Origin of the sequence: Streptococcus sanguinis, from assembly GCF_013343115.1 — a bacterium.
Taxonomy (GTDB): domain Bacteria; phylum Bacillota; class Bacilli; order Lactobacillales; family Streptococcaceae; genus Streptococcus; species Streptococcus sanguinis_H.
In genome coordinates this window covers 1,611,846-1,727,188 of the sequence record NZ_CP054570.1, presented here as the reverse complement: position 1 = coordinate 1,727,188, position 115,343 = coordinate 1,611,846, and the positions used below count along the sequence as shown (strand labels likewise).

111 protein-coding genes (2 of these 111 cut by a window edge) are annotated in these 115,343 nt (G+C 46.0%); 86 read left to right on the top strand and 25 right to left on the bottom strand.

What is annotated here, in order from left to right; genetic code table 11:
- The 9 genes from spxB to FOC72_RS08225 form a co-directional block, all read left to right on the top strand.
- Positions 1-77 carry the 3' portion of a pyruvate oxidase gene (spxB, locus tag FOC72_RS08265; RefSeq protein WP_002896551.1) on the top strand. The gene continues 1,699 nt to the left of window position 1, outside the view, so only the last 77 of its 1,776 coding nucleotides appear in the window; the start codon falls outside the window, past its left edge; the stop codon is at positions 75-77.
- Positions 78-231: 154 nt separating this feature from the next.
- Positions 232-579, top strand: coding sequence for a VOC family protein (locus FOC72_RS08260; protein WP_002896549.1), 348 nt, complete (start codon positions 232-234; stop codon positions 577-579).
- A 542-nt stretch (positions 580-1,121) separates the two neighbouring features.
- Complete coding sequence (locus FOC72_RS08255) at positions 1,122-2,696, top strand: ATP-binding cassette domain-containing protein (protein ID WP_002896547.1); 1,575 nt, start codon at positions 1,122-1,124, stop codon at positions 2,694-2,696.
- 250 nt (positions 2,697-2,946) lie between these two features.
- Positions 2,947-3,207 carry a SemiSWEET family transporter gene (locus FOC72_RS08250; RefSeq protein WP_001291476.1) on the top strand — a complete coding sequence of 87 codons (261 nt, stop codon included), beginning with the start codon at positions 2,947-2,949 and terminating at the stop codon, positions 3,205-3,207.
- Positions 3,208-3,416: 209 nt separating this feature from the next.
- Positions 3,417-4,856 (top strand): 6-phospho-beta-glucosidase, encoded by a 1,440-nt coding sequence (locus FOC72_RS08245; protein WP_002896545.1) that lies wholly within the window; start codon positions 3,417-3,419, stop codon positions 4,854-4,856.
- 278 nt (positions 4,857-5,134) lie between these two features.
- Positions 5,135-5,815 (top strand): response regulator transcription factor, encoded by a 681-nt coding sequence (locus FOC72_RS08240; RefSeq protein ID WP_002896543.1) that lies wholly within the window; start codon positions 5,135-5,137, stop codon positions 5,813-5,815.
- A gap of 1 nt (position 5,816) precedes the next feature.
- Positions 5,817-6,692, top strand: coding sequence for a sensor histidine kinase (locus FOC72_RS08235; RefSeq protein WP_002896542.1), 876 nt, complete (start codon positions 5,817-5,819; stop codon positions 6,690-6,692).
- Between the two features lie 454 nt (positions 6,693-7,146).
- A complete protein-coding gene (locus FOC72_RS08230; protein WP_002896541.1) occupies positions 7,147-7,980 on the top strand; it encodes a CPBP family intramembrane glutamic endopeptidase in 834 nt (277 codons plus the stop codon).
- A 109-nt stretch (positions 7,981-8,089) separates the two neighbouring features.
- Complete coding sequence (locus FOC72_RS08225; protein WP_002896540.1) at positions 8,090-8,707, top strand: helix-turn-helix domain-containing protein; 618 nt, start codon at positions 8,090-8,092, stop codon at positions 8,705-8,707.
- Positions 8,708-8,817: 110 nt separating this feature from the next.
- On the opposite strand, the gene FOC72_RS08220 is transcribed toward FOC72_RS08225, so the two are convergent.
- The 8 genes from FOC72_RS08220 to pabB all read right to left on the bottom strand — a co-directional run bounded on the left by FOC72_RS08220 (position 8,818) and on the right by pabB (position 16,658).
- Positions 8,818-9,540, bottom strand: a complete 723-nt coding sequence (locus FOC72_RS08220; protein WP_002896539.1) for a lantibiotic ABC transporter permease — start codon at positions 9,538-9,540, stop codon at positions 8,818-8,820.
- Positions 9,533-10,465 carry an ABC transporter ATP-binding protein gene (locus tag FOC72_RS08215; RefSeq protein WP_002896538.1) on the bottom strand — a complete coding sequence of 311 codons (933 nt, stop codon included), beginning with the start codon at positions 10,463-10,465 and terminating at the stop codon, positions 9,533-9,535. The genes FOC72_RS08220 and FOC72_RS08215 overlap by 8 nt, the downstream gene beginning before the upstream one ends.
- Before the next feature lie 145 nt (positions 10,466-10,610).
- Positions 10,611-11,306: an ABC-2 transporter permease family protein gene (locus tag FOC72_RS08210; RefSeq protein ID WP_002896537.1), complete on the bottom strand. Its 696-nt coding sequence runs from the start codon at positions 11,304-11,306 to the stop codon at positions 10,611-10,613.
- A 12-nt stretch (positions 11,307-11,318) separates the two neighbouring features.
- Positions 11,319-12,227: an ABC transporter ATP-binding protein gene (locus tag FOC72_RS08205; protein WP_002896536.1), complete on the bottom strand. Its 909-nt coding sequence runs from the start codon at positions 12,225-12,227 to the stop codon at positions 11,319-11,321.
- Between the two features lie 144 nt (positions 12,228-12,371).
- The gene (locus FOC72_RS08200) at positions 12,372-13,064 is read right to left on the bottom strand and encodes an ABC transporter permease (protein WP_002896535.1); all 693 of its coding nucleotides are present in this window, start codon (positions 13,062-13,064) and stop codon (positions 12,372-12,374) included.
- Between the two features lie 37 nt (positions 13,065-13,101).
- Positions 13,102-13,860, bottom strand: coding sequence for an ABC transporter permease (locus tag FOC72_RS08195; RefSeq protein ID WP_002896533.1), 759 nt, complete (start codon positions 13,858-13,860; stop codon positions 13,102-13,104).
- 16 nt (positions 13,861-13,876) lie between these two features.
- Positions 13,877-14,785, bottom strand: coding sequence for an ABC transporter ATP-binding protein (locus FOC72_RS08190; RefSeq protein ID WP_002896532.1), 909 nt, complete (start codon positions 14,783-14,785; stop codon positions 13,877-13,879).
- A 103-nt stretch (positions 14,786-14,888) separates the two neighbouring features.
- Positions 14,889-16,658 carry an aminodeoxychorismate synthase component I gene (gene pabB / locus FOC72_RS08185; RefSeq protein ID WP_002896530.1) on the bottom strand — a complete coding sequence of 590 codons (1,770 nt, stop codon included), beginning with the start codon at positions 16,656-16,658 and terminating at the stop codon, positions 14,889-14,891.
- A 132-nt stretch (positions 16,659-16,790) separates the two neighbouring features.
- Here pabB and FOC72_RS08180 point away from each other — a divergent pair, with 132 nt between their 5' ends.
- From FOC72_RS08180 to FOC72_RS08135, 10 genes are all read left to right on the top strand, one after another.
- Positions 16,791-17,162 (top strand): hypothetical protein, encoded by a 372-nt coding sequence (locus tag FOC72_RS08180; RefSeq protein WP_002896528.1) that lies wholly within the window; start codon positions 16,791-16,793, stop codon positions 17,160-17,162.
- A gap of 88 nt (positions 17,163-17,250) precedes the next feature.
- Positions 17,251-18,348, top strand: a complete 1,098-nt coding sequence (locus FOC72_RS08175; RefSeq protein ID WP_002896527.1) for an AI-2E family transporter — start codon at positions 17,251-17,253, stop codon at positions 18,346-18,348.
- Between the two features lie 38 nt (positions 18,349-18,386).
- Positions 18,387-19,370 carry a hypothetical protein gene (locus FOC72_RS08170; protein WP_002896525.1) on the top strand — a complete coding sequence of 328 codons (984 nt, stop codon included), beginning with the start codon at positions 18,387-18,389 and terminating at the stop codon, positions 19,368-19,370.
- Positions 19,371-19,614: 244 nt separating this feature from the next.
- Positions 19,615-21,867, top strand: coding sequence for a 5-methyltetrahydropteroyltriglutamate--homocysteine S-methyltransferase (gene metE / locus FOC72_RS08165; protein WP_002896523.1), 2,253 nt, complete (start codon positions 19,615-19,617; stop codon positions 21,865-21,867).
- Positions 21,868-22,003: 136 nt separating this feature from the next.
- Complete coding sequence (gene metF, locus FOC72_RS08160; protein ID WP_002896521.1) at positions 22,004-22,882, top strand: methylenetetrahydrofolate reductase [NAD(P)H]; 879 nt, start codon at positions 22,004-22,006, stop codon at positions 22,880-22,882.
- Position 22,883: 1 nt separating this feature from the next.
- The gene (locus tag FOC72_RS08155) at positions 22,884-23,828 is read left to right on the top strand and encodes an AraC family transcriptional regulator (RefSeq protein ID WP_002896519.1); all 945 of its coding nucleotides are present in this window, start codon (positions 22,884-22,886) and stop codon (positions 23,826-23,828) included.
- A 108-nt stretch (positions 23,829-23,936) separates the two neighbouring features.
- Positions 23,937-26,174, top strand: coding sequence for an alpha-galactosidase (locus tag FOC72_RS08150; protein ID WP_002896517.1), 2,238 nt, complete (start codon positions 23,937-23,939; stop codon positions 26,172-26,174).
- Positions 26,175-26,417: 243 nt separating this feature from the next.
- A complete protein-coding gene (locus tag FOC72_RS08145; RefSeq protein WP_174606304.1) occupies positions 26,418-27,260 on the top strand; it encodes an HAD family hydrolase in 843 nt (280 codons plus the stop codon).
- Between the two features lie 11 nt (positions 27,261-27,271).
- The gene (locus FOC72_RS08140) at positions 27,272-27,868 is read left to right on the top strand and encodes a histidine phosphatase family protein (RefSeq protein ID WP_002896514.1); all 597 of its coding nucleotides are present in this window, start codon (positions 27,272-27,274) and stop codon (positions 27,866-27,868) included.
- Complete coding sequence (locus FOC72_RS08135; protein ID WP_002896512.1) at positions 27,869-28,471, top strand: histidine phosphatase family protein; 603 nt, start codon at positions 27,869-27,871, stop codon at positions 28,469-28,471. It abuts the gene before it with no gap.
- 92 nt (positions 28,472-28,563) lie between these two features.
- On the opposite strand, the gene FOC72_RS08130 is transcribed toward FOC72_RS08135, so the two are convergent.
- The 4 genes from FOC72_RS08130 to FOC72_RS08115 form a co-directional block, all read right to left on the bottom strand.
- Positions 28,564-29,037 carry a hypothetical protein gene (locus tag FOC72_RS08130; RefSeq protein WP_032914261.1) on the bottom strand — a complete coding sequence of 158 codons (474 nt, stop codon included), beginning with the start codon at positions 29,035-29,037 and terminating at the stop codon, positions 28,564-28,566.
- Positions 29,018-29,929 carry a phosphodiester glycosidase family protein gene (locus FOC72_RS08125; RefSeq protein WP_002896510.1) on the bottom strand — a complete coding sequence of 304 codons (912 nt, stop codon included), beginning with the start codon at positions 29,927-29,929 and terminating at the stop codon, positions 29,018-29,020. Before FOC72_RS08125 ends, FOC72_RS08130 begins: the two co-directional genes overlap by 20 nt.
- Positions 29,926-30,975, bottom strand: coding sequence for a bifunctional glycosyltransferase family 2/GtrA family protein (locus FOC72_RS08120; RefSeq protein ID WP_002896509.1), 1,050 nt, complete (start codon positions 30,973-30,975; stop codon positions 29,926-29,928). The genes FOC72_RS08125 and FOC72_RS08120 overlap by 4 nt, the downstream gene beginning before the upstream one ends.
- A gap of 313 nt (positions 30,976-31,288) precedes the next feature.
- Positions 31,289-32,110, bottom strand: coding sequence for a PrsW family intramembrane metalloprotease (locus tag FOC72_RS08115; protein ID WP_002896508.1), 822 nt, complete (start codon positions 32,108-32,110; stop codon positions 31,289-31,291).
- A gap of 160 nt (positions 32,111-32,270) precedes the next feature.
- On the opposite strand from FOC72_RS08115, the gene FOC72_RS08110 reads away from it, so the two are divergent.
- Positions 32,271-35,315 carry an ATP-binding protein gene (locus tag FOC72_RS08110; protein WP_002896507.1) on the top strand — a complete coding sequence of 1,015 codons (3,045 nt, stop codon included), beginning with the start codon at positions 32,271-32,273 and terminating at the stop codon, positions 35,313-35,315.
- 61 nt (positions 35,316-35,376) lie between these two features.
- Here the strand turns inward: FOC72_RS08110 and hutG are convergent, their stop codons facing one another.
- From hutG to hutU, 8 genes are all read right to left on the bottom strand, one after another.
- On the bottom strand, positions 35,377-36,366 hold the full coding sequence (hutG, locus tag FOC72_RS08105) for a formimidoylglutamase (RefSeq protein ID WP_097677708.1): 990 nt from the start codon (positions 36,364-36,366) through the stop codon (positions 35,377-35,379).
- Positions 36,367-36,507: 141 nt separating this feature from the next.
- A complete protein-coding gene (gene hutH, locus FOC72_RS08100) occupies positions 36,508-38,049 on the bottom strand; it encodes a histidine ammonia-lyase (protein WP_032914340.1) in 1,542 nt (513 codons plus the stop codon).
- A 5-nt stretch (positions 38,050-38,054) separates the two neighbouring features.
- Positions 38,055-39,407, bottom strand: a complete 1,353-nt coding sequence (locus FOC72_RS08095) for an APC family permease (protein ID WP_002896504.1) — start codon at positions 39,405-39,407, stop codon at positions 38,055-38,057.
- A gap of 75 nt (positions 39,408-39,482) precedes the next feature.
- Entirely contained in the window at positions 39,483-40,082 is a 600-nt protein-coding gene (locus FOC72_RS08090) for a HutD/Ves family protein (RefSeq protein ID WP_002896503.1), read from the bottom strand.
- 12 nt (positions 40,083-40,094) lie between these two features.
- Positions 40,095-41,768 carry a formate--tetrahydrofolate ligase gene (locus FOC72_RS08085; protein WP_032914259.1) on the bottom strand — a complete coding sequence of 558 codons (1,674 nt, stop codon included), beginning with the start codon at positions 41,766-41,768 and terminating at the stop codon, positions 40,095-40,097.
- 66 nt (positions 41,769-41,834) lie between these two features.
- Positions 41,835-42,461 carry a cyclodeaminase/cyclohydrolase family protein gene (locus FOC72_RS08080; protein ID WP_002896501.1) on the bottom strand — a complete coding sequence of 209 codons (627 nt, stop codon included), beginning with the start codon at positions 42,459-42,461 and terminating at the stop codon, positions 41,835-41,837.
- A 14-nt stretch (positions 42,462-42,475) separates the two neighbouring features.
- The gene (gene ftcD / locus FOC72_RS08075) at positions 42,476-43,375 is read right to left on the bottom strand and encodes a glutamate formimidoyltransferase (protein WP_002896500.1); all 900 of its coding nucleotides are present in this window, start codon (positions 43,373-43,375) and stop codon (positions 42,476-42,478) included.
- A gap of 119 nt (positions 43,376-43,494) precedes the next feature.
- Positions 43,495-45,525, bottom strand: coding sequence for a urocanate hydratase (gene hutU / locus FOC72_RS08070; protein WP_002896499.1), 2,031 nt, complete (start codon positions 45,523-45,525; stop codon positions 43,495-43,497).
- Positions 45,526-45,724: 199 nt separating this feature from the next.
- On the opposite strand from hutU, the gene hutI reads away from it, so the two are divergent.
- The 8 genes from hutI to FOC72_RS08030 all read left to right on the top strand — a co-directional run bounded on the left by hutI (position 45,725) and on the right by FOC72_RS08030 (position 51,552).
- On the top strand, positions 45,725-46,990 hold the full coding sequence (hutI, locus tag FOC72_RS08065) for an imidazolonepropionase (RefSeq protein WP_002896498.1): 1,266 nt from the start codon (positions 45,725-45,727) through the stop codon (positions 46,988-46,990).
- 178 nt (positions 46,991-47,168) lie between these two features.
- Positions 47,169-47,459, top strand: a complete 291-nt coding sequence (gene rpsF / locus FOC72_RS08060; protein WP_002896497.1) for a 30S ribosomal protein S6 — start codon at positions 47,169-47,171, stop codon at positions 47,457-47,459.
- 11 nt (positions 47,460-47,470) lie between these two features.
- Positions 47,471-47,965: a single-stranded DNA-binding protein gene (locus tag FOC72_RS08055; RefSeq protein ID WP_002896496.1), complete on the top strand. Its 495-nt coding sequence runs from the start codon at positions 47,471-47,473 to the stop codon at positions 47,963-47,965.
- Between the two features lie 36 nt (positions 47,966-48,001).
- Positions 48,002-48,241: a 30S ribosomal protein S18 gene (gene rpsR, locus FOC72_RS08050; protein ID WP_000068664.1), complete on the top strand. Its 240-nt coding sequence runs from the start codon at positions 48,002-48,004 to the stop codon at positions 48,239-48,241.
- A 53-nt stretch (positions 48,242-48,294) separates the two neighbouring features.
- Entirely contained in the window at positions 48,295-48,951 is a 657-nt protein-coding gene (locus FOC72_RS08045; RefSeq protein ID WP_002896495.1) for a TetR/AcrR family transcriptional regulator, read from the top strand.
- Positions 48,952-49,092: 141 nt separating this feature from the next.
- On the top strand, positions 49,093-49,806 hold the full coding sequence (locus FOC72_RS08040) for an ABC transporter ATP-binding protein (RefSeq protein ID WP_002896494.1): 714 nt from the start codon (positions 49,093-49,095) through the stop codon (positions 49,804-49,806).
- On the top strand, positions 49,733-51,343 hold the full coding sequence (locus FOC72_RS08035; RefSeq protein WP_050540517.1) for a hypothetical protein: 1,611 nt from the start codon (positions 49,733-49,735) through the stop codon (positions 51,341-51,343). The genes FOC72_RS08040 and FOC72_RS08035 overlap by 74 nt, the downstream gene beginning before the upstream one ends.
- On the top strand, positions 51,343-51,552 hold the full coding sequence (locus tag FOC72_RS08030; RefSeq protein WP_002896491.1) for a DUF1648 domain-containing protein: 210 nt from the start codon (positions 51,343-51,345) through the stop codon (positions 51,550-51,552). Before FOC72_RS08035 ends, FOC72_RS08030 begins: the two co-directional genes overlap by 1 nt.
- 17 nt (positions 51,553-51,569) lie before the next feature.
- Here FOC72_RS08030 and FOC72_RS08025 read toward each other — a convergent pair whose 3' ends face one another.
- The gene (locus tag FOC72_RS08025; protein ID WP_002896490.1) at positions 51,570-52,244 is read right to left on the bottom strand and encodes a DUF1129 domain-containing protein; all 675 of its coding nucleotides are present in this window, start codon (positions 52,242-52,244) and stop codon (positions 51,570-51,572) included.
- An 18-nt stretch (positions 52,245-52,262) separates the two neighbouring features.
- Positions 52,263-53,207 (bottom strand): magnesium transporter CorA family protein, encoded by a 945-nt coding sequence (locus tag FOC72_RS08020; protein ID WP_002896489.1) that lies wholly within the window; start codon positions 53,205-53,207, stop codon positions 52,263-52,265.
- Positions 53,208-53,335: 128 nt separating this feature from the next.
- On the opposite strand from FOC72_RS08020, the gene uvrA reads away from it, so the two are divergent.
- The 6 genes from uvrA (at position 53,336) to FOC72_RS07990 (ending at position 62,765) form a co-directional block, all read left to right on the top strand.
- A complete protein-coding gene (gene uvrA, locus FOC72_RS08015) occupies positions 53,336-56,167 on the top strand; it encodes an excinuclease ABC subunit UvrA (protein WP_002896488.1) in 2,832 nt (943 codons plus the stop codon).
- Between the two features lie 153 nt (positions 56,168-56,320).
- On the top strand, positions 56,321-57,382 hold the full coding sequence (locus tag FOC72_RS08010) for a M24 family metallopeptidase (RefSeq protein WP_002896487.1): 1,062 nt from the start codon (positions 56,321-56,323) through the stop codon (positions 57,380-57,382).
- Between the two features lie 61 nt (positions 57,383-57,443).
- A complete protein-coding gene (gene efp, locus FOC72_RS08005) occupies positions 57,444-58,004 on the top strand; it encodes an elongation factor P (protein ID WP_002896485.1) in 561 nt (186 codons plus the stop codon).
- Between the two features lie 19 nt (positions 58,005-58,023).
- Positions 58,024-58,413, top strand: a complete 390-nt coding sequence (locus tag FOC72_RS08000) for an Asp23/Gls24 family envelope stress response protein (RefSeq protein WP_002896484.1) — start codon at positions 58,024-58,026, stop codon at positions 58,411-58,413.
- Complete coding sequence (nusB, locus tag FOC72_RS07995) at positions 58,406-58,837, top strand: transcription antitermination factor NusB (protein WP_002896483.1); 432 nt, start codon at positions 58,406-58,408, stop codon at positions 58,835-58,837. The genes FOC72_RS08000 and nusB overlap by 8 nt, the downstream gene beginning before the upstream one ends.
- A gap of 229 nt (positions 58,838-59,066) precedes the next feature.
- Positions 59,067-62,765 carry a pullulanase gene (locus tag FOC72_RS07990; protein ID WP_002896482.1) on the top strand — a complete coding sequence of 1,233 codons (3,699 nt, stop codon included), beginning with the start codon at positions 59,067-59,069 and terminating at the stop codon, positions 62,763-62,765.
- Positions 62,766-62,859: 94 nt separating this feature from the next.
- On the opposite strand, the gene FOC72_RS07985 is transcribed toward FOC72_RS07990, so the two are convergent.
- Complete coding sequence (locus FOC72_RS07985) at positions 62,860-63,825, bottom strand: LacI family DNA-binding transcriptional regulator (protein ID WP_002896480.1); 966 nt, start codon at positions 63,823-63,825, stop codon at positions 62,860-62,862.
- Complete coding sequence (locus FOC72_RS07980; protein WP_002896479.1) at positions 63,806-65,260, bottom strand: sucrose-6-phosphate hydrolase; 1,455 nt, start codon at positions 65,258-65,260, stop codon at positions 63,806-63,808. Before FOC72_RS07980 ends, FOC72_RS07985 begins: the two co-directional genes overlap by 20 nt.
- A 195-nt stretch (positions 65,261-65,455) precedes the next feature.
- Between FOC72_RS07980 and FOC72_RS07975 the strand changes: the two genes are divergently transcribed.
- The 48 genes from FOC72_RS07975 to FOC72_RS07740 all read left to right on the top strand — a co-directional run bounded on the left by FOC72_RS07975 (position 65,456) and on the right by FOC72_RS07740 (position 110,882).
- A complete protein-coding gene (locus FOC72_RS07975) occupies positions 65,456-67,468 on the top strand; it encodes a sucrose-specific PTS transporter subunit IIBC (protein ID WP_002896477.1) in 2,013 nt (670 codons plus the stop codon).
- A gap of 157 nt (positions 67,469-67,625) precedes the next feature.
- Positions 67,626-68,525: a fructokinase ScrK gene (gene scrK, locus FOC72_RS07970; protein WP_002896476.1), complete on the top strand. Its 900-nt coding sequence runs from the start codon at positions 67,626-67,628 to the stop codon at positions 68,523-68,525.
- 46 nt (positions 68,526-68,571) lie between these two features.
- Positions 68,572-68,982: a peptide deformylase gene (locus FOC72_RS07965; protein ID WP_002896475.1), complete on the top strand. Its 411-nt coding sequence runs from the start codon at positions 68,572-68,574 to the stop codon at positions 68,980-68,982.
- A gap of 153 nt (positions 68,983-69,135) precedes the next feature.
- Positions 69,136-69,594, top strand: coding sequence for a MarR family winged helix-turn-helix transcriptional regulator (locus FOC72_RS07960; protein ID WP_002896474.1), 459 nt, complete (start codon positions 69,136-69,138; stop codon positions 69,592-69,594).
- Positions 69,587-71,353, top strand: coding sequence for an ABC transporter ATP-binding protein (locus tag FOC72_RS07955; RefSeq protein WP_032914258.1), 1,767 nt, complete (start codon positions 69,587-69,589; stop codon positions 71,351-71,353). The genes FOC72_RS07960 and FOC72_RS07955 overlap by 8 nt, the downstream gene beginning before the upstream one ends.
- A complete protein-coding gene (locus FOC72_RS07950; protein WP_002896472.1) occupies positions 71,343-73,100 on the top strand; it encodes an ABC transporter ATP-binding protein in 1,758 nt (585 codons plus the stop codon). Before FOC72_RS07955 ends, FOC72_RS07950 begins: the two co-directional genes overlap by 11 nt.
- Positions 73,101-73,399: 299 nt before the next feature.
- Entirely contained in the window at positions 73,400-74,758 is a 1,359-nt protein-coding gene (locus FOC72_RS07945) for a cobyrinic acid a,c-diamide synthase CobB (protein ID WP_002896471.1), read from the top strand.
- 1 nt (position 74,759) lies between these two features.
- Complete coding sequence (gene cbiB / locus FOC72_RS07940) at positions 74,760-75,710, top strand: adenosylcobinamide-phosphate synthase CbiB (RefSeq protein WP_002896470.1); 951 nt, start codon at positions 74,760-74,762, stop codon at positions 75,708-75,710.
- Between the two features lie 9 nt (positions 75,711-75,719).
- Positions 75,720-76,418 (top strand): cobalt-precorrin-8 methylmutase, encoded by a 699-nt coding sequence (locus tag FOC72_RS07935; RefSeq protein WP_002896469.1) that lies wholly within the window; start codon positions 75,720-75,722, stop codon positions 76,416-76,418.
- Positions 76,419-77,123: a cobalt-precorrin-8 methylmutase gene (locus tag FOC72_RS07930; RefSeq protein ID WP_002896467.1), complete on the top strand. Its 705-nt coding sequence runs from the start codon at positions 76,419-76,421 to the stop codon at positions 77,121-77,123.
- Positions 77,123-78,250: a cobalt-precorrin-5B (C(1))-methyltransferase CbiD gene (cbiD, locus tag FOC72_RS07925; RefSeq protein ID WP_002896466.1), complete on the top strand. Its 1,128-nt coding sequence runs from the start codon at positions 77,123-77,125 to the stop codon at positions 78,248-78,250. The genes FOC72_RS07930 and cbiD overlap by 1 nt, the downstream gene beginning before the upstream one ends.
- Positions 78,241-78,873 (top strand): cobalt-precorrin-7 (C(5))-methyltransferase, encoded by a 633-nt coding sequence (locus FOC72_RS07920; RefSeq protein ID WP_002896465.1) that lies wholly within the window; start codon positions 78,241-78,243, stop codon positions 78,871-78,873. The genes cbiD and FOC72_RS07920 overlap by 10 nt, the downstream gene beginning before the upstream one ends.
- Entirely contained in the window at positions 78,845-79,414 is a 570-nt protein-coding gene (locus tag FOC72_RS07915) for a decarboxylating cobalt-precorrin-6B (C(15))-methyltransferase (protein WP_002896464.1), read from the top strand. The genes FOC72_RS07920 and FOC72_RS07915 overlap by 29 nt, the downstream gene beginning before the upstream one ends.
- Positions 79,414-80,187, top strand: coding sequence for a cobalt-precorrin-4 methyltransferase (locus FOC72_RS07910; RefSeq protein ID WP_002896463.1), 774 nt, complete (start codon positions 79,414-79,416; stop codon positions 80,185-80,187). The genes FOC72_RS07915 and FOC72_RS07910 overlap by 1 nt, the downstream gene beginning before the upstream one ends.
- Positions 80,177-81,238: a cobalt-precorrin 5A hydrolase gene (cbiG, locus tag FOC72_RS07905; RefSeq protein WP_032914257.1), complete on the top strand. Its 1,062-nt coding sequence runs from the start codon at positions 80,177-80,179 to the stop codon at positions 81,236-81,238. Before FOC72_RS07910 ends, cbiG begins: the two co-directional genes overlap by 11 nt.
- 76 nt (positions 81,239-81,314) lie before the next feature.
- A complete protein-coding gene (gene cobJ, locus FOC72_RS07900; RefSeq protein ID WP_002896461.1) occupies positions 81,315-82,040 on the top strand; it encodes a precorrin-3B C(17)-methyltransferase in 726 nt (241 codons plus the stop codon).
- Positions 82,037-82,786, top strand: a complete 750-nt coding sequence (gene cobK, locus FOC72_RS07895) for a precorrin-6A reductase (RefSeq protein ID WP_002896460.1) — start codon at positions 82,037-82,039, stop codon at positions 82,784-82,786. The genes cobJ and cobK overlap by 4 nt, the downstream gene beginning before the upstream one ends.
- An 18-nt stretch (positions 82,787-82,804) precedes the next feature.
- Positions 82,805-84,244, top strand: a complete 1,440-nt coding sequence (gene cobA, locus FOC72_RS07890; protein ID WP_002896459.1) for a uroporphyrinogen-III C-methyltransferase — start codon at positions 82,805-82,807, stop codon at positions 84,242-84,244.
- Positions 84,245-84,257: 13 nt separating this feature from the next.
- Complete coding sequence (locus FOC72_RS07885; RefSeq protein WP_002896456.1) at positions 84,258-85,025, top strand: sirohydrochlorin cobaltochelatase; 768 nt, start codon at positions 84,258-84,260, stop codon at positions 85,023-85,025.
- Between the two features lie 9 nt (positions 85,026-85,034).
- The gene (locus FOC72_RS07880; protein WP_002896454.1) at positions 85,035-85,736 is read left to right on the top strand and encodes a cobalt-factor II C(20)-methyltransferase; all 702 of its coding nucleotides are present in this window, start codon (positions 85,035-85,037) and stop codon (positions 85,734-85,736) included.
- A 69-nt stretch (positions 85,737-85,805) separates the two neighbouring features.
- On the top strand, positions 85,806-86,540 hold the full coding sequence (locus FOC72_RS07875; RefSeq protein ID WP_002901131.1) for an energy-coupling factor ABC transporter permease: 735 nt from the start codon (positions 85,806-85,808) through the stop codon (positions 86,538-86,540).
- Positions 86,537-86,842, top strand: coding sequence for an energy-coupling factor ABC transporter substrate-binding protein (locus tag FOC72_RS07870; protein WP_002896451.1), 306 nt, complete (start codon positions 86,537-86,539; stop codon positions 86,840-86,842). Before FOC72_RS07875 ends, FOC72_RS07870 begins: the two co-directional genes overlap by 4 nt.
- Before the next feature lie 117 nt (positions 86,843-86,959).
- Positions 86,960-87,634: a CbiQ family ECF transporter T component gene (locus FOC72_RS07865; protein ID WP_032914256.1), complete on the top strand. Its 675-nt coding sequence runs from the start codon at positions 86,960-86,962 to the stop codon at positions 87,632-87,634.
- A gap of 62 nt (positions 87,635-87,696) precedes the next feature.
- Positions 87,697-88,512, top strand: coding sequence for an energy-coupling factor ABC transporter ATP-binding protein (locus FOC72_RS07860; RefSeq protein ID WP_002896446.1), 816 nt, complete (start codon positions 87,697-87,699; stop codon positions 88,510-88,512).
- Positions 88,497-89,996 (top strand): cobyric acid synthase, encoded by a 1,500-nt coding sequence (locus tag FOC72_RS07855; RefSeq protein ID WP_002896445.1) that lies wholly within the window; start codon positions 88,497-88,499, stop codon positions 89,994-89,996. The genes FOC72_RS07860 and FOC72_RS07855 overlap by 16 nt, the downstream gene beginning before the upstream one ends.
- Positions 89,993-90,568, top strand: coding sequence for a cob(I)yrinic acid a,c-diamide adenosyltransferase (locus FOC72_RS07850; protein WP_002896444.1), 576 nt, complete (start codon positions 89,993-89,995; stop codon positions 90,566-90,568). The genes FOC72_RS07855 and FOC72_RS07850 overlap by 4 nt, the downstream gene beginning before the upstream one ends.
- Positions 90,569-90,579: 11 nt before the next feature.
- Positions 90,580-91,011 carry a precorrin-2 dehydrogenase/sirohydrochlorin ferrochelatase family protein gene (locus tag FOC72_RS07845; RefSeq protein WP_002896443.1) on the top strand — a complete coding sequence of 144 codons (432 nt, stop codon included), beginning with the start codon at positions 90,580-90,582 and terminating at the stop codon, positions 91,009-91,011.
- 15 nt (positions 91,012-91,026) lie between these two features.
- On the top strand, positions 91,027-92,280 hold the full coding sequence (gene hemA, locus FOC72_RS07840) for a glutamyl-tRNA reductase (protein ID WP_002896441.1): 1,254 nt from the start codon (positions 91,027-91,029) through the stop codon (positions 92,278-92,280).
- Positions 92,267-93,187 (top strand): hydroxymethylbilane synthase, encoded by a 921-nt coding sequence (gene hemC, locus FOC72_RS07835; RefSeq protein ID WP_002896439.1) that lies wholly within the window; start codon positions 92,267-92,269, stop codon positions 93,185-93,187. The genes hemA and hemC overlap by 14 nt, the downstream gene beginning before the upstream one ends.
- A complete protein-coding gene (locus FOC72_RS07830; RefSeq protein ID WP_002896438.1) occupies positions 93,172-93,897 on the top strand; it encodes a uroporphyrinogen-III synthase in 726 nt (241 codons plus the stop codon). The genes hemC and FOC72_RS07830 overlap by 16 nt, the downstream gene beginning before the upstream one ends.
- Positions 93,884-94,855 carry a porphobilinogen synthase gene (gene hemB, locus FOC72_RS07825; RefSeq protein WP_002896435.1) on the top strand — a complete coding sequence of 324 codons (972 nt, stop codon included), beginning with the start codon at positions 93,884-93,886 and terminating at the stop codon, positions 94,853-94,855. Before FOC72_RS07830 ends, hemB begins: the two co-directional genes overlap by 14 nt.
- Before the next feature lie 43 nt (positions 94,856-94,898).
- The gene (gene hemL / locus FOC72_RS07820; protein WP_002896433.1) at positions 94,899-96,197 is read left to right on the top strand and encodes a glutamate-1-semialdehyde 2,1-aminomutase; all 1,299 of its coding nucleotides are present in this window, start codon (positions 94,899-94,901) and stop codon (positions 96,195-96,197) included.
- A complete protein-coding gene (gene cobU, locus FOC72_RS07815) occupies positions 96,190-96,774 on the top strand; it encodes a bifunctional adenosylcobinamide kinase/adenosylcobinamide-phosphate guanylyltransferase (protein ID WP_002896430.1) in 585 nt (194 codons plus the stop codon). Before hemL ends, cobU begins: the two co-directional genes overlap by 8 nt.
- A complete protein-coding gene (cobS, locus tag FOC72_RS07810) occupies positions 96,771-97,499 on the top strand; it encodes an adenosylcobinamide-GDP ribazoletransferase (RefSeq protein WP_002896428.1) in 729 nt (242 codons plus the stop codon). The genes cobU and cobS overlap by 4 nt, the downstream gene beginning before the upstream one ends.
- Entirely contained in the window at positions 97,496-98,068 is a 573-nt protein-coding gene (locus tag FOC72_RS07805; protein ID WP_002896426.1) for a histidine phosphatase family protein, read from the top strand. Before cobS ends, FOC72_RS07805 begins: the two co-directional genes overlap by 4 nt.
- Before the next feature lie 55 nt (positions 98,069-98,123).
- On the top strand, positions 98,124-99,227 hold the full coding sequence (locus FOC72_RS07800) for an NADH-dependent flavin oxidoreductase (protein WP_002896425.1): 1,104 nt from the start codon (positions 98,124-98,126) through the stop codon (positions 99,225-99,227).
- A 116-nt stretch (positions 99,228-99,343) separates the two neighbouring features.
- The gene (locus tag FOC72_RS07795) at positions 99,344-100,939 is read left to right on the top strand and encodes an ABC transporter substrate-binding protein (RefSeq protein WP_002896424.1); all 1,596 of its coding nucleotides are present in this window, start codon (positions 99,344-99,346) and stop codon (positions 100,937-100,939) included.
- Between the two features lie 3 nt (positions 100,940-100,942).
- Positions 100,943-101,725: an ATP-binding cassette domain-containing protein gene (locus FOC72_RS07790; RefSeq protein ID WP_002896423.1), complete on the top strand. Its 783-nt coding sequence runs from the start codon at positions 100,943-100,945 to the stop codon at positions 101,723-101,725.
- Entirely contained in the window at positions 101,722-102,492 is a 771-nt protein-coding gene (locus FOC72_RS07785) for an ABC transporter ATP-binding protein (protein WP_002896422.1), read from the top strand. Before FOC72_RS07790 ends, FOC72_RS07785 begins: the two co-directional genes overlap by 4 nt.
- Positions 102,482-103,465: a M14 family metallopeptidase gene (locus FOC72_RS07780; RefSeq protein WP_002896421.1), complete on the top strand. Its 984-nt coding sequence runs from the start codon at positions 102,482-102,484 to the stop codon at positions 103,463-103,465. The genes FOC72_RS07785 and FOC72_RS07780 overlap by 11 nt, the downstream gene beginning before the upstream one ends.
- Entirely contained in the window at positions 103,458-104,453 is a 996-nt protein-coding gene (locus FOC72_RS07775) for an ABC transporter permease (RefSeq protein ID WP_002896420.1), read from the top strand. The genes FOC72_RS07780 and FOC72_RS07775 overlap by 8 nt, the downstream gene beginning before the upstream one ends.
- On the top strand, positions 104,446-105,255 hold the full coding sequence (locus FOC72_RS07770) for an ABC transporter permease (protein ID WP_002896419.1): 810 nt from the start codon (positions 104,446-104,448) through the stop codon (positions 105,253-105,255). The genes FOC72_RS07775 and FOC72_RS07770 overlap by 8 nt, the downstream gene beginning before the upstream one ends.
- An 83-nt stretch (positions 105,256-105,338) precedes the next feature.
- Complete coding sequence (nikA, locus tag FOC72_RS07765; protein ID WP_002896418.1) at positions 105,339-106,946, top strand: nickel ABC transporter substrate-binding protein; 1,608 nt, start codon at positions 105,339-105,341, stop codon at positions 106,944-106,946.
- 91 nt (positions 106,947-107,037) lie between these two features.
- Entirely contained in the window at positions 107,038-107,979 is a 942-nt protein-coding gene (locus FOC72_RS07760; protein WP_002896417.1) for an ABC transporter permease, read from the top strand.
- Positions 107,972-108,778, top strand: coding sequence for an ABC transporter permease (locus tag FOC72_RS07755; protein WP_002896416.1), 807 nt, complete (start codon positions 107,972-107,974; stop codon positions 108,776-108,778). The genes FOC72_RS07760 and FOC72_RS07755 overlap by 8 nt, the downstream gene beginning before the upstream one ends.
- The gene (locus FOC72_RS07750; protein WP_002896415.1) at positions 108,766-109,557 is read left to right on the top strand and encodes an ATP-binding cassette domain-containing protein; all 792 of its coding nucleotides are present in this window, start codon (positions 108,766-108,768) and stop codon (positions 109,555-109,557) included. The genes FOC72_RS07755 and FOC72_RS07750 overlap by 13 nt, the downstream gene beginning before the upstream one ends.
- Positions 109,544-110,254, top strand: coding sequence for an ABC transporter ATP-binding protein (locus tag FOC72_RS07745; protein ID WP_002896413.1), 711 nt, complete (start codon positions 109,544-109,546; stop codon positions 110,252-110,254). The genes FOC72_RS07750 and FOC72_RS07745 overlap by 14 nt, the downstream gene beginning before the upstream one ends.
- 52 nt (positions 110,255-110,306) lie before the next feature.
- Positions 110,307-110,882, top strand: a complete 576-nt coding sequence (locus FOC72_RS07740; RefSeq protein WP_002896411.1) for a flavin reductase family protein — start codon at positions 110,307-110,309, stop codon at positions 110,880-110,882.
- Positions 110,883-110,914: 32 nt separating this feature from the next.
- Here FOC72_RS07740 and queG read toward each other — a convergent pair whose 3' ends face one another.
- On the bottom strand, positions 110,915-112,057 hold the full coding sequence (gene queG, locus FOC72_RS07735) for a tRNA epoxyqueuosine(34) reductase QueG (protein ID WP_002896409.1): 1,143 nt from the start codon (positions 112,055-112,057) through the stop codon (positions 110,915-110,917).
- A 182-nt stretch (positions 112,058-112,239) separates the two neighbouring features.
- On the opposite strand from queG, the gene FOC72_RS07730 reads away from it, so the two are divergent.
- The 4 genes from FOC72_RS07730 to cobD all read left to right on the top strand — a co-directional run.
- Entirely contained in the window at positions 112,240-112,896 is a 657-nt protein-coding gene (locus tag FOC72_RS07730) for a hypothetical protein (protein ID WP_002896407.1), read from the top strand.
- Positions 112,897-113,201: 305 nt separating this feature from the next.
- A complete protein-coding gene (locus FOC72_RS07725; protein WP_032914254.1) occupies positions 113,202-114,518 on the top strand; it encodes an HAD family hydrolase in 1,317 nt (438 codons plus the stop codon).
- A 39-nt stretch (positions 114,519-114,557) separates the two neighbouring features.
- Positions 114,558-114,992 carry a EutP/PduV family microcompartment system protein gene (locus tag FOC72_RS07720; protein ID WP_011836561.1) on the top strand — a complete coding sequence of 145 codons (435 nt, stop codon included), beginning with the start codon at positions 114,558-114,560 and terminating at the stop codon, positions 114,990-114,992.
- 64 nt (positions 114,993-115,056) lie between these two features.
- Positions 115,057-115,343, top strand: partial view of a threonine-phosphate decarboxylase CobD gene (cobD, locus tag FOC72_RS07715; RefSeq protein WP_002896402.1) — the beginning only. 808 nt of this gene lie beyond the right edge of the window; 287 of the gene's 1,095 nt are visible here — the first part of the coding sequence; it begins with the start codon at positions 115,057-115,059; the stop codon falls past the right edge of the window.

Genomic DNA, 115,343 nt, shown 5'->3' with positions numbered 1-115,343 from the left:
AATACGAAGCAGAAGAACTCGTACCATTCCGCCTCTTCTTGGAAGAAGAAGGATTGCAATCACGCGCAATTAAATAATTCCTCTCGCCGAAAATCAAATGTAAACTGTGTCATCTTAACCTTGCCGTACAGCAGTACTGCCTGCGGTTCGATGTCTTGTTTATAACTTGATTTTCTTAGAGCGGAACTTGAAAAGATCGGAGCAATCCGGTCTTTTTATGGAGGATAGTAAATGAATTTAAATCAATTAGATATCATCGTTTCAGATGTTCCTCAAGTCTGTGCTGACTTGGAGCGTATTTTTGATAAAAAGGCAGACTATGTTGACGACAGTTTTGCTCAGTTCACGATTGGCAGTCATTGCCTCATGTTGTCCCAAAATCATTTGATTCCTTTGGAAAATTTCCAGACAGGAATCATTCTTCATATCGAGATTGAGGATGTAGACCAGAATTACCAGCGGTTGAAAGAGCTTGGTGCTGAGATTTTACACGGCCCAGCTGTAACTGATTGGGGTACGGAATCGCTGCTAGTTAAAGGCCCTGCTGGTCTAGTGATTGATTTTTATCGAATGAAATAGGATGCGTAGTCATTTGAAGTTAACCTTAGAGGAAGGAATAGCGAGATTGTGTCTCGACGAACAGAAATGTGATAGTACGGCATGTATAGTAGTAGATAAGGGAATTTGAAATTAGTTTGTACTCGATTAAAAATTATTAAAATGTAGAACTTTTCTAATATTCTGATTTTTCTTGAATTATTATTTTAATAGTTATACAATGTATTTAAAATAAAGCAAAGATAAAGAGATGGTAATATGAAAGTTATCACGATATATCTTAAGGTATGATACTGAAGATGGTAGTGTATATTTTAATATCAAAAATAATCATTCATTTTTGATTACGAATGAATTGAAGAAGAATATACAAGAAAATAAAACAACGGAAAGTGAATATATTGCCTATTTTGGAAGAGAATAAACATTTACTTGAAGAAAATGAGGTAAACAAATATTTAAAACAGATAGAAGATAGGAATAATGAGATTGTAATATTTGTTAAATTTATATAATAAAAATGGAGAGGAGTGCTAGCCACTCTCTTTTTCTAGGAGGGCATTGTGAATAAAATATTTCACTATCTGGACAAGAAAACGAAGTTTTATACTATCATTGGCGCACTGGCAAATGGAGGTTTGGCTCTTGCTCAACCCTTAGTCGTATCACAAGCCTTGTCCTTAAATCAAGGAGAATTGACTTATTCTAAAATTATACAGTTTGCTGTTTTTGGCTTTACAGTATACTTTGTCCTGTATAGCTTAATGCTCTTTTGTAATCATACACATAATGTTTTTCGTCGTGAAATTCAAATGAATATGAGGGCAGATTTATTTGGCAAGCTGATGACAAATAAAGATTTTAGCGAAGATGAAAAAATCACCATGCTCACACAAGATATGGAGTATTTGGGGGATAATTACTTAGAAAAATACGTCAATATCATTTGCTGGAGCTTTGTTGCATTACTAACAGCGATTTATATTATTTCGCAAAATTTGTTGCTAGGTAGCATTTTTGTCTTTTTCACTATTTTGCGTCCTATTCCTCAGTTCTTGATGAATAAAAGACTCAAACATACTGGTGATGACATGGCGCAAGGCAGAGTAGATGTTCATAATCAAGTATCTGATAGTATCCGAGGAGCACATACTCTACTCATGAACCAAGCAATTTCTGAAAATCAGAACAGATTTTGGAAGATTAATCTAAATTATCAACGAGCAATTCAAAAATTTTGCTTTACCCATAATATTATTTTCTTTTGCAACGGTTTCATGGTCTTTTTGAGCCAAGTTTTACCACTTGTTTTAGGTTTTTACTTTGCTATGGCTGGGCAGAAAGTGTCAGTGGCAAGTCTTGTTGCCATGTACATCGCAGCAGGTCAACTAGTGAGCCCTATTCAGACTATTATGTATGATGCTGTAGATATACAAGGGGCCAAAACGACAGCTGATAAGATTTTTGGAATATTAGAAATTGGAGATGTAAAACAGATAGATAAAAAAGATGCGCAAGAATTGCATGCCCTGCACATTAAAAATTTAAGTAAATCTTATGGTGACAGACAGCTTTTTACTCACTTAAACTTGGATGTTCAAGCAGGTCAGAAAGTTTTAATCAAAGGACCGAGTGGTTGTGGTAAGTCAACCTTGTTCCGACTCATTACTGGAGAAGAAATAGCAGATGAGGGAGAAATTATCGGCGTGACAACTGTTAATGAATGTACATCAAGTTTTGTATCCAGTATAGGAATTATTAACCAACACCCATTTCTCTTTAATGATACAGTGCGTTACAATTTGACCTTAGGACAAGAATTTTCTGAGGAAGAGCTGCTTGCTGTTTTGAAACAAGTCAAACTGGATTTTGAATTGACGGGTGGGCTGGATTTTATTATCAAGAATAACGGGGAGAATATTTCTGGGGGACAAAGGGTGCGGATTGAATTGGCACGCTTTCTTCTTCGTAGAAAAAATCTGTTGTTGGCTGATGAAGTAACAGCAACCCTAGATAAAGAAAACGCCCTCATGGTACGTGAACTACTATTTTCTCTTCCTGTTATGATGTTAGAAATTGCCCATCATATTGATGATGAAAGTAGATATCAACAAGTTGTAGATTTAGGAAAATATTGATTCTGGCCCAAAAGTCAGTTTTATCATAAAAAGAAGTAAATATTTCAGCAATAAAAGACCCAGTATCAAGATTTTTCAGCACATAAAAATATTTGTTTTTCTGCTTATAACTATTTTTCCTAACTTCACTCTTATTTCTTATCACAAGATTGTGATAGTTTACATCTTTATAACAAAAGTTTTAAAGACTTGATTGTTTTGAAAGAAGATTATAAAATAAGATTCAGCAAAAATGAAAGAGGCTTTGAAAATGTCTGAAAAACAAATGAAAGTTTTGGGTTGGGTAGCGACCTTCATGTCTGTTATGATGTATGTGTCTTACTTCCCACAAATCATGAACAACTTGGCTGGTCAAAAAGGAAACTTCATCCAGCCCTTGGTTGCAGCGATTAACTGCAGTCTCTGGGTCTACTATGGACTTTTCAAAAAGGAAAGAGATATCCCTCTTGCAGCAGCCAATGCACCCGGGATTGTTTTTGGCCTAGTAACGGCTATCACGGCTTTGATTTAAAAGGAACAGAGAAGACTGGTTTTCAGTCTTCTTTTTTTGTTTAAGGAGAGGGCAATTGCTTTTTTTGAGAGGATAATTTTTAAAAAATGATCTGATCAACTTAAATAGTAGAATAGTATCAGTATGTAACAATATTTTATAAGAAAAGGTTTACATAATGAGCTATAATATAAGTAAATGAACAAGCAAATAAGAAAGCGAGTAGAAATATGACTGAAAAACTGACTTTTCCGGATGGTTTTTTGTGGGGTGGAGCGACAGCTGCCAACCAATGCGAGGGCGCTTACGATGCGGATGGTCGCGGGCTGGCCAATGTAGACGTGGTGCCGATTGGTGAGGACCGTCTGGCCATCATCACGGGTAAGAAAAAGATGTTTGACTTTGAGGAAGGCTATTTCTACCCAGCTAAGGAAGCTATTGACATGTACCATCGCTTCAAGGAGGATATTGCTCTCTTTGGCGAGATGGGTTTTAAGACCTATCGTCTGTCCATTGCTTGGAGCCGGATTTTCCCTAAGGGGGATGAGCTGGAGCCCAATGAAGCTGGCCTGAAATTTTACGAAGACCTCTTTAAGGAATGCCACAAGTACGGTATTGAGCCCTTGGTGACCATTACTCACTTTGACTGTCCCATGCACTTGATTGAGCAATATGGTGGTTGGCGAAATCGTCTCATGCTGGAATTTTACGAGCGTCTCTGCCGCACTCTCTTTACCCGCTACAAGGGATTGGTCAAGTACTGGCTGACCTTCAATGAAATTAACATGATCCTCCATGCACCCTTTATGGGGGCTGGGCTCTGCTTTGAAGAAGGGGAAAATGAGGAGCAGGTCAAGTATCAAGCAGCCCATCATGAGCTAGTCGCGTCAGCCATTGCCACCAAGCTGGCTCATGAGATTGATCCGGAAAATAAGGTCGGCTGTATGTTAGCGGCGGGTCAAAATTATCCTAACACCTGTCATCCACGCGATGTATGGGCTGGTATGGAGGAAGACAGGAAAAACTATTTCTTCATTGATGTGCAGGCGCGTGGCGAATATCCCAACTATGCCAAGAAAGCTTGGGAGCGCGAGGGCATCACTGTCGAAATGACAGAAGAAGACCTGCAGCTGCTCAAGGAGCATACGGTGGACTTCATTTCCTTCTCTTACTACTCTAGCCGGGTAGCTTCGGGCGATTCTAAGGTCAATGAGCTGACCGAGGGCAATATCTTTGCTTCTCTCAAGAACCCTTATTTGGAAGCTTCTGAGTGGGGCTGGCAGATTGATCCGCTGGGCTTGCGTATTACGCTAAATACCATCTGGGATCGCTATCAAAAGCCCATGTTTATCGTGGAAAATGGTCTGGGTGCAGTGGATACTCCAGATGAAAATGGCTATGTGGCTGATGATTACCGGATTGACTACTTGGCGGCCCATGTCAAGGCCATGCGGGAAGCCATCAATGAGGACGGCGTGGTGCTGTGGGGCTACACGACCTGGGGCTGTATCGACCTAGTATCAGCCGGCACTGGCGAGATGAAGAAGCGCTATGGCTTTATCTACGTGGACCGGGACAATGAAGGTAAGGGGACACTCAAACGTTCCAAGAAAAAATCCTTTGATTGGTACAAGGAAGTTATCGCGACTAACGGAGCATCTGTGAAATAAACTAAGGCTGAGATATGAATGTCTCAGCCTTTTTCCTTAGCCCTCAAGGGCGAAAGTAATACTTCTAAAAATGATTTTGCAAAAAATTTTAAACATTTTGAGCCTCCTTTTTATAGCACATGCATTTCTTATTTCTTTCTATTTTAAAGTTCGATTCTCAAATATCCTTCAAGTAATTCTAAAATATTTCTAAAGTTTTTCGAATAGTCCATCTTTTATTGACTTAGCCTCTTATCCTTGCTACACTAGTGATAGGAAATTTCTGGAGGCGAGTGTTTATGGCTCATATTTTACTCATCGAAGACAACAGTGATATTCATGAAATTCTAAAAGAACTTTTTCAGAAGGAACACACGGTTTATTCCGCCTATTCGGGGACGGAGGGCATTTCGCTGTTTGAGCGGGAGGAGATTGATTTGGTCCTTTTGGATATCATGCTACCGGGGAAGAACGGTGATGAAGTGTTGAGGGAAATTCGCAGCAGCAATGCTACGGTGCCAGTGGTTATGCTGACGGCCCTTGGGGAGAAAGCGCTGGTTAGTCAGTACCTGCTGAATGGTGCTAATGATTATATCGTCAAACCCTTCAATCTGGATGAGGTTTTTGCCCGTATCACCGTGCAGCTGCGCAGCCAGCAGGCTTTGACTGGCGAAGAAGAAGGCCAGTCCTTTAAAAATATTCGTCTGCTCAAGGCTACCTTTGAGGCGGTCTGTGGAGAGAAAAGCGTACGTCTGAGCAAGAAAGAATATCATATCCTCCAGCTCTTGCTCCGTCATCCCAAGAAGATCTACACCAAGGAAGAGCTCTTTGAGCAGGTCTGGGAAGAGAGCTATCTGCCTGGGGATAATACCCTGAATACCCACCTCAGCAATCTACGTAAGAAACTGGCTCAGTTGGATCCAACAGAGGAATACATAGAGACTGTTTGGGGACTAGGTGTCCGGCTCAAGGAGGACTGATATGTTGGTGTTAGTCATTTTATTTGCCCTTATCAGCCTGTTTTTGGCCATTGGTTTCATACGCTATCATCTGGCGGTCAAGGATGTGGCTCAGCAGATTCGTCGGAAGCGGCAGACAGGGAGCCAGAATCGTCTGGCTCCTGCTGCCCATGCCCCCAGTATTTTGGAGCTGACAGAGGAAGCAGAGCTGCTCTTTCGGGAGCTAGATAAGACGACCTTTGTCGTCCAGCAGGAAAAGAAGACGCTGGATATGGCTATCAGTAATATCGCCCATGATATCCGTACCCCTCTGACCATTGCCAGTGGCTACACCCAGCAGCTGCTGAAGGATGATAGTCAGGAAAGTCAGCAGCTAATCAAAATTGCAGATAGTCTGGGAATGGTATCCAAACGGCTGGAAGCCTTGATGGAGTACCGCCGGCTGATGGAGGGAGCCATACGAGCCAATGTCCAGCCGACAGATATATCTCAGCTGGTAACCCAGCAGCTTTTTACCTATTATGACGCCTTCCAGAAAGCCCAGATGGACCTGCAGGTAGAGCTGGCTGAAGGTCTAGAGCTAGAGACAGACCCAGAAATTCTAGAGCGCATTGTCCAAAATATGATAAGCAATGTCCTCAAGCACGGCCGTAAGGCCGCCAGCATTTCTCTGAAAAAAGAGGGCGAGCATTGTATCTTTACCGTCAAAAATATCGTCCAGCAGCCTATCCAATATCTGGATAAGCTGACTAATCGCTTTTACTCAGAAAACCTATCCAGCAGCGAGGAGTCTTCAGGGCTGGGGCTCTACATCACCCAGCAGTTAGTCGAAATCCTAGGCGGGGACTTGACAATGAAAGCAGAGGACGACTGGTTTGAACTGGTTGTGACTTTGTAAAAAAGACTTGAAAAAGCAAAACAAGGAAGGCTCAGCTCTATCAGCTAGTCTCAAAATCCGCTCAAAAACCTCAGTTAATTTTCGAATTGGCGGAGGTTTGTTTTTAGATTAAGTCGAAGAAAGGCATGATAAAGATGCCTTTTTGTTTTGTGATTTGAAAAGCAAGTCATATCAGCGAGGTCATTTTAACAGTCAAAGTGAAAAATCAGCCAACTGCTCTAAACCCTTGATATAACTGACTTGCAACTGACAGTTGACAATGATTCCAAGTTCAATCACTCAAAAAGCAACTAGATGTTTTCTTTATTCCAAGTCCAGTCGCTAGAAAGGCAACTGGCTTTTTTGTTAATCTGAAAGTAGAAGCCAAGTTTTTGATTTCGGAATGAACGAGTCGCTGTCTTTGAAGATTTGGATCAAAAACTTGAGTTTAATTATATTATAAGGAGGTATTCTCATGAATACAGAAACAACTATCAAACCACAACCAAAACTAATTTTGCCGTTCCTGGCTTGGAACTTCGGCTGGACATGGGGATTCTGGCTATTGGACATTATCCTCAAAAACCTTTGGCCAGACAGTCCACCCACAGCCTATCTAGCTCTTGAAGCTATTCTAAATGGTATTGCTATGTTTGGGCCTATGCTGGCCAGTCTAATCGTACTGAAAAAGAAAGGCTTCAAGGCCATTTGCTCCTATCTCTTTTCAGGCAAGAAAGAGACCTGGCTCTACTTGCTAATCTATGGTGGCGGTCTGACCACCTTCTATGCCCTAGCTTCTGGCGGCAAGCTGGTAGACGGCGCTTTAGTAAGATTTCCTTGGTTTTTTATCTATTGTATTGTCCTATCGGGCGGGATTGAAGAATTTGGCTGGCGCGGCTTCCTACAGCCGGCCTTAGAGAAAAAGTTTTCTTTCTTTGTCTCTACCTTGATGACCGGTATTATTTGGTCCATCTGGCATATTCCTCTCTGGTTTTACGATCGCTTTTATGATAGAAGCCAGGATCTTTTCTCAGTTTATATCATTTTCTGTATCCTTCTATCTTTTTGGCTTGCAGCTCTGTATAAGAAGACCCAGTCTGGCCTTGCTTGTAACATCTTTCATGCGCTCTCCAACACCCTCATCCCGACTTTTGTTGGAATAGCTCAAGCTAACAATCAATTGGATTTCTCTCAAGTCAATCCCTTCCTTTACTTTGGAGGTGTGATTATCCTGACACTTTATAGTATCTATCTCTGGTATCGGGCGGATAGGGAGGAAAAAGCTCTTCCATCTAAAGAAGAAGTCTAGCATTTTATGAAGAGATGACAATCAGACTTTGCAGTCTCTCCGCCTTGTGCTATAATAAGTGTCAATGAAAGAAAGTATAAAAAATAAGAAAGAATAGGTAAAACAATCCATGAATCTATCAGACAGAATCCAGTACCTGCGAAAAGCGCGGGGCATTTCTCAGGAGGGGCTAGCCGACCAACTCGGTGTGTCTAGACAGGCCGTTTCCAAGTGGGAGAGCGAGCAGAGTATGCCTGATTTGGATAAGATCATTTCCATGAGTGACTATTTTGATGTGACCACAGACTATCTGCTCAAGGGAATTGAGCCTGTAGTCCAGAAAGAGGAAGAGCAGTCAATCAAGTACAGGAGAATAGCCAGCAATATTTGCTATCAGCTCTCTCTTGGCTTTATCGGTCTGGGCATCATCCTCTCCATTATCCTAGCTGATTTTCTCAAGATTAGTGTCTTGCTAACGCCGGTGCTGATTGTTCAGGGAGTAGGGCTGCTGGTGTGGGGAACGGGCCGCAATCTATCCGAGGTAAGACCTTCTTTTCAGGTTAAGCTAGCCTTGATTTTATTCTTGATCTTTGTTCCCCTTGGATTTCTATCTAATATTCTTTTTCCTCTGGGCAAGATCTTTCCATATCCGACCAGTTTGGCAGCTAGTCTTACCTTTGTCACTTTCTACCTTATCCTAGGAGTCTGCATCAGTCTGTTCTTGAAAAAGCAAGATTGGAAGCAGTGAAAGAAAGCCGATAAAGCCGGCTAGACCAGAAAGGGTGAAATCCGCTCATCATCCAATTAAAATCCGCTCAAAAAAACTCAGCTAATTTAGTGATTAGCTGAGTTTTTATTTTACAAATCTCTCTTTTTCAGTGTAGCCAGTCCTGCTAAGCTAAAGACCGTGATCAGACTGAGAGCAAAGATAGCTGTTTTGATGATGACACTTGGTATTGAAGCGTCTCCGTAGACGAACTCCATCTTGATAGCCTTGAACCATTCATTATTGGCATCAACCATTTGACTAGGGAGGCCGAGTAAGATGTAGGTCATGATATAGGTGATAAAGACGACACTATAGTTTCGAGTCAAGTAGAGGACAAAGCTGGTAATGCAGTACCAAGCATAGGTACAGATGACCTGCATGACAAAGAGTATTGCGAATTGTCCCCAGAAATTAGCTGGCAGGGTTCCCATATTACCACCGGTTCGGACAAATTCGATGACAATACCAAAAATGTAGAGCAGTATGAACTGCATAGGAAGTAAGCTACCGATAGTCAGTGATTTAGAGAAGTAATACTGGGTCCGAGTCTTGCCTGTAGTCAGGTTATTGTGATAAAGTTTGTCATTGAGATCAACACCGAGAAGCAAGCTAGTCATGACATTGCAGGCAATAAAGAGCATGCCGCTGTTGTAGGAGACGACATCTATGGCAAAAAAGATACCGTTGTCGGAACTGACAACTTTGGAAGTGAAAATGCCGAGGAGAATTCCAAAGATGCAGAAAGCCTGCACTCCCCAGAATCCTACGGAGCGGAAGAGACGGTAGTAATCCGCCTTGATACTATTAAACATGAGTGTTTCCTCCTTGTTGGTTGATTAAGTCTGTAAAGTATTTTTCTAAGTCTTTGTGGGCGTAGTAGATTTCCCCGATTGGGATGTCGGCTAGGACTAGTTCCTTGGCAATCTTGCGAATTTCTTGTACCTTACCGGAAATATGCAGCTCATCTTCCTTGTTGGTCGGTCTGAGCTGGTAGCCTAGCTTGTCTTGCACTAAATGAGCAGCTTGCTTGATATTATCCGTTTTGAGGATGATATAGTCGCCGCTTTCTCGGTCAAATTCTTCCTTAGACAGCTCCTTGATGAAATGCCCTTGATTGATAAAACCAAAGCGAGTTGCGACTAGATAAAGCTCGGACAGGATATGGCTGGAAATGATGATGGTGATGCCTAATTCTTGATTGAGGCGCTTGACCATTTCTCTAAATTCCTGAATCCCAACTGGATCTAAACCATTAATGGGCTCGTCCAGGATGAGCAAGTCGGGACGCCCCAAAATGGCAATGGCAATGCCCAACCGCTGTTTCATCCCTAGAGAGAAATTGCGAAATTTTTTCTTTCCAGTATCGGTCAGGCCGACATATTGCAGGGTTTCTTTGATGACTTTGTCAGCATTTGGAATGCCCCGGTCGGTACAGTAGTAGCGTAGATTTTCATAGGCCGACATGTGGGCATGAGCTACAGGGGTCTCGATAACAGATCCAGTATGGCCGAGGGCTCTGGTCCATTCTTGTTGGTTCTGAGAGCCCAGGACAGATACGGTCCCTCCGCTAGGATAGATGACTTGCGTGATGATTTTGATCAGTGTGGTCTTACCAGCACCGTTTTTTCCGATGAGACCGTAGATCTCTCCTTTCTTGATGGAAAGACTGACATCTTTCAGAGCATACTGATCACCGTATTTTTTAGTGAGTCCTTTCACTTCTAAAACATTTTGCATGATGTTTCTCCTTTAATTCCTTTGTTTATACTTTGAGTATACAAACTAAATTTCAAATATTTCTCAAGAAATTCTAAAATATTTCTAAAGAAATTTAAAATTGAAAAGATTAAAATGAGCCAGTCGAGAACCAGCTCATTTTTTACTATAAATCCTTTTTGTGGAAAGTATAGAGACTTGCTACAGTGAAGATTGTTCCTAAGACCAAGGCGATTAGAATAATTCTTAAGGTTACACCGTTGCTTTGGAGCGTCTCAAAGTCAAAGCTCATGGTGAAATGCTGCAGCCATAGAGATTTGGGATAAAATTGAGCAAGAGCTCCGGTTAAGGATGCGCAGAAAAGGTAACCTCCCAGAGCAGCAATCATAGATTTGCTCAGATAAAGAATAAAGGAAATAATGGCTGTCCAAGCAATGACAGTCAGGCACTGCACAAAGAATAGAAGAATAAACTGAAGCAGGAAGGTGGCGGATAAATCACCAATACCGTTTAGAATGGCTGCTAGGATAAAGTTGATGCTATAATAGAGAGTCAACTGCAGGAACGTTACGCAGACCATGACTAGGGCTTTAGAGACGAAGAAACTGGTACGGGAAACGCCGCTGGTTAAAGTATTCTTGTAAAGCTGCTTGTTCAGATCTGTCCCGATGACGACCATAGAGAGGATAATGATGATAAAAGTATTATTACCGATAGCGTTGGACACCGCTTGTATAAGCTGGACAGCATTTAATTTGCCAAAGACTGCGCTCAAGGTCGTCAGTAGAAAAATGAATTCGGTAATCCAAACAGCCTTGGAACGAAAGAAGCGGTAAAAATCTGCTTGAAAAGTATGTAACATGTTTTTTTCTCCTTACTGGACTAAATCTGTAAAGTATTTTTCTAAATCTTTGTGAGCTGTATAGATACCATTGACATGAATGTTTGATAGAACCAACTCCCTGTTGATGTCATTTAGTTCCTGCTCTTGGGCGACAATGTGCAGTTCGTCAGATTTATCAGCGTCCTTGAGCTGATAGTGGAGCTTGCCTTGGATGAGATTGGCAGCCTGTTCTTTATCGCTAGTCTTGAGGACGATATAATCTTCGCTGGCTCGGTCAAAATCGTCTTTGGTGAATTCTGCGACAAGCTGTCCTTGGTCAATCACTCCAAACTTGGTGGCTACCAGATAAAGCTCGGACAAGATGTGGCTGGAAATGATAAAAGTGATTCCCAATTCTTGATTGAGTCGCTGAATCATCAGTCGAAATTCCTTGATGCCAAGCGGATCTAGGCCGTTGATGGGCTCATCTAAAATCATGAGTTCAGGCTTGCTTATAAGGGCAATTGCGATCCCCAAGCGCTGCTTCATTCCTAGCGAAAAGTTTCGGAATTTCTTTTTACCAGTATTGCTCAATCCGACATAGGCCAGAGTTTCCTTGATGAGCTGGTCGGGCTGGGCAATCTGGTGGACCTTGCAGTAGTAGTTGAGGTTTTGATAAGCAGTCATCTGATTGTAAGCGACTGGTGTTTCGATGACAGTACCTATCTTGCGCAGGGCTTCATTCCACTCCTTAGAGTTCTGCGAACCAAAGACAGACACGGTTCCGCTGTTGGCATGAATAAGCCGGCTAATGGTCTTGAGAAGAGTGGTTTTGCCAGCTCCGTTCTTGCCGATTAAACCGTAAATTTCGCCCTTCTGGATCGAAAGACTCACATGATCAAGGGCATATTGCTGGCCATATTGTTTGGTAACTTGCTTTACTTCTAAAACAGTTTGCATGGTATATTCTCGCTTTCTTAGGTTTGATTTTAGTATACAAGCTAGATTTCAAATATTTCTCAAGAAATTCTAAAATATTTCTAAAGAAATGCAGAACCAATCCAAAAGCAATAAAAAAGCAGCCAAAGAGCTGACTGCTTAGATTTATAAGTCCCTGTGCTGAAAGGCTTGGTAACCACCTAAGAGAGAACCAGCTAGGATAAGGAATAAGAATAGTTCAGAATTTATCTGAGGGAAAACGATGACGAGGCTAGACTGAAGCATGATCAGGGCGAAAAAGACGAGATAGCTGGCTAGGGTGGAGTGGGTCAGGTAGAGGAGACAGGTAACTACAGAACTGCAGGTCATGATAAAGAGAAAGGAGCGAAAGAAAGACAAGGAAAAGCTCCAGAAAAAGTTCTTTGGCATAGTCCCAAGTCCGTGGAAGAGGCTTCCAAAGATAAAGGCTACAGCAAAGGCTGCCACTAGTTGAAAGATGATAATTGCGACAAGAACAGCTATTTTGGATAAGTAAAATTCTTTTCGAGAAATCCCGCCAGCTAATATATTTTTGTATAGCTTTCTAGTCAGGTCGCGACCTAACAGAAAGATGATAAGCACAAGGACAGTAATCATGACAAAGGGCAGGAAGTCTTTAGCAAGCTGCCCTAGAGCTTCAAATCCTGTCCAACCTTGGATGACTATTTCTTCTGGATCAGAAGATGTAGAGATATAAAAATTAAAGTTTCTTTCACCAAGAGAGCTGATGAAAATGAGAAAAAAGAGCAGCCCTTCTATTAGCCAAAAAAGCTTAGAGCGGACAAGCTGGTAGAGCTCCGCCTGGATAGTATGTAACATGAAATCTCCTCTGAATGTTTAAGATTGTTCCTGCTTTTTATAAATCTTTCTTTTTGAAAACCATCAGCCCGCCACCCATAAAGAGCAAGGTGACCGTTACCACTGTCAGGATAGCTTTGATAACAGCTCCGCTATCTGCTGCCATATCTGTGTTAAAACGCATGGTCAGATAGAGCAGCCATTCATTGTCAGGGTAAAAGATGAGGGGAATAGTCAGTAAGGTACCGCCAAGGAAATAGGTCAGAAAGCTAGATACAATCGAGTGGCTGGCATAGAGTATAAAAGAAATGATGGCAATCCATGCAACCGTGCTGAGAAATTGAATGAAGAGAGCAGCTCCCAACTGAGGCAAAAAAGAGCTGGGGGCGCTGCCAATTCCGTTGGACAGACTAGCGGTCACAAAGGAGATAGATAAAATCATCAGGAAGTGAAAGGCTGCAATGCTAACGCAGACAAAGAATTTAGAAAAATAATAGCTGAGTTTAGAGATACCGTAGCTCAGACAGTTTTTATAAAGTTTCCGAGACAGGTCCACTCCAAGAACTATACTGATACCAATGATGGTGAAAAAGAGCAGACTGTCTGTATTGCCTGCAAAATAGTCCAGAGCTTGAAGGCCGGTTAGTTTTCCTAGAGATTGACTAGCAGACGCATTACTTGAGATATTTGCTCCAAAATGAATATTTGCATGGAAGAAGGTTGTTGAGATAATCGCACAGAATAATAAAAACTCAGTAATCCAAAAGCCTTTTGAGCGCATGAGCCGGTATAAATCGGCTCGAATGAAATCCATCATGATAAGCCTCCCTTTTTCATTCGACCAAGTCTGTAAAGAAGTTTTCTAGGTTTTGTCGTGCATAGTAAATCTCCTGCACCGGTATATTTGCAGCCGCAAGTTCCTTGACTATCTTGCTAATCTCATGCGAATGGGTAAAGATATGAATCTCGTCAGAAGCATTGACCACCTTGATGCGATGCATGAGCTGGTCGTGAATCAGCCGGCTGGCTTCTTCTAACTGCGACGTTTTAAGCACGATATAGTCTTCACTCTGTTCTTCAAACTCCGCCTTGGAAATCTCGCGAATCAGCCGTCCTTCCTCTATAATGCCGAACTGGGTCCCCACCAAGTAGAGTTCAGACAGGATATGGCTGGAGATGATAAAGGTCATGCCCAACTCCTCGTTGAGCCGCTGCACCAGCTGGCGGAATTCCTTGATGCCGACTGGATCCAGGCCATTGATAGGCTCGTCCAGTATCATCAGGTCGGGTCTGGTAAGAAGCGCGATAGCCAGACCCAGCCGCTGTTTCATCCCGAGTGAGAAGTCGCGGAATTTCTTCTTGCCCGTATCCGTCAAGTCCACGTATTCCAAGGTTTCACGGATGACCTTATCTGCATGGGGAATATGGCGGAGCTTGCAGTAGTAGCTGAGATTTTCATAGGCTGTCAGGTGGTTGTGAGCGACCGGTGTTTCGATGACCGATCCGACCCGCTTGAGGCTCTGCGTCCATTCTTGATAGGTCTGAGAGCCAAAGAGGGAGACATTGCCACTGCTTGCTTCCAAGAGCTGGGTGATGACCTTGATCAGAGTGGTCTTTCCGGCCCCGTTCTTGCCAATCAAACCGTAAATATCTCCTTTTTTTATCGTCAGACTCACATCGGTCAGAGCGTACTGCCGGCCGAATTTCTTGCTGACTTGCTGTAAAACCAAAACATTTTCCATGATCAAGTCTCCTTTTCATGATGTTAGGAGAGAAAACTCCTCTTCTTATTAATTAGTATAGCGCCAAACCTTCAAATATTTATAAAGAATTTCTCAAATATTTCTAAAGTTTTTGATGAGGATTAAAAGCAAGTGGCAAATTGTGGAATTCTTCATCCTCAATCTCTAGCTCGTACAATCCCCTGACTGCGTTGCAGGCGTAGATTTTCTCTGCTTGAGCCAGATCAGCCAGCGTTAAAACTTTCTCAGTAGCTTGTCCCTTATCCAGTAGCTGCTGGCGGTAGATGCCCTTGAGCAGGCCCAGTTCAGCTGGAGGCGTGTAGAGCTTGCCGTCTAGCTCCAGCAGCAGATTGCCGATAGAGGTTTCCAGCAGTTGGCCTTGGGCATTGTAGTAAATATGCTCTTGCTGCTCCAAGGTCAAATGTGGCCGATGACTGGTTTTGAAATAGGTGAAAGGCTGGGCTAGATTGGCTGTCTGCTCGAGCAGTTTTGCCTTTCTGAAAGTATCCGTCAGTGGCAGTAGAGGAGTCGTTTCTAGCTCAATGCTGCCGTCTTTTTTTAGAGCTATACGTAGCCTATAATCTTTTTCTTTGTCTAGCTGAGTGCAGGTTTCTTCTAGCTCTTGCTCTAGTTTGTCTTGGTCAAAAGGATAGGCGAAGTAGCTGGCTGCTTCTGTCAGTCTTTGCAGGTGTTGGTCTTGCAAGGTTAGCTTTCCGTCCGTCACTTTTCCTGTAGAAATCAGGTCGAATCGTGGATTCTTTCGATAGAGAACGGCAGATTTTTGCTGGGTTTCGATGTATTCATTTTTCCACGTGCTGTCCCAAGTGATGCCGCCGCCAACGCCATAGATAGCTTTCCTTCCCTCCAGCTGAATGGTACGGATGGCGACGTTAAAAATCCGTCTCTGGTCTGGCAGGCAGATACCTACTGTACCGCAGTAGACCCCGCGGGCAGCTTTTTCTGTCGCCTTGATGATAGCCATGGTCGAAATCTTAGGAGCACCTGTAATGGATCCGCAAGGAAAGAGCGCCTTGAAAAGCCCTGCCAGTCCGATTCCCTCCTGCAGCAGGCTTTTAATGGTAGAGGTCATCTGCCAGACTGTAGAGTATTGTTCGACGCTGCAGAGACGCTCAACGTGCTCGCTGCCTGTCTGAGAAATGCGGTTCATATCATTGCGGAGTAAATCGACAATCATCATATTTTCAGCTCGGTTTTTGGCATCTTGTGCTAACCATGCAGCCTGCTCTCTATCCTGCTCTAAGGTCAGTCCCCGATTGGTGGTTCCTTTCATAGGACGAGTTGTCAGTTGACCTCGGTGCTCCTCGAAAAAGAGCTCAGGGCTAATGGACAAGATGGCAGTCTCGTCATGCTCTACATAAGCATTGTAGGCCGCATTTTGCTCGACGACTAGCCGGTTGTAAATAGCCAAACTGTCCTCAGGATTTAGCTCCGCGCACAGCTGTACCGTGTAGTTGACCTGATAGGTATCGCCTTGGCGGATATGATGATGAATGGTCTCTATAGACTTCTGGTATTCTTGCTCAGAAGTCAGCCCTCGCCAAGCTGCTGGCATTTCCACTTCTTCATAGGTCAAGGGAATGGAAGCCTCCTCAGCCTTATCGTGGATAGTAAAGTAGAGGAGGTATTCCTTCTGGAGTGGGGCCGCATGAACTTGGAACTTTTCCTCGAAGGCTGGCGCTGCTTCATAGCTGACATAGCCGACAGCATAGTATCCTTTCTCCTGCCAGCCCTCAATCTCTGTCAAAAGTTCCTCCACTTGGTCCAGGCGGCGAGTCTTTAGCTCCTTGATGGGATTCGTAAAAATCAGGCGTTGACCCAACTGCTTAAAATCAATAATCGTTTTCTTGTGCATAAGCTTATTTTATCATAAGATAATATGAATGAAAACGGATTTATCAGATGAGACAGTCATTCTTTTATAAAGGTTGACAGATTAGAAAGTGGCTAGGTATACTATTTTAAAAAAAGAAAGAACGAGATTGCTATGAAGTCAAATAAATTGTTATTGGTAAATGGAATTGCCGGTATCTTAGGAGGTCTGATAATCCTTTACGCTTTTTCGAATAGATGGCACTGGGAAATAGTTGCTTTAGTTCCTAAACTAATCGAAAATTCTGACTGGGGCGTCCTGATCATACTGATCAGCTTGCTGTTTCTTTGTCTTTCCTTAGCTGGGATGGCTCATTATAGTGAAGAGCCAAGAGTTAATAAGATGAGCCGTAAGCTTCTCTTTTTCGCCTTTCTTGCTGGAATCATTCCATTTTTGGGGGACTTGGCCGGCTTTCTGGCTCTCATCTCAGGAAGTTTCTATCTTCTAGATGTATCCAAATTCAAGAGCGATGACAAAGCAGACTGACCTATGTGTCGCTCTGCTTCCTCTTGCTCGAAAGCCCTCGAAAATTATGATAAAATAAGGAAATGACAAAACCTTAAAAGGAAGCCTTATGAAAAAAATAAATGAATCCTATAAACTAATCATGTTTGCGGCGCTCGCTCTGGCTCTGGTTCTCTATATCGGGAACATCTGGTCTGGTCTGCAGAGTCTGACTTCGGTTTTTTCACCCATTATACTAGGTGGAGTCCTAGCCTTTATCTTTAATGTTCCAATGAAAAAACTGGAAGATTTCTTGGACAAATGCCGAGTCCCTCAGAAGTTGCAGCGCGGTTTGGCCTTGATTTTAGAGGTGCTGATTTTAGCTCTCATTATGACAGGGATTGTTTCTATTGTCGTGCCGACCCTGACCACAGCGGTCAATCAGCTGAGCGAAACAATCGGCAAGGTAGCGCCTCAGGTAGCCAAGTGGCTGCAGCAGTCTGGCTTGCTTTCTTCTAGCCAGCTGAAAGATTTGACCAAGCAGCTGCAAAATAGCGACATTGTCAACCGAGCCATCTCTCTTCTGGGCAGTCTGACGGGCAATATCTCTGCCATCTTTGGCAATTTCTTCTCTGTCATCATGTCTATTTTTCTCATGTTTGCCTTCTTGAGCAGCAAGGAGCATTTGCAGACAATCACTAGCCGTCTCTTGCAGGTTCTGCTTCCTGAGAAGGCTGTCAAACGCCTATCCTACGTCGGTTCTGTCATTGTTGAGACCTATGATAAGTTCCTGATGGGGCAGATGATAGAGGCCGTCATTGTTGGGATTTTAGTCTTTATCGCCTATTCTCTGACAGGCCTGCCTTATGCAGCCTTGACAGGAGTTTTGGCTGGAGTGCTCTCTTTCATTCCATACATCGGGCCTTTCTCAGCTTGTGCTCTGGGCGCTATCTTTATCTTCACCGACAGCCCTTGGAAAGCCCTTCTTTCTATCGCAGTCTTTCAGGGAGTGCAGCTGATTGAGGGCAATGTCATCTATCCGCGCGTGGTCGGCCAGTCCGTCGGTCTCCCAACTCTCTTTACCCTAGCCGCCGCCCTGATTGGGGGCAACCTCTTTGGCTTGGTTGGCATGATTTTCTTCACGCCTATCTTCGCAGTTATCTACCGCTTAGTTAGAGAGTTTGTTGTAGAGAAGGAGGAGAGGAATGAAAGTGGAGAAGTTGCCTAATTACTTAGACGATAAATTTGCAAAATAGGAGCTTAATTATGAAATGGAGCAAAACAAAGATTTTTATTACATTGTTAGTATTAGCGGGTTTATCTTTGGTATCTTGGACTCTCTATCGTTACTATAATGAACAATACTATAGGCAGTACAGCCAGTATACTGGTAAAGCTGAAATTGATGACTATGAAATCATTGCGGATGGTGCAGGCGCTATTGTCCATTGGACTTCAACGACTCCGGACGAAGACAAAAAAATGGAAGAGTTTGGGAGTTACGGATTTGTACAAAATACTCGTGTAGGTTCTCGATATATATTGCGTCAGAATATGAAATTAAAAGATACTCCTTATTATTTACAGGAGCGGCCAATTGATGGAGCTTACTGGACTTTGAGTATTTACCAAGTTAAGGGCATGAAGCTTGAGGAGGAGACGGAGTTGGATCTTTACAAGGTGGTAGAAGATTACAATGTGGATTATATACCAGCAGAGCTAGGGGATATTTATACTTGGAAAGGACAGGAATATTTAAAGATTCAGATACGGGATTTAAAGAATTATCAAAATACTAAACCACTTTTTCTTAATTTGCAAAATAAGAAGATTGAGGAAAATGAAATTCTAGCTCAAGACTTTAACAGAAAGTTGGGAGTAACAACATCAACATCTTGGGATGATAAAGCTAATGGTATTAAAACTGTTTCTGTTGGTGGGGAGTTCTCGATAGATAAAGCTTTTTTGGAACAGACTCAGTTTTCTAAGAGCTCAAAGCCCTATAAGCTCTTAGAAAAAGGAAATGCGACTGTATTTATTTTGAATTCTAAAAATAGTGCAGTTCAATTTGAGCGTGAGGCAACCGTCTACAGCTTATTTTTGCCGTCTACGGTGAATGTATATGAAGCTGTAAACATTCCCCCAGAACTGTCTGTTGACAGCCAGGAACACATTATCAACTCCAAAGAAGAGTTTGACCGATACTATGATATTGAAAAGGCTAAAAAGCTGTATCATGAAACAGAGTAAACAAGACAAGATATTATAGAAACCAACGAGATTTTATTCTCGCTGGTTTTTCTTTTTCCAAGGTTATAATTTCTACCTATAGCAAACAATAATTTCAGTCAATGGTGCTTCTAAAATGGGGGGGTTGGACTGGTTGGCGAGATAGGTTATAGTTTTAGACTATATCAAACTCTGGGAAATTCCAATTATACAGAGGGGGGATTTTCTGATAAGATAAAATCAAGAAAAATTTTGGAGGACGTTTATGTCAACGACTATCATTGGTTTCCCACGATTGGGCGAATTCCGCGAATTGAAATTTACAACTGAAAAATACTTTAGACATGAAATCTCAGCAGAAGAGCTTCTGGCTGCAGCTAAGGATCTGCGCGCTAAGCACTGGAATATTGTTAAGGAAAAAGGAATTTCAGAGATTCCATCAAATGACTTTTCTCATTATGACAATGTCCTGGATGCGGCTTTTCTCTTTAACGTGGTGCCATCATCTGTGCAAGGCTTGGAGTTGACTGACTTGGAGCGGTATTTTGCCTTGGCTCGTGGCTATCAGGGCGAAAAAGGGGATGTCCGTGCCCTTCCGATGAAGAAATGGTTCAACACCAACTACCACTATATCGTTCCTAAATTTGAAAAAGAAACTCAAGTCAAGCTGGCTGGGCATAAGATTTTTGATGAATTTGCAGAAGCTAAAGAGTTGGGCTTGGTAACCCGTCCAGTTGTGGTTGGTCCATTCACCCTCCTGCAAGTATCTGACTTTGAAGACGGTGTAGCGCCGGCTGACTTTGTAGATGCACTAGCTGCAGCTTATCAAGAAGTTTTTGCCAAATTAGCAGAGCTTGGCGCAGAGCGTATCCAGCTGGATGAGCCAAGTCTGGTCAAGGACCTGTCAGCAGAAGAAAAAGCTCTCTTCTTGGACCTTTATAAGAAGCTTTTGGCGGACAAGAAAAGTCTTGAAGTTTTGATTCAAACCTACTTTGGGGATGTTCGTGACATCTATGCAGACCTTGTAGAGCTGCCAGTAGATGCGATTGGTCTGGACTTTGTAGAAGGCAAGAAAACTCTTGACCTTGTAAAAGGTGGCTTCCCAGCTGATAAGACACTTTATGCAGGGATTGTCAATGGTAAAAATATCTGGCGCAACAACTATGAAAAGAGCTTGGCAGTGCTTGAGCAAATTCCAGCTGAAAATCTTGTTTTGACAAGCTCATGCTCACTTCTCCATGTGCCATTTACGACTGCTAATGAAGAATTTGAACCAGCAATCTTGAACCACTTTGCCTTTGCGGTGGAAAAATTGGATGAAATCCGTGACTTGGATGCTATCCGCAATGGCGGTGGTGCAGAAGCACTTGCTGCTAACAAAGAACTCTTTGCGACTGAACGTGTGGGTGAAAATGCGGAACTTCGTGCTCGTATCGCTGGCTTGACAGACGCTGACTACACTCGTTTGCCAGCCTTTGCAGAGCGTGAGGAAATCCAACACAAGACACTCAATCTGCCACCGTTGCCAACTACGACAATTGGATCCTTCCCTCAAACTAAGGAAGTTCGTGCCAAACGCTTGGCCTTCCGTAAGGGTGAGCTGTCAGCAGAAGACTATGACAAGTTCTTGGCTGAGCAAATTGATGAATGGATCAAGTGGCAAGAAGAAGTTGGCTTTGACGTGCTGGTGCACGGTGAGTTCGAGCGTAATGACATGGTTGAGTACTTCGGTCAAAACTTGTCAGGTTACCTCTTCTCTAAGAATGGTTGGGTACAATCATACGGTATGCGTGGGGTTAAACCACCAATCATCTGGGGTGATGTGACTCGTCTCAACCCAATCACTGTCAAATGGTCTAGCTACGCACAAAGCCGTACTGACAAACCTGTCAAAGGTATGTTGACTGGACCTGTTACCATCCTCAACTGGTCATTCCCACGTGAAGACATCTCTATCAAGGATTCTACCCTTCAAATCGCTCTTGCTATCAAGGATGAAGTTCTTGACCTTGAAGCAGCAGGCGTGAAGATTATCCAAATCGACGAGGCTGCTCTTCGTGAGAAATTGCCACTCCGCCGCAGCGACTGGTATGAAGATTACCTTGACTGGGCAATCCCTGCCTTCCGCTTGGTACACTCTACAGTAGCGCCAGATACACAAATCCACACTCACATGTGTTACTCAGAATTTACAGATATCATCCCTGCTATCGACAACATGGATGCGGACGTGATTTCCTTTGAAGCAAGCCGTTCAAACCTTGAAATTTTGGACGAACTCAAAGCGAAAAACTTCCAAACAGAAGTGGGACCTGGGGTTTACGATATCCACTCGCCTCGTGTGCCAAACGAAGGGGAAATCGACCATACGATTGAAGCTATCTTGGCTAAGGTGCCAAGCAGCAAGGTTTGGATCAACCCTGACTGCGGTCTTAAAACTCGTGGTATCCCAGAAACTAAGGCTAGCTTGGAGCGCTTAGTAGAAGCAGCCAAAGCAGCTAGACAACACTTGAAATAATCCTCCTCGAACCTCAACAGTTGATCTTGATGGAGGATACCCCAAAATTGAAGCAGAGCTGACAATCCTGCCGAATCTGTTCTTCTAGGATTGTCCTCGGCTATCACTACCATCATTGAAAGGAACTTTTTGTTATATGGTTCGTCGTCACACACCCAGTCTCTCATTTGAAGTATTTCCTCCCAATCCGGCAGTAGGCAATGATAAGATTTTTCAGGCGTTGAGAGAGATGCAAGATCTGGCTCCTCACTTTATCAGTGTGACAGCCAGCAATAATAAGTTTGACATTGAGGAGACGACGGTTCGTTTGACGGAGTTTATCGCCAACGATCTCAAGATTCCGACGATTGCTCACTTGCCCGCGGTTTATCTGACCAAGGACATGGTGTCCAATATTTTGCAGTCTCTAGATCGGGTTGGTGTCCATCAGATTTTAGCTTTGCGAGGGGATATTTTTCCAGATGTAGCACCTAAGGATGATTTTACCTATGCGACTGACTTGATCGAATACATCAAGACAGAAGCACCGCATTTTGACATCATCGGAGCCTGCTATCCAGAGGGCCATCCGGATTCGCCTAATCAGATTTCGGATATTCAAAATCTGAAGAAAAAGGTCGATGCTGGCTGTTCTAGTCTGGTCACCCAGCTTTTCTTTGACAATGAGCGCTTTTACGACTTTCAGGACAAGTGTATTTTAGCGGGTATTGAAGTGCCTATCCATGCTGGGATTATGCCGATTCTCAACCGCAATCAGGCTCTGCGCCTGCTCAAGACCTGTGAGAATATCAAGCTGCCGAGAAAATTCCGGGCTATTCTGGATAAGTACGAACATGATCCAGAGTCTCTGAGAGCAGCAGGTCTGGCTTATGCTGTGGATCAAATTGTTGACTTGGTGACCCAAGATGTAGCGGGCATACACCTTTACACTATGAATAACGCTGCAACAGCCTACCATATCTATAAGGCTACTCACGCCCTCTTTAATCATAACCCATCCGTTCAATCTTTTTAAGATGAATGAAGAAACCACTAATCAGATTCAGTTGCTGTTTAGTGGTTTTTGTTTTATAATAAGGATAAAAATTTTATCCAAATCTAAGGAGGAGCTGATGGAGCATTCGCTGACCTTGGTTAAGTCTATGCAGATTGGCCAAGAAGATTGTTTTTTTGCCTTCTGCGGTTATTCAAAAACGGAAGCCCATCATAGCTTTGGGCCGGCTGTCCGGGATGTTTATGTCATTCATATCGTACTGGAGGGACGGGGGACTTACTCCGTGGGCAATCAGCGCTATGATTTGCAGGAAGGGCAGGGCTTTGTGGTGCCGCCGGGTCAGTCGGTCTTTTATCAGGCTGATGGAGAAGAGCCTTGGTCTTATGTCTGGATGGGACTGGGTGGGCGCCTCTTGCCTCCTTATCTGCAGGCACTGGGCTTACAGTCGGGCCAGTGGTCTTTTGAGCTGACCTCTTTGCAGGAATTTAAGGCCTTGGTCTTTGAAAGTCTGGCCTATGAGGGCAGCGGAATAACAGCTGAACTAGCTCTGCAAAGGCAAGTTTATCGCTTTTTAGAACTCTTGTCCCAGCGTCTCAAGCAGACCTCTTTAATCACGGAAAGTCGTCGGGTCAATCCCTATGTCCAGCAGGTCTTGGAGTTGCTGAGAAGTCATCTGCCAGAAAGTCTATCTGTGCAGGAGCTGGCGCAGAAATTGGCGCTGCACCCTTCCTACCTATCTCGGCTTTTCAAGGATGAAGTAGGAAAGGGGATTAAGGAGTACAGCAATGACTTGCGACTCAATATGGCAGCTGATTTGCTGACGGGCAGCCAGCTTTCGGTGGAAGAGATTGCTAGTAAGACAGGCTTTGCCGGAACACAGAGCTTTTCAAAAGCCTTCAAGAAGGCGCGTGGCCAGTCACCCTTAAATTTTCGCAAGGCTAGCTCTCATCTGGGGCAGGAGCTGTAAAAAGTCACATTTGGATAAATAATACTAGAAAGAGAGGCTTACCAAAAGGGGTGGCCTTTTTTATAATGAAAGTGGAAGTTTGACTGCAGACTGTGAAAGGAGAAGACCATGAATAAGGCGAGTATTTGGTTTAACGAAGAGTGCAGGCAATTTCATCTGACTAACGGTGAGATTTCTTATATCTTTCGGGTTTATGAGGATGGTAAACTCTTGCAGCTTTACTACGGAGCGGTGGTACCAGAGCGGGATTATTCTTATTTGGTGGAGATGCAGCATCGGCCCATGACAACCTATCGGAAAGAAGGAGATTTACGCTATTCTTTGGAGCATGTGCGGCAGGAATTTCCAGAATACGGCACGACAGATTTTCGCCATCCCGCTATCTGTCTGCGGCAGGAAAATGGCTCGCGTATTACTGATTTTGTCTATGTCAGTCATCAGATAACAGATGGTAAGCCAGCTTTAGAGGGGCTGCCCGCTACTTATACAGAGACTCAAACGGAGGCTAAGACTCTTATCTTGACCCTGCAAGATGAGTTGACAGAAGTGGAAGTTCAGCTGTTTTATACGATTTTTGCTGATTGGCCGGTTATCGCTCGCTCTAGCAAAGTGATTAATCAAGGCAGGGAAGCTTGCTATTTGGAATCCCTAGCTAGTCTGTCGCTGGATCTGCCAGATGCTGATTATAACTGGCTGCAGCTATCAGGAGCATGGGCCCGGGAACGCCATATCAAGGAGCGCCCGCTTCAGCAGGGGATTCAGTCTATTGAGTCAACCCGCGGCATTTCCAGTCCCCACCACAATCCCTTTGTGGCTCTTAAGCGACCGGAAACGACTGAATTTTCAGGTCCAGTGCTAGGAGCAGCCTTGGTGTATTCAGGTAATTTTCTCATTCAGGCCGAGGTGGACACCTATGATGTGACACGGCTGCAGCTAGGCATTAATCCTTTCGGCTTTGAGTGGAAGCTGGCTCCGGGCCAGTCCTTTACCAGTCCAGAAGCTCTGCTGGTTTATTCTGAGCGAGGCCTCAACGGCATGAGTCAAGTCTTTCATCAGCTATTTCGTCGACGTCTAGCTAGGGGCTACTGGCGCGAGCGAGCGCGTCCTGTTCTCATCAATAACTGGGAAGCTACCTATTTTGACTTTAGTGAGAATCAACTGCTGGAACTTGCTGAAAAGGCTCAGGCTGTAGGAGTGGAGCTCTTTGTGCTAGATGACGGCTGGTTTGGCCAGCGGACTAACGATCGCGCTGGACTGGGGGATTGGTTTGCCAATCCAGAAAGGCTGCCGCGGGGGCTGGGCTCGCTAGCAGGGCGTATTCATGGTTTGGGCATGCAGTTTGGTCTTTGGTTTGAGCCGGAAATGGTCAATAAGGACAGCCAACTCTACCGAACTCATCCTGATTGGTTGCTTGCAGTGCCGGATAGACAGCCCCACCATGGTCGGAATCAGTTTGTTTTGGACTATTCTCGGCCGGAAGTAGTGGATGAGATCTTTGAGCGTCTATCAGCGATTATCGAGGAAGCGCAGCTTGATTATATCAAATGGGATATGAATCGCCCTCTGACAGATGTCTTCTCGGATGCCTGGCCAGCCGATCAGCAAGGAGAGATTTTTCACCGCTATGTCTTGGGGGTTTATGACTTGTATGAGCGTTTAATCAGTCGCTATCCAAGCTTGTTATTTGAGTCCTGCTCTTCAGGTGGAGGCCGCTTTGATCCGGGTATGCTCTACTATGCTCCTCAAGCTTGGACCAGCGATGATTCGGATGCGATTGAGCGCTTGAAGATCCAGTACGGGACTAGCCTTCTCTATCCGCTTTCATCCATGGGAGCCCATGTCTCCATCGTGCCCAATCACCAGACCAATCGTCTGACTCCGTTGAAGACACGGGGCAATGTCGCCTTTTTCGGTTCCTTTGGCTATGAGCTGGATCTTAATCAGCTAAGCCCAGAAGAATTGGCTGAAGTCAGGAAACAGATAGCTTTTTACAAGCGCCATCGAGAGCTGATTCATAATGGAACTTTTTATCGACTGCAGTCGCCATTTAAGAGAGATGGACAGACAGCTTGGATGCTTGTCAGTCAGGATCAGAACACCGCACTTTTAGGCACTTTCAAGGGCCTCAATCAAGTCAATCGCTCTCATCAGCGTTTGCAACTGAAAGGACTGGCTGTGGATAAGGTCTATCGGCTAGAGGGGCGTAGCTATACTGGGGCTGAGCTTATGCGAGTTGGACTGGTCACCACGGACGCTTCTAGCGGTCAGCTACTGGAGGCTTCTGAGCAAAAGCCAAGTTATGACTTTGATTCCAAACTCTGGCTGTTTGAAGCAGAAGATGAGTAGATAAGCTGGGAAATAAAAAGAACAGAAGGAACAAGCTGATTAAAAGCTGTCCTTCTTGCTTTTTTTCTCTGAAAAAAGGATAGTACTATTATCTCTGATAATCCTATAGGAAAAGGCTTTCAAAAAGGTATATAATAGGGTGAAGCTTTTATAAAATAGAGCTGGGTCAGAATGGGAGAATTTGTAAAAAATGAGGAAAGCATTCAGCAAATGCCAGGAAAAAAAGAGAAAGAAGGGAGCATTATGACGAGAAAAATCATCTTTCTGGACGTGGACGGTACCATCATCGACTATGACAATCATATACCGGAGTCTGCTGTGGTTGCCATTCGGAAGGCACGGGAAAAGGGCCATTTGGTTTATGTATGTACAGGTCGCAGCAAGGCTGAGATGCCGCCGGAAATTTGGGATATTGGCTTTGATGGCATGATTGGTGGCAACGGTTCTTATGTGGAGCATGAGGGGCAGGTTATTTTGTACCAGCTGATTCCGCGAGATGTCGCTAAAAGGCTAGTCGACTGGCTTCAGGAGAGAGGGCTAGAGTTTTACCTGGAGAGTAATAACGGTCTCTTTGCAAGCAGGGGCTTCCGCGAAGCAGCGCGACCAGTGCTTCAGACCTACATCCTTGGAAAAGGAGCCAATCCAGAAGAAGTCGTAAATATGGAGGCAGAAGAAGCTCTTCATGGCCTGGTTTATGGTGGGGAGCTCTACCGAGACGACCTGAACAAAGTCAGCTTCATTCTAAAGAGCTACCAAGACCATCTAGACTCTAAGGCTGCTTTTCCTGAGCTCAAGGCGGGTACTTGGGGAGGCAAGGGCGAGCATGCTCTCTTTGGTGACTTAGGAGTCAAAGATATTACCAAGGCGCATGCCATTGAGGTTCTGCTGAAGCATCTTCATGCTGACAGGGCAGATACTCTGGCTTTCGGTGATGCCAAGGTTGATATTCCTATGCTGGACTATTGTCAGGTTGGGGTTGCTATGGGAAATGGCGGAGCGGAAATCAAGGCCATAGCAGATCTGGTGACAGACTCGGTCAGCCAAGACGGTCTCTACAAGGCCTTTGAAAAGTTAGAACTCATCTAAAGGAGATGTGAATGATGGCAAAAACTCTTTATCTGATGCGGCATGGGCAGACGCTTTTCAATCTGCGCCATAAGGTGCAGGGCTGGTGTGATGCTCCTCTGACCGATTTTGGCATCTATCAGGCCAAGGTGGCAGGGCAATATTTTAAGGATGCCGGTATTACATTTGATGATGCTTATAGCTCTACTCAAGAGCGGGCCTGTGATACCTTGGAATTGGTAACAGACGGTAAGATTCCCTATAAGCGTGTCAAGGGACTCAAGGAGTGGAACTTTGGCACCTTTGAAGGGGAAAGCGAAGACCTCAATCCACCCCTGCCTTATAAAGATTTCTTTGTGACCTATGGCGGTGAATCACAAGATCAGGTGCAGGAGCGTATGGCAGCGACCATTCTTCAGCTCATGCAAGAGACAAACGGTCAGTCTGTGCTCATGGTTTCACATGGCGGAGCTATGGCCAATTTTGCCAGAGCTTGGCAGAAAAACTGGCGTCTGGATGACCTAGGTCACATGACCAACTGCGGGATTTTGAAGTTTACTTTTGAAAATGACCAATTCTATCTAGAAGAGGCCATCGGTCACGATTTTAGCAGCTGGGAGGAAAAATAAATGAAAGATTTATATTTGATGCGGCATGGACAGACTTTTTTCAATCAAGAAGGCTTGGTGCAGGGAGCTTGCGACTCTCCTTTGACAGAACTGGGGCAGGAACAGGCCCGGCAGGCAGGAGATTATTTGAAAGAGCAGGGCATTCATTTTGGTCAGCTCTATTCGTCCACTCAGGAGCGGGCTTCCGATACGCTGGAACTTGTCTCTGGCCGGACCGACTACACTCGCCTCAAGGGCATTAAAGAATGGAACTTCGGTCTTTTTGAAGCCCAGCCCGAACGCCTGCAACCGAAATTTCGACCAGGAGCTACCTCTTTTGAAGACCTCTTCGTTCCCTATGGCGGAGAAGGTGTGAACCAAGTCGGTGAGCGCATGCTGGTCACTCTGACTGAGGTCATGGAGCAGGCAGGAGCAGAGCCAGTCTTGGCTGTTAGCCACGGCGGTGCCATGTGGGCCTTCTATCTCAAGATTGCAGCTCAAGCTCTGGATCCCAAGGTGCGCTTTGGCAACTGCGCTATCTGTCATTACCATTATGAGCAGGGATATTTTAAGCTAGCAGAAGTCATTGACCCGCTGACGGGTGATGTGTATGAGTGTGAATGAAAAATGCAAATTTACCTAACTGTTCATAGAGATAAATGATCAGAAGAATGATCCCTACATTAAAAACCTCAGATTTTTCTGAGGTTTTTGGTTTATACTTGACTGTAGGTTTTACGACGACTTAGTTTTGCTTCTTCTTTTTTGCTGGGTATTGGTTGAGCTTGCTCTTCCGCCTTCCACACACTTCGAGTAAAGACCATGGAGAGTAGTGCCAGAGCTGCAAAGGCCGTTCCTACGTACCAATAAGGCATATCCAGCGTCGTGGAGCGGCCAGATAGGTTGACGATGCCACGGAAGAGCATGCCGGCTGTCATGATGGCTACAGCTGAGTTCCAAAGGTTGAGGCTGAGCCGAGAGAGATTAGGGATGACCTTCATAAAGAGCAGGAGTAGGATGCCGCCCGCTAGAGGAATGGTAAAGAGATAGTGCATGTGGCTAGATGTTTCGCCGAAACTGAAGGATTCATAGATTCTGCTGAAAGCAAAGAAGAAAATAGTTAATAGGGCGTAGATAAGGGCTGTTTTTCTAAAACGTTTTTTACTGGGATTAGTAACCGATGTAGACAATATCACTCACCGACCTTTCTGAGATAGTATTTCCGTTGGTTGTAGGCTTGTTAATGACCTGACCGTTAAAGTAAAGTGTAGAGGAGCCGCCGCCATCAAGGTTGTAAGCGGTCTTGACACCGTAAGATTTCATAATTTCTGCCATTTGGTAGAGGGAAAGCCCTTCGCTTTCTGAGGTGCGTCCGTCTGAGACGATGATGATGTAGTGGTTTTCATCAATGATACCGATAGCAGTCCGGGGATTGGAAGACATAGACTGGCCGACTTCGGAGTTGGTATCAACGGCAATCTCACCATTTTCTACAAGAGATGGGCCGAAGGCCAAGAGATTGACCACACCGTCTTTGACTAGTTGATCAGCAGAGATTTGGTCTTCATAGATAATCTTGAAGGATCCGTCTTTGTAAATAGCTAAATCCCCATTGCTGGAGTCTTCTCGGACGGTATCGCGGTAGACGACGCCATTGCGGATGACATAGCCAGTTGTGTTGGCCCCGTAGTAGTCGCCGTTAACCGCTAGGATAGCATTGTTGTTGGCAGCCGTTTCCGAGGTCTTTGCTGTGACATTGTTTCCGTAAGTGTTTTGGGCAAAGGCTGTTTTCAGGTATTCCGATGAGCTGACAGTCACATCAGCGATGTAGACTTGGGTGTTGCTGACGGTCTTTTTAGTTAGCGTAACCGAGATGTTGTCGTCTGAATAGCTGGTATCCGTCACAGTCGCTGTTTCGGCAGCCTTGCTGGCAGCCTTGGCATTGGACGACGAACTCGTACTTGAAACCGTGGAAATGGTCTCTGCGATGACAAAGGTTTTCAGCATGGAGTAGCTGAAAGAAGCTATCAGAAGCAGCCCGAAAATGGAGGCGTAGGCATAGCGTTTCTTTAAAAATTTCATGATGCGGTGTGTGTCCTTTCCTTAAAAATAAATCTCTTTTGCACCATCCAAGAGACGGTAAAGAGCAAGATGCCGACGATGATTTTGACAATCAGAAGATTGAGACCAAAGACAGCGTAGAAGAGGCGAATCAGCAGTGTGTCTAGGATAAAGAGCACTACAGCTAGGCTGAAATAGCCAGTTCCTGTCTTGAGTATACTGTCGTCGTTCTTAAAGACTAGCCTTTTATTGGTCGAATAGTTAAAGATTGAGCTGGTCACGCGGGCAATCCCATTTGCGAGAAGAATTCTCAGGCTGGTCGGCACAGCAGCTAAAAACAAGAGAGCCAGGGCGTAGACGATGTAGTCCACGACGAAGCTGCTGAGAGAAGTCAGGGCGAATTTAAAAATATTTTTATAAATCATGAGGCCATCCCGAATTGGTCGGAAGTGCGAGCCTTGATTGTCATTGATATAGACCGTCTCAATGGGCACTTCCAAAATGGGATATTCCTTGCTAGCTTCTAAAAGCATGTTCATTTCATACTCATAGCGCTGGCCCTCTACCTTTAGCATAAATGGAATCATGTTGGTCGTAAAGGCTCGCAAGCCTGTCTGAGTATCGGAGACACCCACGCCAGTCTGAAGCTTGAAGAGAGCCCGAGTCAGACTGTTACCGAAGCGACTGCGTAGGGGCACCTTGCCAGTAAAGGCGCGTGCTCCCAGAATCAGCCGATTAGGATTTTCAGAAGCCTTGCTCGCTACACGGAAAATATCCCAGGCCTTGTGCTGGCCATCCGCATCTGCTGTTACAACCGTTCCATAGTTCTTCAGTGTCTGGATAAAGGTAAAAGCAGTCTTCAGAGCTTGCCCCTTGCCTTGATTGACCTGATGACGGAGCACGGTCGCGTACTGCTCTGCCTGCTCAAAGACTATCTGGCATTTGGAAGAGCTGCCGTCATCGATAACAATGATATGAAAATCACTTTTATGGTGAATTTTTTTTATCAGCTTAATAAGATTATAATCAGGCTCATAGGCCGGAATCACTAGATAATCCATATCCATACCTCTTTCTTAGATGATTTGTAGAAAGTATACAGACTGCGGCTTAAAAGTTCCTGATATAAGTTAGTTTTAAGAAAATGTTAACATTTCTTTAAGGAAAGAGCAGAGGTAGAATGTGGTAGAAATGCGATGGGAAGAGGGGTTGAGGTGAAGTTGTGGGATGAATTATAGAGTATGAAAGGTGATTTATGTATATACTTATAAAAACTAGAAAATTCAAATGTTGGCAATCTATTACTATGATTCAAATATAAATATTGGGAAAATATTTTCCTGCAACAAAAAAACGGCCATAACGGTCGTTTTTTTGATCTTACTCCACTTCCAATTCTTCCTGATCAATTTTATGGGCTGTTCGGTAGGCTTGGTAAAAGATAAAGACAGCCAGAGCCGTCATAGCCGGTACAATGATTGGGATATCTGTTTCGATAGCAGTCAGAGGTGAGTTCCAGAAGAAGTGGAGAACGAAGGCTGCTAGGAAGTAGAAGAGCCCCACTCGGAAGTAGTTTTTCTGAGTCTTGGCATAACGCAGCATGAGTGCCAGACCGAGAGTGGTCAGGGCGGTGTAGAGCCAGTGAGAGGCGACACCGCCAGTGATGCGTCCTAGGATACCAGAGATAGTGAAGGAGAAGCCTTCGGGCAGGTCAGAGAGGATATAGGAGAAGTCCTCACTAATCTGAAAGCCCATGCCAGCTGTAATCCCTAGCATCAAGAAGGATTTGAGCTTTTTGACGGGGACTAGGTAGACAGCGAAGGCAACTGCCAACAGCTTGAGTGGTTCTTCAACCAGCGGAGCTGCGATAGCATTTTCTAGGTCACTGAGCAGAGTATTTGGGAAGCTGGTGCTGACCCACTCGTGGATATAGGTGTTAGCTAAGCCAGAGGTCCAGCCGGAAATGAAAAGGCCGCCTAGCAGAGCTACCCCAAGGCTAAGTGCAGGAGTTTGCCATTTTTTACCCAGTTGGCGAATCAAGAGCAGGGCGGGGATGATATAGAGCAGGGCTAAGAGGGCTGATAGTCCGACTATCCCATAGGAAGTGCCTGACATACTGCCTGTGGTATAGGCTTGTGTCTCGTATTCTAAGCCAATCGCGCTCAGAAGGAGAAAAATGAAAAGAACAATATTTTTCTTCATAAGTAACTTTCTAAAATTTTATTTTCATCCTAGTATAACAAAAAAATCCTAAATAAAACCAATTTAAAAACTGGAAATTAAGGGTTAGTATAATACTTTACTTGCCAAACTGTCTCTTTTTGTTTATATTAGTTCTATAAGGTTTCTTGGAGGCGTTTGCATGACGAAAAATCTGTTGAGGTTGAAATTACTGGGAAGTCCGAGTGTCTTTCTCAATCAAGAGGAAGTCTTTTTTCCTTTTGCCAAAATCAATGCTCTGCTTTACTATCTCCACATCAATGGAGCAGTCAATCGGGAGGAGATTGCAGGAATCCTCTGGGAAAACAAGGATAATCAGACCGCCAAAAAGAATCTGCGCAACACGATTTATCAGGCTAACAAGCTACTAGGTGGGGAATGGATTGTCGCTCCCAACCGGACTGTGCTGTCGCTTAATCCCGAGTGTGCGATTGAAAGTGATGTAGAACTTTTTACGGATCATCCTGCGGAGCATCTGTCTCTCTATCAGGGGGATTTTCTGCAGGGCTTCTATCTCAAGGACAGCGAGGCTTTTGATTACTGGGTGTCTAAGATGCGGACGCGATATGAGCAGCTTTATATCCAAGCCTGCTACCAACAGCTGGAAACAGAAAAAGATCATCTGGATTTGGAAGAAGCTGAGCGGAATTTGCGCCGCTTGATCAGCATTGATGAGTTTGATGAGAAGAACTACCATCTGCTCATGAAGCTCTATCAGGATCATGATCGGCCAGGTAAGGTGATAGAGACCTACTACAAATTGGTCAATATTTTGGATAAGGAACTGGGCATTAGTCCTACGGAACCTATCCAGCAACTATATCATGAGGTGCTTGCCAAGGACCGTAGCGAGCGCAAGACTAAGCAGTTTCTGCGCAATACGGATCACTTTTTCGGGCGGGTCGATGAAATCAAGCGTTTGGAATCTTACTTTTCTAAGGTGATAGAGACTCAGGAGGCGCGTGCTCTGGTCCTAGTCGGTGGTACTGGTATCGGAAAGCGGACAGTGACTCGTCAAGTTTTGGCCAATCAGACCAAGTATTTCCAGATTGTCATGGCGGAGTGCTTCAAGGAAGAGATGAAGGCAGAGCTCCAGCCTTGGCGTGGTTTGTTGGATGGTCTGGGGGACTTGGTTATTCAGCACCAGATTCTCTCTATCAGTCAGTGGCAGGTCATTTTGGAGAGTTATTTTCCCATTTTGACAGGCGGCACTTCTGGTCTTCAGTTGGATGCGGACAAGCTGGCTCAGTTTGTGGTGGATATTCTGCAGAAGATTTCTAAGAAAAAAGCTTTGATAATCTTGATTGAGGACTGTCACTGGATGGATAAGGCCAGTGTTGCTGTCTTAGAGCAAGTCATGAATCATTTAACCGGCTATCCTGTGGCCTTTGTGCTGACCAAGCATCTGAGCACCCCTTCTTATTTGGAACATTTTTTCAATCACCTGCTGGTACGCAATAAGCTGGGCTTTATCGAGCTGCAGCCGCTGAATTTTAAGGATAGTGCGACTTACTTGCAAGCCCAGACAGGTCAGATAGCCATCCCTGAGGATAGGTTAGGAGATATTTATCGGGTCAGTCAAGGCATCCCTTTCTTCCTGTCGGAATATGCTGAGCAACTCCTGCGAGGAGAGAAGTTTCATCCGCTGACTCCGGCCATCAAGGCCAAGCTGTCTCTTAAGCTGGATTATCTGAGCAGTCAAGAGGAAGAGTTGGTAGATTATCTGGCTTGCTTTAGGGCTCCTGCGTCGGTTTCGCTCTTAGCTAGGTTATTAGGCCTGCCGATGGAAGAAGTGGTCGAAATCACTGAGGATTTTGGACAGAAGCAGCTATTGATGGAAGAGGAGCAGAGTGAGGAATTGGTAGTGCGATTCAGTCAGGAGCTTTTGAGACTCTACGCCTATGAGCGCTTGTCACTTGCCAAGAAGCGAATGCTGCATCATCAGATAGCCCAGAGCATGGAAGACCAGCTGGGAGACTCTCTCTATCAAGCTCAGCTGCTCAATGAAATCGCCTATCACTACAAGATGTCCAAGCAGCCGATTAAGTCTCTGGAGTACGAACTGCATTATCTCGAGGCTACTCTGCAGTTTCATCACGAGCTCTTTCCAATTTATTCGCGGGAGTTTGGTTTTATCGAAAAGACGGATGATAGCAATCAGTCAGCGGTTTTAGGCCAGTTTGACCGTATCCGTCGGGAGATAGAGGGCTTAGAGAGAAATCATCAGAATCACAAGGATTTTCAGCTATTGGTTCTCCGCTTTCTCTATCTAGAAGGGCGCTATGCTATCCGGACGGGGAATTACCAGCAGGGAATGGACAATATCCAGCAGGTGATTATTTCAGCCAAGGAGCTGCAGCAGATGGATTTTCTCCTAGAAGGCTATCGGCAGATGATTTATTACTGCATCCAGACGGAGAATATCTCTGAGATGCGTTACTATACGGAGTTGGCTCTAGATGCTTCGGTCCAGGCCAACAATCACGAGGCCATTGCTATCAATCTCCGACTCAAGGGGCTCTATCATCTCATGATTGGAGATGAGGAGCAGTCGCTTCACCATCTCTACCAGTCTATTGATTGTTTCAGCCTGACGTCTTCGCTGCGTTCCAAGTATTCAATTCAGATTGCGGCGGCTCTAGACTATCTGGCGGAGATTGAGCAGATTCGCGGGAATTTCACGACAGCTCTGGCTCATCAGAAGGAGGCCATTAAGTTGACGGAAAATAAAACAGCAGAGCCTTCGATTTTTGCTTTCTATATCGGCTTGGGTATGACTTACTATCAGCTGAAAGATTATGAGCAGGCGGAGCGGATTTTCCTCAAAGCCAAAACAGCTCTGAAGTCCCTTAGCTTCCCTTGGAAAGAGACCCAGTTGGAAGTTTATTTGGCCTTGATTGGCTGTGAGAAGAGAGATTACCAGCCGATGCTTGATCTGCTGCGGAAAAAGGATAGTCTCATCAGTCGCTATGGCAATCCGAGGGACAAGGGGCTGATCTACTATCTGATGGCTGTGATTAAGTATGGACTGCTGACTGGAAACTTGCAGGGAGCAGGCTTTGAAGTCTTGCTGGATCAGGACTTTGAGACCTACTATGAAACAGCCAAAAGCCAGCTCAATCCCTACCGAGACCGGCACCAGCTAAAGGAATTGGAAAACTTGCGTCAGGGCTTGAACAAAAAATAAGAGAGGATGAAAGCTATCTTCATCCTCTTTTGATGTTTGTAATGAAGTTTTTAAATGCCTATCAGTCATGTGCTTGTGCCCAGACTTGGGTCAGGTAAAAGACAAAGCTGGCAGCCAGATTAGCCGTATGGTTGTCTATATCGTGAGGCGGAGAGACTTCGACGATATCAAAGCCTATCAGTTTGCCTGACGCGGCGATGTGCTGGAAGACCAGAACAGCTAGATTGGGATCCACACCCAGTGACTGAATGGCACTGACACCAGGAGCGGCGCCAGCTGCAAAGCAGTCAATATCAATGGTCAAATAGACCTGCTCCTTGCCGGCCAAAAAGGCATCGACCACTTTACAGACTTCCTTGTAACCCATTTGGTAAATATCCATTCCAGTCAGAAACTGGATAGCCTTGGATTTTGCCACAAAGTCAAAGAGAAAGAGATTGTTATTGTGCTCCTGAATCCCTAGGATAAGGTAGTTAAAGGCCTGCTTCTGAGTCAGAGTGTCATCGAACATCTGGCGAAAGCCGGTGCCAGAGTTAGGACCAGTCTGGTCATAGGGACGCAAATCAAAGTGAGCATCCATATTGATAACGGCCAAGTCTTGGTCAGGAGCTAGTGACGACTTAAGGCCCAGATAGTGGCCGTAGGCTGTTTCGTGGCCACCCCCTAGGACAATAGGCCGGAGATTGAGCTCTCGCAGGCGTTTGACTGCTCGAGCCAAGCTTTGCTGTAGCTGCTCCAGAGAGCGGTTAGGGCCGTCAATATCGCCAACATCAAAGACGCGGACGTTTCTGCCAAGATGCCAAGGAAGTTTGGCCAGCTGGGTTCGGATAGCTTGTGGCCCTTCGACAGCCCCCACTCGGCCGTGGTTGATATAAACGCCCTTGTCACTCTTGAAGCCAATTAGGGCAAAGTTGACGCCGTCAAAGGGTTTTAAGTTAGGGTCATTTAAGTCCAAAAACTCAATAACCATGCCCCACTTGGCAGCATATAAATCATCGTCTAGTCTCTTATGATAGTAGCTGTTATCTAGCTGATAGTAATCTTCTAACATGATTTTGTCCTTTTCCATAACGATACTTGCGACTTTATTATAAGAGTTTCCGCCAAGCCTGTCAATGACTTTTGGCGGGAAAAGAAGCCCAGCTGCATGAGAGCGGGCTTCTTAGGTTAGCTTTTTACAGAGGCATCAGCTTTAGAAGTGAATGCTCAAGTCCACAGCCTTTTCAACGGCTGCTAGGAATTCTTCGTTTTCAATCAGCTCAGAAGCCTTGTTGAGTTCTTCATAGATTTCGATATCCTTATCAAACTCGATAAAGCGGACATGCTGACGGAAGAGGTCGTAGGCTGGCTTGGTTCCTTTACCAAGTTCATGGTTTCCTGGTTTCAGATCCAGAGCTTGGCAGGCTGCCATGATTTCTGTTGCCACGATGCGGCGAGAATTCTTGAGAATTTCAGCTGCCTTGCGTGCTGCAGTAGTTCCCATGCTGACAAAGTCTTCTTGGTTTTCACAAGATGGGATAGAGTCTACGCTGGCTGGATGAGACAAGACCTTGTTCTCAGAAGCAAGCGAAGCACAAGCATACTGGGTAATCATAAAGCCAGAGTTGAGGCCGGGGTGTTTGACCAAGAAGGATGGGAGCTTACTTAGTTGGCTGTTGACCAGACGTTCTACACGACGCTCGGATACATTTCCGATTTCAGAAATAGCGATGCCGAGGAAGTCAAATGGCTGAGCCATTGGTTCACCGTGGAAGTTACCGCCTGAGATAACATGGCCTTCCTTGGTGATGATAGGGTTGTCTGTAACAGAGTTGATCTCAATCTCAACCTTGGTCTTGACATAAGCGATAGAGTCCTTGCTGGCGCCGTGAATCTGCGGAATACAACGCAGGGTGTAAGGGTCTTGGACCCGCTGTTGAGTAGCTACGGTTGTGTTGCCACTGCCTTCTAGAAGGTTGCGGATATTGCGTGCTGTAGCCAGCTGTCCGCTTTGAGGTCGGATGGTATGCAAGTCTTCTTCGAAAGGACTGGTGATACCATTGTGCACTTCCATGGAAAGAGCGCCTGCAACGTCTGATAGCTTAAGTAACTGGATGGCATCGTAAGTAGCCAGAGCTCCGATACCTGTCAGGACAGTTGTTCCGTTAATCAGCGCCAGCCCTTCCTTGGCTGCTAGAGCAATTTTCTCGATACCGGCCTTGTCCAAAGCTTCTTGTCCAGAGAGCAATTGGCCTTGATAGTAAGCGCGGCCAAGTCCTAACATAGGCAGAACCATGTGAGCCAGCGGTGCCAAGTCACCAGAAGCTCCCAAAGAGCCTTTTTCCGGAATGTAAGGGACAACGCCTTTATTGAGCAATTCCAGAAGTTTTTCGACAGTAGAGAGACGGATACCAGAATAGCCCTTGACCAAAGAATTAATCCGAATTAACATAATCGCACGGACTGCATCTTCAGGTAGGGGATCACCAAAGCCTGAAGAGTGCGTACGGATTAGGTTTTCTTGCAGTTGAGTCGTATCTTCTGGTGAGATGCTGACATTGCAGAGAGAGCCGAATCCGGTTGTAACACCGTAGACTACCCGCTTTTCGCGGACGATGTCATCCACGATTTTACGGGAAGCTTCTACTGCTTTTTTAGCTTCTTGGTCAATTTCGCAGGTGGCTCCATGACGGGCTACTGCGATGACGTCTTCTAAAGTAAGGTGTTCGCCATCCAAATTGATTACATGTGTCATAAGATTCATTCTCCTTCTTGTTTAAGAACTTTATTTTTACAAATCAGTACTATATAGATAAAGTATACTGCGCTGGCGATAAGGACACCGATGAGGCCGTACACATAGTTCATTGGGTTTTCACCCCAAATCATGACGAGGCTGACTAGAACCGCCAAAATTGGAATTACTGGACCAAATGGAACGCGGAAGACCACTTTTTTATCCGGATATTTCTTTCTTAATACTAGTACAGCTAGAGCAGTTGGGATGTATTGGAAGAAGCGGAAGACCACACTGAGAGCTGCTAATTCTTCAAATTTACCAGAGAAGAGCAGGGCGATGGCCAGGATTCCTGAAATAATAATGGCAACTATAGGGGCATTTTTAGAGTTGGTTTCTGCAATTTTCTTAGGAAGCAGGCCTTCATTTGCGATAGCTGCACCATAACGCGGAACCATGACGGACTCCCCGATATTAAGACCAGTGATAGAGATGAGTGCTCCAATGGAAATAATCCAAGCACCAGCAGGGCCAATCATCTCAACAAAGGCGTCTTGTACAGAAGCATCTGTTTGCAGGATACGGCTGCCTAACATGGCGATAGTTCCTGCGATAATCAGCATATAGAGAACAGAGACAATACTGATAGAGCCCAAGATAGCCCGAGGTACATTCTTTTCTGGGTTGCGCATTTCACCAGCAACGATAGACATGGTTTCAAATCCGATAAATCCATAGAAGATATAAATGGCTGTGCTTGAGATAGCCTTCATGATATCTACTTTAGGATCTAGTTGTAGAAACGGAGTGAAGTTTCCTTTATCAATTCCCGATTTAATAAAGAAAATTGCGCATAAACTAAAGGCAACGATTGGAATGAGTTTAGCTACAGTAGCAGTCAAGGTGAATATTTTTGAAGTCTTAAGACCAGATATATTCATCAAGCTGAGCAAAATAATCAGGCTCACACTGAGCAAAAGTTCATAAGGTTCAAAGGCTTTAAAAGTGATGACAAAAAGTCTTGCAAATGCTGCTGCCATAGCGGCCCAAGCGATGATGGTAACCGCCCAGCCTAGGAAACCTACATTAAAGCCGACAAAGTCTCCAAAGGCTGCTTTGGAATATTGGAAGGCTCCGCCATTTTTATTAAAATAACCAGCAGTTTCTGCCAAGCAGACGGCTAGGAGAATAACGAGAAGGGCAGTTCCAAGCATGACAGCTAGAGAGGCAGGACCAAGTCCTTTATAAATCTTTTGCGGTAGGAGGAAAATCCCTGATCCGATAACGGCATTGATACCGTAGAGGGTTGCACCGGAAAAGCTGAATTTCGCTTTTTCCTGTTCTTGTTCTTGTGCAGTGAGTTTAGTTGCATCCATAATAATGTTTCTCCTTTAGAGATATGGGATCCTTTCCAAGTAAAGATAGAATGGTGACAAGACATCATGGTATCTTTACTTAGTAGGGATGTGGGTCAAACCAGCCCATATAGCAAGGGGAGCACCCTTTGGCTGGTTACTCGAAAACATTATATGCAGCTCAGTTTCCTGAGTCTCTTTTTCCACTATCAGAAGCTGCTCTGCCTCTAGGTTAAGCACTGGCAGGTTTGTTACCGTCACCGTCAGATCCTCTAAGGCATAGATAAATTGAATTTCGTCATCTCGGCTAAGCTCTTGCCCATTCGAGATGGCAATCATCTGTCCCTGATAATGGTCGCTGTAGATTAAGTTAAAGTCGGTACAAGTCCCCCGACTTGTGATAGAATCACTCCCTTCAAAGACATAGGGAGTAAAGGGAGCTAGAACCGTTTCCTCCTGCCGGCTGGCATTGTGGAGATGAAGTGTGTGGTCCAGGCTCATGAGAATACGGTGAAAGCCGCTGAGGTCAGAAAACTGACTTTCAGCCAACTCCACAGTCGCTGTTGAGAGTCGATAGTCAAAGTCACGCTTGCTATAGTGGCCAGTTGGCGGGGAAAGATAAAGCTGTTTTGTCTTTCCCCCCGACCAATCGGAAACTTGAAAATCATTTACTCTTAAAAGGGTTACATTTGTCATTTTTGGTATTTATTAGAACAAACCGCTGATATTGCCATCTTTGTCAACATCAATCTTTTCGCTGGCTGGTACTTTAGGCAGCCCTGGCATGGTCATGATTGCACCCGTCAGAGCAACGATAAAACCTGCACCAGCAGAAACTTTGAGCTGGCTGATTGTCACAACAAAGTCTTTAGGTGCGCCCAGTTTTTTAGCATCGTCTGAGAAGGAGTACTGAGTCTTGGCCATACAGATAGGATAGTTGGAGAAGCCCAGTTCTTCCAGTTGTTTGAGCTCGCGTTTAGCAGCAGGAGTCAGGCGAACACCCTTGCCTCCATAAACCTTAGTAACAATTTTGTTCAGCTTAGTCTCGATGGAGTCCTCTTCATTATATACAAATTGGAAGTGATTGTCTCCTTCGGCCAGTTCAACGACTTTTTCAGCCAACTCTTTACCGCCAGCTCCGCCATTGGCCCAGACGTCAGAAATCACGACGTCAACGCCGCGTTTTTGGCAGGCGTCATAAACTGCTTTCAATTCTGCTTCGGTATCCAGCGGGAATTTATTGATGGCAACGACTGCTGGCAATCCATAAACATCTTGAATGTTTTCCAGATGTTTTTCCAAGTTTGGCAGACCATCTACAACGGCTTGGACATTTTCTTCAGCCAGGTCGCTCTTAGCAACACCACCATGCATCTTGAGAGCGCGGATAGTAGCAACCAGAACTACAGCCGATGGACGAAGTCCAGATGTACGACACTTGATATCAATGAATTTTTCAGCACCTAGGTCAGCACCAAAACCAGCTTCTGTGACTGCATAGTCGGCATATTTGAGAGCCAGCTTGGTAGCTAGGACACTGTTACAGCCATGGGCAATGTTGGCAAAAGGTCCACCGTGAATCAAGGCTGGTGTGTGTTCCAGAGTTTGAACCAAGTTTGGATGGATAGCGTCTTTGAGCACAGCAGCCATAGCGCCACCAGCTTTCAGATCCTTGGCAGTTATTGGCTTACCTTCAAAGCTGTAACCAATGATGATTTTTTCCAAACGGTTCTTGAGGTCAGTGATATTTTCTGACAGACAGAGAATAGCCATAACCTCAGAAGCAACTGTAATGTCAAATCCATCTTCACGCGGAACACCATTGACCTTGCCCTGCAAGCCGTCCACGATGTGACGCAGTTGCCGGTCATTCATATCCACCGCCCGCTTCCAAGTGATGCGGCGAGAGTCGATACCTAAGGCATTGCCATGGTGAATGTGGTTATCAATGAGGGCTGCCAGCAGGTTGTTGGCAACACCGATGGCATGAAAGTCACCAGTGAAGTGGAGGTTGATGTCCTCCATGGGCACCACCTGAGCGTGACCACCACCAGCAGCTCCGCCCTTGATACCAAAGACAGGTCCGAGTGAAGGTTCCCGCAGAGCGATAACGGCTTTTTTACCGATAGCAGCCAAAGCATCGACCAATCCGACAGAAGTCGTGGTCTTGCCTTCTCCAGCTGGTGTCGGAGAAATAGCGGTCACGAGAATCAGTTTGCCGTCTGGCTTGTCTTTTAAGGCTTCTAGTTGGCCGGCACTGATTTTTGCCTTGTGATTTCCATAAAGAGACAAAGCGTCTTCAGCAATTCCTAGTTTTTCTGCCACTTCTTTGATGGGCTTCATTTGAACCGAATTCGCAATTTCAATATCTGATAAAACCATATTGTTACCTCTTGAGAAAAGAAAGTCCATTCATGGGAAAGAGTGGGTTTCTCTTCCGTTTATCTATTAGACAACTTTCAAAATTTCTTGATAAATTTCATCGGCTAGGGCGCAGCCTTTTTGCAGTAGCTCTTCACCCTTGCTGCGGTAGTCTGCGACGAATGCTTCATCCTTGACGCCTGACAGGTTGATGAGGACATTGAGCCAAGCCCCTTGCAGACCAGCCTTAAGGTTAAGAGCTGCTACCCCCAGGTCGCTGGCAGCATTGGTATTGGACTTGCCAACAGCTTTTTGAGTTGTTTGCAGGGCAGCAAAGATGTCTTCCATCATGCCATAAGGTGACTTGGTCGCTTCCTTGAGGGCTTGTTGCATAGCTTCCCGACGGGCAGCCTTGTCTTCCTCTGTCTCCTTAGGCATATCAAAGACGGCGGAGACCAGATTGAAGGCTTCAGTGTCCTTGTCAATAGCTGCAAGTAGGCTTTCTTGCAGGCGGGCACTTTCTGCGTGCACTTGAGTAATTTCTGCTTCAAATTCTGCGTATTTTTTCTTGCCAAGGGTCAATTCGCAGACCATCTTAGTCAGGGAAATACCGTTCGCTGCGGAAAGAGCAGCGGCAGAGCCACCTCCTGGTGCAGGAGCATCTGAGCCTAGGACTTGGGCAAATTCTGTCAAACTTAAATCTACTAATTTCATAGGTTTCTGTCCTCCTAGCCCAGCAAATGGTTTTCCAGAACTTGCTTGCCGTAGTCAAAGTCTTCGATTTGCAGATAGTATTCTGCTGCGTCAATCAAAGCCTTAGCTGGTGCCAAGCCAATGACTTCTGAGCCGAGGATTCCAACTCCGTAGCGCTTAGCTTCAAAGCGAACAGTTTCAAAAACACGATAGAGTGGGAATTTTTCCAGATTGACCATGTTGATAGAAACCTGAGCAATGTTGCGGTCTTCCAGCATAACGCCAATCGCTTTACAGTATTTGTAGCCACCGCTTGATCCACGGATGATTTTGGCAATATTGTTGGCAATTTCCAGATTGTCTGTATCCAAGTTGATATTGTAGGCGATGAGTGGCATTCTGGCACCAACAGCAGTAACACCAGCAGTTGGGTGAATCTTTCTTTCACCATAGTCAGGAGCCCAGTCAGGTTCCAAGAGTTTTTCAGGCATGCCTTCAAATTGTCCTTTACGAACCTTAGCCAAGTTCTTACGCTCAGGACGAGTCGCTGCATCTTCATAGAGGAAGATAGGGATACCGAGCTCACGATTGATTCGCTCAGATACTGTCTTCGCAATTTCTACGCATTCCTCACTTGTGATGTCCTTGATAGGTACAAAAGGCAGGACATCAGTTGCGCCCATACGAGGGTGTTCACCTTGGTGCTTGGTCAAGTCAATATTTTCAGAAGCGTATTTAACCAAACGGAAAGCAACTTCCTGAATATTTTGGTCATCACCGACCAAAGTAAAGACGCTGCGGTTGTGGCTGGCATCAGAAGAGTGGTCCAAAAGTGTTACGCCTGGCACGCTCTTAGCTACTTCAACTAGACCGTCAATAACCGCTTGATTGCGGCCTTCAGAAAAGTTAGGAATACATTCAACAATTTTTGTCATAAGATATTACCTCGTGATATCAATAATTTTAATTTATAATATGAACTTAATAAAGCAGAACCTCCTCCTGAGCCAGATTGATACCCAGCTCAGGCCGGAAGTTGGGAGACAAGTTTTTCCTATTCGAACAACTTCTTAACAGATTCTTTGACCAAATCTTCATCAGTTAAGTACGGAATAGTGATGTGGTCTGTGCCTTCATGGAGACGGTTGTACTCGATAGCTGTTTCGATAGCATGCTCATTGCGAGCCCAGTTCCGACGTGCAACTCCGCCGATCGTATCCCAAGCGATAGCAGATTTGATGATTTCATCGATGCGTTCGCTGCCGTCCAGTACCAAGCCAAAACCACCGTTGATCGCTTTACCGATACCAGTTCCACCACCGTTGTGGAGAGCTACCAGACTCATACCACGAGCGGCATTACCAGCGTAACATTGCACAGCCATGTCGCAAGTAACATTTGAACCATCCTTGATATTGGAAGTTTCGCGGAATGGAGAGTCAGTACCAGATACGTCGTGGTGGTCACGGCCGATCATGACAGGACCAATCTTTCCTTCGCGGACTAATTCATTGAACTTGAGGGCGATATTGACGCGTCCCATACAGTCTTGGTAGAGGATCCGAGCCTGAGTTCCAACAACCAACTGGTTCTTTTCTGCATCGCGGATCCAGTTGTAGTTGTCACGGTCTTGGTAGCGACGGTTAGGATCAATCACTTCCATAGCTGCATGGTCAGTAGCAACTAGATCTTCATGCTTACCGCTCAGACATACCCAACGGAAAGGACCGTAACCATAGTCAAAGAGCATTGGGCCCATGATATCTTCTACATAAGATGGCCAGATAAAGCCGTCTTTGTCGTCAAAGCCATTCTTAGAAATTTCCTTGATGCCAGAGTCATAGACTGCCTTCATAAAGGCATTACCGTAGTCAAAGAAGTAGGTGCCGTTGCTAGTCAGGGTCTTGATTGCCTTGAAGTGACGTTCCAATGTTTGGTCAACCAGCTTAGCAAAGCTTTCCTTGTCTTCAGCCAAGAGGCGAGTCCGCTCTTCAAAGCTGATACCAGCTGGACAGTAGCCGCCGTCATAGACATTATGGCAAGAAGTTTGGTCAGACAGCAAATCAACATGGATGTTATTCTCGTTGACATATTCCAAGAGATCTACAATGTTACCATGATAGGCGATAGAAGTGGATTCGCCAGCTTCCAGAGCTTTTTGAGCTAGCTCGATTGCTTCTTTTGGACTTTCGGCTAATTGGCTAATCCAGCCTTGGGAATGACGAGTTTCAATCCGAGATTGGTCTACTTCAGCTACGATTGCCACAGCTTTAGCAATTTCGGCCGCTTTCCCTTGAGCTCCACTCATGCCGCCCAGACCAGAAGAGATGAAGAGTTTGCCAGTCAGGTCGCCATCATCAGCTACACCCAGTTTCAAGCGCCCAGCATTGAGGAGGGTGTTGAAAGTACCATGGACGATACCTTGAGGGCCGATGTACATCCAGCCGCCAGCTGTCATTTGACCATAGTTGGTCACGCCCATTTCTTCCGCAATTTCCCAGTCCTTCATATTGTCATATTCACCGACCAAGAGGCCGTTGGTGATGATAACACGAGGTGCTTCTGGTTTGGACTTGAAGAGTCCGAGTGGGTGGCCAGATTCTACGACCAAGGTTTGATGGTCGGTCATGATTTCCAAGTATTTCTTGATCAGGTTGTACTGCATCCAGTTAGCGCAGACAGATCCAGTTTCTCCGTAGGTAACCAATTCATATGGATAAAGGGCGATTTCAAAGCTCAGGTTGTTGTCAATCATGACCTGCATAGCTTTGGCTGCAGTACAGTTCCCTTTGTACTCGTCAATTGGTTTGCCGTAGATGCGTTCTTTTGGACGCCAGCGGTAGCCATAAATCCGTCCGCGAGTCTTCAGTTCTTCTAAGAATTCTGGAATTACTTCCTCATGGAATCTCTTTGGAATATAGCGAAGGGCATTTTTAAGAGCAATTTCGGTTTGAGCTTGAGTCAAACGGAAGCCCCGGTCAGGTGCTCGGCGGATGCCTTCTTGGAAAACTGTTTTTTCAGGCAGTACATCGTCTAATTTGACGGTCATTGCTGCTGCAATTTCATTTTCACTAAAGTATGACATGGAAAATCCTCCTTTTAGTCAAGTGTAAAATATCTTTCTCTTACATTCTATAAGATTCCCGTCCATAAAGAGTCAAGAAAATGATAAAAACAGTAAAAAAAGTGGGGCTCCTATCTTTTACAAGCTTTTGACTATAATTTGACGATAGTGTATTATGATGAAAAGCAAATATGTCGGAAAATGAAATGGAGGAACAAGCATGACTGCTGATTTACTATTAACTCACTTTAATCAAGTCTTCTGTCCCAAGGATCTCGGTCATCCACTTTTTGGTGAGGAGATGAAGGAAGCTCAGGTCTTGGAGGACGGCTACATTGCAGTCAAAGACGGCAAAATCCTAGCAGTCGGCAGCGGAGAGCCGGATGCCAGTCTGGTCGGACCAGATACTAAGATTCAGTCTTATGAAGGCAAGATTGCCACACCTGGCTTGATTGACTGCCACACTCACTTAGTCTACGGTGGCAGCCGGGAGCATGAATTTGCTAAGAAATTAGCTGGTGTCCCTTATCTGGAAATTCTTGCCCAAGGCGGTGGTATTCTCAGTACGGTTCGGGCGACACGAGAAGCTTCTTTTGACACTCTCTATGATAAGTCCAAGAGGCTGCTAGACTATATGCTGCTGCATGGGGTGACAACAGTTGAGGCCAAAAGTGGCTATGGTTTGGACTGGGAAACAGAGAAGCGCCAGCTGGATGTCGTTGGAGCTCTGGACCGTGACCACGAGATTGATCTCGTTTCGACCTTTATGGCTGCCCACGCCGTTCCACCAGAATACAAGGGACGCTCTCAGGAATATCTGGAGCTTATCGTCGAGGAAATGCTGCCTCGGGTAAAAGCAGAAAATCTAGCTGAGTTTTGTGATATTTTCTGTGAAAAAGGCGTCTTTACAGCTGACGAGTCACGCTACTTGCTTTCTAAGGCTAAGGAAATGGGCTTCAAGCTTCGTATCCATGCTGATGAAATCGAATCTATCGGCGGGGTGGATGTAGCGGCTGAACTGGGAGCAACGAGTGCAGAGCACTTGATGGTAGCGACCGATGAGGGCATTCGCAAGATGGCAGAAGCCAAGGTTATCGGTAATCTCCTGCCAGCAACTACCTTCAGTCTGATGGAAGATACCTATGCACCAGCCCGCAAGATGCTGGAAGCTGGTATGGCTATTACCCTGACCACCGACAGCAATCCAGGCTCTTGTCCAACAGCTAACCTGCAGTTCGTCATGCAGTTGGGCTGCTTTATGATGCGCCTGACACCAGTAGAAGTCCTTAACGCTGTAACCATCAATGCGGCCTATTCAGTTAACCGTCAAGATAAGATTGGCAGCTTTGATACTGGTAAGCAGGCGGACATTACCATCCTAGACGCTAAGAACATTGACTATCCACTTTATTTCTTTGCGACCAATCTGACCCATCAGGTCTACAAGGCTGGAAAACTAGTTGTCGATCAAGGTAGAATTGTCTAGGCTTTCTAAAAACGAATCGTATTTTTCGGACTCTCTCTGGTGACAGGGAGAGTTTTCTTTATATCAAAACTTTCCCTTGCCATTCTGCTGGAAGTCTGCTATAATAGTTATTTGTGAGCAAACCTCACTTACCCCTTGCAAAGTCTTGGGGTCATTAGACCAAAAGGAGGAAAAATCAATGGCTAAATACGAAATTCTTTATATTATTCGTCCAAACATTGAAGAAGAAGCTAAAAACGCTTTGGTAGCACGCTTTGACTCTATCTTGACTGACAATGGTGCAACTGTTGTTGAATCAAAAGACTGGGAAAAACGTCGTCTTGCATACGAAATCCAAGATTTCCGTGAAGGACTTTACCACATCGTTAACGTTGAAGCAAACGACGATGCAGCTCTTAAAGAGTTTGACCGTCTTTCAAAAATCAACGCTGACATTCTTCGTCACATGATCGTCAAACTTGACGCTTAAGAAGGTAGACTATGATTAATAACGTTGTACTGGTGGGTCGTATGACCCGTGATGCCGAGCTTCGCTATACTCCGCAGAATCAAGCGGTCGCAACATTTACTCTGGCTGTCAATCGCAACTTTAAAAATCAAAGTGGCGAGCGAGAAGCAGACTTTATCAATGTTGTCATCTGGCGTCAGCAGGCAGAAAATCTTGCAAATTGGGCTAAAAAAGGAGCCCTGATCGGAATTACAGGCCGTATTCAAACGCGTAACTACGAGAACCAGCAAGGCCAGCGTGTCTATGTCACAGAAGTTGTTGCGGACAATTTCCAACTTTTGGAAAGCCGCTCTAATCGTGAAGGTCAGTCATCTGGCGGTTACGGTGGAAACAGCTTCGGCGGCAGCTCTGCTCCAAGTTATGGCAGTGCAGACTCGTCTAACCAAGTACCGAACTTTTCTCGTGATGAGAGCCCATTTGGAAATTCTAACCCAATGGATATCTCAGACGACGATTTACCTTTCTAAGGACCGAATCTAACTATAATATAAAGGAGAAAACACATGGCTCAACAACGTCGTGGCGGATTCAAACGCCGTAAAAAAGTTGATTACATCGCAGCGAACAAAATTGAATATGTTGATTACAAAGATACTGAGCTTCTTAGCCGTTTCGTTTCAGAACGTGGGAAAATCCTTCCTCGTCGTGTAACAGGAACTTCAGCTAAAAACCAACGTAAAGTAACAACAGCTATCAAACGCGCTCGCGTAATGGCTTTGATGCCTTTCGTAAATGAAGACTAATTAAATTGACAGCAGGCTCTAGCTTGCTGTTTTTTTATTTTATCATTGACAAAATGTCAGTTAAGTGCTATACTGACCACAAGGAGGCAGAAATCATGCGTGATGTCAAGGAAGTAGAGGTGCGGCGGGCAGAGATTATGTCTGCAGCCTTGCAGCTCTTTGCCCAAAAAGGCTATCTAAAGACTAGAACTCAAGATATTATTGATAAGCTTGGAATTTCTCGAGGCCTGCTTTACTATCATTTTAAGGATAAGGAAGATATTCTTTATTGTCTGATTGAAAAGAACTCTGAGCCCTTGCTGAGAAAGCTCGAAACAATCAGCTATCAGCCAAATGTCGGAGCCAAAGAAAAAATCAGAACTTTTATTGAGGCAACCCTTATCCCAGAGGAAAGCAGAACACAGGAAAATCAAGTCTTGCAGGAAACAGTCAATTTAGAAACGAATCGCTATGTCTTGGATCGCTTTTATCATAGACTCTGTGAGCGGATGATTGTTTTCTTCACTCATATCTTGGAGAAAGGTCAGAAATCTGGAGATTTTCATTTGAAATATCCGCATGAGACAGCTTCTTTTCTCATGACTGCCTACGTATTTGTGTCCAATGATATCAAGATGAGTCAGGAAAAACCAGAAACTTTGCAGGATTATCTCACCAGCTTCCAGGCAATCCTAGAAAGAAGCTTAGGATTAGAAGAATCTATTTTTTAGAATAATCGGCAGTTTTCTGCCTTTTATTTAGAGACTGCACTGACAAAATGTCAGTTCGAATCTTCAATCTTTTAATCCTGATATTTAAAAAATTTTACGCCAACACTGACAAGATGTCAGTTTAAATAAAAGGAGAAATTCATGTTAAAAATAGAACATTTAACAAAAGTATATAGCAACGGTAAAAAGGCAGTGGATGATCTTAGTCTGGTGGTGGAGCCTGGAGATATTTATGGCTTCATCGGCGCCAATGGAGCAGGTAAGACATCCACCATTAAGTCCATTGTGGGGATTCATGATTTTGATAAAGGAGAGATTTATATCTGTGGGCACTCTATCAGGAAGGAGCCCTTGCTTTGTAAGAAAAAGATGGCGTTTCTGCCGGATAACCCAGATCTTTATAAAAATCTGACAGCAAGGCAGTTTTTGGATTTTGTAGCAGACGTTTATAGGGTTTCTATGGAAAAGAGGCAAGCAGCTATAGAAAAGTATTCTAAAATGTTTGAGCTGGATACGTCTTTGGATCAGTTGGTATCGGCTTATTCACATGGGATGAAGCAGCGATTGGCACTAATAGCGGCTCTCTCACATGAGCCAGAACTATTGATTTTAGATGAACCTTTTGTCGGTTTAGATCCGAAAGGCGCATATTATTTTAAGCAGATCATGAGAGAGCTAGCTAGTCAAGGGCATGCGATTTTCTTTTCTACTCACGTTTTAGAGGTTGCGGAAGAACTCTGCAATAAGGTGGCAATTCTGCAAAAGGGACGTTTAGTGGCTAATGGAAGGACCTCTGAAGTTAAGGGGACATCCAGTTTGGAACAAGTATTTATGGAGTTACAGGATGATGACTAATATTCTTTTGCTTTTAAAAGTACAATTATACAGCACATTTTCGCTTAATGATTTAAGGAAAGGACGAGGGTTGGGCAAGTATTTTAAGCTTGGCCTGCTCTTCTTGCTTGTTTTTCTATTTTCAGGCTATAACCTTTTGACGGCTTTGAGTTTAGTCAAGTTGGGGCAGGCAAATTTGATTCCAGCCTATATGATTGCCTTGGTTAGTTTTATTATTTTCTTTTTTAGTCTGATGCAGTCAAATGGTATCTTGTTTGACCAAGAGGAACTTGACAGGCTCATTGTATTGCCGCTCAGTATTAGAGAAATCGTCTATGAGAAATATGCTTTTCTTTATCTTTTGAACAGTGTGTTTTCCGTCCTTCTCATGCTTCCAGCAGGCCTCGTTTGGTTTGGCTATGGTGCGTCCTTGTTGGAGTTGCTTCTTTATCTGCTTTTAATGGGATTTGTTCCTCTTTTACCTCTCTGTTTAGCTTCTTTGCTCGGCTTGTGCGTAGCCTATTTGGCCTCAAAGACCCCTCATAAAAATCTAGTTGCCTTCCTTTTTTCTCTCCTCTTGCTTTTGGGGCTGGCAACAGGTAGTATGTGGGCTATGAGAGCTGGAATGTCAGCGGAAAATGTTAGTCTCTTGCTTACCAAGCAGCTGGCTTCTCTCTATCCTCCGGCAAGCTTATTTTTTAACCCTCAGCATTTTTTGTGGGCAAGTCTTCTGTTGATGTTTATATCGTTTGCGCTGACAGGACTTTTTCTAAGGTATTTAAGTAGAAATTATTTAAAAATGAATCAGATGATAACAGGGGTGAAGTCAGAAAGCAAAGTCTATAGAAGCAGGCAGAAGTCTCCCTTTATGGCTCTTTATAGGAGAGAAATTGCGAATTTTATGAGTTCCTATCTTTATATGCTCAATAGTGGACTGGGAACTATTTTAATCATCGTTTTAGCCATCTCGCTTTGTTTTATGAGCCCTGATGCCCTCTTTTCTTCGATAGGACTCAGGAATAGCCGAGAATTTTTACCCCTATTACTGGCTGGATGTCTTAGTATTTCCAATCCTGCAGCTGTCAGTATTTCCTTAGAGGGGGAAGAGATTTGGCTGCTTCAGACATTCCCGGTTTCTATGAGGCAGATAATAATGGCGAAGCTGGCCTTGACGGTGTCCTTACACTTCACAGCCTTGCTGCTTGGCTTGCCTGTTCTGGTTTGGCATTTCTCGCTAGGAGGCTTGCAAGTAGTGGATTTGGTCCTTATTTCACTGGCTTATTCTCTATTTACAGCTCTCCAAGGACTTGTGGTTAATTTTCATTATCCTAAGTTCATCTGGGACAATGAAATGATTGTTATTAAGCAAAGTTTTGCGGCTATCTTGTCTGGAGGGATAAGCATCTTGGTTCTTGTGTTCCCTATTTGCTTTTCCTTGCTCTTTGGTATGGACTTGGAGATATCGCTGCGAATCTCAGCTCTTGGACTTTTGCTTTTGGCAGTTGTCCTTTATAGGCATTTAATAAAACAAGGATATTTTAAGGAGGTCCATGGCTAATGAAAAAGAAAGATTTATTCGTTTTGTTTCTCTTAGCAGTAACCTTATTTCTGCTTATCTGCCTGCTGCCAGAGCAGGTTCCCATTCATTTTAACAGCGCAGGAAAGGCGGACATTGTTGTCAATCGCTTTTGGTTGATTCTCGGTTTGCCCATTCCCTACTCTCTTTATTGGAAATATTTTCGAAGCAAATCAAAAAGAGGTCACTGACCTCTTTTTGTGTGATATTAATATCTCGTCGGTCCCATAGTCGCACTCTTGATGTTGAAGCGCTTTTTGAGATAGAAGCGAAGGGCTAGAGTGATAGCGCCGACAATAGCAACTACGACATTGGACAGGCGGGGATTGAGGAATTCAGGCAGGAGGCTGGTTAAGACGATGGACATGCTCCATAGGAGAATAGCCGCTGCCATGGTAAGGATAGACTTGAGCAGCTTAGGGCGCTGGCTGCGGTCCTTATCTGGTCCGTAGAAACGGTAGATAAAGTGGTAGAGGGCATAGAAAGAAAGGCCGCCGACGATGCTTCCGAGTACGAGAGTCGTCAGTCCATAGACAGATGGCTGAGAGGAAGCCAGATTGACGATTGAGGTCAGGAGGGTAAAGAAACCAAAGATAAAGAGGACAGAGTCCAGCATCATCCATTTAGGATCGTCATTTTCTTTTGGATGTTCGGCATCATAGCGCTCTTTTGCGGTCAGAGAAGCTGCCCAAGTAGTTGGGGCTCCGTAGAGGCCGCGGGCAGTGATTCCCTTGGCTTGATTTTCCAGGATTTCCGGCAGAATGCCTTCTAAGATAGTCTGGATTTCCTGATCGGATTTGCCGTCTTGTAGGAGTTGGTTAGTCGCGATATGGATAAATTCTTTGTTTTTTTTGCTGAGTTTGTCGAGGGATACTTGTGACATAGGCGTTCTTTCTAAAGGTTAAAATAGTTTTTTGTGCATGAGATAGGCCATGACCGAAGCACTCATGGCAAAGGCGATGAACATGATAATCCAGAAGGCATGTGGTTCACCGTTGAGAGGAAGTTCGTTATTTTTGAAGTTCATCCCATAGGCCGAGAAAATCATGGTCGGGATAGACATGACGATGGTCACCAGAGCCAAGGCTTTCATGATATTGTTCTGGTTATTAGAAATGATAGAGGCAAAGGTCTCTGTCATACTGTGGAGGATGTTGCCGTAGATATCAGCCATCTCAATGGCCTGCTGGGTCTCAATCAAGGTATCTTCCAGCAAGTCCTCGTCTTCTAGGTATTTCTTGATATTGCTAGTGGAGCTGGTCAGCTTCTTAATCACGCGCTCATTTGTCTTAAGAGAGGCCTTGAAATAGACGATGGTCTTTTCCAACTCCATGAGCTCAATCAGTTCTTCATTTCGTGTGGACTTGTGCAGTTGGCTTTCAATCTGCTCACTCTTACGGTCAATGGAGCGCAGGGCTGTCAGATATAGCTCGGCATTGTGGTAGAGAATCTGAAAGATAAAACGTGACTTCATAAAAGTATAGAAGTTACGCAAGCGCCGGTGGATGAAGATATCCAGCAGAGGTAATTTTTCCAAACAAGTGGTAATAATCGCCTCTTCCGTGATGATAATACCAAGGGGAATCGTGACATAGTAAGTCTGGTTATTCCGCTCCTCAGTGATGGGCACGTCAACGATGATCAGTGTGTACTCATCTTCGATGGTGACCCGAGACATTTCTTCCGCATCAAGCGGCGCTCGCAGGTCAGTGATGTCAATGCCAAAGGCGTTGGCGATTTCGATTGATTCGCTCTGGGAAGGATTGACAAGATTGATCCAAGTGCCTGATTCGAGCGCATCAATCTCTTTGAATTCTGTCGTAGTAGATAAAAAGACTTGCTTCATGATCTTTTTCCTTCCCAGAGTGTTTTTTGCATACCGTACTATTATACTACAAATTCGGGCTTTTGGGGCAAAAGTTTGCAGAAAAATTTGTTATAATGGAGAAGGTTTATAAGTGAAACGAGGTCAAGATGCAAGATAAAATTGTGATTCATGGAGCGCGAGCTCATAATTTAAAAAATATTGATGTAGAAATTCCACGGGACAAGCTAGTTGTGGTGACCGGTCTGTCCGGTTCGGGTAAGTCCAGCCTAGCTTTTGATACCCTCTATGCTGAAGGGCAACGTCGTTATGTAGAAAGTCTGTCGGCCTATGCTCGGCAGTTTTTGGGCAATATGGAAAAGCCGGATGTGGACTCGATTGATGGTCTCAGTCCAGCTATTTCCATCGACCAGAAGACGACCAGCAAAAATCCGCGCTCAACAGTGGGAACAGCTACCGAAATCAATGACTACCTGCGTCTGCTCTATGCTCGTGTTGGGACGCCATACTGTATCAACGGTCATGGAGCTATTACGGCTTCGTCTGTCGAGCAGATTGTTGACAAGGTTTTAGAATTGCCAGAGCGTCAGCGGCTGCAGATTTTAGCGCCGGTCATTCGTAAGAAAAAGGGCCAGCATAAGACCGTTTTTGATAAGATTCAGAAGGACGGCTATGTCCGTGTGCGCGTGGATGGAGATATTTACGATGTGACGGAAGTGCCAGAGCTTTCTAAGAGCAAGCAACATGATATTGAGGTCGTAGTAGACAGAATTGTCATCAAGGAAGGGGTGCGCAGCCGCCTCTTTGACTCGGTCGAAGCGGCTCTGCGGATTGCTGAGGGCTATGTGGTGATTGATACCATGGACGGTCAAGAGCTGCTCTTTTCTGAGCATTATGCCTGCCCAGTTTGCGGCTTTACAGTGCCGGAGTTAGAGCCACGACTCTTTTCTTTTAATGCGCCCTTTGGCTCCTGCCCGGACTGTGATGGTCTGGGGGTTAAGCTGGAGGTGGATCTAGATGTCGTTGTGCCAGAAGCTGGCAAGACCTTGCGCGAAGGAGCACTAGCGCCTTGGAATCCCATCTCCTCCAACTACTATCCGCAGATGCTGGAGCAGGCGATGGCTGCCTTTGGCATTGATATGGACAAGCCATTTGAGGAGCTGACGGAGGAAGAAAAGCAGTTGATTTTCTTTGGCTCAGATGGGCGGGAGTTCCATTTCCACTATGAAAATGAGTTTGGCGGCGTGCGCGATATTGATATTCCTTTTGAGGGGGTTGTCACCAATATCAACCGTCGCTACCATGAGACCAATAGTGATTTTACTCGGACGCAGATGCGGGCTTACATGAATGAGCTGACTTGTGCAGCTTGTCATGGTTATCGACTTAGCTCTCAGGCCTTGTCTGTCAAGGTTGGTGGCGAAGACGGCTTGCATATCGGTGAGATTTCAGACTTGTCCATTGCAGATCATCTGGTCCAGTTAGACAAGCTTAGCTTGACTGACAATGAAGCTACTATTGCTCGGCCTATTCTCAAAGAAATTCATGACCGTTTGACCTTCCTTAATAATGTTGGTCTTAATTACCTGACTTTGTCTCGCTCGGCTGGGACTCTATCAGGAGGCGAGAGCCAGCGGATTCGTCTGGCGACTCAGATTGGTTCCAATCTAAGTGGCGTCCTCTATATCCTGGACGAGCCCTCTATTGGCTTGCACCAGCGTGACAATGACCGCCTGATTGCCAGCCTCAAGAAGATGCGCGACCTGGGCAATACCCTCATCGTGGTTGAGCACGATGAGGACACCATGCGGGAGGCTGACTGGCTGATTGACGTGGGACCAGGAGCTGGTGTTTTCGGAGGTGAAATCGTTGCAGCGGGCACTCCTGCACAAGTGGCCAAGAGCAAGAAATCTATCACTGGCCAATACCTGTCAGGTAAGCGCGAAATCCCAGTGCCATTGGACCGCCGTGTAGGCAATGGCCGCTTTATCGAAGTGACAGGTGCTCAGGAAAATAACCTGCAGAATATCACGGCCAGATTCCCCTTGGGCAAATTTATCGCTGTGACGGGAGTTTCTGGATCCGGTAAGTCAACGCTGGTCAATTCTATCCTTAAAAAGGCCATCGCCCAAAAACTCAACCGCAACTCTGCTAAGCCAGGTAAGTTCAAGAAAATTAGCGGTATTGAGCATGTGGACAGACTGATTGATATCGATCAAAGTCCGATTGGCCGGACACCACGCTCTAATCCGGCTACTTATACTGGAGTTTTTGACGATATTCGCGATCTGTTTGCCAAGACCAATGAAGCCAAGATTCGCGGCTATAAAAAGGGCCGTTTCAGCTTTAACGTCAAGGGTGGCCGCTGTGAGGCTTGCTCGGGTGATGGAATTATCAAGATTGAGATGCACTTCCTGCCTGACGTCTATGTGGCCTGTGAGGTCTGCCACGGCACCCGCTATAATAGCGAAACTCTAGAGGTTCACTACAAGGAGAAGAATATAGCTCAGGTTCTGGACATGACGGTCAATGATGCGGTAGAGTTCTTCCAGTATATTCCCAAGATTGCCCGCAAACTCCAGACCATCAAGGATGTGGGGCTAGGCTATGTGACTCTAGGGCAGCCAGCCACAACTTTGTCAGGTGGTGAAGCCCAGCGGATGAAACTGGCCAGCGAACTTCACAAGCGCTCGACTGGTAAGTCCTTCTATATCTTGGATGAGCCGACCACGGGTCTGCATTCTGAAGATATTGCCAAGCTCCTTCAAGTGCTATCACGCTTTGTGGACGATGGCAATACAGTCCTCGTTATCGAGCACAATCTGGATGTTATCAAGACGGCCGACCATATTATCGATTTGGGACCAGAAGGCGGTGTCGGTGGGGGTACGATTATTGCGACGGGTACACCGGAAGAAGTCGCAGCTAGTCCAGCCAGCTATACCGGCCAGTACTTGAAAGGCAAGCTGCGTGTGAAATAATACATCAAATCCCTGTTAGATATTAAAAACAGGGATTTTTCGTGTCAGAGAATGCTCGTTGGATTCTAAGTCCTAGATACGGTTTGTCAAAAAAATGTCCTATTTGACTGGTTTTTTGATATAATAAGTTTAGTTATTTCACGGAGGTGGCTCATGTTATCAAGAGTTGAGAAGTTTGAAGCAGCATTAGTTCAGACAGACTGCGATGCTGTTTTAGTAACCAATCTAAAAAATATTTACTATCTGACTGGTTTCAGCGGGACAGAAGCGACGGTTTTCATCAGTAAAAAGCGCCGAATTTTCCTGACGGATGCGCGCTATACACTGATTGCTAAGGGAGTAGTCCAAGGTTTTGATATTGTCGAAACGCGCGACGCGATTGGGGAGATTGTCAAGATTATTGCGGATGACAAGCTGCAAAAAATCGGTTTTGACGACGAGATTTCCTATGCCTACTTCAAAATGCTGGAAAGTGCCTTCTCAGCCTACGAGCTGGTTCCCATGACAGCCTTTATTGAAAATCTACGCATGATTAAAGATGAGCAAGAAATCGCGACCATTCGCAAGGCCTGTCAGATTTCGGATCAAGCTTTCCTAGATGTGCTGGATTTTATCAAGCCTGGTGAGACGACTGAGCTGGCTGTTATGAACTTTTTAGATGCCCGTATGCGCCAGCTAGGTGCTTCAGGTGCCTCTTTTGACTTCATCATCGCTTCGGGTTACCGCTCTGCTATGCCGCATGGTGTGGCTAGTGACAAGGTCATTCAAAAAGGGGAAACCCTGACCATGGACTTTGGCTGCTACTACAATCACTATGTCAGTGATATGACGCGGACTGTTCATGTGGGGCAGGTGACGGATGAGGAGCGGCAGATTTATGATATTGTCCTGCGCAGCAATCAAGCCCTGATAGAAGCAGCCAAGGCTGGGCTTAGCCGAATTGATTTTGACCGGATTCCGCGTCAGATTATTAACGATGCTGGCTACGGTCCTTACTTTAGCCACGGGATTGGCCACGGTATCGGCCTGGACATCCATGAGATTCCTTACTTCGGCAAGTCAGAAGAGCCGATTGAGGCCGGCATGGTCCTGACTGATGAGCCTGGTATTTATCTGGACGGCAAATACGGCGTCCGTATTGAAGATGATCTCCTCATCACAGAAACAGGCTGCGAAGTCCTAACTCTTGCGCCGAAAGAGTTGATTGTTATTTGAGAATTATCAGGCTTTATGATAGAATAAGTAGAAATATAATTTTAAAAAGAGGTAATATAGAATGATTGAAGCAAGTAAGCTGAAAGCTGGAATGACCTTCGAAACAGCTGATGGAAAACTCATCCGAGTTTTGGAAGCGAGCCACCACAAACCAGGTAAGGGAAATACGATTATGCGTATGAAATTGCGTGACGTTCGTACTGGTTCTACATTTGACACAAGCTACCGCCCAGAAGAAAAATTTGAACAAGCCATTATTGAAACTGTTCCAGCTCAATACTTGTACCAAATGGATGACACTGCTTATTTCATGAATACTGAGACTTACGATCAATATGAAATTCCAGTAGTCAATGTAGAAGAAGAATTGAAATTCATCCTTGAAAACTCTGATGTGAAAATCCAGTTCTACGGAACAGAAGTGATTGGTGTGACAGTACCGACAACAGTTGAATTGGTCGTGACAGATACTCAGCCGTCTATCAAGGGAGCTACTGTTACCGGATCTGGTAAGCCAGCGACACTTGAGACAGGTCTTGTTGTCAACGTACCAGACTTCATCGAAGTTGGACAAAAATTAATCATCAATACTGCAGAAGGAACTTACGTTTCTCGCGCATAATATAGAAGAGGTAATAACTATGGCAGCTGAACAATTAGGTGAAATCGTCATTGCGCCACGTGTTTTGGAAAAAATCATTGCCATTGCAACGGCAAAGGTAGAAGGTGTTTATTCCTTCGCAAATAAGAGTATGTCAGACAGTCTTTCTATGCGCTCACTCGGTCGCGGAGTATCGCTCCATACTGATGAGACAGGTGATGTGACTGTAGACATCTATCTGTATTTGGAATACGGTGTCAGCGTTCCAACTGTTGCAGTAGCAATCCAGAAGGCTGTAAAAAGTGCTGTTTTTGACATGGCTGAGGTAGAGCTGTCTGCTGTCAATATCCATGTGGCAGGCATTGTTCCAGAAAAGGCACCGAAGCCAGATTTGAAAGATCTATTTGATGAGGACTTCCTCAATGACTGATATACTGTTGGAATCCAGAAGAGGTCTGCGCCAGCGGGCTTTTCAGGCCCTGATGAGCCTAGAGTATGAAGGGGAACTTGTAGAAGCTTGTCGCTTTGCTTATTCTTATGATAAGGACGAAGAGGCAGACAAAGCGGCGGAAGCTGATATTCCAGCTTTTCTGCTCAATCTGGTCTCTGGTGTGGTCCAGTCCAAGGACGACTTGGATAAGAAAATTGCCCAGCATCTCAAAAAGGGCTGGACAGTGGATCGTCTGACGCTAGTAGAGAAAAATATCCTGCGTCTGGGTATCTTTGAGATTACAGAGTTTGACACACCACAGTTGGTAGCAGTCAACGAAGCCATTGAGCTTTCCAAGCAATTCTCTGACGAAAAGTCCAGTAAGTTCATTAATGGGATTTTGAGTCAATTTATCGTTGAATAAAATGAAGGTCGAGACAAGTGTCTTGGCCTTTTTGCTTATTAATTGTTGTTTTAATCGCAAATAGCTTATCCTTATCAAATCATCAAAATCCGCTCAGAGAGCATGAAGTATCTGAGTGAAAAAACTCTTCTTGAAAGCCTTTACAAGTTTAAAAAGAATCGGTATAATAAATACAGAAAACGTTTGCATAGATGTTCTCTATAAGAAAAAATAAAGGAGTTTTCTGTTTATGAAAAATAACGATCACCTACAGTCTCGGATGGGCGAAAAGCGTCATTATTTTGGCATCCGTCGTTTAAAAGTAGGAGTAGCATCTGTTGTCATTGCCTCAGGTTTCCTACTGGGAAATGCCCAATTAGTCCGAGCGGATGAGACGAGCACAGCTACCAGCCCAGCAACAGAAGCAGTCTCTGATATAAATGCGGCAGCCCAACCTAAGTCAGCAGATGAAGAAAAAACTGGAGAGGCAGGTAGTTCAGGAGCGGGAGCCACAGAGCAGGCTGCTCCAACTGGTGTGCTAGCAGATCAAGCTCCAGCTAGTGCAGTTTCAGAAGCAGCTGGTCAAGAAGCTGCAAATCCAATTGAAAAAGACAAGCAAGAACCAGTTAGTCAGCCGCAGGCTTCGGCGAAAGACGCTATCGAAGAGGGCAATATTCGCTTTCATTTCAAAACCCTGCCTTCACAAAATCTAGACAGCTTGGGCCTGTGGACTTGGGATGATGTTGAGACGCCTTCTAGCCAAAAGGGAGCTTGGCCGACCGGAGCGACTAGCTTTGCGACTGCTAAAGAAGATGACTACGGCTATTATCTTGATGTCAAGATGGCTGAGAAAAGAAGCAAGATCAGCCTTCTCATCAATAATACAGCAGGGCAAAATATTACAGGTGACAAGACAGTTGAGCTCCTCAGTCCTCAGATGAATGAGGTTTGGTTTGACACAGACTATCAACCTCATACTTACGAGCCTTTGAAAAAAGGGATGGTTCGAATCAACTACTATCGTACGGATGGCCAGTATGATAAGAAGTCGCTCTGGCTCTGGGGAGATGTCCAAAACCCGAGCAAGAATTGGCCTGACGGAGTGGATTTTGAAAATACTGGGAAATATGGTCGCTATGTAGATGTTCCCTTGAAAGATGCTGCTAAGATGATTGGCTTTTTGCTTTTAGACGAAAGCAAATCAGGAGATGATGTGAAGATTCAGAATCAGGATTATAATTTCACGGATTTGGAGAAAAACAGTCAAATTTTCTTGCGTGATACAGATCCGACAGTTTATACCAACCCTTACTTTGTCAATGATATTCGTATGACGGCAGCCCAGCATATTGGCTTGACCGAGATTGAGGCCAGCTTTTCTACCTTAGAAAATGCCAAAAAAGAGGATATTTTAAAGAACTTAAGGATTACGGACAAAGATGGCAATGAAGTCGTTGTTAAAGATGTGGTTCTGGATCCTAAGACCAAAAGTGCCAAATTCATTGGTGATTTTAACCAAGCTCAGTCACCTTATCTTATCAAATACGGTAATGATCAATTCAAAACCAGCATGAACTGGCAACTGAAGGACAGCCTTTACAAGTATGATGGTGATTTGGGAGCACGTGTTTCTCAAGCGGGCAAACAAGTGGATCTAACCTTCTGGTCACCAAGTGCGGACCAAGTTGATTTGGTGGTCTATGACAAAGAAGATCGGAATAAGGTTGTTGGACGCATAGCTATGCAGAAAGGTGAGTCTGGCACATGGACGAGCAGGTTGACGCCTGAGAGCGGTCTGGGGATTTCAGACTATCGAGGGTATTTCTATCATTATGAAATTACTCGCGGTGGTAAAAAAGTTCTTGTACTGGATCCCTATGCCAAGTCTTTAGCGGCTTGGAACAGTGAAGATGCGGATAAGGGGGATGCCTACAAGATTGCCAAGGCAGCCTTTGTAGATCCAAGTGAATACGGACCGAAAGACCTGACCTATGCTACTATTCCGAACTTCAAGAAGCGGGAAGATGCCTTGATTTATGAGGCACACGTTCGTGATTTCACCTCTGATCCAGCTATCTCAAAGGATTTGAAATCTCAATTTGGAACCTTCTCAGCTTTCATTGAGAAATTGGATTATTTGAAAGACTTGGGAGTGACCCACGTTCAGCTCTTGCCAGTTCTAAGTTATTACTTTGTAAATGAGTTGAAAAATGCTGAGCGCATGGACAAGTACGCTTCCAGCAACAGCAACTATAACTGGGGCTATGATCCGCAAAACTACTTCTCGCTGACAGGTATGTACTCCAGCGCGCCGACAGATCCAGCCAAGCGTATTGAGGAATTTAAAAACCTTGTCAACGAAATTCATAAGCGTGGCATGGGCGTTATCATGGATGTGGTCTATAATCATACGGCTAAGACCTCTATCTTTGAGGATTTGGAGCCCAATTACTACCACTTTATGGATGCGGATGGTACACCGAGATCCAGCTTTGGCGGCGGCCGCTTGGGTACTACTCACTATATGAGCAGACGGGTCTTGGTTGATTCGATCAAGTACCTGACAGAGCAGTACAAGGTAGATGGCTTCCGCTTTGATATGATGGGGGACCACGATGCTGAGTCCATCCAAAAAGCCTTTGAAGAAGCCAAGAAGCTGAATCCAAATCTCATTATGCTGGGTGAGGGCTGGAAGACCTATACAGGTGATGAAAATAAAGCTGTCCAGCCTGCTGACCAATCTTGGATGAAGTCAACAGACACGGTAGCGGTCTTCTCAGATGATATTCGCAATACCTTGAAATCAGGTTATCCAAATGAGGGGACACCAGCCTTCATCACTGGTGGCAAACGCAGTGTGGATAATGTCTTCAAAAACATCAAGGCGCAGCCAACCAATTTTGAGGCGGATAGCCCAGGGGATGTGATCCAATACATCGCAGCCCATGATAATCTGACGCTCTTTGATATCATTGCCCAGTCGATCAAGAAAGATCCGGCAGTGGCTGCCAATAATCAAGAGATTCATCGCCGCCTGCGTCTGGGAAATCTGATGATTCTGACTTCGCAAGGAACACCATTTATCCACTCTGGTCAAGAGTACGGTCGGACCAAGCAATTCCGCGATCCTGCCTATAAATATCCTGTCTCAGAAGACAAGGTTCCAAACAAAGCGCATTTGTTGACCAATGAGGATGGCACGCCGTTTGACTATCCGTATTTCATTCATGATTCTTATGATTCGAGCGACGCGGTCAATCATTTTGACTGGACCAAGGCGACTGATTCAGAGAAGTTCCCTGAAAATGCCAAGAGTCGGACCTATATGAAAGGCTTGATTGCCTTGCGGAAATCAACGGATGCCTTTACCCGCAGTTCCAAAGATGAAGTGGAGCAAAATGTGACCCTCATCACCCAGCCTGGCAAGGATGGTGTTGAGAAAGAAGACCTCGTGCTCGGTTACCAAGTGGTTGCGTCGAATGGCGATATTTATGCTATCTTTGTCAATGCAGACACCAAGGAACGACAATTCAACTTTGGTGAAGCCTACAAGCATCTGGCAGGTGCAGAAGTTGTGGCAGATGGCAATACCGCAGGAGTGACAGCCATTTCTGATCTTGCAGGTGTCACCAGAAACGGCAATGGTTTAGCCTTAGCTCCGCTGACAGCGACTATTTTGCGACTTCGAAAAGTGAACCCAGCTCAGGAAGAAAAATCCCAAGCTCCAGTAGCTCAAGAAGAGCAGCTGTCTGCATCTTCTGTAGCCAACGCTCAGCCTCCGGCTTTATCCTTGGATGGGCAAAAAACTCAGGCTTCAGAAGTAAAAGAAGTGGCTAGCCAAACAGAAAAAGCCTTGCCAAAAACTGGAACAAGTACTTCCCTGCTGGCACTTTTAGGTGGCTTCCTTGCTTTCTTGGCCGGTCTGTTAACCTTTAGAAAGAAAGAGTAGTAATTTGATTAATGCCCTGTGAGAAATTTTTAGACTATGGCTAATAAAGACGACTTCCAATAATGGAGGTCGTCTTTCCTTGTTTGTATAAGTTTTAAACACTCTTACCGGGCAAGAGGCTGACTGGCAGGAAATAGCCAGTTGTTTGGACTTCTTGGCCGGCAATTTTTTTGAGGAGTAGGTCTACAGAGAGACGGGCGATATCTTTCAGTGGCTGTTTGATCGTTGCTAGCTGTGGGTAGTAGTTCTCTACAAAGTAGGTGCCGTCGTAGCCGATGATTTTCAAATCTTTGGGAATCTGGATGTCTAGCTCCTGAGCGACTTTCATAATTAAGATGGCTGTCAAATCATCTGAAGCAAAAATAGCATTGGGCTTAGTTTGACTCAGGATTTGCTTGATTTCCATTTCCTTTCGGACGGGTGAAAAATCACTGGATACATTGATAATCGGTGCGTCTGGCAGGACGGAAGCAAAGCCAGCATGGCGCAGGCCGGTTGGTGAGTTGGAATTGTCATTACCAGTAATCATGATGATGTTTTGAGCTCCAGCCTTGACCAAGGTCTGAGCCGCTAGCACTCCGCCACCATAGTTGTCTGAGGAAACAACTGGGATATCCGGCGAGAGATTGCGGTCAAAGGCAATGATAGGCGCGGTCACGCGATTGTAGTCCTCGATGCCTAGATTGTGGCTGCCAGATATGATGCCGTCCACCTGATTGGCTTCCAGCATCTCAAGGTATTCGCGTTCCTTATCAGAGTCATGCTCACTATTGCAGATGATGGTTTTATAGCCCTGTTTAAAGAGCTCATGCTCCAGCTTGTCAATCAATTCTGCATAAAAGACATTGCTGATATTAGGGAAAATGAGTCCAATTAGCTTGGCTGATTTTCCTTGGAGGCTGCGCGCCAGATTGTTGGGCTTGTAGGCCAACTCTCGCATGGCTGCCTCAACCTTGGAAATCGTTTTGTCGGACAAGTAGCCTTTTCTGTTGATGACGCGGGAAACAGTTGTGGGGCTTACTCCTGCAAGTTTTGCTACGTCAGTTAGCTTTGCGACCATAATCTAATTCATAGTAAGTACCGGTTGGATTGCCCTTGGTAATAGCAATACCTGTCTGGTCTTCTCTCGGGAAGACGCGGCCGGAAAATACTTTCTCTCCTTTATTGATGAAAATTTCAAAAATTGATTTATCGATGAAGATAGTAGCACTTGTGGCTTCTTTGTCAATATCACAGCTTCGGCTGGTTCCAAAGTCTAGAGCAAATGGCTCACCTGCCTGACTGCGGTCAACGATCACTTTCCCTGCCTTGAGGTCGAAGTTGATGCGTAGTCCCTTGCCATCCTTGTCTGCAAAGAGGACGATTTCATGCTCGGTGTCTGCAGTGAGATTCAGATCTAGTTCGTAGCTGTTCTTGCTTTCTGCCAAAGCAGCGAAAGGCTGTTCCTCTGCTCGCAAATTCTTGATAGCAGGCACTGGGTACTGGTAGAGCTTGCCATCTTTTAGACTTAATTCCTTGACGAGAGAGAAGGCCCCTTGATGGTCGAAGCGGTCAGATGGGTATTCTACATCAGGCAAGCCTAGCCAGCTGACAGCGAGTGCACGACCGTCAGGTGCGTTAAAAGCTTGGGTCGCGTAGCAGTCGAAGCCGTAGTCCAGATTTTGGATAGGGCTAGGATCAATCATAGCAACTTTGTTTGTGTCAAACGATTGACCTATTTTATACATGTTTGGATAAATATTGCCATAATCCTGTACATCCTTAGACAAACCTTGAGGGCAATAGAGCAGGACTGGTTGGTCGTTGATAAAGACTAGATTAGGACACTCCATCATATAGGCTGTCTTGTCGTTGGCGAAGTCCAAATTGCCGACGACTTCCCAGTTGGTATAGTCGTTATCAACAGCCTTGTAAAGCTTGACATAGCCTTGCTTATCTAGGTTTTGTCCGCCGACAATAGCATAGAATTGCCCTTTGTAGTTGAAAATCTGCGGATCGCGGAAGTGGTCGGTCGCTTCAGTAGGCTGCTCAATCAAGACCTTGTCAATTTTTTTGAGATTGCCTGATTTATCTAACAAGGCACCGATTTGATAAGGATGACGCACCCAGTTTTCATCACGAACATTGCCAGTATAGAAGAGAAAGAGCTTGTCATCAAACTGCATGGCAGAGCCAGAATAGGCGCCGTGGCTGTCTAGAGCAGTATCTGGCAGCACTCGAAGACCAGTTTCCGTGAAGTGAACTAGGTCGTCACTTTCCATCTGGACCCAGCACTTGAGACCGTGAGCTGCTCCGAAAGGAAAGTTTTGGTAGAAAACCACCCACTTGCCGTCAAAATAAGAAAAGCCATTGGGGTCATTGAGCAGACCTGTTTGAGGCTCTACATGGTAATTAGCCCGCCAAGGAGATTTAGCGATATTGTCTTTGATGTGCTGTAGCTCTTCCTGAGTCCAGTCTTCATAGCGTTTGTAGCGTTTTTCAGTCGTCCAAGCCAATCTTTTATCCTCCGAATCATATTATTTCTTATTACTATAGTAAACGTTTTCCGATGAAAAATCAACATTTAACAGTGAAAAAATATTTTTTCTGCAAAACGCTTGACATATTTTTGAATCATGGTAAAATAATATTCGTAAAGGCGATAAAATCGCTTTCAAAAGTTAAAAATATTTATAAGGAGATTTTTGCAAATGGATAATACTGAAATTGCAAAAAAAGTCATCGAAGCCCTTGGCGGACGTGAGAATGTCAACAGTGTGGCTCACTGTGCGACTCGCTTGCGCGTGATGGTTAAAGATGAAGGTAAAATCGACAAAAATACTGTCGAAAATCTGGAAAAAGTTCAGGGTGCCTTCTTTAACTCAGGCCAGTACCAGATTATCTTTGGTACCGGTACGGTTAATAAAATCTATGACGAAGTTGTAGCCTTAGGATTGCCAACTTCATCAAAAGATGACATGAAAGCAGAAGCTGCTAAGCAAGGGAATTGGTTCCAACGCGCCATCCGTACATTTGGTGATGTATTTGTACCAATTCTTCCAGCTATTGTTGCGACAGGACTTTTCATGGGAGTTCGTGGAGCAATTGCTCAGGATCAAGTTTTAGCTTTGTTTGGTACTACTGCGGATGCTTTCAAAGCAACTGACTTCTATACTTATACAGTAGTCTTAACTGATACTGCCTTTGCTTTCTTCCCTGCTTTGATTTGCTGGTCGGCTTTTAGAGTTTTTGGCGGAAACCCAATCATTGGTTTGGTTCTTGGTCTAATGATGGTTAACTCAGCACTTCCAAATGCTTGGGAGGTAGCTGGTCAGGCTACTAAATTTGCTGTTGATCCTTCTAAGGACATTTTAGACAAAATTGCTAATATGGATGTTCTAGGAAGTTTGAAATTTACCAGCGAAGTTACAGCAACAAAAGTTCACCCAATTTACTTCTTTGGTTTTATTCCAGTAGTTGGCTACCAAAACTCTGTGCTTCCAGCCTTCTTTGTAGGTTTGTTTGGTGCAAAATTTGAAAAATGGCTGCACAAGAAAATTCCAGATGTTTTGGATCTTCTTCTTGTTCCATTCCTTACTTTCCTTGTCATGTCTATTCTGGGACTCTTTGTGATTGGTCCAGTTTTCCACATTGTAGAGTCATATGTTTTAAATGGAACAGAGTTCCTTCTTAGCCTTCCGTTTGGTCTTGCTGGATTGATTATCGGTGCTGTGCATCAGCTGATTGTCGTAACTGGTGTTCATCACATCTTCAACTTACTAGAATCTCAGTTGGTATCTCAAACTGGGAAAGATCCATTTAATGCGATTATCACTGCTGCTATGACAGCTCAAGCTGGTGCGACTTTGGCTGTAGCTGTGAAGACAAAATCTAAAAAACTCAAGGCTCTTGCCTTCCCAGCAGCACTTTCTGCAGGATTGGGTATTACTGAGCCAGCTATCTTCGGGGTTAACTTGCGCTTTGTTAAACCTTTTGTAATTGGACTGGGTGCTGGTGCCGTTGGTGGTTGGTTAGCTTCTATTATGGGGCTTGCAGGTACAAGTTTCGGTATCACAATTATTCCAGGTACTCTCCTTTACCTGAATGGTCAATTGTTGCAATATATCTTTATGGTTGTTTTGACAACTGGTTTGAGTTTTGTTCTGACTTATATGTTTGGTTACAAAGACGAAGAAACTGTTGAAGAAAAAGCTGAAACTGAAAAACTGGCCGAAGAAGAAACAACTGGTAATGTGCCAGCTTCCCTCCAAGACGAAACAATTATTTCTCCAATTGTTGGTCAGGCAGTAGCTTTGAGCGATGTTGATGATCCTGTTTTCTCTAGCGGAGCGATGGGACGAGGAATTGCTATCAAGCCTAGCGAAGGTGTGGTTTATGCTCCGGCTGATGCTGAAGTGACGATTGCATTCGCGACTGGCCATGCTTATGGTTTGAAGACAACTAATGGTGCTGAAATTCTGATTCACGTCGGAATCGACACAGTATCTATGGGCGGCGAAGGCTTTGACCAAAAGGTTGCTCAAGGTGACAAGGTCAAAGCTGGCGATGTTCTGGGAACATTTGAAGCTGAGAAAATTGCAGCCGCTGGTCTGGATGATACGACTATGGTCATCGTTACCAACACAGCTGACTACGCTTCTGTGACTCCAGTAGCGGAAGGAGCTCTTGCTAAAGGCGACGCAATTATCGAAGTGAAAGCCTAATGGAATTTAGAAAACGAACAAAAGTTGATTTGTTCGTTTTTTCTAATAACGTAAGTCTATCTATAAGAGTGTTCCAAAGAAAGTTTTTGGCAAGAAGTCTGCAAGAGATATGCTATAATGAATAGAGTAGAAATCAAATGTTAAAAGAGGATTTATAATGACAAAATTGTATGGAAGTTTGGAAGCGGGCGGCACTAAGTTTGTCTGTGCTGTGGGCGATGAACGGTTTGAAGTTGTTGAAAAGACACAGTTTCCAACGACCACGCCTATTGAAACCCTAGACAAGACGATTGAGTTCTTTTCTCGTTTTGATAATCTAGCTGGGCTGGCTGTTGGATCTTTTGGGCCGATTGATATTGATCCCAACTCAAAGACTTACGGCTTTATCACGACTACGCCTAAGCCACACTGGGCTAATGTGGACATTGTTGGAGCTCTGCGCCGTGCTCTCAATGTGCCTATTTACTTCACGACGGATGTTAATAGTTCAGCTTATGGTGAAGTAGTAGCCCGCAATAATGCTGGTGGCCGTATTGAAAATCTGGTCTATTATACGATTGGGACAGGAATCGGTGCTGGTGCTATCCAGCGAGGCGAATTTGTAGGGGGGACAGGTCACCCAGAGATGGGGCATTATTATGTAGCTAAGCACCCTATGGATGTGGAAAAAGAGTTCAATGGCGTTTGTCCTTTCCATAATGGCTGTTTGGAAGGATTGGCGGCTGGGCCAAGTTTAGAGGCGCGGACTGGAGTTCGTGGGGAAAACATTAAACTCAATAGTTCAGTTTGGGATATTCAAGCTTACTATATCGCTCAGGCGGCTATTCAGGCGACAGTGACTTTCCGTCCAGATGTCATCGTCTTTGGTGGCGGGGTTATGGCTCAGCAGCACATGCTGGATCGGGTTCGTGAGAAATTTACAGTTCTTCTGAATGGTTATTTACCGGTTCCTGATGTCCGTGACTATATCGTGACACCGGCTGTGGCTGGAAATGGCTCCGCAACGCTGGGCAACTTTGTACTGGCTAAAGAAGTTAGTGAACGTTACGCAAAATAAGCTTATAGGGTCTGATTTATCAGGCCCTTCTCTATGAGGAAAAACAATGGAAAAAGCAATTGTCAAAGATATTTTCTTCCTGCGGCAACCATCAGAGCAAGCAAGTAGAGAAGACCTTTATCTGGCTCAAGACTTGCAGGATACTCTGCAGGCCAATCGAGAAAATTGTATAGGGCTCGCAGCCAATATGGTTGGCGTGCGTAAGCGAGTCATTATCTTTCTATATGGCTTGGTGCCAGTAGTCATGTTTAATCCGGTGCTGCGCTCTAAATCAGGGCCTTATCAGACAGAAGAGGGCTGCTTGTCCTTGACTGGAAGCCGTCCTACCCAACGTTATCAGGAAATCACAGTCGATTATCTGGACAAAAATTGGCAGCAGCAGACTATGACTTTGAAAGGCCTGCCTGCCCAAATCTGCCAGCACGAATTGGATCATTTGGAAGGAATCTTGATTTAAGAAAGTAATTCAGCATGGGAAAGGCTGAATTTTTTTATCTAAAAAATAGTTCTCATAGAAACTTTTTTCTTGACATCTTTCTTCTATGTGATAAAATAGTTCTCATGAAAACTAATTAGTTCTCACGAGAACCAATCTAGGAAGGAAATTTTGATGGAAAAGCCTTTGTTAGAAATGAAGCGTTTTGGACGAAAGATTCACCTCATAGTGGAAAAGCTTGCTAAGGAGCACGGGATTGAGTCCATGGCTGGGCCTCAGGGGCAGGTCTTGCATATTGTCGCCTGTCGTACGGAAGAAGGGAAGGATACTCTTATCAAGGATATTGAGCAGAAGTTGGATATTTCTAAATCGGTGGCCTCTAACTTAATGAAAAGGATGGAGAAGAACGGCTTTATCCAACTGGAAACGAGCAAGACAGACAAGCGGGCTAAGTATATCCGCCTTACTCCGCAGTCGCAGGAAAGAATGAAGAAAATCCGTGACTTTTTTGATGAAATGGATCGTGCTATTTTGAATGGTGTTTCTGAGCAAGAACTGCTGATTTTTTCACAAGTCATGGCCAAGTTTTATCAGAATATCGAAAGTTTAGAAAATGGAGGAAAAGATGTTTAAGTTATTTAAACGGCTGACGGCAAGGGAAGTGAGCATGATTGTTCTTAGTGTGCTCTTCACCTTCCTGACGGTATATTTGGAATTAGAAGTTCCGACCTATATTTCGACGATTACAGAGCTATTGCAAACATCAGGAACTGGTTTGGCGGATTTGTGGGAGCCAGGTCTGAAAATGATCGGCCTGTCTTTTGCTAGCTTGCTGTCAGCTATCTCGGTTGGCTTTTTTGCGGCTCGTTTAGCTGCCAGCTTTACCCAGAGCTTGCGGAGCGATATTTTCAACCGTGTGCTGGACTATTCGCAGACGGAGATTAAGAAATTTTCAATCCCTAGTCTGCTGACTCGGACGACGAATGACATTACCCAGGTACAGACCTTAATTACCATGGGGCTGCAGGTCGTGACCAGGGGACCGATTATGGCGATTTGGGCTATGACTAAGATTATTGGCAAGTCCGAGAACTGGCTGACAGCAGTTCTTATTGCTGTTCTTGTTAATATCCTGATGACAGTAGTTTTGGTTACACTGGCCTTTCCCAAGCAGTCAGTGGCGCAGCGCTTGGTCGATAAGCTAAATAGCGTCACTAGAGAGAGTCTGACTGGGATTCGCGTGGTCCGGGCTTACAATGCTGAGGATTATCAGGATGAGAAGTTTGCGGCGGCCAATGATGAAGTAACCCGGCTCAATCTTTTCATTGGTCGTCTGATGGCCATGATGAATCCAGTTATGATGGGCATTTCTAGCGGTTTGACACTGGCGATTTACTGGATTGGTGCTTATTTGATTCAGGAGTCTGGACTGCAGGAGCGCCTACCACTCTTCAGCGATATGGTCGTCTTTATGTCCTATGCTATGCAGATTGTGATTGGGTTCTTGCTCATGGGCGCTCTCTTCATCGTCCTGCCTCGGACCATTGTATCCGCTGGCCGGATTAATGAAGTACTGGACCTGCATTCTTCTATCACAAGTCCAGAACAGCCTAAGGCAGCAGCAGATAGCAAGGGAGAAGTGGTCTTTCGAGATGTGTCCTTCCGCTATGCTAAGAATTCTGAAGCGGTCATTGAGCATGTTAGCTTTACAGCGCAGGCTGGTGATACCGTGGCCTTTATCGGTTCAACTGGTTCAGGGAAATCCACGTTAGTCAATCTCATCCCTCGTTTCTACGATGTGACTGAAGGAGAGATTTTGGTAGATGGTGTCAATGTTCAGGATTACCAGCTGGAAGATCTGCATAATAAGGTCGGCTACATCCCGCAAAAGGCTGTGCTTTTCTCTGGCGATATTGAGAGCAATCTGGACTTCGGTCAAAGCAAAGAAAGCCCGCTGGATGAGCAGAAAATGTGGGATGCTCTTGACCTGGCACAGGCTAAGCCCTTTGTCCAAGAGAAGGAAAAGGGGCTGAAAGCTGAAGTGGCTCAAAGCGGAACCAACTTCTCTGGTGGCCAGCGTCAGCGTTTGGCTATTGCCAGAGCATTGGCTCGTAAGCCAGAAATCCTCATCTTTGATGATTCTTTCTCAGCCCTAGACTATAAGACAGACCGCATTTTGCGCAAGGAACTGGCTGAGCGGACGCAGGATATGACCAAGCTGATCGTGGCGCAGCGGATTTCTACTATCATGGATGCGGATCAAATCTTGGTCTTGGATGCTGGTAAGGTAGTCGGTCAAGGTACCCACAGAGAGCTTTTGGCCAGCAACGAAGTCTATCAAGAAATTGCCTACTCACAACTATCCAAGGAGGAATTAGAAAATGGAAAATAAGAAGCCTTCATTATTTAGCCAGATACGGCCTTATCTCAAAGGCTTCCAGCTTCCTCTTGCTTTGGCATTTGTGGGAGCTGTCTTGTCAAACATTATCACGGTCTATGGGCCAAATAAATTAAAAGAAATTACCAACCTCATCTCTGATGGTCTGGCTACCAGTATTGATTTGAAAGCTGTGTCTCAGATTGCCCTTCTGCTGACCGTGCTCTATGCAATCGGAGCCTTGCTCAACTACGGCCAGTCCTTTATCATCAGTACGGTTATCCAGTATTTCTCCAAGCGGCTGCGGACAGCCATTGCAGAGAAGATAAACAAGCTGCCGTTGGGCTATTTCGATGGTCATTCTCAGGGGGATACTCTGTCGCGCGTGACCAATGACGTGGATACAGTCGGCCAATCCCTCAACCAGAGTTTGGGTAATGTTATCTCTGCCAGCCTGCTCTTGGTGGCTGTGGTTTTGACCATGTTCTTTATGAACTGGATCTTGGCCTTGGTAACCATCTTGGCTACTATACTCGGCTTTGTCTTTGTCGGCCTCATCATGGGCAAGTCCCAGGGCTATTTCACCGCCCAGCAAAACGATCTGGCTGCTGTCAACGGTTATGTGGAGGAGATGTACTCCGGCCATAATGTCGTTACCAGCTATAATGCTATTGAGCAGTCTAAGGAGCGCTTTGCAGTTCTTAATCACAATCTCTATAACAGTATTTGGAAGTCTCAATTTATCTCTGGCATGATGATGCCGCTCATGTTCTTTACGGGGAATTTTGCCTATGTGCTGGTTATTTTGGTCGGTGCTGCTCTGGCGATTAATGGCTCTATTAGTATCGGAATTATTGTCGCCTTTATGGTTTATGTGCGGACCTTCTCTCAGCCGTTGTCACAGATTGCCCAAGGTATCGCTGTCTTGCAGCAGGCTGGTGCAGCACTGGTTCGTGTCCTTGAATTTCTGGCTGAGCCTGAGATGGAAGACGACCAGCATAAAGAGCAGCAGCTTGCTGCTGTCAAGGGAGATGTTGCCTTTGAAGATGTCTTCTTCGGTTACAAGCCAGACCAGACGATTATTCATGATTTCTCAGCTCGGGCCAAAGCCGGACAGAAGATTGCCATTGTCGGCCCGACGGGTGCTGGTAAGACGACCATCGTTAATCTGCTCATGAAGTTCTATGAAATTAATAAAGGGCGTATCAGCATTGATGGTATAGATATTAAGGATATGAAACGCTCCGAGGTTCACGATGCCTTTTCAATGGTCTTGCAGGATACCTGGCTCTTTGAGGGGACGATTCGGGAGAACTTAATTTACAATCAGGAGCATGTGACAGATGAAGCAGTTGTTGCCGCAGCGAAGGCGGTCGGTGTTCATCACTTTATTATGACTCTGCCGCAGGGCTATGATACAGTGCTGGATGACACGGTCAACTTATCGGTTGGTCAGAAGCAGCTGCTGACCATCGCTCGTGCTCTGCTGAAAGATGCACCGCTCTTGATCTTGGATGAGGCAACTTCGTCAGTCGATACGCGGACGGAGGAGCTCATTCAAAAGGCTATGGACAAACTCATGGAGGGCCGGACTTCCTTTGTCATTGCTCACCGCCTGTCCACTATCCGTAATGCAGATCTTATCTTGGTCATGCGCGATGGGAATATCATCGAGCAGGGCAACCACGATGAACTCATGGAGCAGAATGGCTTCTATGCGGACCTCTATAATAGTCAGTTTGTAGAGGAAGATGCAGGTTGATGCTCAAATAAAACATCAGGAATGTTCGTTTTTCTGATGTTTTTTTAAATTTAACAGAATTGTAAAAAATGCTCAATTTTCAGTGAAGACGCTCTAAAATCCTGACTTTTTTCGCAGATGCTCTATCAAAAACTTGACAGTTTTTATGCTTTATATTAAAATAAATTTAATATAAGAACTGGAAGCGAACACAACGGGGTGTTTGCTCTACATATAAGTGAGCAACGGTGCTACAAAAAAATAAAAATTCCTTATTTTTTTTGTAGTACTTTTTTTATCAGCGAATCTGGAGTAAAGCGATGAAGCAATTTATGCTGGCTGGTGTTTCCAGCGGTGTTGGAAAGACTACAGTTACCCTAGGGATTTTGAAAGCTCTGGCAGACAGAGGTTATCAGGTTCAGCCTTATAAGGTAGGACCTGATTATATTGATACAGCTTATCATAGTCGGATTACCAAGCGACCGTCGCGGAATGTGGACAGCTTTATGATACCGGACGATCAGAGTCTGGCTTGGTCCTACTATAAATGGCATGGAGACGCGGATGTGGCAGTAGTCGAAGGAGTCATGGGGCTCTTTGATGGTCTGGGAACGGACAAGGACTGTGCGTCTTCTGCTTCTGTTGCTAAGAAGTTGGGCATTCCGGTTGTCTTGATTATTGATGGGAAGGCGACATCCACCTCAGCAGCTGCTATGGTCCATGGCTTTGCGACTTTTGATCCGGATTTGGATATTGCTGGGGTCATTATCAATCGGGTGGCTTCACAGACTCACTTTGAACTCATCAAGGGCGCCATTGAGCGCTACACGGATGTGGAGGTGCTGGGCTATCTGCCTAAAAATGCGACAGCAGAGCTGCCATCACGTCACCTGGGTCTAATCCCTGACGTAGAAATGGATGATTTAGACCATCGATTTGAGGACTTGGGAGCGGCAGCAGCCAAGCATATAAATCTAGACAGGCTGCTGGAAAAGGCAGAACTGCCCGATAAGCAGATGGCCAATCCTTTTCATATTCGAAACGACCAGCCCTTAACTTTGGCTTATGCTTTGGATGATGCTTTCCACTTTTACTACGAAGACAATCTGGACTTTCTAAGAGAGCTCAATGTCCAGCTGGTACCTTTCAGCCCCCTGAAAGATAAGGAACTGCCAGCAGCAGATGCATATTATTTTGGCGGCGGTTTTCCAGAAGTCTACGCTCAGGATCTGATGGCAAATACTGATTTCCGAACTTCGGTTAAGAAAGCTCACGAGCAGGGCCGGCCAATCTACGCAGAATGCGGCGGCCTCATGTATCTGGGAGAGCTGCTGGAAGTAGAGGGTCAGGTCTATGAAATGGTCGGCATTTTCGAGGGCAAGAGCCTGATGACCCCCGGCCTGAAAAGCTTTGGTTACTGCCAAGCAGAAACGCAGGTAGACAGTCTTTTTGGTCCTAAAGGTACAGCGGTCAGGGGACATGAGTTTCATCATTCGGTCTTTGAGACGGAGGAAGATACGGTCCTCAAGCTAGAGAAGGCCAGAGACGGTCAGGTCGTAGCTGCCTGGACAGGCGGTTATCAAAAGGGCCGGACCTTTGCTAGCTACCTGCATGTTCATTTTTATCAGGATGAGCAGCTGCTGGCCAACTGGCTGAACTATATCAAAGAGGCGAACTGATATGACACTCATTGCAATTTTTTTGGCTGTCTTACTGGACTGGCTCATTGGCGACCCCTATAGCTGGCCTCATCCAGTCAAGTGGATGGGTTCCTACATTTATTTATGTATGCGCTCGCAGGAGAAAAGGCAGTTTTCGCCCTATCTGTTTGGCTTTTTCCTCTGGCTGACAACAGTTGGACTGGCGATGGGAGTGAGCTACGGGTTGCTCTGGTTGGCTGGTCTGGTTCATCCCGTCCTCTACTGGCTCGTCTGGATCTATCTGGCCTATGCTAGTCTGGCGGCTAAGAGTCTAGCTTTTGAGGCCCAAAAGGTTTACCATACGCTCAAGTTTGGCACTTTGGAAGAAGCTAGAAAGCAAGTTGGTATGATTGTCGGCCGTGAAACTTCCCAGCTGACACCAGAGGAAATCAGCAAGGCGACGATTGAGACGGTGGCCGAAAATACCAGTGACGGGGTTATCGGACCACTGCTCTGCCTCTTTCTGGGCGGCCCTATTCTAGCTATGACATATAAGGCCATCAATACCTTGGACTCCATGGTAGGCTATAAGACGGAAAAATACCGCAAAATCGGCTTTATATCTGCCAAGATGGATGATCTGGCCAATCTGATTCCTACGCGTTTGACTTGGTTTTTCTTGATTCTCAGCAGTCAGATTTTACTGCTGGATTTCAAGGGAGCTCTGCGGATTGGCTGGCGGGATCGCTACCAGCATGCCAGTCCCAACAGTGCTTTTTCGGAGGCAGTTGTAGCTGGAGCTCTGGGGATTCAGCTGGGCGGACCGCACGTCTATCACGGAGAGCTAATCGAGAAGCCGACCATTGGAGAGGCTTCCAGACCGGTTGAGGCGGATGATATTCAGACGGCGATCTCTCTGCTTTATACAAGTACCATGACAGGTTTAATCTTGTTCACTCTTTTTTATTTAGTAATGCAAGCATATTTCTAGGAGTATACTATGACATATATCCAAAACCCTTCCTCTATTGAGGAAAAGAGCTTTCAAATTATTCAGTCTATGATTACTGAAAAAGATCCTGATTATGTCTTCCATTCGGAAATGGAAGAATCTATTATCAAGAGGGCTATCCATACGACGGGAGATTTTGATTATCTCTATACCATGCGCTTTGAGCACGATGTCCTTAAAAAAATTGAAGAGGTAATCAGAGCTAAGGGGACTATCCTGCTAGACTCTAATATCTCACTCAATGGGATTAACAAGCGCGTGCTGGACCAGCTGGGTGTGGGCTACCGCTGTTTGATTAGCGATGAAGAAGTGGTTGCGCTTGCCAAGGAAAAGCAGATTACCAGAGCTATGGCGGCTGTTGAGATAGCAGCCAAGATTGAAGGACCTAAAGTGTTTGCCTTCGGTGGTGCTCCTACGGCTCTGTCTTATCTGATTGAGCTGGCGGAGCAGGGACTGGTAGAAGCGGATGCAGTGATTGGGGTTCCAGTCGGCTTTATCAATGTCGAAGAATCCAAAGAAGAACTGCTTCAGTCAGGTCTTCCTGCCCTTGTCAATCTCGGCAGAAAAGGTGGCAGCACGATTGTAGTAGCCATTATCAATGCCATTATCTATCAGCTGAGAGAAGTGGTGACGGACGACTATGTCCGCTACTCTACACCATCCAGTAAAGAAGGAGGAAAGAACTAGATGTCCTATCTAAAAGCAGCGCATAAGATTGAAGAAGCTAGTTTCAGCAAGATTCAGGAAATTATTGACCAAGAGCATCCAGATATTCATTTTTCGGATCCTTTTGAAGAGGCAGTGCTCAAGCGGGTTGTCTTTACCAGTGCAGACTTTGACTACCTCTACAATATCAAGTTTTCCAATCAGGTTATTGAGAAGATTCTCTACGTCCTCCGAAACAAGGGCACCATTTTTACAGATACAACCATGGTCTTGGGCGGTTTTAATAAGAAATTGCTGGATGATCTAGGTGTTTCTTATCGCTGTCTGGTCAATGAGCCAGCAATCTTTAAGGAAGCTAAGGAGAAAGGAATCACTCGCTCCATGGCTGCTGTGGAATATTCGGCTAAAGTGGATGGTCCAAAGCTATTTGTCTTTGGGAATGCTCCAACGTCTATCTTCAAGGTTTTGGATATGGTCGAAGAGGGGAGCTTGCAGCCGGATGCGGTTGTCGGAGTTCCAGTCGGCTTTGTCGGAGCGGCAGAATCCAAGCTCAAACTGCATGAAAGTTCGGTGCCTTCTATCGCAGCACTGGGTCAAAAGGGCGGCAGTACCATCGCAGCAGCTGTGGTCAATGCCATTCTCTACCAGCTCAAGCTCGACACTACAGACTATGAGCGTTATAGTGTTTCAGATAAAAAGCAGACTCCGGAGAAAGGAGAGGGCTAATGATGGATGAATACGCTTATGTCAATGGAAAGAAATTAAGAAAAGGTTTTACAACTGGTACTTGTGCGACGGCAGCGACTGTTGCAGCCTTGAGTATGATTCTAAATCAGGAAAGGGAAGAAAAGGTCACTGTTCATACGGCTTCAGGTGTGGAAGTGACCATGGATGTCCATAATCCTTCCTTTGGACCAGAAGAAGCGACAGCGGCCATTGAAAAAGATGGCGGTGATGATGCGGATGCGACACACGGTCTCTTGATTTATTCGACCGTGACCCTTCTGCCAGATCAGACGGAAATTGAGATTGACGGCGGTCAGGGCGTTGGGCGCGTGACCGAGAAGGGGCTGGCCTGTGATGTCGGCATGGCAGCCATCAATCCGACTCCTAGACGGATGATTGAGCAGCATGTCCGTGAGATTATCGGTCCCAACTGTGGGGCGAGGGTCATCATTTCTGTTCCTGGTGGGGAAGAAACGGCCAAGCTGACCTATAATTCCAGACTAGGTATTGTCGGTGGCATTTCAATTTTAGGAACGACAGGGATTGTCAATCCTATGTCCGAGGATAGCTGGAAGGCATCCATCACGATCGAGTTAACCATGCTCTACAATCAAGGGCATCGCTCAGTCGTCTTGGTACCGGGGAATTACGGTGAAGATTTTGCTACTAATACTGTGGGGATTCCAGCTGGGCGCATCGTCAATATGAGTAACTTTGTCGGCCATGTCCTCAAAGAAGTGCAGCGCATCGGCTTTACCAAGGTTTTGATGATCGGTCACATGGGCAAGTTTGTCAAAGTGGCGGCTGGGATTTTCTCTACCCACAGCAAGGACTCGGATGCTCGTATGGAAACGCTGGTGGCCAATCTAGCCCTGATGGGGGCGCCTATTGAGCTGCTGGAAAAGGTTGACAAGTGCTTGACGACAGAGGCAGCTGGAACAGCCATTAAGGAATTTTCTTATGAGGGTGTCTATCAGGTATTGGCGGATAAGATTAAGGCTAGAAGTGAGCGTCTGCTTCGCTATCGTAAGCCAGAAGTCAATATTGAAGTGGTCGTCTTTGGGACTGAGGAAGGCTATTTGGCATCAACTCAGCCTTTAGAGCAGATAAAGGAGGAATGGACATGATTTATGTTATCGGAATTGGTCCGGGAGATCCGAGCTATGGTCTTCTGGGACAGGAAGCCTATTTTGAGAAGGCTGACCGTATTTTGGGCAGTGAACGCCATCTGGAAATTTTACCACCTGCTTATCGGGATAAGGGCCTGGTCCCTCCTAAAAAATTGGCTGCGTTAGCAGAATTGCTGGAAAGCTTTGGTGAGGATGAGGAAATTCTATATCTGGCCTCAGGCGACCCGCTGATTTACGGCTTGGGCAAATGGCTGTCAGAGAAGTTCAAGGGGCGTGTGGTTATCTCGCCGGGTATCAGCGCCATGCAGTATCTGGCCAGCAGAATTGCCCTGCCTATGAACGATGCTTACCTGACGAGCAGTCATGCTAAGGTGCCTAACTTTGACTTGATTATGAGTTTGTCAAAAGTCTTTATGGTGACGGATCAGAAAGTTGGCCCCTACGAGATTGCTCAAGAGGCCGTTAAAAGAGGTTTGGATAAGGTGCTGGTCATTGGTGAGCAGCTGAGTTATGAAGACGAGCGTATTACCATTCTGCCTGCGAGTGAGGTAGAAGATAGAGAATATGAAATGAATGTGGTGGTGGTGTTAGATGAGGGATTCGGAATTTATCAGGGCTAAAGTCCCTATGACTAAGGAAGAAGTCAGAGCCATCAGTTTGGATAAGTTGGAGCTGCATCGAGCCAAGCGCATGCTGGATGTCGGCTCTGGAACTGGCAGTGTCACGATTCAGGCAGCCCGAACCTATCCAGAACTGGAAGTGGTGGCAGTGGAGCGCAATGAAGATGCGGTGGCCTTGACGCAGGAGAATATCCAGCACTTTGGCTGCCACAATGTCCGTCTCCATCAAGGACTGGCTCCGATTGAGCTGGAAGGCAGCTTTGATGCCATTTTTGTCGGAGGAACCGGGGGCAATATGCAGGAGATTTTCGACTGGTGTGCCCAGCTCATGGAGCCGGGCGGCCGGCTGGTCTTGAACTTTATCCTGCTGGAGAATGCTCTGGAAGCAGCTCAAATAGCGGAGCAGATGGACTGGGAGGATTTAGAGATTGTCTCGGTTCAGGCTAGTCGCTGGACAGCTATAGGCAAGGGGCACTACTTCAAGCCCCAAAATCCGACTATTATCGTTTCCTGTAAGAAAAAAGAAAGAGAGGCTAATTGATGTCCAAAGTACATTTTGTTGGAGCAGGCCCAGGTGATGTGGAGCTGATTACGCTCAAAGGTTACAAGCAGCTGTCTGAGGCTGATGTGGTCATTTACGCAGGCTCCTTGGTCAATCCAGACTTGCTGAACTACTGTAAGGAAGGGGCTGAGATTCATGATAGCGCCAGCATGCACTTGATGGAAATCATCGATGTCATGGAGGCTGGAGTCAAGGCTGGTAAAGATGTGGTTCGCCTGCAGACGGGAGATTTCTCCATCTACGGCTCCATTCGAGAGCAGATCGAAGAAATGAAGAAGCGCGACATTGAGTTTGACTGTACGCCGGGCGTCAGCTCTTTTCTGGGAGCTGCTTCCAGTATCGGGGCGGAGTATACTGTACCAGAGGTTTCTCAAAGCCTCATCATCACTCGGATGGCTGGCCGGACGCCTGTGCCAGATCGGGAATCCCTGAAAAGCTATGCTCAGCATCGGACCTCTATGGCCATCTTCCTATCCGTTCAAGGCATTGAAAAGGTCGTCAGTGAGCTGATAGAGGGTGGCTATCCTCCAGAAACGCCTGTGGCTGTCATTTACAAGGCTACTTGGCCGGATGAAAAGAAGGTCTTTGGCGATTTGACAAATATTGCTGAGAAGGTCAAGGAAGCTAAGATTAGAAAGACAGCTTTGATTTTGGTCGGTGACTTTTTAGGTCAGGAATTCTACTATTCTAAGCTCTACCATGCAGATTTTCAGCATGAGTTCAGACGGGGGAAGAGCAGCCATGCTAAGTGATTCTCAAGCCCGCTACGCAATCGCAACAGTGACAGCGGTTGGCAAGGACTTGGCTCTGACTCTGCGGGAGAAGCTGGGCAAGGAAATCCCTATCTATACGACGCCTCGATTGGCAGATGACAGGGTCATCGCCATCGAAGGACGAGTGGTTGAGGCGCTTGGTCAGCTCTTTCAGGAAGTGGATGTTCTCATTTGTATCATGGCTATCGGGGCAGTTGTACGAGCTATTGCACCAGTCTTGAAAGACAAGGCGAGCGACCCCGCTGTGGTTGTCATGGATGAGAAAGCGACGAATGTCATCAGCCTGCTGAGCGGACATCTAGGCGGAGCCAATCAAGTGACGCGAGACATCGCAGAATTGCTCGGTTCCAATCCTGTTATCACGACAGCGACAGATGTGCAGAATGTAACAGCTCTGGACAGTCTGGCCCAATCAGTCAATGGCTGGAGGCCGGAATTGAGAGAATTCATCAAACCTTTCAACAGCTATCTAGGCAGCGGCCGAACCGTCTATTTCTATCAGGAAAAGGACTGGGTTACCGACCTTCGAGGTCTGACTCTGGTGGATGAGGAAGGACTTGCAGCTGTTCTCAAGGGAACGGAACCGTTGATTCTGCTGACTGCAGAAAAAAAGGACATTCAAAGAGAAAATCTGGCTCTCATCTATCCTCAACCTTATATCTTAGGAGTTGGTGCTAGAAAGGATGTGGCTCCTGCTGTCTTCCGAGAAGGCTTTGAGGAATTTTGTCAGCAGCAGGGGATTTCTGCCAGCGAGATTTCCAAAATCGTCAGCATTGATGTCAAGAAGGATGAAGCAGCTATTCTAGCCTTAGCTGAGGAATTGGGCTGTCCCTTTGAGACCTTTAGCAAGGAGGAGCTGTCTGTCGTAGCAGATCGCTACCCTCAGTCAGAATTTGTCAAAAAGACAGTCGGAGTCGGCAGTGTCGCCTTGGCCAGCGCAGATCTGGCCAGTCAGGGTCAAGTCCTGACTGAGCGCTTTGCCAAGAACGGCTGTACCTATGCGCTTGCAAAAGCAATAACCAAAAAGTAAATCAAAAAGAGCAGACGGTCTTATGATCTAACTGTTCTTATAAAATTTTATCATACCTATAAAGGAGAAAAAATATATGTTATACGTTATCGGATTAGGCCCAGGTAAAGAAGAATTGATGTCACAAGAAGCATTGGCTGCTATAGCAGATTGTGAAATTATCGTCGGCTACTCGACTTATATGAGGTTGATTCTTGATTTGGTCAAGGACAAGGAGCTCGTAGCGAATGGAATGCGCCAGGAAATCGACCGTTGTCAAAAGGCCATTGATTTGGCTAGAGAGACTGGCAAAAATGTCGGAGTTGTTTCCAGTGGAGATGCCGGAGTCTATGGAATGGCTGGCTTGATTTTAGAATTGCTGGGAGATGCCAGTGATGTAGAAGTTAAGGTGGTTCCAGGTATTACAGCTAGTCTGGGTGCTGCTGCAGTTATGGGTGCTCCCCTCATGAACGACTTCTGTCATATCAGTCTGAGTGACTTGATGACGCCTTGGGAAATGATTGAGAAGCGTCTGCATGCCGCAGCTCAAGGTGACTTTGTAGTCTGCCTTTACAACCCTCGGAGTAAGGGACGTCCAGACCATCTGACAAAAGCACTTTCTATCATGTCTGAGTACAAGTCAGAGGATACCATTGTCGGTATCGGTAAGGACATTGGCCGTAAGGATGAGGAAATCATCTTGACGACTATCAAAGACTTGGATGAGACTTTAGTAGATATGACGACAATCGTTATCGTTGGTAACAAAGAAACTTATGTTAAAAACGGACGCATGATCACACCTCGAGGATATACTTTATGATGAAATTACTGCTGGGAGGGACATCCGACAGCACCGCTATTTTAGAAGTGCTTGACCGATTAAAGATTGATGTGACCAGCTCTGTTGTCACAGACTACGGCCGGCACTTGGCTTCCAAATACGGCCAGCCGGTCATTCAGGGCCGGCTGACAGCCGAAGACATGGTTGCCTTTATCAAAGAGAATGATGTGGATGAAATCATTGATGCGACCCATCCTTTTGCGGACATTGTGTCCAAGGAAGCCATTCGGGCGGCAGAGATGGCCGGTGTATCTTACCTGCGCTTTGAGCGTCAGGCGACCTTGGATTTGAGCGGGGCCATCGTGGTGCATTCGACCCAAGAAGCAATTGATGAGATTGCCAAGCGCGGCTACAAGACAGTCTATCTGGGAACAGGCAGCAAGACCTTGCCGCTCTTTGTCAATGGTCTGCCAGAGCAGCGGATTGTTGTTCGCGTTCTGCCGACTTCGGAAGTGCTTCTGGCTTGTGAGCAGCTGGGACTGGTAGCGGATCAGATTGATGCGATCAAGGCTCCATTTTCCAAAGAGTGCAATAAAGAGCTCTTGCTGCGCTCGGGAGCAGACGTCTTTGTTTCCAAGGAAAGCGGTACTGTTGGCGGTATTCGTGAAAAGATTGACGGCTGCCAAGAGCTGGGGATGGACTGCATTATCATCTCTCGGCCAATTGTGTCCTATCCGCAGATGGTTTCTAGTTTAGAAGAGCTAGAAGCTTATCTGACAAAATAGCTAAAAAAAGGAGAAAAAATGTCCGGTTTAGTAACATTACTGGGAGCAGGTCCAGGCGATGCGGAGTTGTTGAGTCTCAAAGGCAAGAGACGGCTTCAAGAAGCAGATGTCTTGGTCTTTGACCGCTTGGTCAATCAAGAGCTCTTTCAGCATCTAAAGTCTGACTGCGAAAAGATAGATGTGGGTAAAAAGCCAGGCCAGCCCTGCATCCGACAGGAAGAGATTGAAAAGATTCTCATCGAAAAAGCCCGTCAGGGCAAGCGGGTAGTCCGCCTCAAGAGCGGTGATCCCTATATCTTTGGCCGAGGCGGAGAAGAAGGAGTCAAGCTGGTGGAAGCTGGCGTGGACTTTGAAGTGGTGCCAGGTATCACCTCTGCTGTGGCTGGTCTGACCTATGCAGGGATTCCTATGACTTATCGGGATGTAGCGACTAGCTTCCATGTCTTTACAGCCCATCTCAAGGATGAGACAGAAATGCTCAACTGGGAAGCAATTTCTAAGCTCAAAGGAACTCTGGTCTTCCTCATGGGCATGAAAAATCTGCCTACCATCGTCCAAGAGCTGACGGCTAGAGGCTATGGCAAGGACAAGCCAGCCGCCATCGTTGAATGGGGAACCCATCCTCAGCAGCGCTCGGTAGACGGAACCTTGGGCAACATAGTCGAACTAGCAGAAGCTAAGGACTTTAAGGCACCGAGTGTCATCGTGGTAGGTGATGTCGTAGCCTATAGACAGCAGCTGAATTTCCATGAGAATCTGCCGCTTTTCGGTCGGAAAATCCTTATCCAACAGTCAGAGACTGGCAGACTTCCTCGCTTGCTCAAGGATGCTGGAGCTGCGCTGACCACTTTCCCAGCTCGAGATTTGGTTGAAGAGTTAGAATTGCCTCTGCCGGATTTGGAGCAGGTAGATGGCCTCCTCTTTGCAGATATGCAGAGCTGGCCGCTCTTCTTGAAAGCCCTCCGCAAGGCAGGCAAAGATTTGCGCAGTCTGCCGCACATCCGCTTTGCAGCTATTGGTCATCATACGGCTAAATCTATCGAAGCGAGCGGCATTGTGCTGGATCGGATGACGCCACAGCAGTCGGATAGGGATTTTGCAGCTGCTCTTGAAAAAGAAGGCGGCAACTGGTATATTCTGACAGCCGAGCATAAAAAAGCCAGTCTAGCAGAACTCTATTCGCTGCCGATTATTGCTAGCCACAGGTTGACCTTTGACAGTCAGATTAACAGTGACAATTGGTCAGAGATTGAAGTAGTCTGTCTCCCGAACTCTGCTGCAGCCATGAACTTTGTAGCAGCTAGTCAAGAAGCTGGATATGACTGGAAGGATGTTCCAATCGTTGTCATGGGTGCTAGCACGCGGGCTGTTTTAGCAGAAGCAGGCTTTAGCAAGATTGTTGAGACGGATGAAGCGACTATTGCTTCCATCGTTGACAAATGTCGGGAAATTCTCTGAAAGGAGGTGAATCATGAGTAAAGCTATAGTAGTAGTCAGTTTCGGAACGACCTATCCCGAGACCAGACGCAAAACAATCGAGGCCTGTGAGCAGGCTATTCAGGAGCGTTTTCCAGACTATCCGGTCCACCGAGCTTTTACATCCAATGTCGTTAGACGGCGGATTAAGAAGCAGGAAGGACTGGATATTCCTACGGTCAAAGAGGTTTTGGAGCAGCTCCTGGAAGCGGGTACTGAAGAGGTCTATATCCAGCCTCTCCATGTCATTTTGGGCAGCGAGTATGAGAAGATTCTTACCCAAGCCAAAGAGTTTGAATCGGCTTTTAAAAAGCTAGTCGTTGCCAAGCCTCTGCTCAACAGTCAGGAAGACTATGAGGCTGTCAAGGATATTCTGCTGGAACGGTATGGCCATGAGGGTCAGGATGCAGCAACAGTTTTGATGGGCCACGGCAGCCAGCATTATGCTTTTACAGCTTATGCAGCCTTGGATCATATGCTGAAGGGAAGCTCAGTCTATGTCGGCTGTGTAGAGAGCTATCCTCCGGTTGAGCTGATTGAGCAGGAACTGAAGAAAGATGGCGTCCGAGAAGTGCATCTGGCACCGTTCATGCTGGTAGCAGGCGACCATGCGACCAATGATATGAGCTCAGATGAGGAAGGTTCTTGGTATCGCTTCTTTAAGGAGCAGGGATATGAGGTTAAGGCCCATCTAGTTGGTCTGGGCGAATATCCTGAAGTTCAGCAGCTCTACATCCAGCATTTAGAAGAAATCATCGAATAGGAGGAAGGAATGGCGAAATTTTACGGAATTGGTGTGGGACCGGGTGATAGTGAGCTAGTCACGGTCAAGGCCAGTCGGCTTTTGGAAGACTTAGATATTCTCTATACACCAGAGGCTAAGAAGGGAAGCAAGAGCTTTGCATTAGGCATTGCAGAACCCTATCTGAAAGAGCATCTGGAAATCAAGCAGCGGCATTTCCCTATGGTCCTTTCCAATTCGACCAAGGAAGTCCAGTGGCAGGCTATCTCTGCTGAAATCGCAGAGGATGTGAGGTCTGGCAAGAATGTCGGTTTTATCACACTGGGGGATCCCATGGTCTATAGCACTTACAGTTACCTGCTGGCCCTGCTGGAAAAGGAAATCGACTGTCAGACTATCCCTGGTATCACCTCTTTCTGCAGCATGGCTTCTGAGCTAGGTCAGCCCCTGATCATGGATGAGGAGTCTCTGGCGGTCATGCCGGCTACAGCTTCTGCTGAGAAGATCGAGGCGGCGCTTGAGCTGCATGACTCGATTGTGATCATGAAGGTGGCCAATCACCTAGACACCGTCCTGCCCCTGCTCGAAAAGCTCGGTCTCTTGCAGCAGACTTTTATGGTTAGCAATTCTTCGACGGATAAGCAGCAGACTCTGCTGGGCCTCGATGGAATCACACCAGAAACCAAGCTGCCTTATTTTACTACCTTCCTCGTGAAAAAGAAGATTTTTTAAAATCAGAGTCTATGTTCAAGGATGAAGATTCATTCTTGTGAGCTCAGGCTCTTAGAAAAGGAAAAAAACATGAAACTATTGAAAAATAAAAAAGTAACTTTTGTTGCCTTGCTGGCTATTTTGGCGGTACTGAGTACCCAGTCTGTGTCAGCTATGCATATCATGGAAGGCTATCTTCCGCTCTTTTGGTGTATCTTCTGGTTCGCCGTATTCCTGCCTTTCTTTGTAGTAGGCTTGATGCGCATCAAGAAAATCGTTGCAGAGGATCCAAATTCCAAGACTATGCTGGCCTTGTCCGGTGCCTTTATCTTTATCCTGTCTTCTTTGAAGATTCCGTCTGTTACAGGATCTAGTTCGCATCCGACCGGGGTTGGTCTGGGGACAGCTATGTTTGGCCCATCCGTTATCAGCGTTTTGGGAACCATCTGCTTGCTCTTCCAAGCCCTTCTCTTGGCTCACGGCGGCTTGACAACTCTGGGTGCCAATGCATTCTCGATGGCAGTGGTTGGTCCATTTGTTGGTTATTTCGTCTACAAGTTTGCTAAATCCATCAAGCTTTCTACACCGGTTTCTATTTTTATCTGTGCTGTGATTGCGGACTTGGCAACTTATGCGACAACTTCTATCCAGCTCGGTTTGGTCTTCCCAGATGCTAACAGCGGCTTTGTTGGTTCTGCACTGAAATTCATGGGTGTCTTCTTGACTACTCAAATCCCAATCGCTATCGTAGAAGGATTGCTGACAGTTGTCCTCTATAACTTAATCTCAGAAAATGTCAAAGAAAGAGCAGGTCTGTTCAAATGAAAAAATACAAGAATATCATCTTAATCTTGGCTGCAGTAGCAGTCACTCTAGCTGCCTTTATCTTTGCACCTAAGGGTGTGGAATACAGTGGAACAGATGACGCTGCTGAAAAAACCATTAGCTCTATCCAAAAGGACTATGAGCCTTGGTTTTCACCAATTTTTGAGCCAGCAGGTCCGGAAGTAGAAAGTCTGCTCTTCACCCTGCAAGGCAGTATCGGAGCGGGTATCATCTTCTATGTTATTGGCTACCACAAAGGGAAAAAGCAAGGCCAACAAAAGGAAAACTCTGAACATAAATAAAAGCCTTCAACAGTATGAGAGAGCTCTGGTTCTTGATAGCGATTCAGCTTGTTTGGGACCGGAGCTGCTCTGTACTGGGGGTATGGTAAAAACAAAGCTAGAAAGGAGTACCTCCACTTGTTTGCGATTGATAAATACGCCTATCAAAATCGGCTGAAAAATCTACCGGTTGCTTATAAATTTGTCATCTATCTGCTCTTGTTAGCTGTCAGCTTTTCTGGTGTCAGGATTCTGCAGCTAGGACTTATCGTCTTGATGGCGCCTCTGACTTGCTATGTGGCTCGGCTTCCGTGGCTGCGCTATCTGAAGTGGTATCTGCATGCCAGTATCTTTATCCTGATTAGTCTCTTGACCTTTGTCTTGACCTATCAGAACAGTCAGGAGCAGCTCTTGCTGGCCTTGCCTTTGGGTCAGGGCTATCTGGGCATCAGCCAATCCTCTGTCCAGCAGACCATTTTTATCCTCTTGCGCATCTATTCATCCTTGGTTTCGACTTATTTCTTTGTCCTGACGGTGCCTTTTGCTCAGATGCTGCGGCTGTTTAAAGCTATGCATGTTCCACGGGTACTGCTAGACTTGATTGTCCTCATGTATCGCTTCATTTTCCTGGTCTTCTATGAGTTTGTGACCATTCGGGATACCTTGGACTTGAAATTCTCCTTTTACAATAAAAGGAAGCAACACCAAGCTTGGGGCAGATTAGCCAATACTCTTTTTGTTAAATTGCTAGATGATAATCAGCATTTAAATGAAGTACTGACGCTAAGATTTGATGCAGAGCACAGTGAATAATGAAAGCGCATTTACAATAAGACTGCTTTTATACTATAATGGAAAGTAGATAGGAAACATAGATGTTACAAGTAAAGAATATTTCTTTTTCGTATGACGAAAATCCAACGCTGCACGATATTTCTATGGACTTCGAAGAGGGCCGGATTACTGGCATTCTGGGAGTCAACGGTTCAGGTAAGTCTACCATCATGAAAATCATCACCCGACTGCTCCAACCGCAGAAGGGCAGTGTTTTATATGATGGTCAGCCTGTAGGCGACTCTAAGAAGGCCTTGTTCCAGTATCGGCAGCATGTCAATATGGTCTTTCAGAATCCAGAGCAGCAGCTCTTTTATACCATTGTGAAGGACGATATTGGCATGGCCTTGGAAAACTTAGGCTATGAAGAAGACGAGATAACCAGCAGAGTGGCGACGGCTTTAGAGATGATGGACATTTCTCATCTGCAGGACAGACCGCTGCAGTATCTGAGCTATGGCCAGAAAAAGCGGGTGGCTATTGCTGGCATGCTGGCCCTGCAGCCCAAGTATCTGCTGCTTGATGAGCCTACGGCAGGATTGGATCCCAAAGGGCGGGACCAGATGGCAGCGACCATGAAAAAGCTGGTTCAGGCTGGGACAAACATCATCGTATCCAGCCATGACATGGATCTGATGTATGACTGCTGTGACTATGCCTACCTGCTGCAGAAGGGGCATTTGATTGCGGAGGGCAGCAAGTTTGATTTCTTCCAGCAGGGAAATCTGCTAGTAGAGGCAGGCTTGGCTGTGCCTTGGATTGTCAAGCTTCATCAGACTATCCAGACGCCACTGGCAGAAAATGAAGCTGCTTTCTTTGAGCAGCTAGGAGGAAATGTAAAATGGTCAAATCATTGATGGTACAGGGAACTGCCTCTGATGCTGGGAAGAGCATTATAGCGGCGGGTCTCTGCCGGATTTTCAAGCAGGATGGCCTAGAAGTGGTGCCTTTTAAGTCGCAAAATATGGCGCTTAATTCCTTTATCACCAAAAAAGGGGATGAAATGGGCCGGGCTCAGGTCGTTCAGGCTGAGGCAGCTGGCAAAGAGCCGGATGTCCGCATGAATCCAGTCCTGCTCAAACCCACCTCTGACCGCAAGTCTCAGGTTGTTTTTTTAGGCCGTGTACTGCGGGATATGGATGCTGTCGAATACCATGAATACAAGCAGCAGCTCCTGCCTAAGATTAAGGAAGTCTATGATGAGCTAGGTGCTGAGAATGATATCATCGTCATTGAGGGCGCTGGCAGTCCAGCTGAAATCAATCTCAATGACCGAGACATTGTCAATATGGGCATGGCCAAGCTGGTTGATGCGCCAGTGATTTTAGTGGCGGATATTGATAAGGGAGGCGTCTTTGCCTCTATCTACGGAACGATTGAGCTCATGCCGCCTGAGGACCGCAAGCGGATCAAGGGTGTTATTATCAATAAATTCCGTGGCGATGTGGCCCTGCTGCAATCCGGCATTGATATGATTGAGGAGCTGACCCAGGTGCCGGTTATCGGAGTCGTGCCTTATGCCCAGCTGGATATTGACAGCGAAGACAGTGTGGCATTGGTGCAGAAGAGCCGGCGCTTTGATAGCAGAAAGAGTCTGGATATCGCAGTTGTCAGCCTCAAGCGTCTGTCCAACTTTACGGATTTTCATAGTCTAGAAATCCAACCAGATGTTTCTGTCCGCTATGTCCAGCCTGGGGATGCAATCGGTCGGCCAGATCTCTTGATTCTGCCGGGCAGTAAAAACACCATCGAAGACATGAACTATCTGAGAGAGTCTGGTCTTGAAGCCGAGATTCTCGAGTGTCTGGAGCAGGGCGTGCGAATCTTTGGAATCTGCGGCGGCTATCAGCTGCTGGGGCAGAAGATTAGCGACCCGCTGCACCTTGAGTCTGACTTAGAGGAGATTAGCGGGCTGGGTATTTTAGAGACAGAGACGGTGCTTCAGCCGGTCAAACGGACGACACAGGTCAGAGCCCTGCATGAGGGGCAAGAGCTAGAGGGCTACGAGATTCACATGGGAGAAACCCAGCTTGCGGATAGTCTGGATCCATTTTCCATCATCAAGGAGCAAAATGGTGAGGCAACCGAGCGTCCAGATGGAGCTGTGGCTTATGGCGGGCAGGTGCAAGGGACCTACCTTCATGGAGTCTTTGACAATCTAGAATGGACTCGTCAGTACCTGAATGAACTTCGGCTGGCTAAGGGCTTAGAGCCGCTAGAGGACCAGCTTGTCAGTATCAAAGACTTTAAAGATAGAGAGTATGATAAGTTGGCAGACGTCCTGCGCCAGTCTTTGGATATGGAGCAGATTTATCAAATCATCAACAGAGAAGAAAAATGAGAATTTATACGAAATACGGTGACAAGGGCTTTACTCGGCTCTACGGTGGGGACCGAGTATCCAAGACCCATATTCGGGTCGAAGCTTATGGAACGATGGATGAGCTATGCTCTCATCTAGGCTATGTCGTATCTGAGATGCGTGACTATCCCATCTTGGATGACCTGCGTCTGGAATGCGAGGAAATCCAGCAGCATCTCTTTGACTGTGGCAGCGACTTGGCGACACCGAGGGAATTACGCCCCTACAAGCAAGAGCCAGCCAATGTCAGCTGGCTGGAGGAGCGGATGGATGAGTATATGCATATTCCTCCGAAAATCGACCGCTTTATCATTCCGGGCGGCCATCGGATTGCGAGTCTTCTGCATGTGGCCCGCACCATGACCAGACGCTTGGAGCGCCGGATGGTGGCTGTTATAGAGGCAGATGAAGCGGTCAATGAGATAGGCTTGATCTACATCAACCGCCTGTCAGATTACTTTTTTGTGCTGGCTCGATTGGTCAATGACCGTTTAGAGGAGCCAGATACAATCTACAAACGCAGCGCAAAAATCTTTCGGGAAAAGAAATAGGAGAAGCTAGCATGTATCCAGTCATGATTAATATCAGAGAGAAGAAAGTCGTGGTAGTGGGAGGCGGCAAGGTCGCAGCGCGGAAGATTAAGACCCTGCTGGCTGAGCAGGCTGCTGTGACAGTGGTCAGTCCGACTCTGCATGCTGACATTCCTCAGGCGGAGATCCAATGGCTAGCTAGACCCTACCAGACAGGCGATTTGGAAGGCGCAAAGCTAGTCTTTGCCTGTACAGATCAGGCGGAAGTCAACCGTCAGATTATGGAGGATGCGGCACCCAGTCAGCTGGTAAACAATACGGGCGACAAGACCTTTTCTGACTTCTACAATGTAGCCATTGCGAGAAAGAAGGACGTATCTGTCATGATCTCGACCAACGGCCTCTCGCCCAGCCGTTCCAAGGAGATTCGCAAGAAGATAGAAGCAATTTTAGACCAACTTTAAAAGAAGGAAAGAAACATGCACCTATTATATGTGGGTTTGACCCATCGGGAAACACCGCTGACAATTTTGGAAAGAGCGCATTTTTCAGATCAGGAGGGGCTTAAAGCTCTGAAGCTCCTGAAAAGAGAAAAAAGTATCTTGGAAAATATCATCCTGTCCACCTGCAATCGGACCGAGCTCTATCTGGTGGTGGACCAGCTGCATACTGGCCGCTACTATTCTAAACATTTTTTGGCTGACTGGTTTCAGATTCCTGTCAAGGAGCTGGAAGAGTATTTAGTCTTTCGTGAGGGGGATGAGGCCTTGCGGCATCTGCTGCGGGTCTCTATCGGATTGGAATCCAAGATTGTCGGTGAAAGTCAGGTCTTGGGCCAGCTCAAGCAGGCTTTCCTGACAGCGCAAGATGCTGGTACGACTGGAATTGTCCTCAATCAGGCTTTCAAGCAGGCGCTGACCTTTGCCAAGCGCATGCATGATACTTATCGAATCAATGACCGGCCTATTTCTATCGGCCTGACCGCCATCCAAGAATTGGATCGACTGGGGCTGGATTACAGTACTAAAAAGGTAGCTGTGATCGGTATGGGAGAGATTGGTCAGCTGGTGACCAAGTATGCTCTGCAGCGGCCATTCGAATCCGTCATGCTGCTCAACCGGACGGTCAGCAAGGCCCAAGCATTTCTGACAGAGGACAGGGTATCTGCCCATGGCTGGGATGAATTGGAAGCGGTGCTGGCGGATGCGGATGTGGTTTTTTCGGCAGTTAAAACGGAAGAATACATTATCTTTCCCTCTATGGTTAAGGCGGATACAATCGTGTTTGACCTCTGTCTGCCGCGTTCCTGCCATCCGAGCTCGTCTCTGAAGCTCTATAATATCGAAAATCTAACCAATCAACTGGAGCAATACAAAGCGGAGCGGCAGGAGATTGCCGGTCGGATTGCTTTGGAGATTGATGAGGAGCTGGTCAAGTTTGCTGACTGGCGTCAGCAACTGGGCATTATTCCTCTGATTCAGGAAATCAGGGATAAGGCTTTGGAAGCTCAAGCTTCGGCCATGGAAAGCCTTAATCGTAAGTTTCCGGATTTGACCGAGCGGGAGCAGAAGCAGATTTCCAAGCACATGAAGAGTATTATCAACCAAGTCTTGAAGGAGCCAATCTTGCAGCTCAAAGAGCTGTCAGTCGGAGAGCATTCAGACTATGACATTGCCTTGATTGCCAAGATATTTGGCTTGCACAGAGAAAGGGGAAAAGATGAAGGTCATTAAGGTAGGAACCCGCAAGAGTAAGCTGGCTATGACCCAGACCCAGCAGTTAGTGGACCAGCTCAAGGCGATCCATCCAGAGCGGGATTTTGTCCTCGTTCCCTATACCACAAAAGGAGATCGCTTGACCCATGTCAGCCTCCAGGAAATTGGCGGCAAGGGAGTCTTTGTCAAGGAAATCGAACGAGCCCTCTTAGCTGGTGAGATTGATATGGCGGTCCACAGTCTCAAGGACATGCCGGCTAAGCTAGCTGAGGGCTGTGCGCTCGGTGCGATTAGTCAGCGAGAAGATGTTCGAGATTGCTTGATTTTCCGTCAAGCTGGCCAGACGCTGGCTAATCTTCCTGAGGGCGCTCTTATAGGAACCAGCAGCATTCGCCGGCAGGTTCAGCTGCAGGCTCAGAGGCCGGATTTGACTTTCAAGCCACTTCGGGGCAACATTGATACACGCATCAAGAAGCTGGAAGAGGGTGAATACGATGCGATTGTCTTGGCTATGGCCGGTCTTAAACGCTTGGGCTGGCTGGACCAAAGCCGACTTCACATTCAGACTTTAGAGACCAGTCTTTGTCTGCCGGCTATTTCTCAGGGCGCTTTGGCGGTGGAATGCCGGGAAGAGGATGAGGAGCTGCGGAGTCTATTAGCGGCTGTTCAGGATGAGAAGACAGCCGCTGAAGTGGCAGTTGAGCGAGCAGTTTTGGCTCAGATGAATGCAGACTGTACCTTCCCTATCGCTGCTTTTGCCCAGAAAAACGGTCAGGGCTATCAGCTAGAGGCCATGCTGGCTAAGGAGGACGGCCAATGCATCTTTGTCAGCCTTCAAGGGCAGGATGGTCAGGAATTAGCTGAGCAGGCTGTACGCCAGTTAGCCGATAAGGGAGCAGTAGGAATGCCATGGTTAAAAAAATAATCTTTACCAGGGAGCAGGCGCCGGACTCTGCCTGGCTAGAAAAGATCAGACAGGCTGGATTTGAGACGCATCATGTTCCTCTCATTCGCTGTCAGTCTCTGCCCTTGCCAGAAGCTGTCCAAGCAATTCTGTCAGAAGCTGACTGGGTCTTTTTTACCAGTGCTGTCGCAGTGGAGGCTTTCAGTCCCTATCTGAAAGCTGACTACCAGATTGCGACCATTGGGCCGCAGACCAGTCAGGCGCTGGACAAACTAGGCAGAGCCTGTGATTTTCAGGCCAGCAGCCACTATGGTCTTGACTTTATTCAGGAGTGGCTGGATTTGGCTCTGCCAACGCAGAAGATCTTGCTGCCCCAGAGCAGCTTGTCCAATCCCAGTCTGGCTGAGACATTAAAAGAAGCAGGTCATGATGTCTGGGCTTGGCCTATGTACGAAACGACCTCAAATCCTGCTGGTCAGGACCAGCTCCAGACCTATCTGTCCCAGGAGAATGTGATTTGGACCTTTGCCAGTCCATCGGCTTGGCAGAGTTTTTGTGCTATTAAGCCCCATCTAGCATCCAGTCATCAGATCGCAGTGATTGGCCAGACAACGGCTCAGGCGGTTAAGGAGTCTGGCTATGGGGTAGACTACCAGCCCCAGAGTCCTTCTGTTGAGGAAATGGTCAAGGAAATAATCAAGAAAGAAGAGAAGAAGCATGGAATTTTATAGACATCGCAGGCTAAGAAGAAGTAGCGGTCTGCGGCAGCTGGTTCGAGAAACCAAACTGTCTGTGGATGATTTTATCCAACCCTTGTTTGTCAAGGAAGGCTTGACTGAAAAGCAAGAAGTAGCCTCCATGCCGGGAGTTTATCAGTTCTCCCTCGAGGATTTGCTGCCAGAAGTTCAGGAATGTGTAGACTTGGGCATTCGGGCTTTTATCGTCTTTGGCATTCCGTCAGAAAAGGACGAAATAGGCAGTCAGGCTTCAGCTGAAAATGGCATTGTCCAAGAAGCTATCCGTCTAATCAAGAAGCATTTTCCTGAGACGGTCGTCATTGCAGACACCTGTCTCTGTGAGTTTACCAGTCATGGCCATTGCGGTATTTTGCGAGGGGAGGAAGTGGACAATGATCTGTCTCTGACTAGACTGACAGAAGTTGCTGTCAGCCAAGCCAGGGCTGGAGCAGATGTCATTGCGCCTTCCAATGCCATGGACGGTTTTGTGGTGGCTATCCGTCAGGGGCTTGATGCGGCGGGCTTTGAAGACATTCCCATCATGTCCTATGCGATTAAGTTTGCCTCTAGCTTTTATGGACCTTTCCGAGATGCAGGTGAGAGTGCTCCGGCCTTTGGCGACCGCAAGACCTATCAGATGGATCCGGCCAATCGCTTGGAAGCTCTTAGAGAAGCTAAGAGTGATGAGGAGCAGGGAGCAGACTTTCTTATGGTTAAGCCGGCTCTGGCCTTTCTGGATATCCTCAGAGAGCTACGCCAGGAAACCCGGCTGCCTCTGGTGACCTATAATGTCAGTGGAGAATACGCCATGGTCAAGGCAGCAGCTCAGCAGGGCTGGATCAATGAAAAAGCCATTGTCATGGAAACCTTGACCAGTATGAAGCGGGCTGGTGCAGACTTGATTATCACTTATTTTGCCAAAGATGCGGCCGGTTATCTGAAAGAAGGATAGAGACTGCGGAAAATCAGCAGTTTTCTAGATAAGGAGGACGAACTTGAAGAGAGAACATTCCAACCAATATTTCACAGAGGCTCAAAAGCTCTTTCCAGGCGGGGTTAATAGTCCTGTCAGGGCTTTTAAGGCTGTGGGCGGCCATCCGCTTTTTATCGAAAAAGCCAGCGGAGCCTATCTGCATGATGTCGATGGCAACCGCTATATTGACTACGTCCTGTCTTGGGGGCCTATGATTTTGGGGCATGCTCCTAAGGATGTGTTACCAGCAGTTGAGGAAGCTATTTGGGAGGGGACCAGCTTTGGTGCTCCGAGTCCCAGAGAGATTGCCCTTGGCCAGCTGGTGCAGGAGCGTCTGCCTTTCATGGAAAGAATGCGGATGGTCAATTCGGGAACGGAAGCGACCATGAGCGCCATTCGGGTAGCGCGTGGAGTGACCAAGCGCTCTAAAATTGTCAAATTTATCGGCTGCTATCATGGCCACAGCGATTCCTTTTTGGTTCAGGCTGGTTCAGGCTTGGCCAGCTTTGGGATTGCTGATTCTGCCGGAGTCATTGCTCAGGTAGCTGGGGAAACTCTGGCTTTGCCTTACAATGATACAGATGCTCTCAAGGCTTGCTTTGAAAAGCATGGAGATGACATCGCCTGTGTCATTTTAGAAGCAGTTGCTGGCAATATGGGCTTGATTCCAGCGGATGCGGACTTTATCAGTACTATTCGCTCCCTCACTCAGGAATACGGCTCTCTCTTTATCGTGGACGAGGTCATGAGTGGTTTCCGAGCTCATTATCAGGGGGCAGTTGGCCTCTATCAGACAGAGCCGGATCTGGTCTGCTTGGGCAAGGTTATCGGTGGCGGCTTCCCAGTCGCAGCCTTTGGCGGCAAGGCCATCTATATGGATCAGGTAGCGCCTCTAGGCAGCATCTATCAGGCCGGCACTTTGTCGGGCAATCCAGTCGCCATGACGGCCGGTTACGAAACGCTGAAACAGCTGACACCGGAGCTCTTTGCTGAGATTGAAGAGAAAACAAGCTACCTCTGTGATGGCTTACGAAGTCTAGCAGACAAGTACAGTATTGATTTGCAAGTCGTATCCAAAGGGACTATGTTTGGTTTCTTCTTCAGCCAGAAGCCAGTCCGCAATTTTGAGGATTCTAAGGCGGCTGACCATGCTCAGTTTGCAAGACTGCACGGTCTCTTGCTGGAAGAGGGCATCTATCTGGCGCCATCTCAGTATGAAACCAACTTTATGTCCAGTGCCCATACTAGAGTGGACCTAGACCAGACCTTGGCGGCCTTTGAGCAGGCATTTCAAGTAATGAAAGAAGAAGCAAATGGCTAAGATTGTGTTAGTGACAGGCGGTGCCAGAAGTGGCAAGTCGGCTTTTGCGGAGGAGAAGTTGGCGGATCGAGAGCGAGTCTGTTACATTGCGACTGGTCTTCCCCGAGGAGAAGATCCAGAATGGCAGGAGCGGATTCGGCTGCACCAAGAACGGCGGCCGGCTTCCTGGACGACTCAGGAGCAGTATGCAGGGCTGGCGGACTGGCTGCGAGAGCAGTCGCATCCAGTTTACCTGCTGGATTGTGCCACCCTTCTGACCAGCAATCGCCTCTTTGATTTAATTGACCAGCATTTTCCAGACAAGCTGGAGCTGACCGAGGAACACTTTCTCAGTCGACAGGAGCAGTCTTTCCTGCTGCAGCTCTTGGAAGAAGAATGGCAAGAGCTCCTATCTACAATCCGTCAGACAGATGCTGAGTGCTGGATTGTAACGGACGAGGTTGGGCTGGGCATTGTCCCAGAGACCAGACTAGGGCGCTTCTTCCGTGATGTGCAGGGCAAAGTCAACCAACTGATTGCAAAGGAGGCGAGTGAGGCTTATCTAGTCATCTGCGGCCTCGCTCAGCAGTTGAAATGATAAAGGCATTGATTATCTATACCCAATTTTTTAGCCGGATTGTGATTCCAAAGGCAGTGGATATCTCCTACTTGCGACGGGGACTTCCTTTTCTGACCCTCTTTGGTCTCTTGCTGGGTTTGATTTCAGGTGGATTTTATTTCCTGATAAGTCTAGTTCTGCCTGGAATGGTTGCTTGGGTTCTGACCCTTGCTTTCGATGTTTTGCTGACAGGTGGTTTTCACTTAGATGCCTTGGCGGATACGGCAGACGGGCTCTTCTCCTCTCGTAAGAAGGAGCGGATGCTGGAGATTATGAAGGACAGTCGGATTGGCAGCAATGGCGTTCTGGCACTCATTCTCTACTATGCTCTGATGCTGGTTCTCTACTCTTATCTGCCGGAGCCTCGCTGGTTTATCATGGCTAGTCTGACCATGATTGGCAAGGCTGGTCTGAGCCTACAGCTCTACCGGATGGCCTACGCCAGAGAAGGCGGCGGCTCGGGGAATTTCTTCAGTGGCAGCAAGACTAGTCATATCCTGCTTGCCCAGCTTTTGCCTTTGCTCCTGTCTCTGCTGGTTTTCAGCTGGAGAGGCCTTCTAGCTTACGGCTTGGTATTTCTGGGAGCAATCGGCTATCGCCGTTTCGTGTACAAGAAAATTGACGGCCACACAGGCGATACCTTAGGAGCCTATGTCGAAATTGCCCAGCTCCTCTATCTATTAGGATTGGTGGTACTAGGATGAAACGATGGTATCTGATGCGGCACGCTCAGACAGACTACAACCGCAGGCGCTGTTTCTACGGCAGCTATGATGTCTCTATCAACGAGCAAGGCCAAGCGGATGCCAAGCAGCTGCACTTTCTGATGCAGGAGCACCCAGTTGATGTGATTTACACCAGTTGTCTCAAACGGACGCAGGAAACAGCCCAGCTGGCTTTTCCAGAAAGGAAAGTCCAGCTCATAGCCGACTTTGATGAGCGGGGCTTTGGACAATGGGAAGGTTTGACAGCTGATGAGATTGAAGCGGCTTTTCCAGAAGTCTGGCAGGCTTGGCTGGAGGCCCCCTTTGAGGTCACGCCTCCTGAGGCAGAAGTTTTTGCTGACTTTCAGACTAGAGTTTGGGCAGCAACGGACCGCCTGCTAGATAGTGCTGATGAGTCAATGGCTCTAGTGGCTCATTTGGGAGTCCTTCGCTTGATTTACCAGCATTTGGTTGATGGAGAGGCTGTTTTTTGGAACATTGATGTCCCCCAAGGCCGAGTGCTACTCTTGGAAGAGCAGGACCAGACTTGGAAAGCAACCTTACTCTAATACTTAATGAACGTAAAATAATCAAAATGATTTATCTTGGGAAAGAGGTGACCAGATGAATACACAGATTCAGGATAAATTTACTTTTAAAAATGGTCAGACCATGCGCAATCGCGTTGTCTTGGCGCCCATGACCATCTGCGCGAGTGAGCCCGGTGGCTATGTATCTCAGGCAGATATTGACTTTTTTGCCCGCCGGTCTAGGTCGGTTGGTATGGTCATTACTGGCAGTACCTATGTCCATCCTCTGGGTAAGTCCTTTGCGGAGAGCTTCAGTGGCGCCGAGGACGATAAGATTGAGGGGCTTAGCCGTCTGGCCAAGGCCATTAAGGACCAAGGGGCTCTGGCTATTGTTCAGCTCTATCATGGTGGTCGCATGGTTCTGCCTGATTTGATTGACGGTCAGCCAGTAGCACCCAGTGCTGTCAAGGCTCCGCGCGATTATCTGGCAGAGCCGAGGGCGCTCAAGAACGCTGAAGTGGAGCAGGTGATAGAGGACTTTCTGTCAGCTATCAGACGGGCGATTCAGGCTGGCTTTGATGGCGTCGAGCTTCATGGCGCCAATACCTACCTGATCCAACAGTTTGTCTCTCCTCATTCAAATGTCCGTCAGGACAAGTGGGGCGGCAGTCTTAACAACCGCCTGCGCTTTCCAAAGACCTTGCTGAAAAGAGCCAAGCAACTAGTCAAAGAAGAGGCCGACCGCCCCTTCCTGATTGGCTACCGCTTTTCTCCAGAAGAGGTTGAAGAGCCAGGTATCCAGCTTTATGACACCCTGCAGTTGCTGGAGCAGCTCATCTATCATCAAGTGGACTATCTGCATATTTCGACCTCTGATGTCTGGCGCTCGTCTATCAGAGATTCTCAGGACTCAGAGCCAGTGATTCAGAAAATTATCAAAAAAATTAATAATAGAGTACCCCTTATTGGTGTTGGTCAGATAGAGACCAAGCAGGATGCCCAGCGAGTATTGGATGCGGGGATTCCGCTCTTTGCCCTCGGCAAGGCCCTGCTCCTAGACCCAGACTGGGCTGAAAAGGTTGTCTCCGGCCGAGAGGAAGAAGTCATCCGAACTTATCGCGATGAGTTGCAGGCTGACCTGGCTTTGCCAACTGCCTTTGTCGAAGATGCTCGAAGCTATCTGGAAGGAAAAGATTAAGACAAGCACATACCCAAGGAGGAAAGAGAATGAGCAATCACTTGTTTTTCACTCGTCTGCTCTCTCATCTTCAGGACATAGAACCACCTTAGACAGAGAGCGAAGCGTATTTAGATTTGACTAGGACAGACCGTCTTAAAGTAGTTTACAAAATAGAAAAGGAAGTTGATTATTTTATGAAACATTTTAAAAAAATTATGGCTCTAGCCTTGGCAGGCCTAGCCCTAGCCTCCTGTGTAAACCCTAGTAAAACCAGTGAGCCTACTGGCGATAGTGGCAGTAAGACTGTAACCATTGGCTACACTCAATTTCCAGCAAATGTAGATCCAGCAGCGGAATACAATGGCTGGTTCACGGTTCGTTACGGAGTGGGAGAAACCCTCTTTAAGATGGACGACAAACTTGAGGTAAAACCTTGGCTGGCTGAGAAAATCGAAGCAGTCTCAGACCTAGAGTGGAAAATTACCCTCAAGGATAAGGTGACCTTCCAAAATGGTGAAAAAATGACCGGTGAAAAGGTCAAAGCTTCTCTGGAACGCTTGATTAAGACAAGCGAGCGGGCAGCATCAGATATGGGCATTGACAGCATTTCTGCAGAGGGTCAAACCGTGACCATCAAGACAAAGGCTGTGCAGCCTATCATGGCGAATCTCTTGGCAGAGCCCTACTCCGCTATTGTCGATACGACTGGCAAGAGTGCATCTGACAAGGCTCCTGTCGGAACGGGACCTTACATGGTGACCAAGTACACTCCTGAGAGCGGAGCAGAGCTCAAGGCTTATGACGACTACTGGGATGGTAAGCCAAAAGTTGCTAATCTGAAGATTAAATACTTCTCTGATCCGACAGCTATTTCTGCAGCCCTCAAGTCTAAAGAAGTCGACGCTGTCTATGGTCTGCCTTATGCAAATCTAAGTACCTATGCTTCCGATAAGAACTACAAAATTTCTGAAGTAGAAGGTTCCCGCTACCTAGCTTACTACTATAACTTTGAAAATCCTTACGTAGCAGATGACAAGTTCCGTCAGGCTTTAGATACCTTGGTAGACAAGAAGACCTACTCAGAATCCCTCTTTAAAGGCTCAGCTGTACCAGCTGTTGGACCTTTCCCTAAAGGGTTTGCCTTTGCCCTGCAAAAGAGCGTCCATGAATTTAACGTAGACAAGGCTAAGAAACTCTTGGATGAAGCTGGCTACAAGGATACTGACGGCGATGGCTACCGTGAAAAAGACGGTCAAAAAGTCAGCATTGAGCTGCTGTCCTTTACTCGTCTGCCTGAAATGCCGCTGGCTGTAGAAGCAACCCAGCAACAGCTCAAGGAAGTCGGAATCGAAGCGACTATTAAGAAAGTTGAAGTCAGTGCCGTTTCCAGTGAAAAGGACTATGCCTTCACACCTTACGCTGTGGTAGCAGCTCCGATTGGTGACCCGTATGCCTTCTTCAACAGTGCTGTCAAGACCAATGGTACAGCCAATATCGGTCACTACAGCAACCCAGAAGCAGACAAGAAAATCGAAGAGTTAGCGACTGAAACTGATCCAGCTAAGCGCAATCAGCTCAGCAAGGAAATCCAAGAAATCATGGATAAGGACTACGGCTTTACTATTATCGGCTTCTTCAAGGTCGCTCTGGTGATGGACAAGTCCGTCTCTGGTTTGGAATCCCATCCGACAGATTACTATCACGTCAGCAACAAACTATCAAAGGAATAAAACATGCTGGAAATGAAAGATCTGCTGGTGCAGTCAGCAGATAAAGTCATTCTCGATCGGGTCTCCCTCTCTCTTGCTGAGGGGGAGTCCCTTTCGATTGTGGGCGAGAGTGGCAGTGGCAAGTCCACCCTGCTCAAGATGCTGCTTGGTCTCCCACTCAGGGGGCTGACAGTAGCAGGGGGCAGTATGGTCTTTGAAGGGCAGAAGATTCATCCCCAGAACCATCGCATTTATCTGCCTTTTGTAGGCCGAGAAGTGGCCTGGATTAGTCAGCATGCCAGTCTCAGCTTCAATAACCGCCGTAAGATCAAAAAGCATTATCAGGACTTGGTGAAAAATCAGGGCCAGAAAGCAGCAAATCTCCGTCCCTTGGAAGAATGTCTAGAAATGGTGGGACTGCTGCCTGAAAAAGTCGTCAATAAGTATCCTTTCGAACTTAGTGGCGGTATGATGCAGCTAGTCGGTGTGGCGCTAGCTCTAGCTAGCAGACCCAAACTATTGCTGGCTGATGAGCCGACTAGCGCTCTGGATGTCCTGTCGAAAATGAAGCTGCTTGATCTCTTGAGCAAGCTTCATCAGGAGGAAAAAATGGCCATTCTCTTTGTTACACATGATATCAGTGTGGCTGAGCATCTAGCGCAAAAAGTAGTTGTCATGAAAGAAGGGCAGATTGTCGAAAGTGGTCCAGCCCATCAAGTTCTTCGCCATCCTGAGCAGGCCTACACCCAGAAATTGCTGAAGGCCGTGCCTAAGCTAGCAGCATTTAGAGAAGGGGGGCAGCTATGAATCAAGTATTGGTTGGTCGCCAACTGACCTACGAGTACAGTCAGATAGGTGAGCGGAGAATCGGTGTATTTGATATTGACATTAGCTTGGAAAAGGGACAGGCTTTAGGGCTGGTCGGAGAGTCAGGCTCTGGTAAGAGTACCATTGCCAAACTCATCTGCCGCTTTTTAAAGCCGGACCAAGGGAAGCTAACCCTACTGGGCAAACCAGTCTATGACTACAAGGATAGGGAATACTATGCTCGGGTCCAGTATATTGCCCAGCAGCCCCAGTCGACTTTTCATCCCAAGCGCAGCATTCAGCAGAGCCTAGAAGAGGTCTGTCGAAACTTCTCTCTTTATCAGCAGCCGTCTGATAGGAAGCAAGTCATCCATGACTTGCTGAGATCGGTTGGTCTGACACCTGAGCTTGCTCAGAGGCTGCCACACCAGCTGAGTGGAGGAGAATGTCAGCGGGCAGCTATTGCCCGTGCCTTGCTGATTAATCCCGATGTGCTCATCTGCGATGAAATCACCAGTGCTCTGGATGTGACCGTTCAGTATGAAGTCATGCAGCTGCTGGCAGACATCAAGGAGCGCTCGCAGACCTCCTTTCTCTTCATCTCTCATGACATCGCTCTGGTCAGCAATTTTGCGGAAGATTTGGTCGTCCTCAAGGACGGAATCGTGCAGGAGAAGGGCAGCATGCGAGAGGTCGTCTCTGCTCCCAAGAGTGACTATACCAAGCTCCTACTCAGTCAGTACAGGGAGGATAAAGATGAGGATTAAGCAAGAACTAGACTCTATGGCTCCATGCAGCAGCTATCAAGGAAGTCTGCCCATCACGGATGAGCTGGCTATCCAGTACACTCTGCTCAAAGGACAGGCCTCCCAGCCCTTGCTGACCATCAGTGCTGCAGTCCATGGCTGTGAGTATGTCGGGGTTAAAGCGCTGATGGACTTGGCGCATGAGTGGGACTTTAACTTTCAGGGCTCTGTCCTCCTCCTGCATGCCGTCAATGTCAGCGGCTTTTGGGCTCGGGAGACGACGCTTGTACCTGAGGACGGCCTCAATCTAAACAGGATCTTTCAGGACCAAGAGCCAGTTTCCAGCCTCAGCTATCAGATTCGGTCTGTGATTGAGAGTCAGGTCTTTAGCGTCAGTGATTTCTTGATTGACCTGCACAGTGGCAATCGGGAAGAACTGCTGACACCTCATGGTTACTACTCTCTACGGGCCAATCCCGAGGTGGTCGAAAAGTCCTATCAGATGCTGCAGGCTTCTGGGACACCGATTATCTATCAATCTCAGGACTGTGGCAATCTTTATCACGCTGCCTCGGTAGATTATGGACTGCCTAGTATCCTGCTGGAGCGGGGAGAAAACGGCACCTGTCTGCCAGAGGATGTACTGGCCATGAAAGAGTCAGTCAAGCAAGTCGCCCGCTATCTTTTTGAAGGGACTATGCCTTATTATAAGCAGACTCCGCTGATCTTTGACGACAGTTATTATCTGACCTGTCAGAGGTCGGGCTGCTGGATGTGCTTTGTTCGGCCCAATCAAACAGTACAGGCTGGTCAGGTCATCGGTGAAATCTGTGATATTTATGGCAATATTTTAGAAAAGGTGACTGCTAAGGAAGACGGTCTGGTCCTCTATCAGAAAGCGACCTTGGTCGTCCACCAAGGCGAAGTGCTGCTGGCCGTTGCCAGCAAGAAGCCTGAAAGCTACCAGACATCTGAAAGGGAGGCGCATGATTAAATTTATTATCAAAACAATTCTGCAATTCGTCCTCATCCTGCTCTGCGTCAGCTTTATCTCCTTTTTGCTGGTTTATCTAGCACCGGGAGATCCGGCTGAGAGCATCCTCAACGCTCAGGGCATTCCTTTTACCAAGGAACTGCTGGAAATCAAGCGGGCTGAGATGGGTCTGAATGGCAGCTTTATGGAGCAATATCTGGCCTGGCTGGGCAGGATTGTCCATGGCGACTTTGGTGTGACCTATAATTCCGGAGCTTCGGTTTGGGAGCAGTTGGTTTTCTATTTTCCCAATACAGTCTACCTAGCTTTTTATACCCTGCTAGCAACTCTGGGAATTTCCCTGCCGACAGCTCTCTACACATCCTACCATGCTGGAAAGACAGTTGATCGCTTCCTGATGGCGGGTCTGGCTTTTCTGAATGCCATTCCTAGCTTTGTTATGGGGATTATCCTGATTCTGATCTTTTCTGTTCAGCTGCACTGGTTTCCCATTCAGGCAACGGCCAATGAGCTGGGCTTAGTCTTGCCAGTCATAACACTGGCCATGATCATGTCCACTCGCTATATTCCGCAGCTGCGAACCGCTTTGATAGAAGTGTTGCATTCGCCAGAAGTAGAAGGTGCGCGTGGTCGGGGGATTCGAGAGGGGCATATCCTGCTGCATGACGTGATTTACAATGTCCTGCCCTTTCTTCTCACCTTAGTCAGCCTTTCTCTTGGCTCGCTCTTGGGTGGTGTAGCTATTATTGAGCATCTCTTTTCCTGGCCGGGCATCGGTAAGATGCTGATTGGCGTAGTTGCCAAGCGGGATTATCCCCTCATTCAGGGTGCGGTCCTCTTTATCACAGCTGGGGTCTTGACTGTAAATCTAGTCTTTCAACTGCTTACGGTTTGGCTCAATCCTCGCGTCCGATTGGCTCAGGAAAATCCCAAACTGTTACCGCGTATGAAGAAATTAAAAGCAAGCAAGGAGGGTTCGTATGGATAAGAAAATCAATCGAAAACTCCTGGTCTTGGGCGGTTTCATCGTCCTGGCTCTGATCCTATCCTCCTTGGCCCCTCATCTCTTGGGTGACAGTTTGACCAAGGTCAATCTGGGCCAAGCCCTGCAAGGGCCGAGCAGCAGTGAGTGGTTCGGAACGGACGCTCTAGGCCGGTCTGTCTTTGCACGTGCTGTGAGCGGAGGTGCGGAAACAGTCCTGCCAGCCTTGATGATTCTGATGCTGATTGCGGTGGTGGGCTCCTTTATCGGGGTGACTAGCGCTTTTATCGGCGGGAAATTCGACCAGTTTATCTTGTTAGTTATCACGGCATTTCAGTCTTTCCCCTCTATCATTTTGGTTATTGCCATCGTCAGTATCTTGGGCATCGGCCTCCAGCAAACCCTCATCGCTATCTGCCTGACGGCCTGGACCAAGTATGCCTACCTGATGCGCTCCATGACCCTGCAGCTGAAAAATGAACCCTATATCCAGTCCTCGAAAATGTATGGCAATAGTTTTTGGACAAGCCTGAAAAACTATTATTTCCCCAGTCTTTTTCCTCAGATTCTGACAACCATGAGCTTTGATATTAGCACCATTATCATGGAAATCGCTGGCCTCAGCTTTGTCGGTCTGGGAGCTCAGGCACCATCGCCTGAGTGGGGAGCCATGATTAATGACGGCCGGATTTACATTCAGGAAGCCCCTTGGATTGTGGTCTTCCCTTGTATCTTGCTGATTCTGACCATTCTCCTCTTTACCGAGTTCGGAGACGCTCTGAATAGCAAGTACAACCGCATGAATTGATCATCAAAAAACATAAACTATAGCCCCTATCTCTTGGGACTGCAAACAAAAAAATATGAATACAAGAAAGTGATTCAATAAAAATGAGAAAAAAAATATTTTTATTAGTTGTCCTCTTGCTGCCTTTATTCTTGGTAGCCTGCCAGCAAAACTCAAATTCTTCCAAACAAGCCAATGAGAAAGACAAACTCACTATGGTCTGGGGAGAGGATTTTGGGGATGTCAATCCTCACCGCTACAATCCAGACCAATTTGTCATTCAGGATATGGTCTATGAAGGCCTAGTCCGCTACGGTGACAATGGGAAAATAGAGCCAGCCCTGGCTGAAAGCTGGGATATCAGCGAAGATGGTAAAACCTATACCTTCAAGCTGAGAAAGGCAAAGTTCTCAGACGACTCTGACTTTAATGCAGAAAATGTCAAACGGAATTTCGATACCGTCTTTTCAGAAGAAAATAAGAAAAACCATACTTGGTTTGACTTCACCAACCAGCTGGAAAGCTATCGAGTTGTAGATGAGCATACCTTTGAGATTAAGCTAAAACAAGCCTATAGTGCGACCCTCTATGATTTATCAATGATTCGTCCAATCCGCTTCATAGCTGATGCTGCCTTCCCTGATGGAGATGATACGACTAAGGACAACCTCAAAAAGCCAATCGGAACCGGTCAATGGGTTGTCAAAGACAAGAAGCAAAACGAGTACATTACCTTTACCCGTAACGAAAATTACTGGGGTGAAAAGCCTAAACTGAAAGAAGTAACGGTCAAGATTATTCCAGATCCACAAACTCGTGCTCTTGAGTTTGAGTCTGGCAATGTTGACTTGATCTATGGAAATGGCGTTATCGGTCTGGATAACTTTGCCAAGTATGCCAAGGATGACAAGTACACGACAGACGTATCTCAGCCAATGTCCAGCCGCCTCATGCTCTTGAATGCCAAGCAGGAAATCTTCAAAGACAAGACTGTCCGTCAGGCTATGAACCATGCGGTTGATAAGAAGTCTATCGCGAAAGACATTTTCCGCGGAACAGAAACACCAGCTGATACCATCTTCTCTAAGTCTACCCCACACTCTGATGCCAATCTGACTCCCTATGACTACGACATCAAGCAGGCTGAAAAGATGCTGGATCAAGCAGGCTGGAAGAAAGGTTCTGACGGTATCCGTGAAAAAGATGGCAAGAAATTGAGCCTGAATGTTCCTTATATTTCATCTAAGGCGACAGACAAGGACTTGGTTGAGTACTTCCAAGGCGAATGGAAGAAAATCGGAATTGACGTTCAGCTTAAAGCTATGGAAGAAGATGACTACTGGGAAAATGCCAAGACAGGAAACTTTGACCTGATGTTGACGTATTCTTGGGGAGCACCGTGGGATCCACATGCTTGGATGACTGCCCTGACTTCACCAGCTGACCATGGCCACCCAGAAAATGTTTCCCTAGAAGCTCTGCCATCTAAGCCAGAAATTGATAAAATTATCAAGGCGACTCTGGTCGAACCAGACGAGGCAAAAGTCGATGAAGGCTACAAGAAAGTCCTCACCATGCTCCATGATGAAGCTATCTATATCCCTCTGACTTACCAATCCGTTGTTTCCGTTTACCGCAAGGGAGAAATCGAGGGCATGCGCTTTGCTCCAGAAGAAAATGCTTTCCCGCTGCGCTATATTGAGAAAAAATAAAAACTGACTTCATAACTGCAAATTTTAATATAAAGGGAGTAGTGCTGCTGAGTTGAAAAGCTTATCAGCCGCCCCTTTTCTTTTAAGGACTATGAAAAAAGATTTATTAAAAAAAATAGTTTCTTTCTTAGCTGCCCTGTTGATGATATCAGTATTGACCTTTCTCTTGGCCAAGCTATCCTCGGCTGATCAAGCAGAAAATTATCTAAGGGTATCTAAGATTCAAGTGACTCCTCAATCCTTGGAAAAAGCTAGAGAATATCTGGGCCTCAATCAACCTTGGCCCCAGCAGTATCTAAGTTGGCTGACCAAGGCCCTTCGTGGGGATTTTGGAACGTCTTATCTATTAAAGGTTCCTGTCCTGCCCTTGGTGCTGGAGCGTTTCCAGTCGACCCTTTCTCTGGGCTTGACATCCTTTGCTCTCATTTTGCTTACGTCCATTCCTTTGGGAATTTTTAGTGCAGTCTACAAGGGTTCTCTCTTTGATAAGGTCACTCGCTTTTTATCCTTTTCTAGCGTTTCCATGCCCAGCTTTTGGCTAGGCTACATGCTGATTGTGATTTTTGCTGTTCAGCTCAGATGGCTGCCAGTTTCGGGCAAGCAGGATTTTAGCAGCTTGATTCTTCCTAGTCTGACCCTAAGCATGTCATTGATTGGTCAATATATTGCTTTGATCCGCAAGGCTGTGCTGGAGCAGATGAACAGTGTCCATGTCGAAAATGCCCTCCTGCGCGGAGTCAGTAAGTTCTTCCTGGTCAAGAATCATCTCTTGAGAAATTCCCTGCCAGCCATTGCGACAGGCCTGAGCCTGACCTTGGTCTATCTCTTGACAGGTTCCTTAATTGTCGAAGAAGTCTTCTCCTGGAATGGTGTCGGCTCCCTCTTTGTAGATGCGCTGCAGTCTGTGGACCTGCCCATTATCCAGTGCTGCATGCTTTTATTTGGCCTATTGTTCTTAGGAAATAATGTTCTAACCCAGCAGCTGCCGCTCTGGATAGACCCTAGAGTCAGAAAAAGGAGGAGCAATGTCTAAACGATTTATTTTTTCAAGTGTCATTTTGCTGACCCTCTTCATCTGCGCTCTCTTTGCTCCCTATCTATCTTCTTTTGATCCCCAGCATGTGGAGATCTCAAACAAACTAATGGCGCCTGACACTGTTCATCTGCTGGGAACCGATCAGCTGGGCAGAGATGTCTTGTCTCGTCTGCTGCACGGGGCTCGTTATTCTCTCTTTTTATCCCTGACCATCAGTCTGCTGGAAGTGGTCATCGGTGTTACAGTCGGCTTACTGATTGGATGGTACCAAGGAAAGGCGGAAGCTACCTTCCTATGGTTTGCAAATGTTATTTCCGCCTTTCCTAGCTTCCTGCTATCGCTAGCTACTGTTGGGATATTGGGACAGGGAATGACCAATATGATTCTAGCCATTGTTATCATAGAGTGGGTCTATTATGCTCGGGTAACGGCCAATCTGGTCAAGAGTGCCAAAGAGGAAGCCTATGTCATTTCTGCCCAGACCATGGGACTCTCTCAGATTCATATCCTCAAAACTCATATCCTGCCCTTTATATACAAGCCTATTTTGATTATTGTGCTGATGAATATTGGGAATATCATTCTCATGATTTCTGGCTTTTCCTTTCTGGGAATCGGTGTCCAGCCCAACATTACCGAGTGGGGCATGATGCTGCATGATGCTAGAAGCCATTTTCAAACGGCAACTTGGATGATGCTGGCGCCCGGACTGGCTATCTTTCTGACTGTGGTCGCCTTTAATCTATTTGCCGAATGCTTTGAAGAGAAAGGCTGGAAACAGATATGGAAAAAATAGTTGTAAAGCAACTGACAGCCCAGATTGAGGGAAAGACCATTCTGCAGGACATCAACTTTGAAGTGGAGGCGGGTCAATCACTGGTCATCATTGGGGAGAGTGGTTCTGGTAAAACCCTCTTAACCAAGATATTGATTGGCCAGCTGCCTTCATCCTTGAGCATGCAAGGAGAAGTTCACTATGGCTCTCTGTCTCTGGAGCGCGAGTCTCTCAAGAATTGGCAGCAGCTGCGGGGGAGACGAGTGGCCTATATGTCTCAAAATCCGATGGCTATGTTCAATCCCTTTCAGACCATTCAAAGCCATTTTTGGGAAACCCTGCGCAGTCATAGCAAGATTTCAAAGAGAGCTTGTCTGGCTAAGGCCCTAGCCTCTATGAAAGAAGTCAGACTGGGAGAGCCGGAAGAACTTTTGAAGAAATATCCTTTTGAGCTCAGCGGCGGTATGTTGCAGAGGGTCATGCTGGCTATCTTGCTTTGCCTAGAGCCAGAGACCATCATTTTGGATGAGCCTACTTCGGCGCTGGACATCCACAATCGCGAGCAGATTATCCTCATCTTAAAGGAGCAGTTGGCTAAAGGAAAGACCCTCATCACAGTGACTCATGATTATCATTTGGCGCGGGAGCTGGGAGGCAAGATGCTTGTCATGTATCAGGGGGCTATCATGGAGGAAGGGCAGGTTGCTAAGCTCCTCGAAAGTCCTTCGCAGACCTATAGCCAAGACCTTATCTTAGGAAATCCATACGAACGGTTGGTGAGACAAGATGCTGGAATGTAGACATGTTTTTAAAAAATTCGATGGCAAAATGGTTGTCAAAGACTGTAACTTCTCCGTCCAGAAAGGTGAAATGATCGGTCTGATGGGCGAGAGCGGCAGTGGTAAGAGTACACTGGCTAAATTGCTGATTGGTCTAGAAAAGCCCAGTCAAGGCCAGGTCTTACTGGATGGCCAGCCCTACTCAGTCAAAAATTCTGGCGTGAGAATTTTGCTGGTTTTTCAGGACTCACTCCATTCGGTCAATCCGCATTTTACAGTCGAGCAGGTCTTGACAGAGGCCCTGCCAAAAAATGTGGCTAGAGAAGAGGTAGAAGCCATTCTAGAAGACGTCGGTCTGGATAAAAGCTATCTGAATCAGCTAGCGCGCCAGCTCAGTGGCGGCCAACTTCAACGGATTTGTATCGCCCGCGGCTTACTCTTAAAGCCAGATGTTCTCATCTTTGATGAGGCTCTGAGCGGTCTGGATCCCATTGTTCAGGGAAGGTTGTTACGCCTCCTATATGATTTGTGGGAGAAATACCAGCTGACCTATCTTTTCATCTCGCATGATTTCAAGCTGAGCTACGCTCTCTGCCATCGGATTTTAGTCATGGCAGACGGGGAAATCGTTGATGAGATAAAGGACTTTGAGCTTCCTATCCAGGCTCGTCACCCCGTGACAAAAAAGTTGATAGGCGACATGGGACATTTCAGCTGACGCATGCTCCAGCCAGCTAAACTATTTTAAAATTTAACATAAAGGAACATATATGAAACGTACTTTTGAAACGAGAAAACTTTACTTCGGCTTTCCAGTCTTCTTTTTAGGCTATAAGGACGATGTGCACGGCTATAATATTTCGACTTCAAGCTCGGTTTATTCCTTGGGCAGTATGCTGGTTATTGCCATGCGTACCAAGGGAAATGCCATTACAGAGATTACCAAGCACCAGCAATTCACTGTCAATGTCCCTGAGAAGGATTTGACCAAAGAGTCTGAAATTGCTGGCTTCAACAGCCGCAAGGACAAGTTTGCCCTGACCGGTCTCAGCTACACAATCGGCGAGACTGTGGATGCTCCGCTGGTAGACCAATGCCCTGTATCCATTGAGTGTCAGGTGCTGGATATGGTCGAATGCGGTGCCTTGACCAATGTCGTCGCCCGTGTCACCCGGCGCGTGGTTGATGAGAATTTGATTGATGAGAATGACGCTTTCCGCAGCGACCGCTTTTCCCCTATCAGCTACATGGGAGACGGTGATGGTCGGCTTTACCGCTATTTCAGCGACGAGTCTGTCAAGATGGGCTCCATTATCAAAGAAATCCGCAAACAAGAAGAAAAATAAAGAAACCGCTGAGATTGAAGAATCTCGGCGGTTTAGTTTTCTATCATAAGTTTTTCTTTTAGGCCAAATTTCTCTAGGAAACGGCCTTGCTCTTCTTGGATTTGAGGGGTCGGATTTTTGACGTTCATGACCAGTTCTATCATCTCTGGATGGACCTCACGCACCAGCTGACACAGAGCCCAGATAGCTGTAGCGACATGAATCGGATTTTGCCCCTTGTCGATAATTTCCAGCAGTTTGGGAATGGCAGAGCGATCATTGGCATTTGCCAGAGCCATAATGGCATTGCGCTGCAGGATGTTTTTTCCCCGCCAGCTGCCGGCTACATGGCCGAATTTCTCCTTAAACTGACCGTTGGAAAGCTCCAAGAAAGGCAGGAGCTCGGGATGAGAAAGGTCGGGGTCAATTTCTGTCGCCAGAGGATTATCCAAACCTTTATTGTAAGGGCAGCAGATTTGGCAGATATCACAGCCATAGATGACCGTCTTAATCTTCTTACGAAATTCCAGATCCATGACGCCCTTGTCCTGAGTCTGAAAGGACAGACAGCGCTTGGCATTCATGCTGCCGTCACCAATCAGGCAGGAAGTAGGGCAGGCTGTCACGCAGCGGTTGCAGTCTCCGCAGCCGTAGTCGACAGGCTGATCAGGCTCGATGTCCAGATTGGTAATGAGCTCTCCTAAAAACATATAAGAACCAAATTCCTTGGAGATGACCAAGCCGTTCTTGCCGATAAATCCGATTCCTGCTCTTTGGGCTACGGCGGTATCGACCAAGGCGCCCGTGTCCACCATGCCCTTGTATTCAAAATCAGCGGTCAGCTCTTCGATTCCCTTGGCAAGCCGGTCCAGCTTGTCCTGCAGGACATAGTGGTAGTCCAGCCCCCAGCTGTTAGGGGTAAATTTCCCACGCTTGTAGGCCGTTTTCTGAGGTTGCTGCTTGAGTTTGTGGGGGTAGGCGACTGCGATGGAGATGATGGTCTTGGCCGAAGCCAGGCTCAGCTTGGGCTTGATCCGTTCTTCGATGTTTTTATGTTCAAATCCTGAATTTCGCCCTTCTTCTACAGCCAAGCGCAGCGACTTCTCCAGATAGTCGAAATCATCCGCTGTCGTAAAGCCAATCTTAGAAATCCCAATTTCTTTTGCTAAGTTAATAATTTCTTCTTTGATGTTCATCCTTATTATTATAGCGGAAAAATGCCAACTTGGCGAATGATTGAGAAAGGGAATTATCCTATAGAACTATACCTATAGTTTTATAAGACTTCCTTAGCCTATATACTGTATGATATAATGAAATGTGGAATTTTTTATAGAAAATTTCGCAAAGTTTAGGGGAAATTTTATAAAGTTAAACAATGGGAGTTTACAAAATGAAAAAGAGATATTATGAATTTTTGAATGTTCTTGTTACGGATTGTAATCCAATCAAAAACTTAGATTTTTATAAGGCTGGTTTAGTTGAGTTATTTTTTATCTCACTGGTATTTATCGTTTCTATTTTCTTACGCGGGGAGATGCATCACCTGAGCATGATAGTCATGAATTTTACTATTGTTCACACGCTTATTTTGTTTCTGGCCTTTTTACTCTTCCAAAAGTTTTTTGATATTAAAGCCTTGCAGCTCATTCCGACCAGCTCTTACCTATTTCTGCATTTTGAATTGCTTTTTTGGGGCTCCATCTTTTTTGGTGAGAACCACTTAGCATTTTTTATGATTTTTATCATACTCAGCTTGTCTTATCAGTTGATTAATTTGCTCTATCAGATGGTGATCGTTTCAAAATTGAGATATTTTGAACAGAAACAAAAGATCAATATTTTGCAGATTCATGCCATCGTCCTGTGCTGCTTGTCAGCAGGAGTAGCAGTCATCACTCGCTTGTTTATGCTGTCAGGACTTTATATGATTATTGCCTTGGTAGGCTTGAGCATCGCATTGACGCCCTTGTATCTATTGGGCTATGCACAAGTTTTCACAGGCTGGAGAAATCAAGTGCCTGAAAAATGGTAGAATTGAAGGGGATTGTCTGTCTAGTCTTGAATACGTTAGGTTTCCTCTAACACATTGATTGAGAAGATTAGAGTATATGCATTTTAATCAGTAAGGTAGAGAAATAATTTTTCTCTGCCTTTATTTTTTTACAAATCTGAAAGCGCTTCATTGACAAAGTCTGCCAGATAGTTTATAATATAATAACAGTATAGAAAATGGCAAGGAAGCCTGATTTGATCGCAATGAAGCGAGTGTTTCAGAATCAAAGGGGTTTTCTATGCCATTTTTTTGCGCACTATTATTTTTTATGGAGGATTGTTTCTATGCGGACAAAAGGAATTGTGCTGCTTTGTAGTTTGGCTTTGCTTCTGGGAGCTTGTCAAGCGGGGAATAATAAGACGACGACGGAGTCATCCTCGGCTAAGACGGAGACAACAGATAAGGACAAGGCTAAGACTTTGGATAAGGGCGTCTGGGAAGACAAGCTTTATGCCCGTCTGAACAAGCTCATCAAGGAAAATGGGAACACCAGCTCTAGCTACGATAAAAATAAAAAGCCTTATGCCGTCTTTGACTGGGACAATACGACAGTCATTAACGACATTGGCGAAGCAACCTTTACCTATCAAATTGAAAATCTGGCCTTTAAGATGACGCCGGAAGAATTTGACCAAGCAGTGCGGACCAATATACCAAGCGACGATTTCGTTGAGGATTTCCATAACAAAGATGGTGAACCAGTGAACATTGACAAGATTGCAGCTGACTTGCTTTCTGACTACACGGCTATTTACAATAGCTATAAGGGAATGCAAGGAGACAAGTCTCTGGAAGAAGTCAAAAAGACCGATGAATACCAAGACTTTGCTGCTAAACTCCGCTATCTTTACGAAGCGATTGGTGACACCTTCAGCTCTGACATCAGCTATCCATGGGTGACCTACCTCTATGCAGGTATGACTTCTGAAGAAGTTCAAGCCCTATCTGAAAAGTCTATTGACCAGGCTCTTCAAGACAAGCTAACTTCTGAAACTTGGGAAAGTCCAGAAGGCTTGAAAGGTGAGTCAGGCCAAATCACTGTGACCTTCAAGCGTGGTGTTCGCTCAGTCAAGGAAATGCAAAATCTCTATAAGACTCTGATGGCTAACGGCATTGATGTCTATATCTGCTCAGCGTCTTATATCGATGTGATTATCCCTTATGCTAGCAATTCTAAGTATGGCTACAATATTCCTAAAGAAAATGTTACTGCTATGCGCCTGAAAAAGGATGACAAGGGAGTAATTCAGCCAGAATATGATACCAACTATGCTCAGACTCAAGGTGAGGGCAAGACAGAGACCATCAAGAAGCTGATTGCTGTCAATCATGACAATCAAGAACCAATCCTGATTGCCGGTGACAGTAATGGCGACTATGCTATGCTCAAGGACTTCCCTAAACTGCAAATGGGTATTATCTTCAATCTTTTGAGAGATCCTAGCAAGGGAATCGGTCTTTTGCAAACTAAGGCAATTGAAACTTACGGTCAGGAAGATGCCCTTTACTACCTGCAAGGCCGCGATGAAAATAAAGGTGTACTGCTCAACGGCAGGGAAACTATCAAACTAGATAGTAAGGAAGCCCAGCTAAGCAGATAGCAGGCAGTCTCCTGTCATAGAGAGGAATGGATGCAAAATATGAAAAAAATCATGTTTGTCGGTCCAGTCGGAGTGGGTAAGACTACTCTGACCCAGCGACTGAAAGGCTTGGAGCTAAGCTACTTTAAGACTCAGGCTATTGAGTTCTATGATGCCATCATTGACACGCCTGGAGAATTTCTCCAGCATCGTAAGTATTATAATGCTCTGAACGTGACAGCAACGGAGGCTGATGTGATTGGTCTCTTGGTGGCGGCTTCCAATCAGATGCAGACCTTTCCTCAAGGATTTTCTTCTCTCTTCAATAAAGAAGTGATTGGCATTGTCACCAAGATTGATATGGCTGATAAGGAAGAGCAGATTGAAAAAGCACGGCGACAGCTGAAAGCGGCTGGAGCTAAGGAAATTTTTGAAATATCAGCGACGGAAAACGAAGGAATTGACCGTCTCCAGGCTTATCTGGAGGCAGACTAAGGACGAAAAAGCCGAATATGGTATACTAGATTCTAACAAGGAAACGAGGAAGGAATGTCTATTTATGAAAGTAGAGCACGGTGGAAATGCGGCAGCTTTGGCTGAGGAATTTGGTTTTTCTCTAGAAGACTGTCTGGATTTCAGTGCCAATATCAACCCTTTGGGGATTTCTCCGCGGCTGAGGGCTTGTCTGACCGAGTCCATTGATTGGCTGGTTCATTATCCAGACATCAGCTACAGTCGCTCCAGAGAGCTTTTGGCACATCATCATGGACTAGAAAAGGACAAGGTCCTGTTGGCAAATGGTGCGGTAGAAGTCTTTTATGAGCTGGCCCGCTTCCTGCGTCCAAA

Excerpts from the sequence above, each read along its gene's own strand:
- FOC72_RS08260 (WP_002896549.1), top strand. The coding sequence starts at position 232 with ATGAATTTAAATCAATTAGATATCATCGTTTCAGATGTTCCTCAAGTC.
- FOC72_RS08250 (WP_001291476.1), top strand. The coding sequence starts at position 2,947 with ATGTCTGAAAAACAAATGAAAGTTTTGGGTTGGGTAGCGACCTTCATG.
- FOC72_RS08245 (WP_002896545.1), top strand. The coding sequence starts at position 3,417 with ATGACTGAAAAACTGACTTTTCCGGATGGTTTTTTGTGGGGTGGAGCG.
- FOC72_RS08240 (WP_002896543.1), top strand. The coding sequence starts at position 5,135 with ATGGCTCATATTTTACTCATCGAAGACAACAGTGATATTCATGAAATT.
- FOC72_RS08235 (WP_002896542.1), top strand. The coding sequence starts at position 5,817 with ATGTTGGTGTTAGTCATTTTATTTGCCCTTATCAGCCTGTTTTTGGCC.
- FOC72_RS08230 (WP_002896541.1), top strand. The coding sequence starts at position 7,147 with ATGAATACAGAAACAACTATCAAACCACAACCAAAACTAATTTTGCCG.
- FOC72_RS08225 (WP_002896540.1), top strand. The coding sequence starts at position 8,090 with ATGAATCTATCAGACAGAATCCAGTACCTGCGAAAAGCGCGGGGCATT.
- FOC72_RS08220 (WP_002896539.1), bottom strand. The coding sequence starts at position 9,540 with ATGTTTAATAGTATCAAGGCGGATTACTACCGTCTCTTCCGCTCCGTA.
- FOC72_RS08215 (WP_002896538.1), bottom strand. The coding sequence starts at position 10,465 with ATGCAAAATGTTTTAGAAGTGAAAGGACTCACTAAAAAATACGGTGAT.
- FOC72_RS08210 (WP_002896537.1), bottom strand. The coding sequence starts at position 11,306 with ATGTTACATACTTTTCAAGCAGATTTTTACCGCTTCTTTCGTTCCAAG.
- FOC72_RS08205 (WP_002896536.1), bottom strand. The coding sequence starts at position 12,227 with ATGCAAACTGTTTTAGAAGTAAAGCAAGTTACCAAACAATATGGCCAG.
- FOC72_RS08200 (WP_002896535.1), bottom strand. The coding sequence starts at position 13,064 with ATGTTACATACTATCCAGGCGGAGCTCTACCAGCTTGTCCGCTCTAAG.
- FOC72_RS08195 (WP_002896533.1), bottom strand. The coding sequence starts at position 13,860 with ATGATGGATTTCATTCGAGCCGATTTATACCGGCTCATGCGCTCAAAA.
- FOC72_RS08190 (WP_002896532.1), bottom strand. The coding sequence starts at position 14,785 with ATGGAAAATGTTTTGGTTTTACAGCAAGTCAGCAAGAAATTCGGCCGG.
- pabB (WP_002896530.1), bottom strand. The coding sequence starts at position 16,658 with ATGCACAAGAAAACGATTATTGATTTTAAGCAGTTGGGTCAACGCCTG.
- FOC72_RS08180 (WP_002896528.1), top strand. The coding sequence starts at position 16,791 with ATGAAGTCAAATAAATTGTTATTGGTAAATGGAATTGCCGGTATCTTA.
- FOC72_RS08175 (WP_002896527.1), top strand. The coding sequence starts at position 17,251 with ATGAAAAAAATAAATGAATCCTATAAACTAATCATGTTTGCGGCGCTC.
- FOC72_RS08170 (WP_002896525.1), top strand. The coding sequence starts at position 18,387 with ATGAAATGGAGCAAAACAAAGATTTTTATTACATTGTTAGTATTAGCG.
- metE (WP_002896523.1), top strand. The coding sequence starts at position 19,615 with ATGTCAACGACTATCATTGGTTTCCCACGATTGGGCGAATTCCGCGAA.
- metF (WP_002896521.1), top strand. The coding sequence starts at position 22,004 with ATGGTTCGTCGTCACACACCCAGTCTCTCATTTGAAGTATTTCCTCCC.
- FOC72_RS08155 (WP_002896519.1), top strand. The coding sequence starts at position 22,884 with ATGAATGAAGAAACCACTAATCAGATTCAGTTGCTGTTTAGTGGTTTT.
- FOC72_RS08150 (WP_002896517.1), top strand. The coding sequence starts at position 23,937 with ATGAATAAGGCGAGTATTTGGTTTAACGAAGAGTGCAGGCAATTTCAT.
- FOC72_RS08145 (WP_174606304.1), top strand. The coding sequence starts at position 26,418 with ATGACGAGAAAAATCATCTTTCTGGACGTGGACGGTACCATCATCGAC.
- FOC72_RS08140 (WP_002896514.1), top strand. The coding sequence starts at position 27,272 with ATGATGGCAAAAACTCTTTATCTGATGCGGCATGGGCAGACGCTTTTC.
- FOC72_RS08135 (WP_002896512.1), top strand. The coding sequence starts at position 27,869 with ATGAAAGATTTATATTTGATGCGGCATGGACAGACTTTTTTCAATCAA.
- FOC72_RS08125 (WP_002896510.1), bottom strand. The coding sequence starts at position 29,929 with ATGAAATTTTTAAAGAAACGCTATGCCTACGCCTCCATTTTCGGGCTG.
- FOC72_RS08120 (WP_002896509.1), bottom strand. The coding sequence starts at position 30,975 with ATGGATATGGATTATCTAGTGATTCCGGCCTATGAGCCTGATTATAAT.
- FOC72_RS08115 (WP_002896508.1), bottom strand. The coding sequence starts at position 32,110 with ATGAAGAAAAATATTGTTCTTTTCATTTTTCTCCTTCTGAGCGCGATT.
- FOC72_RS08110 (WP_002896507.1), top strand. The coding sequence starts at position 32,271 with ATGACGAAAAATCTGTTGAGGTTGAAATTACTGGGAAGTCCGAGTGTC.
- hutG (WP_097677708.1), bottom strand. The coding sequence starts at position 36,366 with ATGTTAGAAGATTACTATCAGCTAGATAACAGCTACTATCATAAGAGA.
- hutH (WP_032914340.1), bottom strand. The coding sequence starts at position 38,049 with ATGACACATGTAATCAATTTGGATGGCGAACACCTTACTTTAGAAGAC.
- FOC72_RS08095 (WP_002896504.1), bottom strand. The coding sequence starts at position 39,407 with ATGGATGCAACTAAACTCACTGCACAAGAACAAGAACAGGAAAAAGCG.
- FOC72_RS08090 (WP_002896503.1), bottom strand. The coding sequence starts at position 40,082 with ATGACAAATGTAACCCTTTTAAGAGTAAATGATTTTCAAGTTTCCGAT.
- FOC72_RS08085 (WP_032914259.1), bottom strand. The coding sequence starts at position 41,768 with ATGGTTTTATCAGATATTGAAATTGCGAATTCGGTTCAAATGAAGCCC.
- FOC72_RS08080 (WP_002896501.1), bottom strand. The coding sequence starts at position 42,461 with ATGAAATTAGTAGATTTAAGTTTGACAGAATTTGCCCAAGTCCTAGGC.
- ftcD (WP_002896500.1), bottom strand. The coding sequence starts at position 43,375 with ATGACAAAAATTGTTGAATGTATTCCTAACTTTTCTGAAGGCCGCAAT.
- hutU (WP_002896499.1), bottom strand. The coding sequence starts at position 45,525 with ATGTCATACTTTAGTGAAAATGAAATTGCAGCAGCAATGACCGTCAAA.
- hutI (WP_002896498.1), top strand. The coding sequence starts at position 45,725 with ATGACTGCTGATTTACTATTAACTCACTTTAATCAAGTCTTCTGTCCC.
- rpsF (WP_002896497.1), top strand. The coding sequence starts at position 47,169 with ATGGCTAAATACGAAATTCTTTATATTATTCGTCCAAACATTGAAGAA.
- FOC72_RS08055 (WP_002896496.1), top strand. The coding sequence starts at position 47,471 with ATGATTAATAACGTTGTACTGGTGGGTCGTATGACCCGTGATGCCGAG.
- rpsR (WP_000068664.1), top strand. The coding sequence starts at position 48,002 with ATGGCTCAACAACGTCGTGGCGGATTCAAACGCCGTAAAAAAGTTGAT.
- FOC72_RS08045 (WP_002896495.1), top strand. The coding sequence starts at position 48,295 with ATGTCAGTTAAGTGCTATACTGACCACAAGGAGGCAGAAATCATGCGT.
- FOC72_RS08040 (WP_002896494.1), top strand. The coding sequence starts at position 49,093 with ATGTTAAAAATAGAACATTTAACAAAAGTATATAGCAACGGTAAAAAG.
- FOC72_RS08035 (WP_050540517.1), top strand. The coding sequence starts at position 49,733 with ATGGAAGGACCTCTGAAGTTAAGGGGACATCCAGTTTGGAACAAGTAT.
- FOC72_RS08030 (WP_002896491.1), top strand. The coding sequence starts at position 51,343 with ATGAAAAAGAAAGATTTATTCGTTTTGTTTCTCTTAGCAGTAACCTTA.
- FOC72_RS08025 (WP_002896490.1), bottom strand. The coding sequence starts at position 52,244 with ATGTCACAAGTATCCCTCGACAAACTCAGCAAAAAAAACAAAGAATTT.
- FOC72_RS08020 (WP_002896489.1), bottom strand. The coding sequence starts at position 53,207 with ATGAAGCAAGTCTTTTTATCTACTACGACAGAATTCAAAGAGATTGAT.
- uvrA (WP_002896488.1), top strand. The coding sequence starts at position 53,336 with ATGCAAGATAAAATTGTGATTCATGGAGCGCGAGCTCATAATTTAAAA.
- FOC72_RS08010 (WP_002896487.1), top strand. The coding sequence starts at position 56,321 with ATGTTATCAAGAGTTGAGAAGTTTGAAGCAGCATTAGTTCAGACAGAC.
- efp (WP_002896485.1), top strand. The coding sequence starts at position 57,444 with ATGATTGAAGCAAGTAAGCTGAAAGCTGGAATGACCTTCGAAACAGCT.
- FOC72_RS08000 (WP_002896484.1), top strand. The coding sequence starts at position 58,024 with ATGGCAGCTGAACAATTAGGTGAAATCGTCATTGCGCCACGTGTTTTG.
- nusB (WP_002896483.1), top strand. The coding sequence starts at position 58,406 with ATGACTGATATACTGTTGGAATCCAGAAGAGGTCTGCGCCAGCGGGCT.
- FOC72_RS07990 (WP_002896482.1), top strand. The coding sequence starts at position 59,067 with ATGAAAAATAACGATCACCTACAGTCTCGGATGGGCGAAAAGCGTCAT.
- FOC72_RS07985 (WP_002896480.1), bottom strand. The coding sequence starts at position 63,825 with ATGGTCGCAAAGCTAACTGACGTAGCAAAACTTGCAGGAGTAAGCCCC.
- FOC72_RS07975 (WP_002896477.1), top strand. The coding sequence starts at position 65,456 with ATGGATAATACTGAAATTGCAAAAAAAGTCATCGAAGCCCTTGGCGGA.
- scrK (WP_002896476.1), top strand. The coding sequence starts at position 67,626 with ATGACAAAATTGTATGGAAGTTTGGAAGCGGGCGGCACTAAGTTTGTC.
- FOC72_RS07965 (WP_002896475.1), top strand. The coding sequence starts at position 68,572 with ATGGAAAAAGCAATTGTCAAAGATATTTTCTTCCTGCGGCAACCATCA.
- FOC72_RS07960 (WP_002896474.1), top strand. The coding sequence starts at position 69,136 with ATGGAAAAGCCTTTGTTAGAAATGAAGCGTTTTGGACGAAAGATTCAC.
- FOC72_RS07955 (WP_032914258.1), top strand. The coding sequence starts at position 69,587 with ATGTTTAAGTTATTTAAACGGCTGACGGCAAGGGAAGTGAGCATGATT.
- FOC72_RS07950 (WP_002896472.1), top strand. The coding sequence starts at position 71,343 with ATGGAAAATAAGAAGCCTTCATTATTTAGCCAGATACGGCCTTATCTC.
- FOC72_RS07945 (WP_002896471.1), top strand. The coding sequence starts at position 73,400 with ATGAAGCAATTTATGCTGGCTGGTGTTTCCAGCGGTGTTGGAAAGACT.
- cbiB (WP_002896470.1), top strand. The coding sequence starts at position 74,760 with ATGACACTCATTGCAATTTTTTTGGCTGTCTTACTGGACTGGCTCATT.
- FOC72_RS07935 (WP_002896469.1), top strand. The coding sequence starts at position 75,720 with ATGACATATATCCAAAACCCTTCCTCTATTGAGGAAAAGAGCTTTCAA.
- FOC72_RS07930 (WP_002896467.1), top strand. The coding sequence starts at position 76,419 with ATGTCCTATCTAAAAGCAGCGCATAAGATTGAAGAAGCTAGTTTCAGC.
- cbiD (WP_002896466.1), top strand. The coding sequence starts at position 77,123 with ATGATGGATGAATACGCTTATGTCAATGGAAAGAAATTAAGAAAAGGT.
- FOC72_RS07920 (WP_002896465.1), top strand. The coding sequence starts at position 78,241 with ATGGACATGATTTATGTTATCGGAATTGGTCCGGGAGATCCGAGCTAT.
- FOC72_RS07915 (WP_002896464.1), top strand. The coding sequence starts at position 78,845 with ATGAGGGATTCGGAATTTATCAGGGCTAAAGTCCCTATGACTAAGGAA.
- FOC72_RS07910 (WP_002896463.1), top strand. The coding sequence starts at position 79,414 with ATGTCCAAAGTACATTTTGTTGGAGCAGGCCCAGGTGATGTGGAGCTG.
- cbiG (WP_032914257.1), top strand. The coding sequence starts at position 80,177 with ATGCTAAGTGATTCTCAAGCCCGCTACGCAATCGCAACAGTGACAGCG.
- cobJ (WP_002896461.1), top strand. The coding sequence starts at position 81,315 with ATGTTATACGTTATCGGATTAGGCCCAGGTAAAGAAGAATTGATGTCA.
- cobK (WP_002896460.1), top strand. The coding sequence starts at position 82,037 with ATGATGAAATTACTGCTGGGAGGGACATCCGACAGCACCGCTATTTTA.
- cobA (WP_002896459.1), top strand. The coding sequence starts at position 82,805 with ATGTCCGGTTTAGTAACATTACTGGGAGCAGGTCCAGGCGATGCGGAG.
- FOC72_RS07885 (WP_002896456.1), top strand. The coding sequence starts at position 84,258 with ATGAGTAAAGCTATAGTAGTAGTCAGTTTCGGAACGACCTATCCCGAG.
- FOC72_RS07880 (WP_002896454.1), top strand. The coding sequence starts at position 85,035 with ATGGCGAAATTTTACGGAATTGGTGTGGGACCGGGTGATAGTGAGCTA.
- FOC72_RS07875 (WP_002901131.1), top strand. The coding sequence starts at position 85,806 with ATGAAACTATTGAAAAATAAAAAAGTAACTTTTGTTGCCTTGCTGGCT.
- FOC72_RS07870 (WP_002896451.1), top strand. The coding sequence starts at position 86,537 with ATGAAAAAATACAAGAATATCATCTTAATCTTGGCTGCAGTAGCAGTC.
- FOC72_RS07860 (WP_002896446.1), top strand. The coding sequence starts at position 87,697 with ATGTTACAAGTAAAGAATATTTCTTTTTCGTATGACGAAAATCCAACG.
- FOC72_RS07855 (WP_002896445.1), top strand. The coding sequence starts at position 88,497 with ATGGTCAAATCATTGATGGTACAGGGAACTGCCTCTGATGCTGGGAAG.
- FOC72_RS07850 (WP_002896444.1), top strand. The coding sequence starts at position 89,993 with ATGAGAATTTATACGAAATACGGTGACAAGGGCTTTACTCGGCTCTAC.
- FOC72_RS07845 (WP_002896443.1), top strand. The coding sequence starts at position 90,580 with ATGTATCCAGTCATGATTAATATCAGAGAGAAGAAAGTCGTGGTAGTG.
- hemA (WP_002896441.1), top strand. The coding sequence starts at position 91,027 with ATGCACCTATTATATGTGGGTTTGACCCATCGGGAAACACCGCTGACA.
- hemC (WP_002896439.1), top strand. The coding sequence starts at position 92,267 with ATGAAGGTCATTAAGGTAGGAACCCGCAAGAGTAAGCTGGCTATGACC.
- FOC72_RS07830 (WP_002896438.1), top strand. The coding sequence starts at position 93,172 with ATGGTTAAAAAAATAATCTTTACCAGGGAGCAGGCGCCGGACTCTGCC.
- hemB (WP_002896435.1), top strand. The coding sequence starts at position 93,884 with ATGGAATTTTATAGACATCGCAGGCTAAGAAGAAGTAGCGGTCTGCGG.
- cobU (WP_002896430.1), top strand. The coding sequence starts at position 96,190 with ATGGCTAAGATTGTGTTAGTGACAGGCGGTGCCAGAAGTGGCAAGTCG.
- cobS (WP_002896428.1), top strand. The coding sequence starts at position 96,771 with ATGATAAAGGCATTGATTATCTATACCCAATTTTTTAGCCGGATTGTG.
- FOC72_RS07805 (WP_002896426.1), top strand. The coding sequence starts at position 97,496 with ATGAAACGATGGTATCTGATGCGGCACGCTCAGACAGACTACAACCGC.
- FOC72_RS07800 (WP_002896425.1), top strand. The coding sequence starts at position 98,124 with ATGAATACACAGATTCAGGATAAATTTACTTTTAAAAATGGTCAGACC.
- FOC72_RS07790 (WP_002896423.1), top strand. The coding sequence starts at position 100,943 with ATGCTGGAAATGAAAGATCTGCTGGTGCAGTCAGCAGATAAAGTCATT.
- FOC72_RS07785 (WP_002896422.1), top strand. The coding sequence starts at position 101,722 with ATGAATCAAGTATTGGTTGGTCGCCAACTGACCTACGAGTACAGTCAG.
- FOC72_RS07780 (WP_002896421.1), top strand. The coding sequence starts at position 102,482 with ATGAGGATTAAGCAAGAACTAGACTCTATGGCTCCATGCAGCAGCTAT.
- FOC72_RS07775 (WP_002896420.1), top strand. The coding sequence starts at position 103,458 with ATGATTAAATTTATTATCAAAACAATTCTGCAATTCGTCCTCATCCTG.
- FOC72_RS07770 (WP_002896419.1), top strand. The coding sequence starts at position 104,446 with ATGGATAAGAAAATCAATCGAAAACTCCTGGTCTTGGGCGGTTTCATC.
- nikA (WP_002896418.1), top strand. The coding sequence starts at position 105,339 with ATGAGAAAAAAAATATTTTTATTAGTTGTCCTCTTGCTGCCTTTATTC.
- FOC72_RS07760 (WP_002896417.1), top strand. The coding sequence starts at position 107,038 with ATGAAAAAAGATTTATTAAAAAAAATAGTTTCTTTCTTAGCTGCCCTG.
- FOC72_RS07755 (WP_002896416.1), top strand. The coding sequence starts at position 107,972 with ATGTCTAAACGATTTATTTTTTCAAGTGTCATTTTGCTGACCCTCTTC.
- FOC72_RS07750 (WP_002896415.1), top strand. The coding sequence starts at position 108,766 with ATGGAAAAAATAGTTGTAAAGCAACTGACAGCCCAGATTGAGGGAAAG.
- FOC72_RS07745 (WP_002896413.1), top strand. The coding sequence starts at position 109,544 with ATGCTGGAATGTAGACATGTTTTTAAAAAATTCGATGGCAAAATGGTT.
- FOC72_RS07740 (WP_002896411.1), top strand. The coding sequence starts at position 110,307 with ATGAAACGTACTTTTGAAACGAGAAAACTTTACTTCGGCTTTCCAGTC.
- queG (WP_002896409.1), bottom strand. The coding sequence starts at position 112,057 with ATGAACATCAAAGAAGAAATTATTAACTTAGCAAAAGAAATTGGGATT.
- FOC72_RS07730 (WP_002896407.1), top strand. The coding sequence starts at position 112,240 with ATGGGAGTTTACAAAATGAAAAAGAGATATTATGAATTTTTGAATGTT.
- FOC72_RS07725 (WP_032914254.1), top strand. The coding sequence starts at position 113,202 with ATGCGGACAAAAGGAATTGTGCTGCTTTGTAGTTTGGCTTTGCTTCTG.
- FOC72_RS07720 (WP_011836561.1), top strand. The coding sequence starts at position 114,558 with ATGAAAAAAATCATGTTTGTCGGTCCAGTCGGAGTGGGTAAGACTACT.